At 46.1% G+C, this 113,747-nt stretch carries 119 protein-coding genes (1 of these 119 running past the window's edge); 22 read left to right on the top strand and 97 right to left on the bottom strand.

Annotation, left to right across the window (positions count from 1 at the left end; translation table 11 throughout):
- From LF822_RS11800 to LF822_RS11785, 4 genes are all read right to left on the bottom strand, one after another.
- A partial coding sequence (locus tag LF822_RS11800) for an HYR domain-containing protein (RefSeq protein WP_253924238.1) occupies positions 1-2,098 on the bottom strand: 2,098 nt, incomplete at its 3' end.
- 189 nt (positions 2,099-2,287) lie between these two features.
- On the bottom strand, positions 2,288-2,893 hold the full coding sequence (locus LF822_RS11795) for an FMN-binding negative transcriptional regulator (protein ID WP_253924237.1): 606 nt from the start codon (positions 2,891-2,893) through the stop codon (positions 2,288-2,290).
- Positions 2,894-2,991: 98 nt separating this feature from the next.
- The gene (locus LF822_RS11790; RefSeq protein WP_253924236.1) at positions 2,992-3,258 is read right to left on the bottom strand and encodes a hypothetical protein; all 267 of its coding nucleotides are present in this window, start codon (positions 3,256-3,258) and stop codon (positions 2,992-2,994) included.
- 106 nt (positions 3,259-3,364) lie between these two features.
- A complete protein-coding gene (locus LF822_RS11785) occupies positions 3,365-3,535 on the bottom strand; it encodes a hypothetical protein (RefSeq protein ID WP_253924235.1) in 171 nt (56 codons plus the stop codon).
- Positions 3,536-3,685: 150 nt separating this feature from the next.
- On the opposite strand from LF822_RS11785, the gene LF822_RS11780 reads away from it, so the two are divergent.
- Genes LF822_RS11780 through LF822_RS11765 form a run of 4 tightly spaced genes read left to right on the top strand, consistent with a single transcriptional unit; the run spans position 3,686 to position 7,739 of the window.
- Complete coding sequence (locus LF822_RS11780; RefSeq protein ID WP_253924234.1) at positions 3,686-5,203, top strand: spore germination protein; 1,518 nt, start codon at positions 3,686-3,688, stop codon at positions 5,201-5,203.
- A complete protein-coding gene (locus LF822_RS11775) occupies positions 5,203-6,405 on the top strand; it encodes a Ger(x)C family spore germination protein (RefSeq protein ID WP_253924233.1) in 1,203 nt (400 codons plus the stop codon). Before LF822_RS11780 ends, LF822_RS11775 begins: the two co-directional genes overlap by 1 nt.
- Before the next feature lie 10 nt (positions 6,406-6,415).
- Entirely contained in the window at positions 6,416-6,631 is a 216-nt protein-coding gene (locus LF822_RS11770) for a hypothetical protein (RefSeq protein ID WP_253924232.1), read from the top strand.
- Positions 6,632-6,647: 16 nt separating this feature from the next.
- On the top strand, positions 6,648-7,739 hold the full coding sequence (locus LF822_RS11765; protein ID WP_253924231.1) for a GerAB/ArcD/ProY family transporter: 1,092 nt from the start codon (positions 6,648-6,650) through the stop codon (positions 7,737-7,739).
- Positions 7,740-8,065: 326 nt separating this feature from the next.
- On the opposite strand, the gene ggt is transcribed toward LF822_RS11765, so the two are convergent.
- From ggt to LF822_RS11695, 14 genes are all read right to left on the bottom strand, one after another.
- Complete coding sequence (gene ggt / locus LF822_RS11760; protein WP_253924230.1) at positions 8,066-9,721, bottom strand: gamma-glutamyltransferase; 1,656 nt, start codon at positions 9,719-9,721, stop codon at positions 8,066-8,068.
- Between the two features lie 5 nt (positions 9,722-9,726).
- A complete protein-coding gene (locus tag LF822_RS11755) occupies positions 9,727-9,891 on the bottom strand; it encodes a hypothetical protein (protein WP_253924229.1) in 165 nt (54 codons plus the stop codon).
- A 1-nt stretch (position 9,892) separates the two neighbouring features.
- Positions 9,893-10,369: a poly-gamma-glutamate biosynthesis protein PgsC gene (pgsC, locus tag LF822_RS11750; protein WP_253924228.1), complete on the bottom strand. Its 477-nt coding sequence runs from the start codon at positions 10,367-10,369 to the stop codon at positions 9,893-9,895.
- Between the two features lie 13 nt (positions 10,370-10,382).
- Positions 10,383-11,576: a poly-gamma-glutamate synthase PgsB gene (pgsB, locus tag LF822_RS11745; protein WP_256521889.1), complete on the bottom strand. Its 1,194-nt coding sequence runs from the start codon at positions 11,574-11,576 to the stop codon at positions 10,383-10,385.
- Between the two features lie 520 nt (positions 11,577-12,096).
- On the bottom strand, positions 12,097-12,852 hold the full coding sequence (locus LF822_RS11740) for a glucose 1-dehydrogenase (protein ID WP_253924227.1): 756 nt from the start codon (positions 12,850-12,852) through the stop codon (positions 12,097-12,099).
- Positions 12,853-13,143: 291 nt separating this feature from the next.
- On the bottom strand, positions 13,144-13,320 hold the full coding sequence (locus LF822_RS11735; RefSeq protein WP_253924226.1) for a hypothetical protein: 177 nt from the start codon (positions 13,318-13,320) through the stop codon (positions 13,144-13,146).
- 11 nt (positions 13,321-13,331) lie between these two features.
- Positions 13,332-14,993, bottom strand: a complete 1,662-nt coding sequence (locus LF822_RS11730; RefSeq protein ID WP_253924225.1) for a gamma-glutamyltransferase family protein — start codon at positions 14,991-14,993, stop codon at positions 13,332-13,334.
- Positions 14,983-16,143 (bottom strand): CapA family protein, encoded by a 1,161-nt coding sequence (locus LF822_RS11725; protein WP_253924224.1) that lies wholly within the window; start codon positions 16,141-16,143, stop codon positions 14,983-14,985. Before LF822_RS11725 ends, LF822_RS11730 begins: the two co-directional genes overlap by 11 nt.
- 12 nt (positions 16,144-16,155) lie before the next feature.
- Entirely contained in the window at positions 16,156-16,605 is a 450-nt protein-coding gene (gene pgsC, locus LF822_RS11720) for a poly-gamma-glutamate biosynthesis protein PgsC (protein WP_253924223.1), read from the bottom strand.
- Between the two features lie 10 nt (positions 16,606-16,615).
- The gene (gene pgsB, locus LF822_RS11715) at positions 16,616-17,806 is read right to left on the bottom strand and encodes a poly-gamma-glutamate synthase PgsB (RefSeq protein WP_253924222.1); all 1,191 of its coding nucleotides are present in this window, start codon (positions 17,804-17,806) and stop codon (positions 16,616-16,618) included.
- Positions 17,807-18,235: 429 nt separating this feature from the next.
- Complete coding sequence (locus LF822_RS11710) at positions 18,236-21,313, bottom strand: efflux RND transporter permease subunit (protein WP_253924221.1); 3,078 nt, start codon at positions 21,311-21,313, stop codon at positions 18,236-18,238.
- Positions 21,314-22,645 carry an efflux RND transporter periplasmic adaptor subunit gene (locus LF822_RS11705; RefSeq protein ID WP_253924220.1) on the bottom strand — a complete coding sequence of 444 codons (1,332 nt, stop codon included), beginning with the start codon at positions 22,643-22,645 and terminating at the stop codon, positions 21,314-21,316.
- A 258-nt stretch (positions 22,646-22,903) separates the two neighbouring features.
- Complete coding sequence (locus LF822_RS23090; protein WP_371925889.1) at positions 22,904-23,449, bottom strand: transposase; 546 nt, start codon at positions 23,447-23,449, stop codon at positions 22,904-22,906.
- Positions 23,450-23,685: 236 nt separating this feature from the next.
- A complete protein-coding gene (locus tag LF822_RS11695) occupies positions 23,686-24,309 on the bottom strand; it encodes a hypothetical protein (protein ID WP_253924218.1) in 624 nt (207 codons plus the stop codon).
- A 190-nt stretch (positions 24,310-24,499) separates the two neighbouring features.
- Between LF822_RS11695 and LF822_RS11690 the strand changes: the two genes are divergently transcribed.
- Positions 24,500-24,679: a YjfB family protein gene (locus LF822_RS11690; protein WP_253924217.1), complete on the top strand. Its 180-nt coding sequence runs from the start codon at positions 24,500-24,502 to the stop codon at positions 24,677-24,679.
- A gap of 292 nt (positions 24,680-24,971) precedes the next feature.
- Here the strand turns inward: LF822_RS11690 and LF822_RS11685 are convergent, their stop codons facing one another.
- Together LF822_RS11685 and fabZ are read right to left on the bottom strand one after the other, a co-directional pair.
- The gene (locus tag LF822_RS11685) at positions 24,972-25,205 is read right to left on the bottom strand and encodes a hypothetical protein (RefSeq protein ID WP_253924216.1); all 234 of its coding nucleotides are present in this window, start codon (positions 25,203-25,205) and stop codon (positions 24,972-24,974) included.
- Between the two features lie 153 nt (positions 25,206-25,358).
- Positions 25,359-25,781: a 3-hydroxyacyl-ACP dehydratase FabZ gene (gene fabZ / locus LF822_RS11680; RefSeq protein ID WP_253924215.1), complete on the bottom strand. Its 423-nt coding sequence runs from the start codon at positions 25,779-25,781 to the stop codon at positions 25,359-25,361.
- A gap of 130 nt (positions 25,782-25,911) precedes the next feature.
- Here fabZ and LF822_RS11675 point away from each other — a divergent pair, with 130 nt between their 5' ends.
- Entirely contained in the window at positions 25,912-26,058 is a 147-nt protein-coding gene (locus LF822_RS11675; protein WP_253924214.1) for a lmo0937 family membrane protein, read from the top strand.
- Between the two features lie 36 nt (positions 26,059-26,094).
- On the opposite strand, the gene LF822_RS11670 is transcribed toward LF822_RS11675, so the two are convergent.
- From LF822_RS11670 to LF822_RS11560, 23 genes are all read right to left on the bottom strand, one after another.
- The gene (locus tag LF822_RS11670) at positions 26,095-27,180 is read right to left on the bottom strand and encodes a class I SAM-dependent methyltransferase (protein WP_253924213.1); all 1,086 of its coding nucleotides are present in this window, start codon (positions 27,178-27,180) and stop codon (positions 26,095-26,097) included.
- Between the two features lie 2 nt (positions 27,181-27,182).
- Positions 27,183-28,511, bottom strand: a complete 1,329-nt coding sequence (locus LF822_RS11665; protein ID WP_253924212.1) for an FAD-dependent oxidoreductase — start codon at positions 28,509-28,511, stop codon at positions 27,183-27,185.
- Between the two features lie 171 nt (positions 28,512-28,682).
- Entirely contained in the window at positions 28,683-28,955 is a 273-nt protein-coding gene (locus LF822_RS11660) for a DNA-directed RNA polymerase subunit beta (protein WP_253924211.1), read from the bottom strand.
- 22 nt (positions 28,956-28,977) lie between these two features.
- Positions 28,978-29,796 carry a flagellar hook-basal body protein gene (locus LF822_RS11655; RefSeq protein ID WP_253924210.1) on the bottom strand — a complete coding sequence of 273 codons (819 nt, stop codon included), beginning with the start codon at positions 29,794-29,796 and terminating at the stop codon, positions 28,978-28,980.
- Between the two features lie 16 nt (positions 29,797-29,812).
- Positions 29,813-30,640: a flagellar hook-basal body protein gene (locus tag LF822_RS11650; RefSeq protein WP_253924209.1), complete on the bottom strand. Its 828-nt coding sequence runs from the start codon at positions 30,638-30,640 to the stop codon at positions 29,813-29,815.
- Between the two features lie 15 nt (positions 30,641-30,655).
- Positions 30,656-31,657, bottom strand: a complete 1,002-nt coding sequence (gene mreB / locus LF822_RS11645) for a rod shape-determining protein (RefSeq protein ID WP_253924208.1) — start codon at positions 31,655-31,657, stop codon at positions 30,656-30,658.
- Positions 31,658-31,825: 168 nt separating this feature from the next.
- On the bottom strand, positions 31,826-32,104 hold the full coding sequence (gene spoIIID, locus LF822_RS11640; RefSeq protein ID WP_253924205.1) for a sporulation transcriptional regulator SpoIIID: 279 nt from the start codon (positions 32,102-32,104) through the stop codon (positions 31,826-31,828).
- A 362-nt stretch (positions 32,105-32,466) separates the two neighbouring features.
- The gene (gene spoIIQ, locus LF822_RS11635) at positions 32,467-33,414 is read right to left on the bottom strand and encodes a stage II sporulation protein SpoIIQ (protein WP_483867087.1); all 948 of its coding nucleotides are present in this window, start codon (positions 33,412-33,414) and stop codon (positions 32,467-32,469) included.
- A 195-nt stretch (positions 33,415-33,609) separates the two neighbouring features.
- On the bottom strand, positions 33,610-34,623 hold the full coding sequence (gene spoIID, locus LF822_RS11630; protein WP_253924202.1) for a stage II sporulation protein D: 1,014 nt from the start codon (positions 34,621-34,623) through the stop codon (positions 33,610-33,612).
- A 123-nt stretch (positions 34,624-34,746) separates the two neighbouring features.
- On the bottom strand, positions 34,747-36,057 hold the full coding sequence (gene murA / locus LF822_RS11625; protein WP_253924200.1) for a UDP-N-acetylglucosamine 1-carboxyvinyltransferase: 1,311 nt from the start codon (positions 36,055-36,057) through the stop codon (positions 34,747-34,749).
- A gap of 34 nt (positions 36,058-36,091) precedes the next feature.
- A complete protein-coding gene (locus tag LF822_RS11620) occupies positions 36,092-36,811 on the bottom strand; it encodes a YwmB family TATA-box binding protein (protein WP_253924198.1) in 720 nt (239 codons plus the stop codon).
- Positions 36,812-36,933: 122 nt separating this feature from the next.
- The gene (locus tag LF822_RS11615) at positions 36,934-37,167 is read right to left on the bottom strand and encodes a DUF1146 family protein (protein WP_371925888.1); all 234 of its coding nucleotides are present in this window, start codon (positions 37,165-37,167) and stop codon (positions 36,934-36,936) included.
- A 458-nt stretch (positions 37,168-37,625) separates the two neighbouring features.
- Complete coding sequence (locus tag LF822_RS11610; RefSeq protein WP_253924197.1) at positions 37,626-38,030, bottom strand: F0F1 ATP synthase subunit epsilon; 405 nt, start codon at positions 38,028-38,030, stop codon at positions 37,626-37,628.
- 86 nt (positions 38,031-38,116) lie between these two features.
- The gene (gene atpD, locus LF822_RS11605) at positions 38,117-39,529 is read right to left on the bottom strand and encodes a F0F1 ATP synthase subunit beta (RefSeq protein ID WP_253924196.1); all 1,413 of its coding nucleotides are present in this window, start codon (positions 39,527-39,529) and stop codon (positions 38,117-38,119) included.
- A 38-nt stretch (positions 39,530-39,567) separates the two neighbouring features.
- Positions 39,568-40,431: an ATP synthase F1 subunit gamma gene (gene atpG, locus LF822_RS11600; RefSeq protein WP_253924194.1), complete on the bottom strand. Its 864-nt coding sequence runs from the start codon at positions 40,429-40,431 to the stop codon at positions 39,568-39,570.
- A gap of 52 nt (positions 40,432-40,483) precedes the next feature.
- Entirely contained in the window at positions 40,484-41,992 is a 1,509-nt protein-coding gene (gene atpA, locus LF822_RS11595) for a F0F1 ATP synthase subunit alpha (protein WP_253924193.1), read from the bottom strand.
- 15 nt (positions 41,993-42,007) lie between these two features.
- The gene (locus LF822_RS11590; RefSeq protein ID WP_253924191.1) at positions 42,008-42,556 is read right to left on the bottom strand and encodes a F0F1 ATP synthase subunit delta; all 549 of its coding nucleotides are present in this window, start codon (positions 42,554-42,556) and stop codon (positions 42,008-42,010) included.
- The gene (gene atpF, locus LF822_RS11585; protein ID WP_253924190.1) at positions 42,553-43,074 is read right to left on the bottom strand and encodes a F0F1 ATP synthase subunit B; all 522 of its coding nucleotides are present in this window, start codon (positions 43,072-43,074) and stop codon (positions 42,553-42,555) included. The genes LF822_RS11590 and atpF overlap by 4 nt, the downstream gene beginning before the upstream one ends.
- Positions 43,075-43,257: 183 nt before the next feature.
- Positions 43,258-43,470: a F0F1 ATP synthase subunit C gene (gene atpE / locus LF822_RS11580; protein WP_253924188.1), complete on the bottom strand. Its 213-nt coding sequence runs from the start codon at positions 43,468-43,470 to the stop codon at positions 43,258-43,260.
- Positions 43,471-43,515: 45 nt separating this feature from the next.
- Positions 43,516-44,238, bottom strand: a complete 723-nt coding sequence (atpB, locus tag LF822_RS11575) for a F0F1 ATP synthase subunit A (RefSeq protein WP_253924187.1) — start codon at positions 44,236-44,238, stop codon at positions 43,516-43,518.
- A gap of 24 nt (positions 44,239-44,262) precedes the next feature.
- Positions 44,263-44,631 (bottom strand): ATP synthase subunit I, encoded by a 369-nt coding sequence (locus tag LF822_RS11570; protein WP_253924186.1) that lies wholly within the window; start codon positions 44,629-44,631, stop codon positions 44,263-44,265.
- Between the two features lies 1 nt (position 44,632).
- Positions 44,633-44,851: an AtpZ/AtpI family protein gene (locus LF822_RS11565; protein ID WP_253924184.1), complete on the bottom strand. Its 219-nt coding sequence runs from the start codon at positions 44,849-44,851 to the stop codon at positions 44,633-44,635.
- 207 nt (positions 44,852-45,058) lie between these two features.
- A complete protein-coding gene (locus tag LF822_RS11560; protein ID WP_253924182.1) occupies positions 45,059-47,212 on the bottom strand; it encodes a S8 family serine peptidase in 2,154 nt (717 codons plus the stop codon).
- A 71-nt stretch (positions 47,213-47,283) separates the two neighbouring features.
- Between LF822_RS11560 and LF822_RS11555 the strand changes: the two genes are divergently transcribed.
- Positions 47,284-47,436, top strand: a complete 153-nt coding sequence (locus tag LF822_RS11555) for a hypothetical protein (RefSeq protein ID WP_253924181.1) — start codon at positions 47,284-47,286, stop codon at positions 47,434-47,436.
- A 4-nt stretch (positions 47,437-47,440) separates the two neighbouring features.
- Here LF822_RS11555 and wecB read toward each other — a convergent pair whose 3' ends face one another.
- From wecB to rpoE, 26 genes are all read right to left on the bottom strand, one after another.
- Positions 47,441-48,580, bottom strand: coding sequence for a non-hydrolyzing UDP-N-acetylglucosamine 2-epimerase (wecB, locus tag LF822_RS11550; RefSeq protein ID WP_253924180.1), 1,140 nt, complete (start codon positions 48,578-48,580; stop codon positions 47,441-47,443).
- An 8-nt stretch (positions 48,581-48,588) separates the two neighbouring features.
- Entirely contained in the window at positions 48,589-49,221 is a 633-nt protein-coding gene (upp, locus tag LF822_RS11545; RefSeq protein WP_253924179.1) for a uracil phosphoribosyltransferase, read from the bottom strand.
- Between the two features lie 253 nt (positions 49,222-49,474).
- On the bottom strand, positions 49,475-50,731 hold the full coding sequence (locus LF822_RS11540; protein WP_253924178.1) for a serine hydroxymethyltransferase: 1,257 nt from the start codon (positions 50,729-50,731) through the stop codon (positions 49,475-49,477).
- A gap of 33 nt (positions 50,732-50,764) precedes the next feature.
- Positions 50,765-51,301, bottom strand: coding sequence for a TIGR01440 family protein (locus LF822_RS11535; RefSeq protein WP_371925900.1), 537 nt, complete (start codon positions 51,299-51,301; stop codon positions 50,765-50,767).
- Positions 51,302-51,382: 81 nt separating this feature from the next.
- The gene (gene rpiB, locus LF822_RS11530; protein ID WP_253924176.1) at positions 51,383-51,823 is read right to left on the bottom strand and encodes a ribose 5-phosphate isomerase B; all 441 of its coding nucleotides are present in this window, start codon (positions 51,821-51,823) and stop codon (positions 51,383-51,385) included.
- Positions 51,824-52,019: 196 nt separating this feature from the next.
- Complete coding sequence (locus LF822_RS11525) at positions 52,020-52,631, bottom strand: low molecular weight protein arginine phosphatase (protein WP_253924174.1); 612 nt, start codon at positions 52,629-52,631, stop codon at positions 52,020-52,022.
- Positions 52,632-52,684: 53 nt separating this feature from the next.
- Entirely contained in the window at positions 52,685-53,227 is a 543-nt protein-coding gene (locus LF822_RS11520; RefSeq protein ID WP_253924173.1) for a manganese efflux pump MntP, read from the bottom strand.
- Between the two features lie 60 nt (positions 53,228-53,287).
- Positions 53,288-54,325, bottom strand: a complete 1,038-nt coding sequence (locus LF822_RS11515) for an L-threonylcarbamoyladenylate synthase (RefSeq protein ID WP_371925899.1) — start codon at positions 54,323-54,325, stop codon at positions 53,288-53,290.
- A gap of 224 nt (positions 54,326-54,549) precedes the next feature.
- Positions 54,550-54,867 (bottom strand): hypothetical protein, encoded by a 318-nt coding sequence (locus LF822_RS11510; RefSeq protein WP_253924170.1) that lies wholly within the window; start codon positions 54,865-54,867, stop codon positions 54,550-54,552.
- Positions 54,868-54,921: 54 nt separating this feature from the next.
- A complete protein-coding gene (gene spoIIR, locus LF822_RS11505; RefSeq protein ID WP_253924169.1) occupies positions 54,922-55,524 on the bottom strand; it encodes a stage II sporulation protein R in 603 nt (200 codons plus the stop codon).
- A 55-nt stretch (positions 55,525-55,579) separates the two neighbouring features.
- Positions 55,580-56,410, bottom strand: coding sequence for a peptide chain release factor N(5)-glutamine methyltransferase (gene prmC / locus LF822_RS11500; RefSeq protein WP_253924167.1), 831 nt, complete (start codon positions 56,408-56,410; stop codon positions 55,580-55,582).
- 11 nt (positions 56,411-56,421) lie between these two features.
- Complete coding sequence (gene prfA, locus LF822_RS11495) at positions 56,422-57,492, bottom strand: peptide chain release factor 1 (protein WP_253924166.1); 1,071 nt, start codon at positions 57,490-57,492, stop codon at positions 56,422-56,424.
- A gap of 77 nt (positions 57,493-57,569) precedes the next feature.
- Positions 57,570-57,965 (bottom strand): cation diffusion facilitator family transporter, encoded by a 396-nt coding sequence (locus LF822_RS11490; RefSeq protein WP_253924165.1) that lies wholly within the window; start codon positions 57,963-57,965, stop codon positions 57,570-57,572.
- Between the two features lie 64 nt (positions 57,966-58,029).
- Positions 58,030-58,890, bottom strand: a complete 861-nt coding sequence (locus LF822_RS11485) for a dimethylarginine dimethylaminohydrolase family protein (protein WP_253924164.1) — start codon at positions 58,888-58,890, stop codon at positions 58,030-58,032.
- On the bottom strand, positions 58,841-59,146 hold the full coding sequence (locus LF822_RS11480; protein ID WP_253924163.1) for a hypothetical protein: 306 nt from the start codon (positions 59,144-59,146) through the stop codon (positions 58,841-58,843). The genes LF822_RS11485 and LF822_RS11480 overlap by 50 nt, the downstream gene beginning before the upstream one ends.
- A 244-nt stretch (positions 59,147-59,390) precedes the next feature.
- The gene (locus LF822_RS11475; RefSeq protein ID WP_253924270.1) at positions 59,391-60,011 is read right to left on the bottom strand and encodes a thymidine kinase; all 621 of its coding nucleotides are present in this window, start codon (positions 60,009-60,011) and stop codon (positions 59,391-59,393) included.
- Between the two features lie 208 nt (positions 60,012-60,219).
- Entirely contained in the window at positions 60,220-60,441 is a 222-nt protein-coding gene (locus LF822_RS11470) for a hypothetical protein (RefSeq protein ID WP_253924162.1), read from the bottom strand.
- A gap of 29 nt (positions 60,442-60,470) precedes the next feature.
- The gene (locus LF822_RS11465; protein ID WP_253924161.1) at positions 60,471-60,716 is read right to left on the bottom strand and encodes a type B 50S ribosomal protein L31; all 246 of its coding nucleotides are present in this window, start codon (positions 60,714-60,716) and stop codon (positions 60,471-60,473) included.
- 140 nt (positions 60,717-60,856) lie between these two features.
- Positions 60,857-62,158 carry a transcription termination factor Rho gene (rho, locus tag LF822_RS11460; protein WP_253924160.1) on the bottom strand — a complete coding sequence of 434 codons (1,302 nt, stop codon included), beginning with the start codon at positions 62,156-62,158 and terminating at the stop codon, positions 60,857-60,859.
- Positions 62,159-62,469: 311 nt separating this feature from the next.
- Entirely contained in the window at positions 62,470-63,435 is a 966-nt protein-coding gene (gene glpX, locus LF822_RS11455) for a class II fructose-bisphosphatase (RefSeq protein WP_253924159.1), read from the bottom strand.
- A gap of 465 nt (positions 63,436-63,900) precedes the next feature.
- Entirely contained in the window at positions 63,901-65,187 is a 1,287-nt protein-coding gene (locus LF822_RS11450) for a UDP-N-acetylglucosamine 1-carboxyvinyltransferase (RefSeq protein WP_253924158.1), read from the bottom strand.
- A gap of 66 nt (positions 65,188-65,253) precedes the next feature.
- Positions 65,254-65,898, bottom strand: coding sequence for a fructose-6-phosphate aldolase (gene fsa / locus LF822_RS11445; RefSeq protein WP_253924157.1), 645 nt, complete (start codon positions 65,896-65,898; stop codon positions 65,254-65,256).
- A gap of 99 nt (positions 65,899-65,997) precedes the next feature.
- The gene (gene fba / locus LF822_RS11440; RefSeq protein WP_253924156.1) at positions 65,998-66,861 is read right to left on the bottom strand and encodes a class II fructose-1,6-bisphosphate aldolase; all 864 of its coding nucleotides are present in this window, start codon (positions 66,859-66,861) and stop codon (positions 65,998-66,000) included.
- A 164-nt stretch (positions 66,862-67,025) separates the two neighbouring features.
- Positions 67,026-67,427 (bottom strand): response regulator, encoded by a 402-nt coding sequence (locus LF822_RS11435; RefSeq protein ID WP_253924155.1) that lies wholly within the window; start codon positions 67,425-67,427, stop codon positions 67,026-67,028.
- Between the two features lie 223 nt (positions 67,428-67,650).
- A complete protein-coding gene (locus LF822_RS11430; RefSeq protein ID WP_253924154.1) occupies positions 67,651-69,252 on the bottom strand; it encodes a CTP synthase in 1,602 nt (533 codons plus the stop codon).
- Between the two features lie 178 nt (positions 69,253-69,430).
- Positions 69,431-69,967 carry a DNA-directed RNA polymerase subunit delta gene (rpoE, locus tag LF822_RS11425; protein ID WP_253924153.1) on the bottom strand — a complete coding sequence of 179 codons (537 nt, stop codon included), beginning with the start codon at positions 69,965-69,967 and terminating at the stop codon, positions 69,431-69,433.
- A gap of 190 nt (positions 69,968-70,157) precedes the next feature.
- Here rpoE and LF822_RS11420 point away from each other — a divergent pair, with 190 nt between their 5' ends.
- Positions 70,158-70,478: a hypothetical protein gene (locus LF822_RS11420; RefSeq protein ID WP_253924152.1), complete on the top strand. Its 321-nt coding sequence runs from the start codon at positions 70,158-70,160 to the stop codon at positions 70,476-70,478.
- Between the two features lie 239 nt (positions 70,479-70,717).
- Here the strand turns inward: LF822_RS11420 and icmF are convergent, their stop codons facing one another.
- From icmF to LF822_RS11380, 8 genes are all read right to left on the bottom strand, one after another.
- On the bottom strand, positions 70,718-73,966 hold the full coding sequence (gene icmF / locus LF822_RS11415) for a fused isobutyryl-CoA mutase/GTPase IcmF (protein ID WP_253924151.1): 3,249 nt from the start codon (positions 73,964-73,966) through the stop codon (positions 70,718-70,720).
- A 15-nt stretch (positions 73,967-73,981) separates the two neighbouring features.
- The gene (locus tag LF822_RS11410) at positions 73,982-74,611 is read right to left on the bottom strand and encodes a TetR/AcrR family transcriptional regulator (protein ID WP_253924150.1); all 630 of its coding nucleotides are present in this window, start codon (positions 74,609-74,611) and stop codon (positions 73,982-73,984) included.
- Complete coding sequence (gene meaB, locus LF822_RS11405; protein ID WP_253924149.1) at positions 74,611-75,546, bottom strand: methylmalonyl Co-A mutase-associated GTPase MeaB; 936 nt, start codon at positions 75,544-75,546, stop codon at positions 74,611-74,613. The genes LF822_RS11410 and meaB overlap by 1 nt, the downstream gene beginning before the upstream one ends.
- 18 nt (positions 75,547-75,564) lie before the next feature.
- Positions 75,565-76,704 (bottom strand): acyl-CoA dehydrogenase, encoded by a 1,140-nt coding sequence (locus LF822_RS11400; RefSeq protein WP_253924148.1) that lies wholly within the window; start codon positions 76,702-76,704, stop codon positions 75,565-75,567.
- 12 nt (positions 76,705-76,716) lie between these two features.
- A complete protein-coding gene (locus LF822_RS11395) occupies positions 76,717-77,862 on the bottom strand; it encodes an acyl-CoA dehydrogenase (RefSeq protein ID WP_253924147.1) in 1,146 nt (381 codons plus the stop codon).
- Positions 77,863-77,882: 20 nt separating this feature from the next.
- Positions 77,883-78,734: a 3-hydroxybutyryl-CoA dehydrogenase gene (locus tag LF822_RS11390; protein ID WP_253924146.1), complete on the bottom strand. Its 852-nt coding sequence runs from the start codon at positions 78,732-78,734 to the stop codon at positions 77,883-77,885.
- Positions 78,734-79,927 carry an acetyl-CoA C-acetyltransferase gene (locus tag LF822_RS11385; RefSeq protein ID WP_253924145.1) on the bottom strand — a complete coding sequence of 398 codons (1,194 nt, stop codon included), beginning with the start codon at positions 79,925-79,927 and terminating at the stop codon, positions 78,734-78,736. The genes LF822_RS11390 and LF822_RS11385 overlap by 1 nt, the downstream gene beginning before the upstream one ends.
- 171 nt (positions 79,928-80,098) lie before the next feature.
- Positions 80,099-82,228, bottom strand: coding sequence for a heterodisulfide reductase-related iron-sulfur binding cluster (locus LF822_RS11380; RefSeq protein WP_253924144.1), 2,130 nt, complete (start codon positions 82,226-82,228; stop codon positions 80,099-80,101).
- 170 nt (positions 82,229-82,398) lie between these two features.
- On the opposite strand from LF822_RS11380, the gene cls reads away from it, so the two are divergent.
- Positions 82,399-83,586 (top strand): cardiolipin synthase, encoded by a 1,188-nt coding sequence (gene cls / locus LF822_RS11375; protein WP_253924143.1) that lies wholly within the window; start codon positions 82,399-82,401, stop codon positions 83,584-83,586.
- A gap of 57 nt (positions 83,587-83,643) precedes the next feature.
- Here the strand turns inward: cls and LF822_RS11370 are convergent, their stop codons facing one another.
- The 6 genes from LF822_RS11370 to speE form a co-directional block, all read right to left on the bottom strand.
- Entirely contained in the window at positions 83,644-83,823 is a 180-nt protein-coding gene (locus LF822_RS11370) for a XapX domain-containing protein (RefSeq protein ID WP_253924142.1), read from the bottom strand.
- Between the two features lie 550 nt (positions 83,824-84,373).
- Positions 84,374-86,041 (bottom strand): arginine--tRNA ligase, encoded by a 1,668-nt coding sequence (gene argS / locus LF822_RS11365; protein ID WP_253924141.1) that lies wholly within the window; start codon positions 86,039-86,041, stop codon positions 84,374-84,376.
- A complete protein-coding gene (locus tag LF822_RS11360; protein WP_253924140.1) occupies positions 86,038-86,469 on the bottom strand; it encodes a YwiB family protein in 432 nt (143 codons plus the stop codon). The genes argS and LF822_RS11360 overlap by 4 nt, the downstream gene beginning before the upstream one ends.
- Before the next feature lie 78 nt (positions 86,470-86,547).
- Positions 86,548-86,994 (bottom strand): hypothetical protein, encoded by a 447-nt coding sequence (locus LF822_RS11355; protein WP_253924139.1) that lies wholly within the window; start codon positions 86,992-86,994, stop codon positions 86,548-86,550.
- 85 nt (positions 86,995-87,079) lie between these two features.
- Complete coding sequence (gene speB, locus LF822_RS11350; protein ID WP_253924138.1) at positions 87,080-87,958, bottom strand: agmatinase; 879 nt, start codon at positions 87,956-87,958, stop codon at positions 87,080-87,082.
- 264 nt (positions 87,959-88,222) lie between these two features.
- Complete coding sequence (speE, locus tag LF822_RS11345) at positions 88,223-89,050, bottom strand: spermidine synthase (protein ID WP_253924137.1); 828 nt, start codon at positions 89,048-89,050, stop codon at positions 88,223-88,225.
- A gap of 130 nt (positions 89,051-89,180) precedes the next feature.
- Between speE and LF822_RS11340 the strand changes: the two genes are divergently transcribed.
- Entirely contained in the window at positions 89,181-91,232 is a 2,052-nt protein-coding gene (locus tag LF822_RS11340) for a transglycosylase domain-containing protein (protein ID WP_253924136.1), read from the top strand.
- A 276-nt stretch (positions 91,233-91,508) separates the two neighbouring features.
- Here the strand turns inward: LF822_RS11340 and LF822_RS11335 are convergent, their stop codons facing one another.
- Positions 91,509-91,844, bottom strand: coding sequence for a YolD-like family protein (locus tag LF822_RS11335; RefSeq protein ID WP_253924135.1), 336 nt, complete (start codon positions 91,842-91,844; stop codon positions 91,509-91,511).
- Positions 91,845-92,142: 298 nt separating this feature from the next.
- Positions 92,143-92,688: a YwhD family protein gene (locus LF822_RS11330; protein ID WP_253924134.1), complete on the bottom strand. Its 546-nt coding sequence runs from the start codon at positions 92,686-92,688 to the stop codon at positions 92,143-92,145.
- A 186-nt stretch (positions 92,689-92,874) separates the two neighbouring features.
- Between LF822_RS11330 and LF822_RS11325 the strand changes: the two genes are divergently transcribed.
- Positions 92,875-93,057, top strand: a complete 183-nt coding sequence (locus LF822_RS11325) for a 2-hydroxymuconate tautomerase (protein ID WP_253924133.1) — start codon at positions 92,875-92,877, stop codon at positions 93,055-93,057.
- Between the two features lie 45 nt (positions 93,058-93,102).
- Here the strand turns inward: LF822_RS11325 and LF822_RS11320 are convergent, their stop codons facing one another.
- The 4 genes from LF822_RS11320 to LF822_RS11305 all read right to left on the bottom strand — a co-directional run bounded on the left by LF822_RS11320 (position 93,103) and on the right by LF822_RS11305 (position 97,276).
- Positions 93,103-93,288 (bottom strand): VOC family protein, encoded by a 186-nt coding sequence (locus tag LF822_RS11320; RefSeq protein WP_253924132.1) that lies wholly within the window; start codon positions 93,286-93,288, stop codon positions 93,103-93,105.
- 112 nt (positions 93,289-93,400) lie between these two features.
- Entirely contained in the window at positions 93,401-95,380 is a 1,980-nt protein-coding gene (locus LF822_RS11315) for an ABC transporter permease subunit (protein WP_253924131.1), read from the bottom strand.
- An 85-nt stretch (positions 95,381-95,465) separates the two neighbouring features.
- On the bottom strand, positions 95,466-95,966 hold the full coding sequence (locus tag LF822_RS11310) for a YwgA family protein (protein WP_253924130.1): 501 nt from the start codon (positions 95,964-95,966) through the stop codon (positions 95,466-95,468).
- 14 nt (positions 95,967-95,980) lie between these two features.
- Positions 95,981-97,276 carry an HD domain-containing protein gene (locus LF822_RS11305; RefSeq protein ID WP_253924129.1) on the bottom strand — a complete coding sequence of 432 codons (1,296 nt, stop codon included), beginning with the start codon at positions 97,274-97,276 and terminating at the stop codon, positions 95,981-95,983.
- A gap of 385 nt (positions 97,277-97,661) precedes the next feature.
- Here LF822_RS11305 and lipL point away from each other — a divergent pair, with 385 nt between their 5' ends.
- Positions 97,662-98,501 (top strand): octanoyl-[GcvH]:protein N-octanoyltransferase, encoded by an 840-nt coding sequence (gene lipL / locus LF822_RS11300; protein WP_483867088.1) that lies wholly within the window; start codon positions 97,662-97,664, stop codon positions 98,499-98,501.
- A 23-nt stretch (positions 98,502-98,524) separates the two neighbouring features.
- Here the strand turns inward: lipL and LF822_RS11295 are convergent, their stop codons facing one another.
- The 3 genes from LF822_RS11295 to pta all read right to left on the bottom strand — a co-directional run bounded on the left by LF822_RS11295 (position 98,525) and on the right by pta (position 100,573).
- Positions 98,525-98,926, bottom strand: a complete 402-nt coding sequence (locus LF822_RS11295) for a DUF3021 domain-containing protein (protein WP_253924127.1) — start codon at positions 98,924-98,926, stop codon at positions 98,525-98,527.
- On the bottom strand, positions 98,927-99,376 hold the full coding sequence (locus LF822_RS11290; protein WP_253924126.1) for a LytTR family DNA-binding domain-containing protein: 450 nt from the start codon (positions 99,374-99,376) through the stop codon (positions 98,927-98,929). It abuts the gene before it with no gap.
- A 225-nt stretch (positions 99,377-99,601) separates the two neighbouring features.
- Complete coding sequence (pta, locus tag LF822_RS11285) at positions 99,602-100,573, bottom strand: phosphate acetyltransferase (RefSeq protein ID WP_253924125.1); 972 nt, start codon at positions 100,571-100,573, stop codon at positions 99,602-99,604.
- A 229-nt stretch (positions 100,574-100,802) separates the two neighbouring features.
- Here pta and hemQ point away from each other — a divergent pair, with 229 nt between their 5' ends.
- The 4 genes from hemQ to LF822_RS11265 all read left to right on the top strand — a co-directional run bounded on the left by hemQ (position 100,803) and on the right by LF822_RS11265 (position 102,766).
- Positions 100,803-101,540, top strand: coding sequence for a hydrogen peroxide-dependent heme synthase (gene hemQ, locus LF822_RS11280; protein ID WP_253924124.1), 738 nt, complete (start codon positions 100,803-100,805; stop codon positions 101,538-101,540).
- Between the two features lie 150 nt (positions 101,541-101,690).
- On the top strand, positions 101,691-101,879 hold the full coding sequence (locus LF822_RS22825) for a hypothetical protein (protein ID WP_256521851.1): 189 nt from the start codon (positions 101,691-101,693) through the stop codon (positions 101,877-101,879).
- A gap of 41 nt (positions 101,880-101,920) precedes the next feature.
- Positions 101,921-102,484: a spore coat protein GerQ gene (gerQ, locus tag LF822_RS11270; RefSeq protein ID WP_253924269.1), complete on the top strand. Its 564-nt coding sequence runs from the start codon at positions 101,921-101,923 to the stop codon at positions 102,482-102,484.
- Between the two features lie 33 nt (positions 102,485-102,517).
- Positions 102,518-102,766, top strand: coding sequence for a hypothetical protein (locus tag LF822_RS11265; RefSeq protein ID WP_253924123.1), 249 nt, complete (start codon positions 102,518-102,520; stop codon positions 102,764-102,766).
- Here LF822_RS11265 and LF822_RS11260 read toward each other — a convergent pair.
- The 3 genes from LF822_RS11260 to LF822_RS11250 form a co-directional block, all read right to left on the bottom strand.
- The gene (locus LF822_RS11260) at positions 102,763-103,131 is read right to left on the bottom strand and encodes a DUF423 domain-containing protein (RefSeq protein WP_253924268.1); all 369 of its coding nucleotides are present in this window, start codon (positions 103,129-103,131) and stop codon (positions 102,763-102,765) included. The two genes, LF822_RS11265 and LF822_RS11260, sit on opposite strands and share 4 nt — an antisense overlap.
- A gap of 13 nt (positions 103,132-103,144) precedes the next feature.
- A complete protein-coding gene (locus tag LF822_RS11255; protein ID WP_253924122.1) occupies positions 103,145-103,453 on the bottom strand; it encodes a YwdI family protein in 309 nt (102 codons plus the stop codon).
- 227 nt (positions 103,454-103,680) lie between these two features.
- The gene (locus LF822_RS11250; RefSeq protein ID WP_253924121.1) at positions 103,681-105,018 is read right to left on the bottom strand and encodes a sodium-dependent transporter; all 1,338 of its coding nucleotides are present in this window, start codon (positions 105,016-105,018) and stop codon (positions 103,681-103,683) included.
- Between the two features lie 377 nt (positions 105,019-105,395).
- Here LF822_RS11250 and LF822_RS11245 point away from each other — a divergent pair, with 377 nt between their 5' ends.
- Both LF822_RS11245 and LF822_RS11240 read left to right on the top strand, forming a co-directional pair.
- Positions 105,396-106,151, top strand: coding sequence for a YwaF family protein (locus LF822_RS11245; protein WP_253924120.1), 756 nt, complete (start codon positions 105,396-105,398; stop codon positions 106,149-106,151).
- Positions 106,123-107,358 (top strand): GNAT family N-acetyltransferase, encoded by a 1,236-nt coding sequence (locus tag LF822_RS11240; RefSeq protein WP_253924119.1) that lies wholly within the window; start codon positions 106,123-106,125, stop codon positions 107,356-107,358. The genes LF822_RS11245 and LF822_RS11240 overlap by 29 nt, the downstream gene beginning before the upstream one ends.
- An 89-nt stretch (positions 107,359-107,447) precedes the next feature.
- Here LF822_RS11240 and LF822_RS11235 read toward each other — a convergent pair whose 3' ends face one another.
- Positions 107,448-107,747, bottom strand: coding sequence for a phasin family protein (locus LF822_RS11235; protein ID WP_253924118.1), 300 nt, complete (start codon positions 107,745-107,747; stop codon positions 107,448-107,450).
- A gap of 16 nt (positions 107,748-107,763) precedes the next feature.
- A complete protein-coding gene (locus LF822_RS11230; RefSeq protein ID WP_253924117.1) occupies positions 107,764-109,410 on the bottom strand; it encodes an ABC1 kinase family protein in 1,647 nt (548 codons plus the stop codon).
- A gap of 186 nt (positions 109,411-109,596) precedes the next feature.
- Between LF822_RS11230 and LF822_RS11225 the strand changes: the two genes are divergently transcribed.
- The 4 genes from LF822_RS11225 to LF822_RS11210 all read left to right on the top strand — a co-directional run.
- Positions 109,597-109,863 carry a hypothetical protein gene (locus LF822_RS11225; RefSeq protein WP_253924116.1) on the top strand — a complete coding sequence of 89 codons (267 nt, stop codon included), beginning with the start codon at positions 109,597-109,599 and terminating at the stop codon, positions 109,861-109,863.
- 362 nt (positions 109,864-110,225) lie between these two features.
- Positions 110,226-112,418, top strand: coding sequence for a M6 family metallopeptidase (locus LF822_RS11220; RefSeq protein WP_253924115.1), 2,193 nt, complete (start codon positions 110,226-110,228; stop codon positions 112,416-112,418).
- 97 nt (positions 112,419-112,515) lie between these two features.
- Positions 112,516-113,409, top strand: coding sequence for a GNAT family N-acetyltransferase (locus LF822_RS11215; RefSeq protein WP_253924114.1), 894 nt, complete (start codon positions 112,516-112,518; stop codon positions 113,407-113,409).
- A 115-nt stretch (positions 113,410-113,524) separates the two neighbouring features.
- A protein-coding gene (locus tag LF822_RS11210; protein WP_253924113.1) for a fructosamine kinase family protein crosses the window boundary here: on the top strand, positions 113,525-113,747 show its start. 656 nt of this gene lie beyond the right edge of the window; 223 of the gene's 879 nt are visible here — the first part of the coding sequence; it begins with the start codon at positions 113,525-113,527; the stop codon falls past the right edge of the window.

Below are 113,747 nucleotides of genomic sequence, written 5' to 3'. Positions count from 1 at the left end.
CAAATGAACATGGGTCACTTTCACTTCCTGAGGCATCGGTCGCTATACACGTGACAAGTGTCGTCCCCACTGGAAAGAAACTCCCTGATGCTGGAGTGCAGGTGGAGGTAGCGTCTGGACAATTGTCGATGACGGCAGGGGCTGGATAGGTGACAACAGCTCCGCACTCTCCTGGATCATTGGCTTGAACAATATCTTCAGGGCATATGATTTCCGGTGGTTCTTCATCAATGACCGTGACCTCAAACGTACATGGTTCACTTTCATTTCCTGAGGCATCGGTCGCTATACACGTGACAAGTGTCGTCCCCACTGGAAAGAAACTCCCTGATGCTGGAGTGCAGGTGGAGGTAGCGTCTGGACAATTGTCGATGACGGCAGGCGCTGGATAGGTGACAACAGCTCCGCACTCTCCTGGATCATTGGCTTGAACAATATCTTCAGGGCATATGATTTCCGGTGGTTCTCCATCAATGACCGTGACTTCAAACGTACATGGTTCACTTTCATTTCCTGAAGCATCGGTCGCTATACACGTGACAAGTGTCGTCCCCACTGGAAAGAAACTCCCTGATGCTGGAGTGCAGGTGGAGGTAGCGTCTGGACAATTGTCCATAACGGCAGGGGCTGGGTAAGTCACTATCGCCCCGCACTCTCCCGGATCATTGGCTTCCACAACATCTTCAGGGCATATGATTTCAGGTGGCTCTTCATCTATGACTGTAACTTCAAAAGAACAATCAGCAAAGTCCCCACTGGCGTTGGTTGCTTCACAAATAACTTGGGTAACACCCACAGGAAATAAACGTGTTTCAGTTACCTCCACTGTATTTTCAGGAGGCGAATAAGTGTGTACATTTCCATTACAAGAAACTTCTACAATCCCGCAGTCATTACTGTTTGCTATCACGGTATAAGTTACCTCTGATGTACATTCCCCAGGATCACTCGTTGTATTTATATCTTCCGGACATACAATATTAGGGTTACACACCGGAGCAGCTTCCTCTAAGAAAGGAGTATAATCCACGTTCCCTACAACTGTATCTCCTCCAGGCGTGTTAGGTCCATCAGGACTTCCCCACCAATTATTTTCTGCATCTAAAGGTTCTCCCATATTTGAGTTATAAAACAGGCCGCCGTCCACGTTATTAAAAATATTATTAAAGTTTACGTTGACATTTGTAGGGAGTTCATTCCCTATTCCAACCCGTACTCCATAGGTAGTTTTCATATCTCCTTCTGTGCCATTATCATGGATACAGTTATTCGTAATGGAAATGTTGTCAATTGTATAATCTAAAAACAAAGCTCCATTTGTGCTGAAAGAACGGTAAATCTCATTCCCTTCAATTGTTGTATCACTCATTTTCAAAGTAATTCCATCTTCGATTACGTCATGGACGATATTATCTATTATAAAGCCTCCTGAGCGGCCCTCATCCGCTCCTGCTGCATCCCCCAGCTTTATACCATCGTTAACCGTCACGTTATACACTAAATTTCGTTCAATGGTTGTGTTGGTAGCTTCATAAACGTAGATAGCTGCATCTGGGGAACGAATATCATGGACTTCATTATAACTTATAGTAGAATTCAGGGCACCACAGCAAACATTAATTCCATCGCCAAAGGTATCGTATACGTGGTTATAACTTATTACTCCATCCAAGATATTTCTTAACTGTAACCCCTCATCACCAGTTGCCTGATGCACAATGTTATAAATCACATTTGGTCTTTCTTTAACGGGCGCACCAGCTAATGATGCAATTAGATCTCCGGTACCGTTACGTACTTCCAACCCATTAATTGAAACGTCACTCGCTTCAATCCTAATAATGGTAGACAACATTCCACCGCCATCTACTATGGCTTCCGTAGCCGGATTTCCGGGCGTTCTACTTGTTGAACAAGTCGGCCGTGGATCCACATCAGCTTGTGGGCCAAGGAGTGTCACTGGTTTGTTCACTATAATTGTGGCCCCCGGAGTGTACAGTCCGGGTTCTACATGAACAGTGCCGCCGTTATCTACACCATTTATTCCGTCTTGTATTGTTGGATAGTCCATACTCGGTACAACTACTTCTTCCGGCATTTTCCTCCTCCTTATCCATAAATAAACCTAACTTATTATTATGAGAAAGAAGAGTAGAATGAGTGGGTAAAGTCATTAGCTTGATATCAAATATTTTATATATATTGCTGTTAAGATAAACTCCAGAACTTTGGTACCAGGTACGGCATTTCTCCTTTTGTGTACCTGGTACCCTTTTTTGGGTTTCACCTATTTAATGTTCTTCTTCATAAGCGATGCAATAATTCGATCATCCTGCTGCGAAGAGTTCTCTAATTGCTTAATAACTCGTTCCTGCCGTTCCACCGAATGATTTTGGCTTAATTTAGCTTTTGCTTCAATTTTAGTGATATTTAGTCGAAATGGTACAATTCCTTTACTCATGCCTTCGATAAAACCATGCTCCAAATGATTTAAATCATACGTACTGTCAGGGCTTTCATATTTAGTCACCAGGTCGTGCAGGGTATCGTAGGTCGTTTGGCTGTCTTCAATCATTTCCAATGTTCCATAGACATGGACCGATACATAATTCCAGGTAGGGACGGCTTTATTTGTTTCATACCAGGACGGGGAAATATAGCAGTGCGGTCCCTGGAAAACGGCAAGAGTCTGCTGGTTTTCTGCATCCTTCCACTGTTCGTTCGCCCGTGAAAAATGGCCGTACAGCGCATGTTCTGATTCTTCGTACGTGAGCGGAAGATGTGTCGCGCACGGTTCTCCGTTATGCTGTGAATAAAGAGTTGCAAATCCATAGGTTTCCATAAAATCATAAACTTCTTCTTCATTCATTTTGAAATGCTTAGGAATATACATCAGCATCCACCTTTCTACCTGAGTATTTTCACCATGTCAAAGCGATTCCCTATCCAATTACACTTTCCATTATCTTCACTCACAATCATTCGACCTTTCTACCAAAGCAAACTTACTATTCCAAACATCATCAACCCAAACAGAAAAGCAGCTGCTCGGTATATTTTGCTGTGTATCCAATGGGGAAATAGCTTTTTCGTCATCCACAAAAACACTTCCCCCACTATTTGAAGCAAATTCGGACAGGCAGACATGATATCTAAGAAATTATCGTCAGAGTTGTACCGTTTAAAGGCATGGTAAAAACCAATCACTCCAAAAAACCCGAAAACCAGTGTAGCTAATAAGGAGACAGCCAAAGCCATAACTATTCCCCCTTTTAAATAAATTCTGTGGGAGATGGTTCTAATATCCCCACTGCTATGTAATCTGTATGATTATTTCTCCCGCAGACTTGCCATTTCATTTTTCTCATCCTGGAAAATAAATATTTACTATGACCAGGACAGCTGCAAAGAATCCGTATAATGACCAGGCGATTTTCTTATTTCCTTTGGGCGCTTCTTTGTTTTTTATAACCTGAATCAGTTTATACGTTAAAAATATAACAGCAAGAATGGAGACTAGGAATACTCTATTCATTTTTATCCCCCCACAAATGAAATAATTTAAGTGTATATACACTTCCTTAAAGTTGAGGTTCTGAATTTCTTACAAAATATCATGTATGCCTTCATAATTTCTCAGTTTATGAACAAAATAAGCAAAAACTCGGGATTAAAGGCGGGATCAATGTTGAAGCAAAAATCTAACAACCAAACATCAGCCGCTTCAAAGCCGCTTATTCCTGATTTGGAAGAAAGCTTAGCTCATATACGTTCTACTATGGGCGACAGCTCTGATCTTGTCATTCGTCCTATGGTGATTCACAAAACTTCCGCAGCGGTTTTATTTATGGACGGGCTTGTAGATATGAACGCTGTACAGGACTTTATCCTTGATGCTTTGATGCATGAGATGTCGTCAAAGCGGGTGTCGAGTCACCAGCTTTATTTGACCATCAAGGAAAGTTCATTGCCCATTGGTGAAATGGAAGAAATCGAGACGTACAAGGAACTTTTCGATAAGCTGCTTTCAGGTGAAACGATCGTACTGATCGAAAAACAAAAGAAAGCATTGTCTGCAAGCACAAAGGGCTGGCGTGACAGAGGGGTGCAGGAAACTACTTCAGAAAGTGTGATCCGCGGCCCTAAGGAAGCTTTTACAGAAACGTTAAGGACCAACACGGCATTACTCCGAAGAAAAATTAAAGATCCCGCCCTACGTGTTGAGCCTAAGAAAATAGGAAGAAAAACCCATACGGATGTAGCGGTTGTCTATTTAGAAGGAACAGCGGAAACGGAAGTCATTGAAGACGTGATGCGGCGCCTGGATCAAATCGATATTGATGGGGTACTAGAAGGCGGGTATATTGAAGAATTTATGCAGGATGCCCAGTATTCTCCCTTCCCTACCGTCTATAATTCTGAAAAACCTGACGCCATCGCGGGGGGCATTCTTGAAGGCCGAATCGCTATTATTACGGATGGCACGCCCAATGTTCTGCTGGTTCCCGCCTTATTCGTTAACTTCATGCAATCCAGTGAAGATTACTACCAGCGGTCGGATATTAGTACATTTATAAGGATATTGCGCTTGTTCTGTTTTTTTGTCGCTTTGTTTATGCCTTCTCTTTATATTGCGTTCACCACGTTTCATCAGGAGATGCTCCCGGCTCCTCTATTAATCAGCTTGGCTGCCCAGAGGGAAGGGGTGCCGTTTCCTGCTTTAGTCGAAGCTTTGATGATGGAATTGACGTTCGAAGTACTGCGGGAAGCGGGGATAAGGCTCCCTAAACCTGTAGGTTCCGCTGTATCGATTGTTGGTGCGCTTGTGCTGGGACAATCCGCTGTCCAGGCCGGCCTTGTCTCTCCTGCTATGGTTATCGTCGTTGCTCTCACGGCCATCAGCAGCTTTGTTTTTCCGGCTTATAATATGGCGATTTCAGTTAGAATCCTGCGTTTTCCTATGATGATGTTAGCGGCTTCGTTCGGCTTATATGGCATCATCCTGGGTATGATTGCGATGGTTCTCCATTTATGCAGTCTAAAATCCTTTAATAAGCCGTATATGTCTCCTTTTGCTCCTTTTATCCCTAAAGATCAGAAGGATGTACTGGTTCGTTTTCCGCACTGGGGCCTGTTATCCCGTCCTAGTTCCTTAACAAAAAAAGACCAAAAACGTGTAGATTCTACATCAAAGGAGCGCTGATGATCGTGATGAAGAGGGGCATCTTTTTCAAAGTTTCAGCTGCAGCTTTATGCTTACTTCTCCTTACCGGGTGCTGGAACAGTAAGGACTTGGATAAGCTTGGCATTGTGGTGGCGATGGGGATTGATAAAACGGACGACGACCAATACCTGTTAGTGACTCAGGTCATTAACCCATCTGAAATCGCCACAGAGGCACCGACTACACGCCCGCCGGTGTCGACTTATTCGACTACCGGCGAAACCATATTTGAGGCATTCAGAAAATTGGCCAGTGAATCCTCGCGTGATATGTACTTAGCCCAATTAAGGCTCCTTGTGATCGGCGAAGATTTAGCTGAAGAAGGAATGATGTCTTCCCTTGATTTATTTTACAGGGATCATCAGTTCCGGACGGCTTTTTACGTAGCAGTTGCTAGAGATACGGACGTAAACACGTTATTAAGTATTCTTACCCCCTATGAGAAGATCCCGGCTAATAAACTTATGTCGGCTATTGAAGCTGTAGAACAAAGTCACGGTTCCTCAAAAGGGGTCAGAATTGACGAATTAATCTCTCAAATCCGCAATAAAGGGCAGAACCCTGTCATTACCGGTCTCCTCAAAGAAGGCCCGTCAGATACAGGTAATAACATTACTAATATAGAAAATATTGATGCACCATCCAACCTGACGATTGATCACTTAGGCGTATTAAAAGATGACCGGCTTGTAGGCTGGCTTGATGACGAGGCAAGCAGAGGGTATAACTACATTCTGGGAAATGTCAAAAGTTCAGTCGTCACCCACCCATGCACAGACGGAACGGCAAGCATTGAAATATTAAGGACTCAAAGTAATATGGATGCGGTATTTAAAGGTGGTGAACCCTCCATTGCCATTGAACTGGATGTAGAGGGAAACGTGGGGGAATTGGATTGTCCTATTGATTTAGGTGAAGCAGATTCTCTTAAAGATTTGAATAAGGAAACAGAGAAAGAAATTAAAAGACTAATGGAAACCTCTATTCAAATATCTCAAGACGATTATGGAATTGATATTTTTGGTTTCGGCAGCGTAATTCATCGTAAAAACCCAAAATATTGGAAGACTGTTGAAGACGATTGGGATACACATTTCAAAGAATTAGATGTGGACATACAGGTCAAAGCGGAGCTTCGCAGAAAAGGGAATTCTACACAACCGATCAAAAAAGAAGGCTAGGTGAATAAATATGTGGTCGATGCTGGCGATTCTCATTATCGCAGCGGTTATCTTTTTTATGGAGTTTCCGTTGTTGAAAAAGAAGAAGAAAAAGAAAGACCTCTGGTTTTTCAGCATTCTTTTAGTGTTCTTCACCGCTGTTAGTGTGCTGGAGGCCTCGGAGTTCCCTTTACCGAACCCGCTGGACTATATTCAGGGCTTTTATCAATTTTTCTCAGGGTCATAAAAAGTGAGGTGTGAAAATGGATAATCAGACGATCACTCCCCGTCAGTTCATGTTCTTAGTTATTTTGTTTACTGTAGGAAGCTCCATTCTTATTGTTCCCGGTCCCCTGGCAGCGCAGGCGAAGCAGGACGCCTGGTTATCGATCATCCTCTCTATTTTAATCGGGCTGCTTCTTATCCTTTTCTATGATCACATGACGAAATTGATGGAAGGTAAGACATTTGTTCAGGCGACGATTATGGTATTTGGAAACTGGTTCGGCAGGTTTCTTCTATTCTTTTACCTTTCTTTTCTGTTTATATTAGCCGCCCTCGTTTTAAGAAATATCGGGGATTTCATGACGACAGAAATCATTCCGGAAACCCCGTTGCAGTTTACCCATATTCTTTTTTTGATCGTTGTTATATGGGGGGCTTATTTAGGCTTGGAAGTCATGGGGAGGTCTGCTGAGATCTTCATGCCCTGGGTATTTCTTTTATTAATATTTTTTACGATTACTTTAGTGCCCCAGATTAAAATAGAAAACCTTCAGCCCTTTTTAGGTGAAGGGGTGATGCCTGTGCTCAGTACTTCTACTCTGGCACTCGGCACCCCTCTCTTAGAGATGGTAGTCTTTCTAATGATCCTCCCCTATGTGAAAGACGCGCAGCCGAAACGAAAAGCGTGGGTGTTAGGTGTGTTGATCGGCGGGTTTATTTTGACTGTGATTACGCTCCTCTGTTTGCTGGTGCTTGGAAGCGATCTCGCTGCGCTGAATACCTTTCCAAGCTATAGACTGGCACAAAAAATCAATATTGCAGGATTTTTAGAAGGGCTGGAGGTCGTTATTGGTATCATCTGGATGCTGACGATTTTCTTTAAAATGGTGGTTCTCTATTATTGCGTGACTGTCGGGATTGCCCAGTTCCTCACTATGGACGACCACCGTCCGCTGCTTCTGCCCCTGGGAATGGGCATCATTGTTCTCTCCATCATCGCCTACCCCGATGTCGCATACTTTGAAACATTTGTAGCCACTACATGGTTTCCCTACGCGCTCACCCATGGATTCCTCCTGCCCGCCCTCGTCTGGATCGGCCTCCTAATTAAGAAAAAGAGGAGCGGGTAGCCGTTGTGTGCCGCCGTTGTTGTTGTGTACCGTTGTTGTGTACCGGGTACAGAGGATGGCCATTTGTGTACCCGGTACACAGAGAAAAAAGAAAAAAATGTTTTGGGATGGCTGCCGCATGGTGGTAAATGATTTATGGGCGGAATTGAGGCGGTTGTGGGTTTTTATTAGTAAAAGGTTCATTTTTTCAAAGTAAAAATGTTCCAAAATGGAATTATTGAAGGGTTTTGTGTACCGGGTACACAAAGCCACCTTCCGCGTACCCGGTACACAGAGAAAAAAGAAAAAAAGAGGGGAGCCGCCAGGGCTCCCCTCTTTTTTGGGGGTTATTCGGATTCCCAGCTTCCTTGTCTTCGGGGGTCGCTGGCTCCGTGGATGTTGTTGTTTTCGTAGTCGATGACTAGTCCTTGCACGCTTCCGAAGTAGGAGGTGCGGTCGGAGTATTGAACGTCGATGCCGAGTTTCTCTGGGTCATCGAGAAAGACGTAGTCGTTCTCGACTTGCAGGGTATCTTCATTCAGCTCCAGGAAGGTGCGCGGCTCTTCGACTGATGCCTGGATCGGTTCATTGAACTTGATCATGCGTACGAGCTGCTGGGCGACGATGGGTGTAATGCGCCGTCCGCCTGAAGCGCCGATGCCAATGACGGGATTGCCGTTTTTCGACAGGATGACCGGCGTCGTGTAGCTGAACGGGCGTTTGCCGGGTTCTGGACGGTTCGGCGAGTCGTCGTTGTTGCTGAAGTTTTTCAGCTGGTTGTTCAGGAAGAAGCCTTCGACGTAATCTCCAGAACCAAAGAAGTTGCTGAGCGTATTGGTGACCGAAACCATCATGCCGTCTTTGTCGACGACGACGAAATGGGTCGTATTCTCATGATCTTCAAGATCCGCGTCCGAATCGAGGTCCGATTGGTATTCTTCCGTGAGTTCGGAGCCTTCGATACCGGAGCTGAGCTTCTCAATGTGCTCGTCTGACATCATCTCTTTGACCGGAACGTCGGTGAATTCGGGATCACCGACATGCTTGAGCCTGTCCTTGTAGCTGACGCGGTTGATCATGCCCATCGTCATGGCGTAGTCGACAGGTTTATCATTTGTTTCCTCGATATTAAGTTCTTCGGCCATAGCGAGGGTTTGCAGCAGCATAATCCCCCCTGATGGCGGCGGGGGTGCCAGGACGTCATAGTCGCCGAATTCGCCTTCCATCGGTTCGGACGTTTCCACCTCATAGGATTCCAAATCTTCCTGATCGAGCTTGCTCTCTTCATCGTTCATGTCATCTGACAGATCGCCGGAGTAAAAAGCATCCGGACCGCCTTCTTGAATGCCGCGCAGTGTATCGGCGAGCTGCTGCTGTTCGAGCACTTCACCCGCTTCGATCGGATCGCCGTCCGGGTACATGTGATCCAGCTCCGGCATGCGGTATTGAGCGTCCGACAGCCGGTTGTGCAGCGTTTCGGAGACGGTGATGCCGTTGCTGGCAAAATTAATCGACGGCTCGATCAGCTGCTCCATCTCTACAGAGCCGAAATCCTTGTGCACTTCATCCATGCCTTTGACAAATCCAGGTACACCGACGCCGCTGTCCGGCACGGTTTCTGAATCCGGGGCGGTTTCACGGTAATCGTAAATGACGGGCGATTCGCCGCTCCCTTTTTCCGGATGGATCAGCATCGTCCCGCCGCCGCCGATGCCTGATCCATAGGGCTCGGCCACACCTAAGACGTAGCTTACGGCAATCGCGGCATCCACAGCGTTTCCACCCTGATCGATCACCTTCATGCCGACTTCTGTTGCGATTTCACTATCAGATGTCACGCCGTATGAGCCGATTTCCTCTTTCTCGGGAGCGGTATCGTTTAACGTATAGTCGTCGCTCGAGTCACGTTCCTCCCTCATCCCGCCCTGCTTCACCGACAATAAAATGAGGATTAAAATAAACAGGCTGATGATGATGAGATTGAACGTTTTACTTTTTCCCATCGTTCTTATACCAGACTGATTAAGAAGAGGATGGCCGAAATGATTAATCCGATCGTGGCATCTGTGGTCGTGCGTTTCTTATGGCGTTTGATCGTTTGCAGCACCCACTGGCTGAACGATAATTTGTATTCTTTGCGTGTTTTCTTTTTATATTGTAAAGTTGCTTCCATTTTAGATTCCTCCTCCAATCATGCTTGTGCCGGCCACAATGCCGAACGTCACTCCACTGAGCAGCAGGGTACTGGCTGTCGTCGGGAGCACGCCCTGCTTTTGAATAGTATTGGCGATCAATCCCGGGATTATTACTCCGATCGCCATCATGCCGTCGACGATGTCCGGCGTCGAGTAGCCCGGCACCGCCATATCAAAGACAATTTTCAAAATAATTCCGACGGTCAGCATCGCGGTGAACTTCCGTCGTCCGTATAAAATGGTGAATTTCGCGATGACTTTCATGACGACTAAATAGGTCACAAAGCTGATCATAAAAATGACGGCGACACTGACGGGGAACGTGAACAGCATGGCCATATAGCCAGGCACGACAAGTCCCGCAGGCAGTACGCCAGTTTTTTCTGTATAAAATAAACTAAGAACAATTCCTGCAACTAATGCTAAATATACGTCTCCAGTATCAAATATAAACATGATGAATTCCTTTCTATGCCGTTCCTTTTATAATTTTCTTCTGTTCCAGACGGGTGGTCAGTTCTTCTGCTCCGCCGTGAATGTTGCCGATGCCGTAAATCGTTTTGCCTGCCATGTAAGGCTGCAGGACGCGGACAATCTCTTCGGTTTCATAGCCTTCGAGATCGAGCATATTCTTCACGGGGAGGGCACCTTTCTTATACGCATCAACTATTGGTCCTGTCGTCTGTCCCATGAGGATGAGCGTTTCGCACGGCAGATACGGCAGCACCTGCTTCGCAAACTGATCGGTTCGGTCAACGCGGTCCTCCCGGCAGTTCATAATCACAACGGGCTCTTCCGTCGGATAGCTGAGCTGCTTGACCCGTTCCCAAATGTTCAGCGTAGATGTCGGGTCATTCGCTGAAAACCCGTTAACGAGAAAGGTCGGATTGTAGTTGTCTCCAATCGGCAGAACCTGCATGGCGCCAGGATCCGGCCACGCTTCAAGCATGCCCTGTCTCGCCATTTCATGATCTATACCTAAGATATCCGCGACCACTAAAGCAAGCGCCGCATTCTCCGGGAATACCATGTATTCAAATTTTTTCAAAAAGTCTTCCGAAATGAGTGATGTGTCACAAACATGCACTCTCGTATTGCGCTCCGCCGCTAGCTCCCTAAAGCGCGGCACGTAAGGACTGTCGTTGACAATCAAGTCGCCGTCGTACGGAATCGCCTCTCCGAACGAGTCGGCAACCTCCTCAAGCGTCGGCCCGAGCACGTCCATATGATCCTCAAGCACATTCACAATTAATCCAATGTTCGCCTGCAGCAGCTGGTCCTGGAAAATCACCTGATAATCCGGTTTCACCGCCATGCACTCACTGACGAGCGCATCCGCATCAAGATCCACCGTCTTGTTGAGAACCTTACGCTGCTCACCTATGTTCGGCCCTTCCAGCCTGCGCTGGATCGGCTCCTCCTGGCCGTCAAACCAGTACAACATTCGCGCGTCAGTCCCCGTCGTCTTGCCAACCGTCTTATAACCGGCCTTCTGAAGAACACCGGTAATCAGTCGAGTCACCGTCGATTTTCCACGGATACCGTTCACATTGATCCGTACCGGTATGCTCTCTATGTTTTTATTATTTTTCATCTTCTCCTTTGCTCCAAGGAAAAAAGCAATTGCAGCCAATATGAGAATAATAATAAGTTCTACTACCATGTTTTACCTCCACAGCCAGTGTTGATTGTTTTTGGACTTAGGAATAGTCCGCAACCCAATATACTAGAGAAAAGTTACCTCATCGTTACATCACAATTAAAATTAATAACAACTACATGACATACTAGATCTATCATCTGGTGAGTCGTTGGATGGGATTTTTCCATATTTGGCGGCAGTGGTTCCATTATTATCCTGTTAAATTAGGAGTTAGGTTTGACAAAAACGGTGCAGGATCAAGGAGTCCTATGAGGAGAGGCTTAGAAACGGTGAATTCAAAACTATGACAAGGGTGCTATGCACGGTGTTGCATCGTTGAAATAATTAAGGAAGGACTAAACTTTAATGTAAATTTATGGTTTATTTCTAAATTTTAAATTAGCGTTTCCTTGTGCTTCCCGGCAATATTTTTTACATTTTAGGTAAAAGTCCTCATTTGTGAGATATAACGGTGTGTAACTGCTCAGAAGCTTCCCATGAAAAAAACCCCAATCATTGAGAAAGATTGAGGTTTCATTGATTATCTCCCTAAGTATCCTCCATCAACAGCGAGGGTAAAGCCGTGAATATAATCAGAGGCCCGGGAAGCTAAAAAGATCGCTGCTCCACGTACATCCTGTGGTTCCCCCCACCTTTTAGCGGGAATCCGTCCGAGAATTTCCTGGTTTCTTTGTTCGTCATTGATGAGGGCGGTGTTCATATCGGTCGCCATATAGCCTGGCGCAATGCAATTCACATTGACTCCGTGCGCTGCCCACTCATTGGCCAGTGACTTCGTAAACTGCATCACCGCGCCCTTACTTGCTGCATAAGCTGGAACAGTGTATCCCCCGTGAAAAGAAAGCATTGACGCCATATTAATAATTTTGCCGCTGCCCTGTTCAATCATTTTTCTGCCAAACTTCTGGCATAAGAGAAAGACAGCGTTTGCATTAATGTCCATAACGAAATCCCAATCTTCTTTTGGAAATTCAACAGAAGGATGACGTTTCTGCACGCCGGCGTTATTGACTAGAATATCTACTCTCCCGAATTCATTCGTGATTCGATCAATTAACTCATCATACTGCTCGCTGTTCTGCAGATCGAAGTTAATGCCTGCCGCTTGTACACCTTCGTTACGCAGTTCGTCTACTACTTCTTCTTTCACGTTTCGCGCAATAACAACGACATCAGCACCTGCGCCTGCCAGGCCTAATGCGATGTCTTTCCCAAGTCCTCGGTTCCCGCCGGTTACGACAGCCACCTGATTCGATAAGTCAAATAGTTGATTCATAAAAAAACTCCTAACATCTTTTTGTTGCTGTATCCGCGCTGAAGGCTTTGCTTCAGCCGGCATTACAATGTTCGTACCCATCTTCTCGAAATCCGGAGGTTTTAGCAACCCTTATCTGATTCTTATGTGGTGTGGGTAGTGAAGGGCTGAGGGTTTAGCTAAAACGGGATGGTCAGATAGCGACCTAACGCCGTAAGATAACACCCCAACGCGACAGGATAGCTCCCTAACTCGGATAGATAACGCCCTAACGTAAAACCGAGCCCCCGGGAGGAGCTCGGCGATTTTTGTTTAGTTGCTGATGATGCTCTCGTCTTCTTCATTGTTGTTTTGCTCGGCGTTGAAGTTCTCGATAAAGGTTCTGTCTTCGTCGTTGATCGTGTCGACTTGTTTGAATGTGGCCATGGCGATTATGACCAGTCCGAGCAGAATAAATGAGCGTGATTCTTTAAGAAATTTTTTGATCATATGGGTCTCTCCTAATTTTCTTTGATTTGCCAGTCACCGGCGCGGCGGCTGTCGGCGGCGCCGTACATAAGGCCCTGCTCCCGGTCGATGACGAGGCTGTGGATCGCTCCGTAAAATTGGTCAGAGTCGTACGTGTCGAGTCGGTATCCTTTGTCCTGCAGCTGCTGTGTGACGTCTTCGTCTAAGCTGTCGGCGAAGGCTTCTTCCATAATCACCTCCTCTTCTTCGACGTAAAAGCGCGGCTCCTCGACGACTTCTTCAAGCGGCTGATCCAGCAGCAGATGGCGTGTGAGCACGTCGGTGATCATCATCGGGATCCGCTTCCCGCCTGGTGTGCCGATGCCGATGACGGGCTGGCCGTCTTTGGCCAGGATCGTTGGTGCGGTGTAGCTTCTCGGGCTCTTCCCTGGCTCGGGGGCGTTTACGGATCCCGGTGTTTCGCTGAAGTTTGAAAGCTGGTTGTTTAAGAAATAGCCGTCGACGAATTTGCCGGATCCGAAAAAGTTACTGAGCGTGTTCGTTGTTGACGCCATGTTGCCTTCTTTATCGACGATGACAAAATGGGTCGTGTTGGCGTGATCGGCTTCATCGGCCGGGCTGTCGTTAATCTCGATATCCTCGGACAGCTGATCCGTGGATATATCCTCAGCAAGATTCTCGGCGTAGGCGTCGCTTGTCATCGTAGCGACATCTATTTGATTAAATTCAGGGTCGCTAATGTGAGAGAGACGATCGCTGTAGCTCTGCTTAATGATCTCTCCTAAGAGGTGGATGTACTCTTCGTGATTCGCTGCGGATTTTTCCAGTTCCATGTCTTCAACCATGTGAAGCGACTGTATCAATGCGGTGCCGCCAAAAGGCGGGGGCGCTGTGATGACATCATAACCTGCAAAGCTGCCGGTTGCGGGCTCGGCGGTTTTCACTTCATACTCGGTTAAATCCTGCTCGCTGTGCCCGGATGTATTCGCAAGAAAATTCTGCCCGAGTTCGTCGTTGTAAAAGCTGTCCGCTCCCCCGTCGCGTATCGCTTTAAGCGTCTGGGCGAGCTCTTCCTGCTTGATCGTAACGCCCGGATTCACTGGGGTTCCATCAGGATAAAGGTGAGGCAGATCGGATATCGGCATGCGATACTGAGCAGCCTTTAAGCGGCTGTGCAGACTATTGTCTACTTCAAAACCCCCTTCTGCCACGTCAATAGCAGGCTGGAGCAGCTCGTTCATTTCCAGGTTGCCGAGGTCGGCGTTCAGCTGCTCCATTCCTTTGACAAATCCCGGGAGACCTACGTTATCCTCCGGCATTTCTCCGTTGAGCGGAGCGTTTTCGTTATACACGTAAGTGACCGGGTCGCCGTCTGCGGGATGGTAAAGCGTTTCGCCGCCTCCTCCGATGCCTGAACCATAAGGCTCGACGACGCTTAAGACGTAAGAAACCGCGACGGCTGCATCAGCGGCAGAACCGCCTTTTTCTAAAATCTTCATTCCTGCTTCTACAGCAGCTGGGTTAGAGGCGCTGACGCCATACCCCTGATCCGTTTCGACAGGGTCTTTATGTTCTTTATTTGAAGATTGGCTGAAGATCGAGTTCCCGGGTGTTACGCCTTCGACTTGATAGTAGAACCACATGCCCGCCACGACAATGACGGACAGCACGGTAATGAGTATTTTATTCTGCAAGGCTGCTCTCCTCCTCGGCTGTAATGTGTGAGTGATCGACTGGGATTACGGCGCGGCTGCCTTGTTTACTCCAATCCGCTTCATCCAGCTCCTTCGTCATTTTTCTTAATATGGTGGTAGTGCGGTAACGTTCGTTCTCCGTCAGCAGAGATGGCTTCGTTTCTTCAATATAAGAAGGCAGCACCTCAAACCGGGCGGAACCGTCTTCCTCTAAATGGTACTGAACGACTGCAGATTCCTTCGTGCGCGACCAGCCCTGGTCAAAAATGAAGTTGCCGAGACTGTAGAAAATGACCGTGTCCTCGTACTTCTCAATCGGTGCTATAACATGAGCGTGCGATCCAAAAATGGCGTCTGCTCCGGCATCGGCCATCGCATGGGCGTAATCACGCTGTTTGGGCTGAATATCATTTTCATATTCTTTGCCCCAGTGAACGTGGACGAAGACAAGATCAGCATTCTCCTTCGCTTCCTGAATCAGCGGAAGAAACGTCTCGGGATCAGCGCCGAGGACGCCGGCTGCCGTGTCGGTGGCGCGTGTACTGTATTCAAGAATGTCGTTAAATCCAAGGCTTGCGACCGTCACGCCGTTATATTCCTTGTAGTGAATCTCTCCCGCTTCGGTTAAGTTCTGGCCGGCCCCGATTACGTCAGTTTCTGAATCATTAAACGTATTGACGGTATCGGTTAAACCGGTAATTCCGTAGTCGAGAATATTATTATTGGCAAGATTAGCAACGGTAAAATTGGCGTTCTCCAGCGCTTCAACGGCTTCCGGCTGCGTTTTAAAATTGTACGCTTTCTCAATCGGAACCGCGTCTTCATTAAGTACAACCGGATGCTCGAAGTTGCCGGCGACATAATCAGAGTTATTAAACAGCTCACGGACGTTGTCAAAATGAGCATCATAGGAGTCTTTTTCTGCGACATGTTCTGTGAAGCGTCCGAACATGATGTCCCCTACGACAGAAGCGGTGAACCTCGAATCGTCTTCTTCCACCGCTGTTGCCGACGGCTTCATATAATGGTTCAGCGGATAGACGAGAGCGAGCACAACGAGCATGGCGATTAACGTATGGAGCGACGTGCGTTTTTTATGCCATTTGCTCTGCTTTAACATCTTTTCTTTGAAGTTCAATTTTTTTGCCATATGGTATTCACCCTAAAATAAGAAGTAAGCAAACATGATTAAAAAAGTCAGACCACTGAGGAGCAGCGTGCTGATCACCGTTGGGAACAATCCCTGCTTTTGAATCGTGTTTGCGATTAAGCCTGGAACAATGACCCCGATCCCCCGGAGTTCATAAATTTCAAACGGCACGACGGGATAAACAGCATCGAGCAGCAGTTTAATAACGATGCCTGTAGTAAGCATGGCGGCAAATTTTCTCCGCCCGTAAAGAATCGAAAAGCGCGCGATGCCGTACTGGACAATAAAATAGGTTAAGAAGCTGATTAGAAAAACAGTCAGCATATACACAGGCTGATCGAAGCTCAACGCTAAGTAGCCCGGCACAATGAGACCGGCGGGAAGGATGCCGGTTTTCTCAGAATAAATCAGGCTTAAAATCACACCTACAACTAACGATATATACAAATCGGATCCAAACATGGGAGGCCTCCTAGCTGACAACTAATTCTTTTTTTGGCTGATGCTTTGTCTTGAATTTTTCAATTAACGGTTCAGCGGCGCCGTGAATGTTGCCGACGCCGTAAATTACCTTTTTGTTGAGATAAGGCTTTAGGGACTGAAAAATCTCTTCGGTCGTATGCTTCTCAAGATTCATGAGATACCTGGCGGGAATCCCGCCCGCTTCATAGGCATCGACGATTGGATGGGTCACTTCACCGATAAGGACGAGACGGTCAGCATGAATGTACGGCAGGACGTCGCGCGCAAACAGCTCGGTACGGTCGACGCGGTCCTCCCGGCAGTTCATAATCAAAATCGGGTCGCTGTGCGGGTAGCTTGTCTGCTCAATCCGCCGCCAGATGTTCAACGTCGAAGCAGCATCATTTGCCGCAAACCCATTGACGAAAAAGCACGGCTCTTCCTCGTCCATAACCGGAAGAATCCGCATTGCCCCAGGGTCCGGCTGCGCCTTCAGCATGCCGCGGAGCGCCGTTTCTTCATCAATCTCAAGCGCTTCTGCCACCGCCAGGGCGAGCGAAGCATTCTCCGGAAACACCATATATTCAAACCTGCGTAAGTATTCTTCTGAAATACGAGAGTTATCTGCCATGATGACGCGTGTTTTGCGCTTTCTGGCAACTTTTCTAAAATATATCGTGTACGGCGAATCGGTTAGAATCAAGTATCCGCGGTAAGGTATCGTAGCCGTGAACGCTTCCGCCACCTCATCAACCGTCGGCCCCATCACATCGAGATGATCCTCAAGTACATTGACGATCACACCAATATTCGCCTGCAGCATCTGATTTTGAAAAGTAATCTGATAATCCGGATTCACCGCCATACATTCACTAACAAGCGCTTCAGCTTTCAGCTGGTGGGCCTCCTTAATCACATGCTTCTGCTCACTTATATTCGGCCCCTCCAGACGGCGCTGAATCGGTTTCTCTTCCTTCGTATGCCAGTAAATCATACGCGCGGACGTCCCGGTCGTCTTCCCGACCGTCTTCCTGCCCGCTTCCTTCAAAACACCCGTAATCAACCGCGTTACCGTTGACTTCCCTCGAACCCCATTCACATTCACCCGGATCGGAATGGAGCGGATGCGGCGCTGATGCCGCTTCATTTCATAGATGCCCAGACTGAGCGCGATGATGATCATAAGCGGTATTAATAACATCGAATCCCCTTCCCTCTCTTTTACAAAAAATGCTGTTTCTTTCTATACTCGTAAACTATCACACGAATTTGTTAGTTTTTTTATAGTTATGTAAGGGTTCTGTAAAAGTTTTCAAATTAATGTAAATTAGCTTTAGATTATTAGTGTAAGGTCGACGGGGATGGTGGGGGTTCGACAAGGATTTTGGGGCGCTGGGAGTGAGCGCGGCACGGGTTATGGGCGCATTGAGGTCGGTTGTGGGCGGGATTTTCTTTTTATGGGCGTTCCGGGGCAGTTATGGGCGGAAGCAGACCGCTTATGGGCGGATCGCGCTTTTTATGGGCGAAAACGATTTGGTCTCCGCAGAAAATAATGAATTATTTCCCCGGAAATAATCGAATATTGACCGAAAATAAAATACCCTGCCGAGACCGCGGCAGGGTATTATGGTTAAGCTTCGTCGCGTCTTTTGCGGAAGAAGCCGGTTATTTTTTTGGATAGGTCGTCGAAATACGTGTAGACGACGGGGATTAATATGAGCGTAAAGAATGTCGACACCGTTAAGCCGAAAATGATCGTGACGGCGAGCGGCTGCTGGGCTTCGGCGCCCTGCCCGATACCAATTGCGAGCGGTACCATGCCGAGCACCGTCGTCAGTGTGGTCATGAGAATCGGACGCATCCGGCTTGGACCGGCGTCTAAGATCGCTTCGGTACGGTCGTATCCTTTTCTACGTAATATATTAATGTAGTCAACGAGTACGATGGCGTTGTTGACGACGATCCCGGCGAGCATGATGATCCCGACGAAGGCCGGCAGACTAAACGGCAGTCCGGTTAGGAACAGACCGGAAGTAATGCCGACGACAGTAGCTGGCAGCGAGAACATAATGATGAAAGGAAACAGGAAGTTCTCGAACTGGATCGCCATCACCGCGTAGACGAGGAAGATAGAGAAGATGAGCGCGAGACCTAAATCTCCAAATGCTTCCTCCATATCCTGTGCCTGACCGCCTATTTCATACGAGTAGCCTTCAGGAAAGTTGAGGCTCTCGAGTTCAGCGCGCACATCTTCGGTCGTACTGCCGAGGTCGCGGTCAACGACTTCTGATTCTACGTTCACCTGTGGCTGCTGATCTTCACGTAAAAGATTTACGGGTCCCTGCACCTGCTCGAGTTCGGCAACTGTAGACAGCGGAATAATCCCGCCGTTAGCTGTCTGCACGGACATGCCTTCTAAATCATTGATCGTCTGTCGTTCTTCTTCAGGTAAAATCATCTGCACGTCAATTTCTTCACTGGCTTCGCGGTACCTTGTAGCCACCTGGCCTGTGAAGGACGTCTGGACCTGCGCGATAATTTCCTGCTCGGTCAATCCATACTGAGACGCTTTGTCGCGGTCGACTTCAATATTCATCTCCGGGCGTCCTTCCTCTGTAGAAGAGGTCGGCTCGCTGACTCCTTCGACGTCTTCCATAACGTACGTCACCTGCTGGGACAATTCATCAAGTACTTCGTATTCAGGTCCGTTGAGCTGAATCTGGAGCGGTGATCCGGTTCCTAGACCCGCGTCAAGTTCAGTCACGGAAATTTCAGCACCCGGGATATCGCGCAGCTCTTCGTCGATTTGCTTAATGACGTTTTGAGTAGAATGTTCCCTCTGATCAGGGTCGACCAGCTGCAGGGTGAACGTGGCACTGTCGGAGCTGCCGTTTCCGATATCCCCTCCCATGCCTCCGCCGCCAATAGACAGGTAGCTGACATCGATATCTTCGCTGAAGTTTTTCAGGCGCTGGTCGATGGAATCGGTCGTCTCCTGGGTGCCTTCTAGTGACGTCGCGGCTGGCATTTCAACGTTGATTTCGATTTGTCCCTGGTCGGACGGCGGAATAAACTCAGTGCCGATGCTCGGGATGAGTGCGACGCTGCCGACGATGGCTGCGAGTGTGAGAGCAACCGTTGTTTTGCGCCATTTAAGCACTTTATTCAGCAACGTTCGGTATTTGTCGTTCACTTTTTCTAAAAATCGGTCGAACCAGTAGCGGCGTCCACTCGTCTGCAGAGGCTTCGTCAATAGTTTGGACGACAGCATCGGGATAAGCGTAACCGATACGGCGAGCGCAGTGATCAGGGCAAAGGAAATCGTGATCGCGAGCGGTGTGAACAGTTCGGATGCAATGCCTTCTACGAAAATGATCGGCAGAAAAACGACCAAAGTCGTTGTGGCTGATGCGATTACGGCGGGGGCGAGTTCAGATGCCCCTTTCTTAGCTGCTTCGACCATTGGATAGCCGCGCTGCCGGTAGCTGACGATGCTTTCTAATATGACGATCGAGCTGTCGACCATCATGCCGATGCCGAGCGCGAGTCCTCCCATCGTGAGGACGTTCAGCGTTTCGCCGGTGAAATACATGAGCGTAAACGTTGAGATGATGGCAATTGGAATAGAAATGCCGATGACGAGTGTCGCCCGGAAACTTTTTAGAAAAAGCATCAGGACGAGGATCGAGATGATGCCGCCAATGATGATATTGAGCACGACGCTGTTAATCGATGTTTTAATAAATTCACTTGTATCGAGCACGACTTCTGTGTCGGCGCTATCAGGCAGATCGCCTTCAACTTCATCGAGAGCGTCGCGTATGTTGTTGGCGGTCTCTACCGTGTTGCCGTCGGTCTTCTTCATAATCGAAAGCGCTACGGATGATTCTCCGCTTACTTCTGAGACGCTGTCGGATTCATATTTTTCTTCAACTTCGGCGATTTGATCAAGGGTTACCTGGGCACCGGATGGAGATTGGATATTCGTTTGTTCTATGTCTTCGATGGAGTCAAATTCGCCGTCGATCCTGATTTGGATATCCTGGTCGCCTTTTTCTACAGAACCGGCTGATGCAGCCTGGTTAGAAGCGTTTAGTGTCTGTGTAATGGTTTCCGTATCGAGCTCGTAGCTGGCCATTTTCGCACGGTCGATGAGAATGTCAACCTGGCGGGTGCTGCCGCCTTCGATATCGACAGACGCTACGCCTTCCTGTCGTTCAAGCTGTGGAATTAACTGGTCTTCGGCGACACGCTGAAGCTGCTCGGGTGAATCGCCCGATAAGCCGACCGTCATGATTGGAAGCGCCTGTGGGTCAAAACGGAGCACGCTAGGCTCTCCTGCTCCTTCAGGAAGCGCTTCGGTGACCTGGTCAACGTTTTCCCTTACTTCAAGGAGCGTACTGTCGAGATCGGTTCCCATGCTGAACTGCATGAAGACGAGCGATGCTCCTGATTGTGACTGGGACTGCAGCACTTCTAAGCCTTCAATTGCACTGACGGACGATTCGACCGGCTGACTGACGAGCCGTTCCACTTCCTGCGGGGCAGCTTCCTCATAGGAAGTCGATACGACCGCTACGGGCAGATCGATTTCAGGATAAAGGTCGATCGTAAGTGAGCGCAGTGAAACAAAGCCGAGGGCAAGAATCGCCGCTACGACCATAATCACGCCGACGGGGCGCTTTACGGATAGGTTGACGAGCTTCACTTAGTCGTCCTCCTTCATAACTTCGACTTGCGCTCCGTCATCAAGCGTCAGCTGTCCGTTCGTGACGACCGTATCGCCTGCCGATATGTCCCCTGTGATCGCTGTGCGGTCGGACTGGGACTCTTCGATTTCAATATCAACGCGTTCTACTTCATCGCCGTCAGCATTTAATAAGTAGATATACGATTCTCCGCTCTGTTCTACGACGGCATCCGCCGGGACAATTAATGCATCTTCTACAACGTTTTCAGGCAGGAGAAAAGAAGCCATCATACCCGGCTTAATGTTTTCTTCTGCATTGTCCACCGCAGCTTCTACGGGGTAAAGATTCGTATCGTCTGGAACAGATGGAACATAATCGATGGTGGCAGTTACTGTTTCATCTATGGTCGGGATTTCTATGTCGATTTCCTCGTCTTCATTAAAAAGGGACAGCTGTTCATCGGTGATCGATGCAGTGATCGTTATCGGATTTAAGCTGATAATTGTGGCGAAGGGCTGCTGGTTTGAAACTTGATCGCCTTCGCTTGCTTCGACTGAAGCGACTTCCCCTGTTTCGTCGGCAATCACAGCTTCGTTTTCGGATTGTTCTCGAGCGTCATCCAGCTGAATCTGTGCCTGCTCTAAACCTAGCTCCGCCTGTTCCACAGCAGATTCGGCCTGACTTACTGCCTGCTCCGCCTGTTCGACCTGCGCTTCGGCTTCCGCTGCAGCTGACGAAGTCATGCCGCCTTGGTCGGACGCTTGATTAAGCTGAGATTCAGCTTGATCGGCGCGTTCCTGGGATTGTTCATAAATTGATTCTGGTACAGTTCCTTCGTCAGCCAGCTTCTTCGTTTCGTCAGCTATTTGCTGGGCTGACTCATACTGCTGGCGGGCTTGTTCTGTCGTCTGCTCAGCTTCTGCCCCTGAAGCCTCACGAGCGAGATCTACTTGTTCCTCGGCGGTATCAACTCCTTCGACGGCCTGGTCATATTGAGTGCGTGCGTCATCGAGCTGGGACTGGGCCTGCTCGACGGCGACCTCCTGCAGCTCGACCTGGCTTCCCTGGTCGGCCGGTGACACGACGCCGACGGTCTCCCCTTCCTCGATACGGTCTCCCTTGGCTACGTTTAACGTCACCAATTCCCCGGCGATGCTCGGTGTGACGGGTGTGCCTTCATCTGTAGCCGCTCTGCCGGCTATTTTTCGTTCAATGGTGAAGTCTTCCTGAGTCACTTCGGCGACTTCAACAGGTGTGGTGCGTTCTTCCTGGGTGTCGTCGCTGTTGCTGCTACAAGCGGTGAGGGTCGTGGCCGTGATGAGCAGGAGGCTGAGAATCGTTCGTTTCATATGTAGGTCTTCCTCTCTCTTATGTGTGACTGGGTGGTCATAATTATGGATAATGTTACTAGAATTTGGGGGCTTATGCAAGGTTTTGTCGATTGTTGATGTGACAGTTGTGTGAGAGGATGGCGGGCGGTAATTGTTTTAATTTTTTGAATTGTTTTGTACCGGGTACAGATGTGGTGGATAGGTGTACCCGGTACAGGGTGCTGCTTTTTGTGTACCCGGTAAAAAAAATAATAATAAAATTCAATTTTACTGTTATTATTGTTGGGTTTTGAGTTTTTTGCTGGCAAACCATTGTTTGTAGGGGGTTTGTCCAAGATAGGAGTGGAATAAATCTTTTGTAATCATTTTGTCTGTTTCGTCGTGTGTGTAGTAGTAGTGGGATGACCATAGGGGGTTGATTTCTTCTTGATCATTAAGATTGGCGCGGAATGGGTTAAGGTGGATGTAGCTGAACGCGTCCATAAAGTAATAACGGTCTATAATGAGCTTAGCGTGATATCTTCCTTGAAAGAGATGGCCGTTGTGATCGTACTTTTTATTGAAGTATTTGGCGTAGTTGAGGTGAAGCAGATGAAGGATTTTACCTGGGGGGAATTGATTGGTTTCAAGGAGCAGATGGATGTGATTGCTCATCAGACAGTACGCGTGGAGCTTAAATGGATATTTTTTGTTCACGTATTTAAGGGTGTTAAGGTATCTTATGCGGTCGTAGTCGTGGAGAAAAATATTTTCTTTGCGGTTGCCTCGTGATGTAATGTGATACGTGGCTCCCGGATACCAAATGCGTTTAATTCTGGACATAGAGCACCTCCGTTATTTTTTTAATAGTATACCACATTGAGGATGGTACCGGGTACAGAGATCGACGGCCGGTGTACCCGGTACCAATGTGCTGCTATGGTGTACCGGGTACACAGAGAAAAAAGAGAAAAATTGAAATTAGGAGAGAGATCAGACAGAGTGGTGTTAGGGAAAGCAAAGTGGGAGTATAAAAAATAACCGCGGGCCTTGTGGGGCCTGCGGTTATGTAGGAATGCTTACTGCATGCTGTGGCCTAGCTGGCCGACGATAAGTTCTAGTTTTTTCACTTCGGGCAGTTCACGATGGTCAGGGAATTTCTCATTGAAATGCACAATCAGCGGCTGAACGGCTTCGTCTTCCAGCAGTTCTTTGTACGTACTGAAGGCGTGCTGGTATTGTCCCATATAACGTTTCATTTTCTTATCGAACCCGGATAAGTGATAGGTAGATGAGAAGTCGAATGCTTTTGCTATGTCGCTGTCATAGGACGGGAACACAGGATTGATGGCATGCAGCATGGCGGCGGCAAGCGGGAATTGCATCGTTGGGTTCCCTTTGTGGTTCTTGATGTTGTAAAGGTTTTTCGTAATCTGAACGATGTTTGGGCGTTCTTCGCTGCGCTGCTCTTCCATCAGTTTGAAGTATTCTTCTTCGAATTCGTTGGTGAGGCTGGGATTGTCCAGCTTAAAGAAGTGGCGAAAGACGAACTGGTAGATCGTGTCGTCCGGCACGTATGTGCTGTCAAAGTTGTAGTTGAGATAGGCATACACGTCTACTTTCTCCCTAGGGATCTGGTTGACGACTCTCTCTTCTTCGTCGAACAGTAACGGTTTTAAGTCTTCGGCTGTTCTGTATTTCATCGGAAATCACCTCTTTTTCCCCTATTCCACACATAGCGAACCGGAAAACTCCTATTTTTTATTATGTGCAAAATATTTGGGGGCTTTCTTCTATTCTACCGAATTGTAGATTCTATTGACAATCATCCGGACTTAGTTGTTCATTTTTTCTAAAATTCGTCGATGGTAAAAGGGAAGGGAGTGTGATCCAATGGATGTAGCGAAGACGTCGATGGCGATGAGTCAGGCGAATGTGAAGCAGCAGTCCACACTGGCGGTGATGAATCAGGCCAAGAGTCATGCTGAACAGCAGGGCAGTCAGATGGTTGAGATGCTGTCTGATTCGGCTCCTCACCCGACAAAGGGGAGTCAAATTGATGTAAAAGGGTAAATAAGAACTAGGCGGCGGTATTTGCTTTGGGCCGTCTAGTCTTTTTTAAAAAAAGTCGGGGGACGCATGACGCGGATGTCAAAGGGGCTGGCGCTGTTCGGTGTGGTTCTTTTCTACGCAGGATTGGTTTGTTTATCGTTGAGTGGTTTAATCGGCTAGTGTAGGTCGTACCGTTCTTCATTATGGGCGGGCTGTCTGCGGTGGCGGTTGCTGTAATTGTGCAGGAACCCAGGTTGAGGGAACATAAAAAGAGCCGCTTCCCTGAGTAGGAGCGGCGGTACATAAGAGAATATTACTCTTCTTCGTCTTCTTCCATTGTATCTTCGTTAGTTTCTTCGTCCTCTTCCATTTTTTCCTCGTCTTCTTTCATATCCTCTTCATCTTCTTCCATCTGCTCTTCTTCTTCCATGTTACCTTCTTCTTCCGTGCTTTCCTCCTCGGCCGGCTCCTCTTCCTGAGCGCAGGCTCCAAGTACAGACACAGCTAACATTGCGATGAGTAGTTTAAGTAAAGCATTTTTCATCATGTATTCCTCCTTGATAGTTATGTTTACGATTGCTAGTGTGTCCAATTTTATTTATGGGTATACATGGGCAGAATGGGACTTATGATCCTTTTTTGACTTGAGAAATAGGAAGAGCCGCCCTGGTTTTTGAGGGCGGCTTTATGAATGAATCCATTATTTAAGGGCGAACATGATTTCCGCTTCGCAGGCGACTTCTCCGTCAACGGTTGCGGTAGCTTTTCCTTTGCCCATCGGTCCTTTCAGACGTACGATTTCAACTTCAAGCTTAAGGCGGTCTCCCGGCTTAACCTGGCGCTTGAAGCGGCATTTGTCGATTCCCGTAAAAAAGGCAAGCTTGCCCTGGTTTTCTTCCTTTTTCAGCATGGCTACAGCGCCGGTTTGGGCAAGGGCTTCTGTAATCAGCACTCCCGGCATAACTGGGTAGTTGGGGAAGTGTCCCTGAAAGAATGGTTCGTTTACGGTGACGTTCTTGTAAGCGACCGCACGCCTGCCCTCTTCGATTTCTTCGACTTGATCGATGAGAAGGAATGGGTAGCGGTGCGGGATGATTTCTTTAATTTCTTGTATGTCCAGCATAGTTTGGCTCCTTTCCGTACAAACTACTCCTATTATAAAGGTATCGACTCATTTGGACAAAATTTTTTCGTAAAAAGGTTTTACGTAAGCTTTGCAAGGAAATCTAACATTAAAAGGAGGTTGACTGATTATGCTTTGGACTATTGTTGTCGTTATACTTATCATCTGGCTGCTTGGTCTGGTTCTCGACATTGCCGGCGGTCTCATTAACTTGTTACTGATAGTTGCAGCGATTATTATTATCATGAAAGTCATTAAAGGACGAAGAAAGCCATAACGAAATCCGTCACCTGCTTGGGGTGACGGTTTTTTTCTATGAAGTCTGCGTCAGCTGGGGCTGGTTCTGCCCTGTAATCGTCTGGTCGTGGTCATCGGTGCCGGTTCTCTGGTGGAGGTTTTTAATATGAACGCTCGGGCTGAGCCAGAAGGTAAACCACGATCCTTCCTTAATAATCGGATCGAGATCGAACATTTCGAACTGGCAGGATTGAGAGATGTCCTGCAGCTGAAGCTTATTCGGGAGAGCAAATAAGTTTGAATGGGCGACGAAAAAGCTGTTGAAAGCTGAAGAAAAAGCCTCGCCGTGCTCGGTTTCGCTTAACGGGGTAATGACAGAAATGAGTCCGTCCCTTGCCACGTAGCTGTTCAAATGATCGAGGAGCCCCATGCGCAAATTGGGATGAATGTAATGAAAAATGTTATGCAGCAGGATGACGTCACTTCTTCCTTCCTCCGGAGTCCACGCGTTAATGTCGCCGACTTCGAAACTGATATTCGGGTAAGCCGCCGATTCTTCACGGGCACGGACGATCACATTTTTATTAATGTCGACACCGGTCATTTGCACGTCCGGATGATCGTCCGCCAGTTTGCGCAGGTAGCCGCCGTGGCCGCAGCCCAGATCGACGATGCTTTTTACGTTGCGGTCGCGGATCATTTTTTTAATTTTCTTAATGGCGAAGTGCTCGAGGAGAGCGGACGTTTCGGCGACGACTTCCCCGTGAAGTTCATGGTCGAACCTTGCCCTGCTCTGTGATCTCATGTATTCAGGGTAGTTCAGCAGGGTTGGCATGTGGAGCTCCATAATTTCTTTTAAAAGTGCTTTAACCCCGGGGGATGCGTTGTTGCCGACAATTGATGCGCAGCGTTTTTTTGAAGTACGAAAAGTCTGGTTCGGACGGCGCTTCATGTGTTTAACGGCCACTCCTACGCGGACCCATGAAGTCAGCAGATCAACAGGATACCCAGTTTCTTCACTTACTGATTCCACGGTGCGTGCTTGTTTAAATTGATCGAACAATTGCAGTTCTGACCCGACATAAGCGTGCCAGACCGGTAAAAAGGATTCGTTCTTCTTCATCCATTTACGTGCCTGCATCGCATTAACCCATTCATTCATACTTACACCTTCCCTTTTTGTTCATATCTCCACGGATAATCTTCCGCTTCGCTAAACAGCTTCTGCTGCTGTCTGTGATCACTAATCTGCTTCGAACGGACAGGAAGGACACTCCCCTGAATCGCACGGTCAACTAGTGAAAAATTCCATCGGCCAAGGCCTGAAATATTGAGCATCTGCTTGACGTGAAGCTGGTCATCATCGTAAATCCGCTGGACGGCCCGCATCCTCAGCTTCCGCCACCATGGGTTCGGAAATGAATAGACGAGAGCTGACATGTGGCTTAAGGTAAGTAAAAATGAAACACGCGGTTTACGGACGTCTTCATAATAATGGAGGTTCTCATGAAACGGTCTGCCTTCTTCCCTGCACCAGGCAAGCAGCTCACCGAGCACATCGGCGTCCTGGATGGCGAGATTCATGCCTTCGCCGGCCATCGGGTGTACAGTGTGCGCGGCATCGCCGATTAAAGCGAGATTCCCGGAATAGTAGCGGTCGACGTGATACGTATACGGGATCATCAGCTGGATCTGCCGCCAGTCATCGAGCGATTTCACCGTTTCCGCAAGCTCCGGTTCAAGCTCGTCGTAAGCTTTATAGAGAGGCTCGAGTCCCTTCTCTTTCATTCTTTTAAACTCGCCGGCTTTAATGAGGTACACTGTGCGCACTTCATTATCCGGCAGTGGAAACAAGCCGAGAAAGCAGCTGGCCGTCGTAATAATCTTTCCTTTCGTGAAAGTCTCAGGCCGTGGAATGGTCACGGTTAAGAAGTGGTGGTTATAATCCTTTCGTTGGACACTGACGTTCATGGCGTCCCTTGTCGGCGAAGTACGCCCCTCTGCCCCGATGTATACCTGTGCTTCAATGTTGAAAATTTTCTTCTGATGACGCACCTTGGCCATCCCTTTTTCAAATCCGAGAAAACGAGCGCCGGGCAGGTAATGGAAAAATTCTTCATACTCCTGACCTTTTTCCCGAAGTATATCCTTCGTCGTCTCGTGCGGCACCATGAGCGCATGATCATATCGGCTGGCGACGCGGCTGTAGTTCAGTTCGGTCAGCTGCAGCGGCTCGGGTGTATCGTTTGAACAGCGGTTAATTTCGAGAAACCGGAGCTGGTCGATGATGTGTCCGCTTGCTTCAATAGGATCAAGAACGCCGAGGCGGTCAAGGATCGCGAGTGTCTTCGGCTGCAGCAGCTCGCCCTTGTACGCATGGGATTTGGATTTCAGCTGCTCCGCAATCGTCACGTGTACACCACGGCTCGCGAGCTTTGTCGCAAGTGCGAGACCGCCTACGCCTCCACCAGCTATAAATACTTCTGTTTTCAACGTAGACGTCCCTCCCCTGTTGCTCCTTTTTTCTATTACTGAATAGTTCCACAAAAGGGAGACGGGGAAACCTCTGGATTGGCTTTAACTAAAAAAACACGAGCTCTTATTAAAGAGCTCGTGCGTTCATAAAACAGGTTGTCCTTTCATATATAGTAGAAAGTACAGCCTTTAATCACCTGTGACAATATCGATAATCTGCTGCCAGGTTGACCAGCTGAGTGCGTCAAGCGGATCGCCGTCTCCAAGGACGCCGTAGCCGATCATAAGGCCAATGGCCAGCGCCAGCACACTGAGTACGAGAACAATGAGAATTCGAAGCCAGATCGGAAGCACACGACGGCGGGCATTGGCCGCGCGCTTTTCTTTTGGCTTTTTATCTTTTTTCTTTTGTTGTGGTTTACGATGCTGTTCTTTCTTTACGTTCTTTTCCTCTGTTGCCATGGAATGCTTCTCCTTACCCTTATTAAGATCTTAGTTGATTCACAAGCCCCATCATTTCGTCCCCTGTAGAAATAGAGCGTGAATTGAATTCATAAGCACGCTGTGCGTTCTGCATATCGGTCATCTGCTTTGCTAAGTCCACATTGGATGATTCAAGCCGGCCGGATTGAACTTGAGCTTCAGCGCCGATTAGAATTTCATCTGCTGCGGCTTCTGCTCCTTCTGGAAGACGGAACCGATTTTCACCAGCCGCTTCAAGCATACGCGGTCGTACTGCTTCGACAATACCGAGCTGACCTTCCGCTTCCTCAACACCTCCGCGGGTCACCATGATGGCGCCGTCTTCGCGGACATTAATGTCTTCCATATTATCAGCAAACGTCAGCTGCTCTTCATTTTCATCAAGAACAGGCCGTCCATTTGAATCGGTCAGCATAACTTCATCATTTTCCGTCGGGCTTAAGTAAAAATTCCCAGCGCGGGTGTACTGCGTTTGGGGGCCATCTTCTGTATCTACTTGCAATTGAAACAAATGATTGTCCTCAAGTAAAGCAATATCTAACCCGCGGTCCGTTTCCTGCATCGTGCCCTGCGTTAAATCCATATTCGTATGAGCCAGCTTTGCACCGGATCCCACACGAATACCGTCCGGCGTTAAGCGGTTCACTTCCGCTTCTTCGTCCGACTGGTTATTGACCTGCTGGGACAGCAGAGAAGCGAAGTTCGCTTCACGGCCTTTATAACCAGGGGTATTCATATTCGACATGTTGTTACCGATTAAATCAAGCTTGTGATGAAGCTGTCCCATCGTATTTGAAGCTTGCAGCATAGATAGATTCATAGTCTAATCCCCCCTGCTATCCTAGTTTACCAACGTCGTTGACGGTTTTCTGCATGCTCTGGTCATAAGCCTTTAACGCCCGCTGGTTCATTTCAAACGTTCGGTATGTATTCATCATTTCCGTCATTGTTCTGGATGGGTCCACATTCGATCCTTCCAGGTTGTTCTGTCTAATTTCAAAATTCACACCGTCGATGTCCCGTGCATTTTCAACAGGGTCTGCATCCTCACCGGGTGTGTACAGGTCATCGCCTTCTTTTACCATATCAGACGCGTTTGCGGAATAAGACAGGCCGAGCTCCACCTCTTCACCGCCGATTTCAAGCGTACCGTCTTCCTGAGCAGTAAACTCCATGCCATCGGTCTGGATCGGCTCACCGTCGTTATCAAGCACGTAATGGCCCTGGTTCGTCGTTAGGAATCCATCACCATCGACGGTGAAATTCCCGTTACGCGTCTGCCTGACTTCGCCGTCCGCATTTTGTACATTAAAAAAGAGAAAGCCTTCTTCGTCAGGTAAATCACCATTTAAGAGAGCCAGGTCCGTCCCGCTGCCTGTCTCCCTTAAATCGCCCTGAGAAAATTCAGGTACGGCCTCCTGCATATAAACACCTGTGTTCAGGGATCCAAGCTCCTTCTGTGTCGGGAGGGTTAAGCATCCATTGCTCGTCGGAATCGTTTCCCCGCCCATTTGCTGCAGCAATAACTCTGGAAATGCTCTCATTGTTCCTTGATCTGCCTTATATCCCGGCGTGTCTGAGTTTGCTATGTTGTTCGATAGGGTTTCCTGCATGCGCTGGTTGGCTATCATTCCTGATGCAGCCGTATTGAATCCTCTCAGCAAGACGATCGCTCCTTCTTAGCCAATTTTATTACGAGTGACCTTGTCGATATTCTCAAGCATGATGCCTGTCCCCTTGGCTACACAATCCATTGGATCCTCAGCTACAAAGACAGGAACCTTTAATTCTTCTGCCAGCAGCTGGTCAATTCCATGCAAAAGCGCGCCTCCACCTGTCATAATGACTCCGCGGTCAATAATGTCCGCAGAAAGCTCAGGCGGTGTGCGCTCAAGAACCTGCTTGGCTGCTTGTGTAATGGTTTGAACCGGCTCACGGAGTGCGACTTCGATCTCTTCGGAATTTACCGTAATCGTACGCGGCAGTCCAGACACCATGTCACGGCCGCGGATCTCGATCTCTTCGCTGCGGGAGCCTTTAAATACGGTAGCGACCTCTACCTTTATGTTCTCTGCAGTCCGCTCACCAATGAGGAGCTTGTAAGTCTTCTTAATGTATTGCAGAATTTCGGCGTCGAACTTATCTCCGGCCATTTTGATAGATGAAGCGGTTACGATATCCCCCATCGAAAGCACGGCAACATCTGTCGTTCCTCCGCCGATATCTACGACCATATTCCCACTCGGCTGGAAAATATCCATGCCCGCTCCAATTGCTGCTACTTTAGGCTCTTCTTCAAGATAGATTTTTTTTCCGCCGGATTTCTCCGCTGCTTCACGAATCGCTTTCTGCTCCACTTTCGTAATGTTCGTCGGGCAGCAAATCAGCATACGCGGCTTCGAGAGAAAACCCTTTACATTTGTTTTTTGAATAAAATGACGAAGCATCGCTTCCGTCACGTCAAAATCTGCGATTACTCCGTCTTTAAGCGGACGCAAAGCTTCAATGTTCCCGGGTGTACGTCCCACCATGCGACGGGCAGCTTCTCCCACCTCGAGAACCTTGCCGCTATTGCGGTCCATCGCTACAACTGACGGCTCGTTCAATACAATGCCTTTACCTTTAACGTGTATAAGTACGTTCGCTGTACCTAAATCAATTCCAATATCTCGCGCAAACATCTTTTAGTAGATCCTCCCTATTTATCAGAAAAACTATTCGGATGGTTTCAATGTTAAGAAATGCACATCTAATTCTATATTCTATCATAAAGTTACATCATTCGCTTTATTTCTTATGAAAAAAGTTCCATTTCAAAGGGTGTAAAATGTCCCGGGAGGAAATAAGGCTTAATGAGTAGGCTCAACAGGTGTATCTTTTCCGATCGTACGGTATTTCATACGTGTGGCTTCGCCGCCTCTGAGGTGCCTGATCTCCTTGTGGTGATCGAGGATCTTTTTCACTTCCTTTGCCAGCGGCGCGTTTATTTCAGGCAGCCGTTCCGTTAAATCTTTATGAACCGTACTCTTCGAAACACCAAATTCTTTCGCAATCACGCGTACCGTCTTTTTTGTCTCAACAATGTACTCACCAGTCTTGATCGTTCGCTCTTTGATGTAGTCATGCACATCTCTCGCCTCCTGATATTGACTATCCAAGGGGGTGGGGTGAGACGGGATAGGGTTTTAGCGTCTATGTTGGTAGTGAAGCTCTCGTTGTATCACCCTGGATGGTACCGATTCTTCGGTTATGACCATTCTATTATTGCAACCGCGGAGTTATGCGCCATGTTTTAAGCGAATATGAGCAAAGAAGGAGCAGGGCGAATATTGAATTGTGTGGTACCCGGTACAGGAGATGACAAATTGTGTACCGGGTACAGATGAGCCGCTTTTGTGTACCCGGTACACAGAGAAAAAAGAAAAAAAGAAAAATGGAGGCCGTATCAGCCTCCATTTTTAGCACGTGGGTAATGCTTTGCTTTTGCTATTTACGATTGTGTTGATGAAGAGCTTTCATCTTCTAAAGATGGCTCTTCTGTGTCTTCGCCTTCGCCTGCGTCATCTGATTCTGTTCCTTCGCCGTCTTCTTCAGGAGCATCGTCCTGTTCAGGGGCTGGCTCAATATCTGATTCCGTCGGCTCATCTTCAGGAGTAGGTTCATCTTCAAGGATAGACTCGTCTTCAGCGGCTTCTTCAGATTCCTCAGAACCTTCAGATCCCTCTTCAGAAGTAGCTTCAGCTGCTTCGATTGTGCTGACTGCCTGACCAAAGAATGTTTCTGGGTTAACAGGTTCGCCATCTTTTCTTACTTCAAAGTGAACGTGAACGCCACTTTCTTGTCCAAAAGAATTTTGTCCTGATTGACCAAGAACGTCACCCTGCTTCACTTCGTCACCTGACTGAATCGCTACCTCACCTAAGCTGGAGTAAACCGTCGTTACATCATTGTCGTGAGTTAACTCAACAACATTTCCATATAGTGGATCTTCTTTAACTTCTGTTACGGTTCCAGATAGGGCGGCAGTTACGTCAAACGCTTCGCCTTCACTTGTCGCGACATCGATTCCTTTGCTCTGGTAATACTTATTGTTGTAAAGGACTAGTGCACTTTCCTGTTCATCGTCTGCAGCTTCATAGTCAAAATACTTTGTGACAATCGCTGCTTCTAAATCGCTTGTAACCGGCATTTCCAGATTCTCATCCTGACCTGTAACAGGTACAGCTTCCTCGCCATCCTCGTTTACAAACACATCATCTTCTGCCTGGTTGCCTTCATTCAGCTGGTCTGCTACATCATTCGAACTTTGCTGATACCAAAACACTCCAACCAACACCAACGCGGCTACCGCTAAATATAAAGCGGGATACAGCCATTTCTTGCGCATTAAGCGTTTAAACTTTAATTTAGTCACGCTTTTCTTTCCATCCTCTCTCATGTTCATCACCTCAAAAACCATTCTGAACGCTTTTATGGAAATATATACATGGAGTACAAAAAATTTTATTGGGGACTGAGAGAGTGTACCTGGTACCGAGACGTGATTAACGGGTACCAGGTACACAAAAAACCGCCAATAACGGCGGTTTCATTGGGGATGTGATTGAATTGTGTGGTACCCGGTACACCTCAGTTAAGAGAGGGAGGCGGTTTGTTTGCTGACGGGTGTGATTTCTGTGTTCTGGTAGTAGTGCTTGATGATTTCTTTATAGGTTTTGCCGGCTTCGGCCATGCCGTTGGCTCCGTATTGGCTCATGCCTACTCCGTGGCCGTATCCTCTCGTCGTAAAGATGATGTGATTCTCTTTCTGTTCAATTGTAAAATCACTGGATTGGAGGTTCAGTTTCTCGCGGATCTCACGTCCGGTAAACTTCTGTTCCCCGACTGAGAGTTCAGCTACGCGGCCTCCCGGTGTTTTTGCTAGATTTATATTCTCTAATCCATTAGCAATCTTGACGTTTAATGCGGACTCTAATTCAGCAATCGGCACAACCTTTTGATCAAAAAACTTAGGAGAATCTTCATCCCACGGACTTTCTACGCTTTTTAAATAAGGGATTTCATTTTCCCAGTAGTCTTCGGAGTTTTCCGTGTACCCGTTACTCGTTGAAAAGAAGGCGGCCGTGATTGGCTCCTCCTCATACGTAATAATTTCACCGGCTGTTTCTTTGACAGCCTGATTGATGCGGCTCATGTTTTTCGAGTATTGTTCTTTCCACTGCTCCCGGAGCTCATCCTCATTTTTGTACACCTGGTGCTGGGTGGTGTCCGTGACGTCGGCTTGTTCGGAATAAGGTTCGCCATCGGTCAGCTGCTGTGTAATGTAGGTGCGGGCGGCGAGGGCCTGAGCCTTTAACGCTTCCAGTTCAAAGTTAGCCGGCATTTCAGACGCGACGACACGGGCGACGTAGTCTTCGAGTGGCACTTCTTCCACTTTCTCGCTTGTTGCTCTCATGACATTGATGCTGAACGGAGAAAGACTCGCCGGGATGTCTACCGTCGAAGAGTCACTGGCAGCCGTAGTTTCCTCCACGCTGGCTGTGTCGTTTTTTCCGATAAAGGGTGCGACGATAAGGGCAGGAATAATAAGGATGCCCATAAACATACTTATAATGGTGATGATCCCTATGCGATGCTTTCGATTCATATCTCGTCCTCCTGAAACATTAGTAGACCTTTCTACTAAAATATATCCATCAGAAGGCTTTGATAGAACTAAAAAAAGCAATCCCCATCTAATAAAAATGAGGATTGCTTCGGTTATAAATAATTATAAGGTCGATACAGATTCGCTAGGTTCCACTTCTTCTACATACGTTTCGTCTTCATTGATGCGTTCAATATCTGCACCAAGATCCTGCAGTTTCTCTGCAAACTCCACATACCCTCTGTCCAAGTGTTTGAGTTCAGTAACGCGTGTATATCCTTCGGCTACGAGCCCAGCTAAAATGAGGGCTGCTCCTGCACGCAGATCGGTTGCCTGAACTTCAGCACCTTGTAGATCAGATGGTCCTTCAATAATTACGCTGCGTCCTTCGATTTTCATTTTCGCGTTCATGCGGCGGAATTCTTCCACATGCATAAAACGATTTTCGAAAACAGTTTCCGTAATGACGCTTGTTCCTGTGGCATGTAACATAAGTGCCATCATCTGAGACTGCATATCAGTTGGGAAGCCTGGATGCGGCATAGTCTTAATATCGGTTGCTTTTAAATTCGATGGTCCGATAACACGCAAGCCTTCATCCTCTTCTTCAATGATGACGCCCATTTCTTCCATTTTTGCTACAACAGATCGTAAGTGCTCGTGCATCGCACCCTTAACGAGAACATTTCCACCAGTGATTGCCGCTGCTACCATAAAGGTACCCGCTTCAATTCTGTCAGGAATAATATGATGAGTGGCGCCGTAAAGCTTGTCGACACCTTCAATTTTGATCGTTTCCGTACCTGCACCAACAATGCGGGCACCCATTTTGTTTAAGTAGTTAGCGAGATCTACAATCTCTGGTTCTTTTGCACAATTTTCAAGAACAGTTTTGCCTTCTGCCAGTGCAGCGGCCATAATAATGTTTTCCGTTGCCCCCACACTTGGTACGTCAAAATAAATCTTCGCACCCTTCAGGCGTCCTTCAACATTAGCTTCAATAGTGCCATTGCCTACTGTAATTTCTGCACCCATCGCTTCAAACCCTTTTAGGTGTTGATCCAGCGGACGGGACCCAATCGCACAGCCGCCTGGCAAGGCAACCTTTGCGTGTCCATAGCGGGCTAGAAGTGGTCCCAATACAAGCACAGAAGCTCTCATTTTGCGTACATATTCTATAGGTGCTTCTGTTTTTAAATCAGTAGAAGCATCAACGGTAACGGTTCTTCCATTCATTTGAACATCTGCATTCAAATGGCGAATGACTTCATTAATCGTGTACACATCAGCTAATGCTGGTACATCGTGTAAAACACTTTTTCCTTCGCTTGCGATTATACTTGCTGCGATGACAGGCAGTACGGCATTCTTTGCACCTTCAGCTCTTACAGTGCCTTCAAGCTGCCTTCCACCACGGACGATGATTTTTTCCAAGGTTCATTCTCCTCCGCGTCCATATTCATTATTATTAATATTCAGCAGTTAGTATGGGTGTGCCAAATGTAACGGTTGTCCGATTGCCCAAATTCCGTGTAGCGAATTGGACATTCATCGATCCTTCAGGTAATTCAATGGCTTGACCCCATCTTGATGTGTAGCCGGATCTGCTACTCCAGCTTTCTTCGGTAGATTCTTCAATCGTTGCTATATTGAATGTTTTTTTGAATTTTTGATAGAATAAAACTTCATTCATAATACCACTATATTCACTCTTAATAAATGAGTAATAAGTGACATCTTTCGTGAATATTTGATGTTTCACTCTATCGACGAATTGTTCCATTATTTGTGGTGCTAGTGGTGTAGTACCCGCCGACGTTACCGTATAAACTACTTCAAATGAATTGATTTCACTTTTTGGCACAAGCACGGTAAAGGTTTCGACGATGTCATTGTCTTTGTGTCCGTCATGAAAAATGTATTTAGTCGCCTCACTAGTCGTTTCCTGTTTCATCTCTGGTTCATCGAAGTAGTTTGTAATTGATTCTCTAGTCTGATCTAATTGTAATTGGTTGAATTCTTCTTTTAATGTGATGTTAAGTTCTTGCATATCCAGATGTTCATCCTCAGCAAAGGCTGTCAGTTCAACTAAAGGTGACGCACTGCTCCAACCCTCAGCCGTTCCCTGAGGATAAACACCTGAACCGATAGCTGTAATGGCCACTAAACATATAATAAGTAGTTTCATATGTAACCTCTCCCGTTCCCTTAGTTACTTCAAGTGTGAACGGAAAAAATGAGATTCATACAAAACATTTGCTGACACATTTAGACATTTGGCAGAGTAAGCTTTTTAAATCCTGGGAAGCACTAAAACAGATAGGTTATACTGCTGGACCAGTTGATTAAATCCAAGAAAAAATTACTTACTGACGTAGCAATAGCTATGGTTATAAGAATCATTAATACTCGAATCTCAAATACTTTTCCTTTTCTAAAAAAAGCATCCAGATTCACCGCCTGTAAAACCTTCCACGTGATAATGATGAAAATAATGTGGGAAGTCATACTCATTATGGCTTCTTCAACAAAATATTGATCCACTGCTTACACCTCGCTTACGCTCCTGCCTATTATACGCACATAGTTTAGAATCACATGATATGGATGTATTGTCAACCAGATGACTGGGAATGATTGCGCTTTAAAAATGACAATTTTGTGAACTTTCATCTATCGGCAGGAAATGTCATGAAAATAATTTCCCGCGCAATATTATTTATTTCCCGGGGAATAATGACAACTCAGTCGAAAGAGGGTGGATCGATGGAGCACTGATGTCGATAAGCAGTATTACTGCGGTCTTTAAGCACACTACCTTTCACTTTTAAAAAAGTTGGAGGGCAGATGCTTATAATTTCTTCTGGCTTTTAAGGTCGTTGCGGAACCTGGCATCGTTTTGTTTTCTGGATAAGAAGCTGGCTGATGCACTGCGGCTCTCCTCTTGACTTCCCTCACCGCCACAAAACCACAAAAAAACTGCTTTCTTAGAAAGCAGTTTTTTAGAAGTTATTGTTTTTTACGTCTAAACGGTTAATGGCTCGTTTCAGCGCGAGTTCTGCTCTTCGGAAGTCGATATCTGATTGTTTGTTGGCCATTCGCTGCTCGGCGCGCTCTTTAGCACGTCGGGCTCGATCGATATCAATTTCGGAAGGTTTCTCGGCTGACTGCGCCAGGATAGTTACTTTATCTGGGCGGACTTCGAGGAACCCGCCGCTTACAGCGATGCGTTCGGAGCCGCCCTCATGTTTGAGGCGTACCGCGCTAATGGTTAATGGAGCTACCATGGGGATGTGTCCAGGCAGGATACCAAGCTCCCCGCTTTCCGCCTTACAGCTAACCATTTCATAGGCGTCTTCTAATACCGGGCCATCAGGAGTGACAACACTCACCGTTAGTGTTTTCATAGCTATTCCTCCTAAGGCAGATCATAAGCGCCGGTGTCAGATGCTCCTGTAAAAAGAACATCTGAATGACACTTGCAATGATATGCTTATTGCATTTCTTTTGCTTTTTCGACGACTTCTTCGATGCGGCCGACTAGGCGGAAGGCATCTTCCGGGATGTCATCGTACTTACCTTCAAGAATCTCTTTAAATCCTTTGACTGTTTCAGATACCGGCACATAAGAACCTTTTTGTCCGGTGAACTGCTCAGCCACGTGGAAGTTTTGAGATAGGAAGAATTGAACACGACGGGCACGGGCCACAGTCAGCTTATCTTCGTCTGACAGTTCATCCATACCTAATATGGCGATGATATCCTGCAGTTCTTTATAGCGCTGCAGCGTTTGCTGGACTTCACGAGCAACTTCGTAATGTTCATCTCCTACGATGTCTGCATCAAGTGCACGTGAGGTTGAAGCAAGCGGGTCCACAGCAGGGTAAATCCCTTGCTCAGACAGCTTACGTTCAAGGTTTGTTGTTGCATCTAAGTGGGCAAACGTAGTCGCCGGGGCAGGGTCAGTATAGTCATCGGCTGGTACATAGATCGCCTGGATGGAGGTTACTGAACCTTTATCCGTAGATGTAATACGTTCCTGAAGCTGACCCATTTCTGTGGCAAGTGTCGGCTGGTAACCTACGGCTGATGGCATACGGCCAAGCAGGGCAGATACCTCAAGACCACCTTGCGTGAAACGGAAGATGTTATCGATAAAGAATAAAACGTCCTGTCCTTGCTCATCACGGAAGTATTCCGCCATCGTAAGACCAGTCAGGGCTACACGCATACGTGCTCCAGGTGGTTCGTTCATCTGTCCGAAAACCATAGCAGTTTTCGAGATTACGCCTGAGTCTTTCATTTCGTAGTAAAGGTCATTACCTTCACGTGTACGCTCTCCAACGCCGGCGAATACGGAAATACCGCCGTGCTCTTGAGCGATGTTGTTAATAAGCTCCTGGATTAGTACGGTTTTACCTACTCCGGCACCACCGAACAAACCGATTTTACCACCTTTTACATAAGGTGCCAGCAAGTCTACTACTTTAATTCCTGTTTCAAGAATCTCTGTTTCGGTTGCCAGGTTTTCGAATACGGGAGCTAAACGGTGAATCGGGTCACGACGAACATCACCAGGGAGTGGATCGTCAAGATCAATTTTGTCACCAAGTACGCTGAATACTCGTCCCAGGGTTACGTCACCTACGGGTACGGAAATTGGTCCGCCTGTATCGATTACATCTGTACCACGCTTAACACCTTCTGTGGATGACATGGCAACGGTACGTACAGCATTGTCTCCGAGGTGCAGCGCAACTTCTAGTGTAAGGTCAACGTTTTTTTCGTTTTCTGATTGTGCTTCGAAGCTTACGTGCAATGCATTATTAATGTCAGGGAGCTGACCGTCGTCGAAGGCTACGTCAACAACGGGACCCATAATTTGGGTTACGCGTCCTTTACTCATCGATTTCCCTCCTTACTTACTGTTCAAAGTCCAAGCACCTATTCGAGGGCAGCTGCACCGCCAACGATTTCGGTGATTTCTTGGGTAATGGCTGCTTGGCGGGCACGGTTGTAAGAGAGTGAAAGGTCGCCAATAAGATCATCGGCATTATCTGTCGCACTCTTCATGGCCGTCATACGTGCAGCGTGTTCACTTGCTTTTCCGTCCAGTAATGCGCCGTAAATCAAGCTTTCTGCATACTGCGGAAGAAGAACTTCAAGAATTTCTTCTTCACTCGGTTCATACTCATAAGAGCTTGTACCTGCTTTACCTTCTGGATTTAAGTTTGTTAATGGAAGTGCTTTTTTCTCAGTAACTTCTTGCGTAATCGCACTCACATAGTGGTTGTAATAAATGAAGAGCTGATCGATTTCACCCTCTGTGAATAGCTGAACCGTTTCAGAAGCGATATCTTTAATATCGGCAAAATCCGGCTGGTCAGCGATTCCGGTAATATCTTTATCGACCGGCATATTACGTTTCCGGAAAAAGTCACGCCCGATCCGGCCCATCGTAATTAGACTGTATTCTTCAGCTGATGTATGGTGCTGACGAATCTGCTGATACACTTTACGAAGAACACTGCTGTTATAAGCTCCTGCCAGTCCACGGTCCGACGTGATGACTAAGTATCCGGTCCGTTTCACTTCGCGCGCTTCGAGCATAGGATGGCTGGCATTACCGCCTCCTGAAGCTATACTCGCTACAACTTCCTGTATTTTCTCACTATAAGGAACAAAGGATCTGGCGTTCTGCTCAGCTTTGTTCAGCTTTGAAGCCGATACCATTTCCATTGCTTTTGTAATCTGCTTCGTTTTTTTCGTCGAATTTATCCGGCCTTTAATATCTCTAAGGGATGCCACGCTGTTTCACCACCCTTTCCAGCTATTTTACGCATCAGCTAAGTGCCGTTACTTATTCAGATACTAAAAAAGTTTTGCTGAATGCTTCAACAGCTTCATTCATGTCTTCTTCTGCTGCTAACTTACCAGTGGAGCGGATCTCAGACAGAAGGTCTTTGCGGTTGTTATCTAACCAGGTATGGAATTCGCTCTCAAAACGAGTCACGTCTTCTACTGGAATATCATCAATATATCCTTTAGTTAATGCATAAATAATCATAACTTGTTTTTCGACTGCCAATGGCTGGTGAAGTCCCTGCTTCAGTACTTCTACTGTACGTGCCCCGCGGTTCAGCTTCGCCTGTGTAGATTTATCCAAATCTGAACCGAACTGAGCAAATGCTTCCAGTTCACGGTAGGATGCTAAGTCGAGACGCAGTGTACCAGCTACCTTCTTCATCGCTTTAATCTGTGCTGATCCACCTACACGGGATACAGATAGTCCGGCGTTAATCGCTGGACGAACACCTGAGAAGAAGAGGTCAGATTGCAAGAAAATCTGTCCGTCGGTGATGGAGATTACGTTGGTTGGAATGTATGCTGAGATGTCGCCGGCCTGTGTTTCAACGAATGGAAGTGCTGTTAATGAGCCTCCACCTTTCGCATCACTCAGCTTAGCGGCACGCTCAAGCAGACGGGAGTGCAGGTAGAATACATCCCCTGGGAAGGCTTCACGGCCCGGCGGACGACGTAACAGCAAGGAAAGCTCACGATAAGCGGCTGCCTGCTTCGATAAGTCATCATATACGACGAGTACATGTTTTCCGTTGTACATGAAATCTTCACCAAGTGTAACACCTGCATATGGTGCCAGGTAAAGAAGCGGTGCAGGTTGAGAGGCACTCGCTGTAACAACGATTGTATAATCAAGCGCACCATGGCGGCGAAGTGTTTCAACTGTACCACGTACCGTGGATTCCTTCTGGCCGATGGCTACATAAATACACACCATGTCCTGGTCGTGCTGGTTTAAAATGGTATCTACCGCTACTGAGGTTTTACCGGTCTGACGGTCACCAATGATCAACTCACGCTGTCCACGGCCGATTGGCACAAGGGCGTCAATCGCTTTAATACCTGTTTGTAGAGGCTCATCTACGGATTTACGATCCATAACTCCTGGTGCAGGAGATTCAATTGGACGGGTTCTTGTCGTTTCGATCGGTCCCTGACCGTCAACCGGCTGTCCAAGCGGGTTCACGACGCGGCCAAGCATCTTCTCACCTGTAGGAATCTGCATGATGCGTCCGGTACGACGAACTTCGTCCCCTTCTTTAATATCTGTATATGGTCCAAGAATAACAAGACCTACGTTACTTTCTTCCAAGTTTTGTGCCAGTCCCATGACACCGTTAGAAAATTCAACAAGCTCCCCGGCCATGACATTATCAAGACCATGAGCACGTGCGATACCGTCACCAACCTCGATAACTGTACCTACATCGTTGACTTCAATATCTGATTCGTAGTTTTCAATTTGCTGCTTAATCAGCGCACTGATTTCTTCAGCTTTGATGCTCATGCCATTTCACCCCTATCATCTATTATTCGGAGAAACTAACTGACGTTCGATCCGGTTAAGCTTCCCGCTGACAGAACCATCAAATATGCGATTACCGACTCGAAGACGAATGCCCCCAAGAATCTTTTTGTCGACAACATTTGTCAGGTTTAGAGATTGTTTGCCTACTTTAGGTGCAAACGTTTCTGAAATACGTTGTTTTTCGGCTTCAGAAAGTGGATTTACAGAGTACACAGTCGCATCTGCAATTCCTTTGATATCGTTCATTTTCAGAATAAAGTGATCCGTCATATCCAGAATAATCTCTTCACGATGACGATCGATTAACAGCATCAGGGTGTGGAGCGTCTCTTTTGAAAAACCTTGCAGAGAATCGTTCAATAGCTGCTTTTTCTGATCGGCCGATAAACGAGGATGTTTGAGGAACTTCATAAGTCCCCTGTTCTTCTGGAAAATCTCACGTAATGCACGTAGTTCTGTTTCAATCTGTTCTAGCTTAGATCGTTCCTGTCCGAGTTGAAAAAGAGCGTTAGCATAGCGCTTGGCAACGATTAAATCACTCATCGCTCTTCTCCTGCCTCGTTAATGTATTGGTTAATGAGTTCCTGCTGATCTTTCTCGGAAAGTTCTTTTTCAATGACTTTCGATGCGATCATCACAGACATGGAGGCCACCTGGTCTTTAAGGACCTGTACAGCTTTATCGCGCTCCTGCTCAATCTCCTGACGGGCAGACACTTTAATGCGTTCTGCTTCATTACGGGCAGATTCAACAATGTCTCTCTCCTGCTGAGATGCTATTTTGCGGGCATCTTCAATAATGCTCTGTGCGTCTGCACGTGTCTTCTTCAATTCTTCCGCGGCTTCACGCTGCTGCATCGCAGCTTCCTCGCGGCTTTTTTCTGCGGTTTCAATCTCGTTCGCTATATAATCTTCACGATCTTTCATCATGGTCATCAATGGTCCCCAGGCGAACTTCTTTAAAAGTACGAGAAGAATGATGAAAAACGCGAGCTGGACCATCATATCGCCTAAAGCAAATCCTGATGCACCCAGGGATAAGTTGGAAGTAATTCCTTGCACAGTTGTCACTCCTTTTCACAAAAAACCCTTATAGAAAAACGGAGGCGTCCTTTAGACGCCAGTAAAAGCCAGGTCATAGAAAAAACGGCCTGCGCCGAGTTCTCTCTTGAAATAAACTCGATATTAGATGCTATAACGGAAAGGCAAAGATTCACAGAATATGAACTTCGCCACCCATTCTGCTTACTGTCCTAATACGATAAATGCTATTACCACACCGATAATCGGCAGGGCCTCTACTAGTGCTACCCCGATGAACATTGTAGTCTGAAGAACACTTCGTAATTCCGGCTGACGGGCAATCCCTTCTACTGTTCTCCCTACGATCAAACCGTTACCAATACCTGCACCTACTGCTGCAAGTCCTACTGCTATTGCCGCTGCAATTAGACCCATTTAAAAATCCTCCTCTTATTTTGTAAAAGTATTTATGTTTTTTTATTAATGGTCTTCGCTCACTTTGTGAGACATGTAAACCATTGTTAACATAACAAAGATAAACGCCTGGATGAAACCGATAAAAGTACTAAAGCCCATCCATGCTACCATTGGAATAGTAGCTCCAAGGAATCCAAGTACACTGCTTGAAGCAATACCAACGAGCAGCGTTATTAGAATTTCCCCGGCATAAATGTTTCCGTAAAGACGCAAGCCAAGAGTCAGAGTATTTGAAAACTCCTCCAGAATCTTAAACGGTAATAAGAATGGCAATGGTCTCACAAAACCTTTTCTATATTCTTTACCACCTCTCAGCTTCACTCCGTAATAGTGAGTTAACACCACTACCATTACAGCCAGCGTTAAGGTAATTCCTGGATCCGCTGTCGGTGATTTCCACCACAGGTCGTGACCAACTACACCGTTAGTAACGACACCGAGCATATTGGATACAAATATATAGGCGAAGAGCGTCAATCCTAGCGGCAGAAAGAGCCGGCCAGTACGCCAATCCATATTCGAACCGATAATGCCTTTAATAAAATCAATCAGCCATTCCATAAAGTTTTGAAAACCTTTTGGGGCACGCTGCATATTCCTGGTTGCTGCAACCCCTAGAATGAATACTATTAATGAAGCAACAAACATCATTAATAAGTTGGACAAGTTGAAATCCAGCCATGGAATCCCAAATGCATCCTCCCACATCGGTGCTTCGTGATTCAATCTGTTCACCTCTCTTCCATCATGCTAATCTGTTGCTTTGTTGAACAGGTAATCTATAAGAATGACAAAATAGGCTGTCATTAGGCCCAATACTACTGAAATTAAATGGAAATGTTCTTCAAATTGTAGGGTGACTACAACAGCTAGTGCTGCTGTGGCCATTCTTGTAATCGTTCCTAAACCTCTTTGTGGTTTATCTTTAGTTGATGGCTCGCCAAATTTTTTAATTTTTTTCTGCATCAACCAGAGATTGTAGAAACTAATAATGCTTCCTAAAAGAAGCCCGAGGAAAACCGGCTGCCAGGGAGTTACGCCCCAGCCTAAAACGAGAATTGCCAGAAGGTAGAACATCCATTTTCGCTGACGGGCTGTCATTTGTTGATATTCTTCCAAGTTAATCGTCTCCCGTATAAGCTTGTACTAAATGAATCGTTCCGTATGTACCTGCTCCCAACCCGAGAAGTAATCCCAGGATCAGAAAGAGTGGACTTGTGGAAAATTGGCTGTCCACCCACTTTCCCAAAAACACTCCAACAAGCGATCCTCCAGCTAGTTGAGATACAATCGCACTTGTAAGCGCCATTGCTCGAAATGGAAATTGTAAGTGTCTCATTTCAACACCTCTTTTTACAAAAAAAAAAGCGCTACCACGTATGAAAACCTTATCATTCCACACTATGTAAGAATACAATAGGGGTCATATCATGTCAATGTGTTTGTGAGCAAAAGTACAAAAGTCCGACAAACACTTATCATAAATTTGTCACATTTTTCACAAACCAAAAAGGAACAGCTTATAAAGCGGCTGTTCCTCTACTTTTTACATCTGAATTGGGAAAGGATAGCTATGGGTTGTCCCGTCTATTTCGACTGTAATAACAGCCAGATAGGGGCCGGTATAATCATCGCTCATTCTAAGGTCAATATCACCTTCATTCAACCCTTCCTGAGCGTCTTCGATTGTGAGCAGACGCCCCTCGTGAAGCAGCGTCCCTGCCCGGTATAGGTCAATCGTTAACTTATCAGCAGCTTCCGTTAAATTGAATCGGTACGTTAAGTCCGCTTCGGTTTCCCAGTCCTTATACAATTCCAGTCCTGAAACCTTCTCATAATTGGACGTATCAACCATAAAAAGGTACGGAATGTGGTAGGTGTTCTCCTTGTTTTCCACTGTAATGAACCCTTCGTGAACACCTTCTTTCATAAACGATTTATTCATGTTCACTTCGATCGATAGTTCTTTAGACTCTCCCGGGCTCAGCTGGAAGGTCGTCGGCATACTCCAGCCTATTCCGGGCTGCTTCTCCGGCTGCTTCAGATGGTAAGTCTGGCTGGTGTCCCGCTTATTTTCCACTTTGAGCTTTACTTTTTCACGGAAAAGGTCTCCTTCTATTCGTCCAAAATTAAGGGCTCCGGGCTCCATCCATAATTCGGGTTCGAGAGCGGAGGCGGTATCAACATACCCCGCTCCCTGCTCTGTCGGTGGCAGCGGCTCTTCGTTTTGCTGCAAAAGGTCAGCGGTACTCATGAGTGACTGCTTAATCTCTTCAGGTGTCCAATCAGGATGCGCTTCTTTTAATAGAGCGGCCACTCCAGCGATATGCGGCGCGGCCATGCTCGTTCCCTGCAGGGCCTGGTAACCTCCGGGCACAGTGCTGACGACGTCGACGCCTGGTGCTAAAATGTCAGGCTTGACGCTCCAGGATGAGGTGACAGGCCCCCTCGAGCTAAAAGGTGCGATCCCATGTTCCACCTCTTCTGTTGTGGTATCAATCCATTGATTGCTGACAATCCCTTTGTCAAGCAGCCACTCGCCCTCTTCCTTTGTAACAGCGGCCACCGGAATTGGTAAGTTCAGGCTTTGGATCGAACCCCGCAGCGGTTCATTTGTGTTATTCATAATTATGAGCGCTTCCGCTCCCTTTTGATACGCGTGCTGCGCTTTTTCTGCAAAGCTCGTACCGCCGCGTCTCATCAGTACAATTTTCCCCATCGCTCCTGTGACCTGCTGCCCTTCCATTTCCAGAAGCGGATATTTCTTCGAAAGCTCCCACGGCTTTGACCCCTGCAGCAGTCTGACAGGTATCTGTTTATCCTCGCCCTGTATCGTTAGCAGCGGCTGGTCAGCTGACAGTGCGGAAGCTCCGACGGTAATGGCATGCTCCGAAGTAGCGGGTGAACCGATCGTCCACGTCTCCGGCCCCGCGTTTCCCGCCGCTACTATTACCGTTGTCCCGAGTTCAATTGCTCTCTCGACCGCTTTCGTCGTCGGCCAGTCGGGACCATTAACATCGTTACCCAGCGATAAGTTGATGACATCCATTCCGTCTTCAACAGCTTCCTCAATCGCTGCAATCACCTGCACCGATGTACCCATCCCTCCCGGCCCTAAAGCACGGTAGGCATAAAGATCAACATCAGGTGCCACCCCTTTCATATCACCATCCGCACCAATGATCCCCGCCACATGCGTGCCGTGCAGCGTCTTTCCCTCTTCCGTCGTTTCCATCGGATCATCGTCAAAATCAATCACATCAAACCCACCCTGATAATTCTCTTCCAAATCCGGATGCGTGTAATCCATTCCTGTATCCACCACCCCGACTTTCACTCCTTTTCCCGTATAGGAAGTATCCGGACGAACGACATCCGTCGTAAGACTCCCGGACGGTTCGGTCAGTAATTCCTCCTGAGTTGTATACGTTTCAACAGGAAATTGATTGGCGACTTCTTTTAAGCGTGAGATTTTTTCAAGCTCTGACGGAGTTCCCTTTACCGCAATGCCGTTAAAAATCGTCTCGTACTCAGCAACGACTTCAAGCCTCGGCAGCCGAGTTTCGACATGACTTTTAAATGAGGCAGCTGACGTATCCTTCAACTCGAGAATAATTGTAATTTCTTCATCAGGGTCGGGCTGGGCGAAACCGGTCAGCAGGAAGAAAGTAATGAGGGCAGCGGCGATATTGTAAGGCATGATGAGTTGAACTCCTTTTTACCGATAGTTTGCGTTGTTCCCAGGTGAGTTATGCGGAGTGCAGGAGGTTTGTGGGCGGAGTTGTGGTGTTTATGGGTGGAATTTTTATTTTATGGGCATTTAGAAAGATTTATGGTTTATTATTAGAGTTTGTGGGCGATTCAGTAAGATTTATGGCATTTCCCGTTAAAAAAAGCCAGCCTCTCTTTATTAAAAGAGGCTGACTTTTCATTCTGTTTTAAATGGATCCGGCTTATCTGCACGCTCCCCAAAGAAATAACGGATGGCTTCGGCAATACGTGGAGAGGCTTTTCCGTCGCCATAAGGGTTGGAGGCTTTCGCCATTGCTGCATGCTTCTCATCATCAGACAGCAGCTCGTCCGCGAGATGAAAGATGTGGTCTTCGTCTGTCCCGGCAAGCTTCAGCGTGCCGGCTTCAATGCCTTCAGGCCGCTCTGTCGTATCCCGAAGGACGAGTACAGGAACGCCAAGTGAAGGCGCCTCTTCCTGCACACCGCCGGAATCGGTTAAAATGAGATGAGCGCGGGCGGCAAAGTTATGAAAATCAATTACATCAAGGGGGTCGATCAGCTTAATCCGGTGATCATTCCCGAGGATTTCGTCCGCTGCTTCACGCACGGCAGGGTTTAAATGCACAGGATAAACAACTTCTACATTCTCATGCTCCTCAACGAGCCGTTTGATCGCACGGAACATCTGCTGCATATTGCGTCCAAGATTTTCACGGCGGTGGGCGGTCATAAGGACGAGACGCTTCTCGCCGATGGAATTCAATACGTCTGATTTGTAGTTCTCATCAACGGTTGTCTTTAGTGCATCAATCGCTGTATTCCCCGTCACAAAAATATGCTCCGCTCGTTTATTTTCAGCCAAAAGATTATCGCGCGACTTGTTGGTGGGCGCAAAGTGCAGGTCAGCCATAACCCCTGTGAGCTGTCGGTTCATTTCTTCCGGGTAGGGTGAATACTTGTTCCACGTCCTCAGCCCCGCTTCGACGTGGCCTACCGGAATTTGATTGTAGTAGGCGGCGAGCGAAGCGGCAAAGGTCGTCGTCGTATCGCCGTGAACGAGTACGATATCCGGTTTGGTTTCTTTCATTACGCCGTCCAGCCCCTCGAGCGCTCGTGTGGTGACCTGGGACAGCGTTTGGCGATCCTTCATAATGTTTAAATCGTAATCGGGTTCAATGCTGAAAATGTTCAACACTTGATCAAGCATCTGTCTATGCTGAGCGGTCACTGTGACGATGGGCTCAAATTGCTCTGACCTTTTTTTCAATTCCAATACAAGAGGCGCCATCTTGATCGCTTCCGGTCTAGTACCGAAAATGGTCATTACTTTAATCATGGGCTGCCTTACTTCGTGCCGAACAGGCGGTCGCCGGCATCGCCGAGGCCTGGCTCGATGTAGCCTTTTTCATTGAGGCGGTCATCCATGGCAGCCAGATAAATGTCCACATCCGGGTGGGCCTTCTGTACTGCTTCTACGCCCTCGGGTGCAGCTACAAGACACATGAGGCGGATTTGGCGGGCTCCGCGTTTTTTAATAGAATCGATGGCTTCATTGGCCGATCCGCCGGTGGCCAGCATAGGATCGATGACAATCAGTTCGCGTTCTTCGATATCGCTCGGAAGCTTGACGTAATATTCAACGGGCTGCAGTGTTTCAGGGTCGCGGTAAAGTCCGACGTGACCGACTTTCGCAGCTGGAATAAGCTTAATAATTCCATCTACCATGCCTAGTCCTGCGCGGAGAATAGGAATCAGACCAATTTTCTTACCTGTAAGCACCTGGGCTTTGGCGTTTGAGACTACAGGTGTATCAATTTCAACTTCTTCAAGCGGCAGGTCGCGTGTGATTTCAAAAGCCATCAGGGCAGCTACTTCATCGACGAGCTGGCGGAAATCCTTCGTGCCTGTCTCATTCTTCCGTATGTACGTTAACTTGTGTTGAATTAATGGATGGTCCAAAACATATACTTTTCCCATGTCAGTCACTCCTTTTAATAGTTTGCATCCCGATAATTGTACAGAAAAAAATTGCCGAGAGCAAGAGATGATGTGTTGAATAAGCAGAGGGGATTTTTGGTACCGGGTACACTTTTTTCTCTTCCGTGTACCGGGTACCACACAATTTATCTCCTGTACCCGGTACACCTTCCTCTCTTCTCTGTACCCGGTACACAGAGAAAAAAGAAAAAAAGTCTATCTGCTTCTTCGGCAGATAGACTTTTTTGGTTTATTATGGCGTGCTTGGCATGAGTGATTGGTAGAGTGGGAAGCGGGATGTCAGGTCGCTTACGCGTTCGGCTGCTTCCTTGAGCTTCTCGTCGTTGTCGTGATTCTTAAGGGTGAAGGCGATTAGTTCGCCGATTTCTTTCATTTCGTCTTCTTTGAAGCCACGGCTCGTTACGGCAGCTGTACCGATCCGGATTCCGCTTGTTGTAAATGGTCCTTCTGGATCAAACGGAATTGTGTTTTTATTCGTCGTAATTCCGACGGCATCCAGCGCTTTTTCAGCGACTTTACCTGTTAAGCCGACTTCACGGAGATCAAGCAGAAGCAGGTGGTTGTCGGTTCCGCCTGAGACGATACGGACGCCATTTTCTACTAATGTTTCACCGAGCTGCTTCGCATTTTTAATGATTTGACGGGAGTACTGCTTAAAGCTCGGCTGAAGCGCTTCTTTAAAGGAAACGGCTTTAGCTGCGATAATATGCATAAGCGGTCCGCCCTGCATGCCGGGGAATACGGTCTTGTCAATTTTCTTCGCGAACTTCTCTTCGCAGAAAATCATTCCGCCGCGTGGGCCGCGCAATGTTTTGTGAGTTGTCGTTGTCACAAAATGCGAATGAGGCACCGGGTTCGGGTGAAGTCCAGAGGCTATCAAGCCGGCGATATGGGCCATATCAACCATTAGATAGGCATCTACTTCATCAGCAATTTCCCTGAATTTCGCGAAGTCGATTTCACGCGGATACGCACTTGCACCGGCGACAATCATCTTCGGCTTCACTTCTTTTGCTTTTTCCATTACAGCATCATAATCGATACGCTCGTCCTTTTCATCTACACCGTACTCTACAAAATTGTAAAGCGTTCCACTGAAATTCACCGGGCTTCCGTGAGTCAGGTGTCCGCCGTGGCTAAGATTCATTCCGAGCACCGTGTCGCCCGGCTCCAGCACAGTAAAGTACACAGCCATGTTGGCCTGGGCACCTGAGTGCGGCTGTACGTTAGCATGTTCGGCGCCAAAGAGTTCTTTCGCGCGGTCTCTCGCTAAGTTTTCTGCAACGTCGACGTGTTCACAACCACCATAATAACGGCGGCCTGGATAGCCTTCTGCGTATTTATTCGTTAATACAGAACCCATCGCTTCCATTACTGCTTCTGATACGAAGTTCTCTGAGGCTATCAGTTCGATATTGTCCTGCTGACGATTCTTTTCATCCATTACCGCATTATACAATTCTTCATCTGAATGTTTTACATGTTCCATTTGTAAAAATTCCCCTCTCTCCGATTCCTATTGTTATCGTTCATAAACAGCTCGTGGGCCTCCAACGAGCGGCGGGCGTGTTCGAGCAGCCGAGACGTGAGCGTAGCCGATTGACTTTTGATCAATGCGAAGCGGTACGGCGACGCGTTTTAAATGCATCCCGATCAGTGTATCTCCAATGTCGACTCCACCCTGCGCCTGAACTGATTCTACGAGCACAGGGTCGTCCATGTGTTTAAAGGCATATGAGGCCATCGAACCTCCGGCGTGGGACACAGGAACAGCTGCCACCTCGGTACAGCCGTATTTCTTCTGCACTTCCCTTTCTACCACGAGCGATCGGTTTAAATGCTCACAGCATTGAAAGGCAAGATCAGCGCCTGACTGTCTGGAGAATTTGCGCCATTCTTCAAACAACACTTCGGCGATCGCTTCACTTCCTGATGTTCCTATGCTTTCACCTGCTACTTCACTGGTGGAGCAGCCAACGACAAACAACCCGTCTCTCATATGACCGGTCTCAAGCAGCTGGCGTGCCACATTTGCTGCATCCTGCTGAATCGCCTTGATATCTGCCATGTGGGCCATCTCCTTTTTTTATACAGCTAAACGAGTAGACTTGTGGACTTCTTCACTTATCTAACCATTCTATTACTTATTCTCGTATTCGGCAATCTTATTTATACGGTTTTTGTGTCTTCCTGCTTCAAACTCAGATTGTATCCACGTTTTCACTATTTCCCGGGCGAGTCCGGGTCCGATCACACGCTCTCCCATGCAGAGCATATTAGAGTCGTTGTGTTCGCGTGTCACCTTTGCCGTAAAAAGGTCATGAACGAGTGCTGCACGAATGCCTTTTACTTTATTTGCCGAGACCGACATACCAATGCCTGTCCCGCAAATTAAAATGCCTTTATCAAATTCCCCGCCGGCTACACGTTCGGCTGCAGGGAGGGCATAATCAGGGTAATCGACAGATCCTTCACAATCGCATCCCAGATCCACATATTCAATCCCTAATTCCTCTAAAACATCAGCTGCTTCACGACGCAGATTAACTCCGCCATGATCAGAAGCAATAATGACTTTCATGCTGTCAGCCACTCTCCTCTATCCAATATTCAATTCGTCAATTTTATAGTGACAGGAATACCGTTCTCTGTCAATCCAAATAAGGGAGTGTAAACGTTTTAATGAGAGGCTTTTCTTCCTATTAAATGGGTAGGGGTGCTGAGGTAGATGAGGAGGTCCTATCCAAGTGCTATGAACAGGACTTTACGCTGGAGAGCTACTCCTTTTCATATTTAAGTTTATCTACTAATCCTTCAATGGTTTTCTCTAGTTCATCTCTTGTTTCTCGATACACCTGGACACTCTGCCCGTAAGGATCGATGATATTTAAATTTGGAAGCTCCTGCTCAGCCTGCTGAATGGCTTTAATCTCTTCATCTAACTCTTTTAATAAAAACTGCTCCAGCTCCACTTCATTTAAATTCTCATCCGCCTGGCTGAGCACCCACGCCCTCTTTTCTTCAAATTGAGCGTACAGGTCGGTTAAATGTCTCCATTGATCTTCATCAATCAGGACGTATTCTTTTAAAGTAAAAAATTTATGCTGGAGATCTGGGTACTGCAGGGCTAACGTCTGTTTATGACTCTCCGTCATGCAGAGAACGATGTCTGACCACTCAAGGAGCTCCTGCGTTACCGGGGTTGATGTATTATCAAAGCTTAAACCGATCTCAGCCAGAACTTCATGGGTGTTTGCCCCCACAGGCTGGTTCAAACCGGCGAAGATTCCTGCAGATTTAACACTTGCTTCTTCGTCTTTTGATTTCATTATAGCTTCTGCCATTGGGCTGCGGCAGGTATTGCCTGTACAAATAAATAGTACGTTCATGGTGACCCTCCCCCTTCACATCATCTTTTCCCATTTTAACACACGTCACTCTATTAGAATATGGTATAGAGTCCGAGGGCGCACAAAATACTGCCTCCGAAGATTTCACTGTAAGCGCCTATATAGCTTGTGGCTCTGCGGCCGACGAGGAATCCGATCCACGTTAAACCTGTACTCATTACTCCAAAACTGATAATGGAGACGATGGTGTTCATATTATTTAAGCCGAGACTGAAGCCTACGGGGAAGCTGTCGATACTGACGCTGAAGGCAAAGACCCACAATCCAAATCCAGCCATCGAGTGCGCAGGGGAATGTGTTTCTGCGAAGGATGCAAAAACCGTATAAGCCCCAAGCGTTAATAGTAATAATCCTCCGGCAAGCGATGCCCACTCGCTGACGTTGACGAACAGCCATTTTCCAAGCAGCATGCCGAGACCGGGCATGACCATATGTAGAAGTCCAACGAGCAGACCCGCAATTCCAACGTATTTCAAGCGTACGGACTGCATACCCATTCCTAATGAGATCGAGAAAGCATCCATACCTAACGCGATCGATAATAAAATGATAGATGTCATATTTTCTAATTCCACGAAAAAGCCCCCTCCTCGGACATGCTACTGTAAAGTATGCGAGCGAGCGGGGGCATATGATTAGTACTGTTTGATTTTCTGAGTGGCAGCTTTACGCAGGCGGTTCATTATTGCGGCACCTACACCGTATTCCGGGAAGGATTCACATAAGATGACCTCAGCCTCCGATTTTTTGTAATGTCTCAGCGCTCGGTATAATCCACCAGCCACTTCGGTTAACTGGGCACGTGATCCACATACCGTCACCGGCTCATGGTTCAGCTGACCGGCCAGCTCCTGGCTGGCGATGACAGCAACCCGCTGCCCTTCTTCCTTCATGGACTCGAGCTGCTCACGAAAAAACACATCGTCTCCTTCAATGAGCCAAAGCGGTGCTTCCGGCGCATAGTGAGTATACTTCATGCCGGGTGATTTAGGCTGTTCGCCGGGTTGATCAGCTAAGGCCGGGTCAATAATAACATCAGGTACAAGCGGCTCTATATCCTCTTTCGTAACACCACCCGGACGGAGGATGATCGGAATCTCCGCCGCGCAGTCAACAACGGTCGATTCTACCCCGATCCCTGTCGGTCCGCCATCCACAATTCCGGCGATCCGCCCCTGCAAGTCCTGATAGACGTGATCTGCCTCCGTAGGGCTCGGACGGCCTGACCGATTGGCACTGGGCGCGGCCAGCGGCAGTCCCGATTCTTTTAAAAGAGCCAGAGCAATCGGATCATCAGGCATTCGAATCGCCACGGTGTTCAAACCAGCAGTGACATTGCGGGCGGCCTGATGATTACTTGGAAGTACAAGCGTCAACGGCCCCGGCCAAAACTTGTCCATCAGCTGCTTCGCCACCTCTGGAATGTGGGTCACGAGCTCCTCCACCTGGGAACGCTCTCCTACATGTACAATGAGCGGATTATCGGCAGGTCTGCCTTTTGCTTCGAATATTCGCTGAACAGCTTCTTCACTCGTCGCGTCCGCCCCTAGTCCATATACCGTTTCCGTAGGAAAAGCAACGACCTGTTGATCTCTCAACAGCGCCGCTGCTTCTTTAATAACTTGATTCTGTTCCCTGCCTGCCGTCGCTTGCGGCCATATTTTCGTTTCCATTGTCATGCCTGAATACTCCTTTAATCCACACTTTTGTACTCTCTATTATGAAGAATGAGGGGCGGATTCGCAAATTCAGACACTACTCACAGGATATCCTCAACTTACCCACAGCTTTATACACATATCCATAAGCTGGACTCACTTTCTTCGTTCGCTGACATTTTATATATCCACAAGTTATCCACTAAATTAACACTAATTGTGAATAACTTTGCTAGTTATCAACAGTTAACGTAATACGTCCACAGCTGCTCTTTTTTATCTTTCAGCTGAAAACGTTGATGATGCAGCAGCGTGTCGAGTTCTTTCGAATGACTCTTCACTTGTATTTCCGGGATATTTTCCTGTTCCACGTATTGCTGGATCAGTTCAAATACGTAGAGAATGGCGGCTTTGGAAACATTTCCGTCCACTTGAAGGTTTCTTAACCTTTTTACACCATTACCCTGCTCGCTTAAAATAAACCGGCCAATTTCAGTACGTTCTCTTTTAATAGCATACTGGCTTTCCTCACCAGCTCGAATGCGTTCAATATACATACATAGGCACCCACCTTTCTTCTACCACTCTATGAAAGGTGAGTGCCTGTTATGCTAGGATATGAACTTGTTCCAAATTTTCACAAGGAAGAATTCCACTTCCTGTTCCTCTTCTTCCTCAGCTGCTTGTTTCTTTTCCTGTTCATCTTCATCTACGCTTGTCCCGTTGGAAAAGTCAAGAAAGCATAGAGGCGGAAACAATACGCACCACCAGTTGTCTCCATCCCCTTCGCCCAGAGTGATTAAGATAGCTTCATACTCTCCAGCAGGATATACGTAGGAACCGTACAGCTTTGTTGGGAACGTAACCTGAGTGTCGTAATCAACGGTATAGGACTGCTCTGCCCCTGCTGACTGAACCGTTTCAGCTACGATCTTATCGATTTCATCTATCCGTTCTTGAATCAGGCTCCGTGCCGCTTCAATAGTTGTTAAAGACTCCACCCATTTCGTAATTTCTGCATTCACTTCATCGCGTACCTGACGCTTTAGCTGCTGCGCTTCTGGATCGTTGTTATCTGCAAGGATTCGCAGCCGAATGGCTTCATCCGGAATTACTTGATATTCGGCTCCGTCTGCCTTTTCTTCCGTTACTTTAAATGTAAGGGTGGTGAAACACACTGTGGATAAAATAAGAATTATAATAACATTTTTCATAAAAAATTCCCTCCCTGTTGATAACTATTGTGGGCAGGGGGGAATTGTTTTAAACCTATGAATCTAAAATTGCGTAAATCATACGATCCTTCTGATTGATGTCTTGCTGGATGGTAACTTCATAGTCTGCGAGGTGGGTGTGGATGAGTTCTTTAACGTCCTGTCCTTGTTTGTGACCGATCTCAAAAGCCAGCAGTCTCGGCTTCTGCCTGCGTAAGACGAGCTGGTTGATCATCGTTTCATATGCGGCGAGTCCGTTGTTGTCCGCAAACAACGCCAGTTCCGGGTCAAAATTTTTCACGGTATCAGAAAGGGTTTCGCTTCGGTCGATGTAAGGCGGGTTGGAGACGAGTACGTCTATTGTTTCGTTACGCAGCGGCTCAAGAAAATTGCCTTGCAGTATGTCGACCGCTGCACCGTGCTGCCGGGCATTGGCCATCGCCGTCTCGATAGCCTGTCGGGAAATGTCCGTAGCAATGGTGCGTCGTTTTGTTTCCAGCTGAAGCGTAATTGCGATGATGCCGCTTCCGGTGCCAATATCCGCAATCGTCTGATCATCTGTATGCAGGCGCTGGAGCACGCCTTCAATCAGCTCTTCCGTTTCCGGACGGGGAATGAGCACGTTCTCATTCACGGCAAACCGGCGTCCGTAGAAATGAGCTTCGCCGATGAGATGCTGTACCGGGACCCCCGTTTCTGCATGCTGCCGGACGTGATGCTCAAAAAGCTTGAGCTTCTCTTCTGGAAAAGGGTCCCGTTCATACGCCATGATCATGGCCATATTTAGACCGAGCATGTCCTCCAGCAAAAGATCAGCCACACGCGGCTCGCGGTTATGCTGTTTCAAAAAAAGAGAAGCCCAGCGACGGGCTTCTTCAATCGTCATTTGTTTCATCATTACTCACCAATCGACTCTAGTTTTTTCGTCTGCTCTTCAATGAGCAGAGCGTCGAGAATTTGATCGAGATTGCCTTGTAGAATCTGATCCAGCTTCTGCAGGGTTAAACCAATGCGGTGGTCAGTCACCCGTGTCTGCGGGAAATTGTACGTACGAATGCGTTCTGAACGATCGCCCGTTCCAACAGCAGACTTACGGTTTTCATCGTATTTCGCCTGCTCTTCCTGCTGGAATTTATCATAAACCCGGGCACGAAGCACTTTCATCGCTTTTTCTTTGTTTTTAATCTGCGATTTCTCATCCTGACAAGAAACTACAGTACCTGTCGGTTCATGGGTCAGCCGCACAGCAGACATCGTCGTGTTTACACTTTGCCCACCAGGTCCGCTGGATGCAAATGTATCTACTCGTATGTCTTTGTCGTGTATTTCGACTTCGACTTCTTCCGCTTCAGGTAATACGGCAACCGTAGCGGTCGAAGTATGAATACGTCCTCCTGATTCCGTTTCCGGTACACGCTGGACGCGGTGAGCTCCGTTTTCAAACTTCATTTTAGAATAGGCGCGATTGCCTGAAATCATAAAAATAATCTCTTTGTAGCCGCCAACTTCATTCGGTGTCGATTCAATGACTTCCGTCTTCCATCCCTGCGACTCGGAATAACGGGCGTACATACGGTACAAATCACCTGCGAACAGCGACGCTTCGTCTCCGCCTGCTGCTCCGCGGATCTCCATAATAACGTTCTTATCATCATTCGGATCACTTGGAAGCATTAAGATTTTCAGACGTTCTTCAAGCTCTGTTTTGCTGGCAGAAAGTTCACTGATTTCTTCTTTGACCATTTCTTCCATATCGTCATCCATGCTGTCGCCAAGCATTGCCTTGGCATCATCCAGCTGCCCGGTTACTTCTTTATACTCACGGTAAACCGTAACCGTATCCTCTAGGCCTGCCTGCTCTTTCGAATATTCACGCAGTTTGTTTGTATCCGATATCACTTCTGGATCGCTCAAAAGTTCATTCAGCTTTTCGTAGCGATCTTCTAAAGTTTGTAAACGTTCGATCAATGGTATGCACCTCTTTCTCCATAACAGTACAATTATATTATAGAGAGGTTGCGGTTACAACCACATCCAGTTATTCATTACGCCGGCTTTACTTTCACCGTAACGTTATAATCTGGTACAGCGTTTGTAATACGCTCTTCCACATTGTGCGTCCAGCGCTCGAGTTCATTCCCGCTGAGATCATCTGCGACACTCACCGTGACCCAGGCATTATCCGCTTCAATGATAATCCGCTCGACATCGACACCGGGAATAGTCTGAGCTGCTTCACTAATTTGCTGGCGGACTTCTTTAACTCCCCACGTATCCCCGACGCGTTCAATCGAACGAGGATTCTCAGGTGTCGTGTTAGGATCATCCTCCAGCCCCATGTTCATAATGTCCTGGCGGTTCGTATGCCCCTGGGATTCATCAAGGTTCTGACCACATCCTACGGTAAATAAGATCAAAAGAATAGCTGCTGCTCGAAACATAACTTCACCTCTTCTCTTTTTCTCTAGTTTGACCGAGAAAAGGGTGATTATGCTTATTTAGGCACTACGATTTTCGAGCAATGGGCAGTGTACAGCAGCGGAACGATCCGCCCGACTTAATAATTTCTGATAAATCAACTTCTATAATAATAAAACCTGCATCTTTCAGCCTTTGGTTCACCTTGTGATTCTGAGGAAGGCTGATGACGAGACTATCACCGATCGATAAGACGTTTGTCCCCATTTGGAACTGTTCTTCTTCATCCACTTCCACGCACTCAAACCGCTTCTTCAACAGCTCCACATCATTGTCTTCCAGAGCGGGAGAATGAATCAACGCGGTGTTCTCATCCACGATGTTAAAAACACAGTCTAAATGCAGGATATCCTCACGCAGTTTTAACGGAACGATTTCATAAGCAGGAAGCGCTTTTTGCAGATGTTCTACAGCAGCCATACTCGTCCGCCCGCTGATCCCTACATAAATCGTGCCGTGATTAATAATGACATCTCCCCCTTCGATTGAAGGACCAAACAACCTGGTAAAAGAAAGGTTTTCCTTGTCAAGAAAATCAAGAAGCGGCTTCACCTCTTCCTGACGCACATCACTCGCAAGGGAAGAAACAAATAATTGGTCACCAATACAGAACCCTATGTCCCGCGTGAACACCTGCTCATTTAACTGCGGACTTGTCGGTAAGTATTCTACTTGAATGTTGTGGCTCTGCAGCACCTTCACAAATTGAGTATGCTGCTCAACCGCCAACTCAATATCGATATTCTCATTGGCAAAATGCTTCTGGGTTTCATTGATGATTTCTGTTATTTTCATATGCTCCGGTTTGCTGACGAGCACTTTCTTTAAGGCATCAAATTCATTCCGACACCCTTTGGACTGGTTTGAATTCGCATTCTTCGTTTGCATCATGATTCCTCCATCGACCGGATTGTGTATTTCTTATATTTTCACATAAATAGACATACTCTAAACATAAATCATAAATTTTGGAATTATTTCTTATATGTCGGCTCTCTTCAGCGCGCTGCCTGCACAGTTCAATTGATGAATCCACCGCCCAGCTGCTTTCTGATTTTTCATATACCTCTACAGCATAGACGTAAGCATCAGAGCATTCTTTTAACAGACGTGCTTCTTCGAGTAAAGCGGTCTTTGAATTCATGTCATTCCCCTTTTTATATAATTATACTATAAGAATTCCTTTTTCCGGGCTGATGAAACGGAGGTGAGCACATTAAGGACAGGGGGTGCCCTGGTTTGGAAGGATTGATATTGCGCCCTGACCCAAGCCGATTGCCCCCTGACGCGTATGAATTGCAACCTAATTCCGCGGAATTACTCCCTATCGTTCAAGCAGTCAAACTATAACAAACACCCGCTCCTATTATTAGAAGCGGGTGCTGACGTTATTTATAGCTTTCAGCGTGAGCCTTCACTTGCTCTTGCCTGGGTTTATTAGGAACTTCATGATGATGACGGCAGCGAGGCTCGTACGACTCAGAAGCACCTACTAAAATAATCGGATCGTCATAGGAAGCAGGCTCGCCATTGATCAACCGCTGCGTACGGCTCGCCGGTGATCCGCACACAGGACAGATCGCATTCAGCTTCGTCACGCTTTCACTGAGCGCCATCAATTCAGGAACTTTTCCAAAAGGCTCCCCGCGGAAATCTGTATCCAGACCTGCCACAATGACACGGATGCCGCGGTCAGCCAGGCATTCCACGACTTCTACAATATTCTCATCAAAGAACTGTACCTCATCGATGCCGACAATATCAATGTGATCCCCGACTTCGTGCAAAATCGCTAAGGATTCACTGACAGGGCGCGCGAGGACGGACGTTCCATTATGAGAAACGATGGAATCTTCTTTGTATCGATTGTCAATTACTGGTTTAAACACACGAACAGACAAATTGCCATATGTAGCCCGGCGTACACGACGGATGAGTTCCTCCGATTTTCCACTGAACATACTTCCACAGATGACTTCAACCCAACCACTTTGCTTCATTACATACACGTTCACTGCCGCTCCTTTCTCCTACCTGCACATCTCAGATCTCCTCTGGCTGACTGCCAGAAAGAGCTTATACTTATTAATAACCGAAACGGACAGGAGCTAGACGCGCCTTTCCGCTTTTCTTTACTGGCCAGCTCCGGCTCGCAGGATCTAGCGACATAAGCAACCCGGCTATGTGAAGAAAGAACACTTCACTTCGCCGGTTTGCTTATGCGTACGCTCCTGAACGCTCGCCTTCGCTTTTCTTACTGGCCAGCTGCAAGGGGCAGGCCTTCGCGTCGTAAGCAACCCCATTACGTGGCATAGAACGCCACTGCATGGTTTTGCTTACGCGTGTCAGGCCTAAACCGCCCCTTTCCGCTTTTCTTTTTACTAACAAAAAACAGGCAAACGGTTTGCTATTTGCCTGTTTTTGTTCAAAATTATGCAATGACCTCCTGTGAAGGAAGCCATTCATTATTATGAAAGGTTATATTTTTTCTTAAAGCGATCAACACGGCCGCCAGCTTTGTCAGCTTTCTGCTTGCCTGTGTAGAACGGATGAGACTCTGAACTAATCTCAACACGGATCAATGGGTACGAATTACCGTCTTCCCACTCAATGGTTTCTTCTGAAGATTGAGTAGATCCGCTTAGAAACTTGAAATCAGAACTTGTGTCTAGAAATACCACTTTGCGGTATCCTGGATGAATTCCCTCTTTCATGTTCTTCCACTCCTTTTTGCCCTGAGTCATTTTGAAACAGAGTTATTGTAAGAGCCTTCGAAGGTTAGTCGTTACACCTTTTACTAAAACTCACATAGAAAGATTATATCAGCACTGGAATAGCAATGCAACAGCTTATCTTATTTTCTGGATCCGGCTTTTGCCGTCTTGGCCTGTTTTCCCTGCATCTCTTGATCCATCAGTTCGAAAAATTCTTCGTTGTTTTTCGAAGCACGCAGACGGCGCAGGAAGCGGTCGGAGAAATCGTGAGAATCGGACATCGTTTTGCGGATCGCCCAAATCTTATCCAGCTCGGCTTTTGGCAGAAGCAGTTCTTCTTTTCTCGTTCCCGAGCGGACGATGTCGATTGCCGGGAAAATCCGTCGTTCTGCGAGACTGCGGTCGAGGTGCAGCTCCATGTTGCCGGTTCCTTTAAATTCTTCATAGATTACGTCATCCATGCGCGAGCCGGTATCGACGAGGGCGGTGGCCAGAATCGTTAAGCTGCCGCCTTCTTCGATGTTACGAGCAGCGCCGAAGAACCGCTTCGGACGGTGAAACGCAGCCGGGTCAATCCCGCCTGAAAGCGTACGGCCGCTTGGCGGGATGACTAAGTTGTACGCACGGGCAAGCCGCGTAATGCTGTCCATCAACACAATCACATCGCGTTTATGCTCAACGAGGCGCATGGCGCGTTCAAGAACAAGCTCGGCGACTTTAATATGGTTCTCTGGTACTTCATCGAACGTTGAGCTGACCACATCAACATCAGGAGCGACAGACCGTTCAATATCTGTCACTTCTTCCGGGCGCTCATCCACGAGAAGAATGATAAGCTTAGACTCTGGATGATTCGTTGTAATGCTGTTAGCCATCTGTTTTAAAAGCATCGTCTTCCCTGCTTTAGGAGGAGCGACAATCAAGCCGCGCTGTCCGTAGCCGACCGGGGACATGATATCCATAATTCTAGCGGAAAGCTTCTTGCTCTCTGTTTCAAGCTTCATTTTACGGTCTGGATAGAGAGGCGTTAACGCTGGAAAATGCACACGTTCTTTTGCCGTTTCAGGATTCTCTCCATTCACAGCGTCTACGTGCAGCAAGCCATAGTAGCGTTCGTTTTCTTTAGGCGGGCGGACTTTACCTGAAACTTTGTCACCGTTCCTCAAATCAAATCTACGAATTTGAGATGCGGAAATATAAATATCTTCTGCACTTGGAGAGTAATTAATCGGTCGTAAGAATCCAAAGCCTTCTGAAGGAATAATTTCTAAAATCCCATCCATAAATAAGAATCCGTCTTTTTCTGCCTGCGCTTTTAAAATTGCAAAAATCAACTCCCGCTTTGTAAGCTTTGCATAATAGGAAACTTTGAATTGCTTAGCTAAAGAGTAGAGTTTTTTCAAGGTCATCGTCTCTAAACTTGAAATTGTTACTTCTGACACATGATCACCACTTTAATTTATTTTTTTCCTGTAGATGTTGTATACCCGAGCGTGCCTTCAATACATCGATCCTGTTGACATTCTTAAGATTGGATGAATATACGTGAAGATAATTTGGAAGGTAAATGAAGTCTGCAGAGGTTACGACGGTTTGTTTTTATCTTTTAAGAAACACTATACATTGTACAACTTGTTTGGATAAGGATTCAAGAATTTTATCGGCAGGTAAATTCAGGAGAAAATGTAAAAAGGGAAGAAGACCAGATAGGCTCTGGTCTCTACTGTATACCCTTTTTGCAGAAAAAGTATAACTATTTGATTACTAAATTCGGTTTCTTTTTCAGGCTGTGGTCGCCGTCAATAAACCGCACCGTGCCGGACTTCGCTCTCATGACGAGTGTTTGAGTAGTCGCTTTCTGTCCTTTAAATTGAACGCCCTGCAGCAGTTCACCATCGGTTACTCCTGTGGCCGCGAAGATAGCGTCATCTCCTCCTACAAAGTCATCCATATAAAGCACACGGTTTAAATCATCAATTCCCATCTGTTTGCAGCGTGCCAGCTCCTCGTCATTGGAAGGAATCAGCTTACCTTGAATTTCTCCCCCAAGACATTTTAATGCCACGGCTGCCAATACACCCTCAGGTGCGCCGCCTGACCCAAAAAGAATGTCGACCCCTGTATCGTCAAAAGCCGTATTGATCGCAGCAGCAACGTCTCCATCAGGAATCAGTTTAATTCGGGCGCCAGCCTCGCGAATCTCCTCAATAATTCCCTGGTGGCGTTTCCGATTTAATACTGTAGCTACCACGTCTTCTACGTCTTTATTCTTCGCCTTAGCCACAGCGGTTAAATTATCAGCAATCGATGCATTAATATCTACTTTTCCAACAGATTCAGGTCCCACGGCAATTTTGTCCATATACATGTCAGGTGCATGCAGAAGCTGACCATGATCAGCAATCGCAATGACAGCCAAAGCATTCCAGGTTCCTTCGGCAACGATATTTGTTCCTTCTAATGGATCTACAGCTACATCCACGCGAGGACCATATCCGTTACCTAACTTCTCCCCTATGTAAAGCATCGGGGCTTCATCCATCTCACCTTCACCGATGACGACTGTACCCTTCATTGGAATCGTATCAAACACGTCACGCATGGCAGAGGTGGCAGCATCATCAGCCTCTTCCTTCTTTCCTCTCCCCATCCAGCGGGCGGACTTTAATGCGGCTGCCTCTGTCACTCTTACTAATTCCATCGATAAACTTCTTTCCATGGTTCTTCTCCCCATTCTATAAGAAAAATTTTCCCTCATTTCCCCATAGAAAAACCACTACTGCTTTTTGCGCCTCAGTCCTTTTATGGCTGTTGCGCGGCGGTGCTTTTTGCGCCTCAGCCCTTTTATGGTTGGTGCGCGGCGGTGCTTTTTGCGCCTCAGCCTTTTTTGGCTGTTGCGCGGCGGTGCTTTTGCGCCTCAGCCCTTTTATGGTTGGTGCGCGGCGGTGCTTTTGCGCCTCAGCCTTTTTTGGCTGTTGCGCGGCGATGCTTTTTGCGCCTCAGCCCTTTTATGGTTGGTGCGCGGCGGTGCTTTTGCGCCTCAGTCCTTTTATGGCTGTTGCGCGGCGGTACCAGGTACACAAACGCCTTGTAAGATTCATTGATGCTTTTGTGTATTTGTGTACCTGGTACCGTGTGCTCTTACTTTATCCTGTGCTGATACCGTTGCTCTCTTACTTTATCTTTAAGAGTTTTGAAACTGTTCTACTTCTTCTGGCGACATTTCTTCGTACCAGATGTTGGCGCCTAGTTCTATGAGTTTGTTGGTGATGTTTTCATAGCCTCTTTCGATATGGTCGACGCCTGTGATTTCAGTGATGCCATTTGCCATTAATCCTGCGATGACAAGAGCGGCGCCTGCGCGCAGGTCGCTTGCTTTGACTTTGGCTCCTTCAAGCTTGGATGGACCGGCTACGATAGCGGATCCGCCTTCTACTTTAATCGAAGCATTCATCCTTCGCAGTTCATCAATATGCTTAAAGCGGGCCTGGTAAATCGTGTCTGTGACGACACCTGTGCCCGAGGCTTTCGTCAGCAGTGTAGTAAAGGGCTGCTGGAGGTCGGTAGGAAACCCTGGGTAAACGAGTGTTTTTATATCTACGCTCTTCAGGGCCGGTCCAGGCTTCACGTAAAGCTGCTCGTCGTTTTCTTCAATGGTCACACCCATCTCTCTCAGCTTGGCCAATAACGATTCAAGGTGTTGAGGGATCACGTTGTCGATGATCATTTCCTCGCCTTGTGCGGCAGCCATGATTGTATAGGTCCCGGCTTCAATCCGGTCAGGGATAATTGTATGAAGGCAGCCATTGAGCTCTTCGACACCTTCAATACGAATAACATCAGTTCCTGCTCCCTTAATTTTAGCTCCCATACTTGTCAGCAAGGTGGCCACGTCAATGATTTCCGGCTCTTTTGCGGCGTTTTCAATGACGGTTCTGCCTTTCGCTTTAACAGCTGCAAGCATAATGTTAATCGTTGCTCCTACACTGACGACATCCAAATAAATACGGGCACCGCGAAGCTCTTCAGCCCGCAGGTAGATCGCGCCCTGTTCATTCGTGACTTCAGCACCTAACGCTTCGAAGCCTTTAATGTGCTGATCAATCGGTCTCGGCCCTAAATGACAGCCGCCCGGCAAACCAATAACAGCTTTCTTAAAACGGCCAAGCATCGCTCCCATAAAGTAGTAAGAAGCTCTTAATTTCTTCACGCGGCCGTTTGGAAGGGGCATCGAAATCATTTCGGATGGGTCGATTTCGACCGTCTGGCCATCTTTATGGACAGTCCCTCCGATTTCCTCCAATAACTCTGACAAGGTATGCACATCAGATATATTAGGGAGCCCTTCAATAGTTACTTTTGAATTCGCCAAAATCGCTGCCGGAAGTAAAGCTACAGCACTGTTCTTCGCTCCGCTGACGCGAACTTGTCCGCGCAGGGGTGTACCGCCTTCTACTAAAAGTTTTTTCATGAGTAACTCCTCACTTTAAGGTAAAGATTCTGACCTTAGTGTATGCATGTTTTTCCAATTGACTCGTTACTTTTGATTATTCCAGTCATTTAAGAATTTTTCAATACCCTGATCAGTGAGTGGGTGTTTGACAATCTGCTCGAAAAGTTTAAATGGTACAGTAGCAATGTGGGCGCCGTTAATAGCGGCTTCAGTAAGGTGGACAGGGTGTCTGACAGATGCTGCGATAATCTCCGAATCAATGGCATGACGGTCGAAAATCTCTGCAATTTGAGCAATTAGCTCTACCCCATTATGGCCAATATCATCCAAACGGCCTAAGAAAGGAGAAACGTAGGAAGCACCTGCACGCGCAGCAAGCAGGGCTTGATTGGCTGAGAAAATTAACGTTACATTGGTTTTAATGTTCAATTCACTTAATGCTTTCACAGCTTTTAAGCCTTCGAGTGTCATTGGTACCTTAACAGTAATGTTAGGTGCAATGGCAGCCAGTTCTTTTGCTTCCTTCAGCATGCCTTCTGCATCAAGAGAAATAACCTCGGCACTGACAGAGCCTTCTGTTACTTCACTTGTAATTTCGTGAAGACGATCGTGAAAAGATACTCCTTCTTTTGCTACTAAGCTTGGATTCGTTGTTACCCCATCAAGCAGACCAAGTGCATTGGCTTCTTTAATCTCTGAAATATTTGCGGAATCAATGAAAAATTTCATTACTAATCCTCTCCCAAGTTAAGATTTTGTTGAATGGTGGCGTTTTCATAAATGTTCAAAAGGAAACCGCTACATCGTAACGGCTTCCTCTTTAAATTTTTATGCTCTTTGTGAAGAACCAAACTCGCGCATTTTGCCAATCACTGTTTCTTTGATGGCGTCGCGGCCAGGTCCAAGGTATTTACGAGGGTCGTACTGCTCAGGCTGTTCAGCAAGTACTTGACGTACAGCTTTACCCTGAGAAATTTGGTTTTCTGTGTTTACGTTAATTTTTGCTGTACCGAAAGAAATAGCTTTCTTAATGTCAGCAGTAGGAATTCCAGTACCGCCGTGAAGTACAAGCGGCTTGTCCACAAGACCCATAATTTCTTCCATACGGTCGAATCCAAGGTTAGGCTCACCTTTGTAAGGTCCGTGAACAGAACCTAGCGCTGGAGCAAAAACGTCAACGTCTGTTTCGTCAACAAGCTGCTTACACTCAGATGGAATCGCGTATGCTGCTTCTGCATCATCAACGATTAGATCGTCTTCCTGCCCGCCTACACGTCCAAGTTCAGCTTCTACAGACACACCATGGATGTGTGCAAGCTCTACAACTTTCTTCGTTACTGCAATATTCTCTTCAAGAGGATCATGGGATGCATCGATCATTACAGAAGTGAAACCAGCGTGAATTGCTTCTGCACACTTCTGGAAGCTTGATCCGTGGTCTAAGTGAATCGCTACTGGAACGGTTGTACCGTAGGACTCCATAAGTGATTTAACCATTGCTACAACAACGTTAAATCCTCCCATGTAACGGCCGGCACCTTCAGATACCCCGAGGATAACTGGAGATTGCTCTTCTTCAGCAGCCTGAAGAATCGCTTGAGCGTACTCTAAATTGTTAAGGTTAAACTGTCCTACTCCGTAGCGTTCTTCCTTAGCTTTTTCTAGCATTTCTTTCATTGAAACTAACGGCATGAAAGATCCTCCTTTAATAATGTATCTAATCTATTACTAACATATATTTGTACATTTCCAACAAAAATATGTCACGTAAGCTGATGTACAGTATTAGAATACCAATACCCATAAGAAGGTGCAACAGCAATCAGAATAGATAACGCTTTCATGCCAAAAAAAGATTATGATTCTTTTTCAGAAATGGTTTTTGCTACTAATTCTCGCATCATATGGATATCAAATGGCTTTGAAATGATGTCTTTCACAAACGGATAATTCGTATTTTCTTCGATTGAATTCGGAGCCAGCCCTGTCATGATTAACACGGGTTTACGGAGGTTTTGATTGTCCAAATAATTGAGCACCTCGCCGCCGCTCATCACTGGTAGTTTATAGTCCATTAAGATAAGATCTGGATGATGTTCTATCGCTTCCTCACATGCTTGTTTCCCTGTTTTTGCTGTTATGATTTCATAGCCGTCGCCTTTAAGCAGTTCTTCAAGCAACATGCGTATGCCTGGTTGATCGTCTACTACGAGCACTTTGTTTCCCATCTTTATTTCACTACCTTTCCATCTAAACATACATCCCCTATACCCATTAAGTCTTTTGGTCTATATTTCTACATACTTGCGGTGGAATCCTGCATTTTTTTAAAAAAAGTGAAAAGTTTAAAAGAAATTCTGGTAGAATACGACAAAAATCACGCTTAAATTTCCGTTAATTACGTGTAGGTCCGTAAATTTTCAACAAAAAACTGCCTAAAAGCTCCGCTCATATGCGCGGACCTCTTAAGACAGCGTTGTTTTACTTCGTATTCATAACGGCTCCGATAAATCCGTGGAAGAGCTGCTGCGGGCGCTCTGGACGAGATTTAAATTCCGGGTGGAACTGACTCGCTACAAACCATGGATGATCTTCGACTTCGATAATTTCGACAAGGCGGCCATCCGGGCTTGTGCCGGAGAAAATAAATCCGTTCTCTTCCATTTGCTCGCGGTAATGGTTGTTGAATTCAAAACGGTGCCGGTGACGCTCGTACACCACTTCTTCACCGTAGGCCTCCATCGCTTTCGTACCATGCTTTAAGCGGGATGGATAAATGCCGAGACGCAGCGTTCCACCAAGATCAGAAATTTCCTTCTGCTCCGGAAGAAGGTCAATAATTGGGTGCGGTGTTGATGGATCGATCTCTGCGGAGTGGGCTCCTTTAAGTCCCAGCTCATAACGGGCAAACTCCACGGTCGCAAGCTGCATCCCTAAGCAAATACCGAGGAACGGTACTTTTTGTTCGCGTGCGTAGCGGATTGCCTGAATTTTCCCTTCAATTGCACGGTCGCCGAAGCCGCCAGGTACTAGAATACCGTCCACGCCAGACAGATAACTGTCTGCATTCTCTTCTGTTACCTCTTCAGAATTGATCCACTTAATTTCAATATCAGCATCGTAGCTGTATCCGGCATGCTTCAACGCTTCTACAACGGAAATGTAAGCATCAGGCAGTTCGACATATTTTCCTACGAGGCCGATCACTGCTTTTTCTTTTAAGTTTTTTACACGGTTCACAAGACTGTTCCACTCGGTCATATCAGCGGGGTTTGTCTGCAGGCCAAAATGTTCGCACGTAATATCATCCAGCTTCTGCTCCTGGAGAGTAAGCGGCACATCATACAATGTATCTGCGTCACCTGCTTCAATAACGGCGCGCTTGTTAATATCACAGAACAGGGCAATCTTCTCTTTCATATCTTCGGAAATCGCCATTTCGGTACGAAGGACGATCACATCCGGCTGAATACCGAGGGAACGAAGCTCTTTTACGCTGTGCTGAGTCGGCTTTGTTTTCATTTCTCCGGCTGCTTTTAAATAAGGAACGAGCGTACAGTGCAGGTACATGACATGCTCACGGCCAATATCACTCTTAATTTGACGAATCGCTTCCAGGAATGGGAGAGATTCGATGTCCCCTACTGTTCCGCCGATTTCCGTAATGACAACGTCAGCGTTCGTTTCATGTCCGGCACGGAAGACACGGTCCTTAATTTCGTTTGTAATATGCGGAATCACCTGGACTGTGCCGCCAAGGTAGTCGCCGCGACGTTCTTTTTTAATTACGTTCGAGTATACTTTACCCGTTGTTACGTTACTGAACTTGTTTAAGTTAATATCGATGAATCGTTCATAGTGGCCAAGGTCCAGGTCCGTCTCCGCCCCGTCATCTGTAACAAAAACTTCACCGTGCTGATAGGGACTCATCGTCCCTGGATCCACATTAATGTATGGGTCGAACTTTTGGATAGTTACTTTAAGACCGCGGTTTTTTAATAAACGGCCAAGCGACGCCGCTGTAATCCCTTTACCTAAAGAAGAAACAACGCCTCCAGTTACGAAAATATATTTTGTTGCCATAGAGTATCCCTCTTTCTACTGAATTCATTTGGTTGGCTATTCGATCTATTGAAAAAAGACATACCACTAGTATGTGTTAAAAAAACAAAAAACGCCCCCCATGTAAGGGGAGCGTTCTCACGTTCTAAATTAAAGAGCCCAAATAAAATAATACTCATTCGGCCTTTGAAAGTCAACCTTAGGATTCATCTTCCTCATCTTCATCACCGATGAAACTGGTATCATTGTTAACGATTTCTTCTTCCTCTTCATCGAGATCATCTTCGTCATAATCTCCTTCGAAATCATCATCGTCGTCTAGGTCAAGATCTTCATCTGTGAGCTCAAGATCATCAAGACTTTCCTCTTCTTCATCGTCAAAGCCTTCCACACCGAGCTCATCTTCAAGCAGCTTGGATGGCTTCTTCTTTTTCTTCTTTTTGCGTTTCTGAGGAAGAGCAGCGATCTCCTCTTCAAGCTGCTCGACAGGGTACCAGCTTTTTAATCCCCAGCGGTTCGTACCAATCGTCATAAAGCTGCCATCTAAATTCAAATCTGTATAGAATTGTGCAATATATTGTTCTCTCTGTGAGTCACTGAAGTTTTTCATATCTGCGATTTGCTCAAAAATGTCATTGAAATCCTTCGCTTCTCTTTCTTCTTCTAAAATGACCGTAGCCAGTCTAATCATTGAAATTTCTTCAAGTTGGTCTTTGCTTAATTCTTTAATCGTCACGATCTCAAGCACTCCTTTAATCATTCAAATGCAAGCAATAGGCAGACGAATGACATATAATCATACCCCTCATTATATGGTTAGCTTTGACAAAAATCAATCTTTCTAAAAAGAATAGATAATCTTGTTTGGTCTTGATCGAATTTTAGCGTAAAATAATAGCAGCATGTGCAAAAAGGAGAGTCGAACAATGTTAAAATCACACCCCTTTAATTGGATCGCTGGCTCTGTACTTATCATCGCTGTCTGCATATGGCTTTATATGAGCTTCGGTTATATTTACGAGGAACATGTGACGGAAGCTACACTGGAAGAGAAAAGTCACGATGACGAAGGCTACTATGTCACCATTGATGGTGAAGAGATCGTCGTAGAGGACGAGAGCTTATGGATGGTGCTTGAAGAAGACGAGGACTATGAAGTAACGTACGAATGGTACGGAAAGAAACAACCTTATATGGTAGATATTAACCAGGCCCACGATGATGATTCAGTCGGCGGCAGTCACTAAGCGAGCTTCCCCTAATGGAGCTCGTTTTTCATTTCCTTTATTAAGAAAAAAGTCGTTCTGCTCATTATGGAGAGAAAAGGGTTTCAGGAAACAACTCGCTTTCCGTGATGCCCCGCGGAAAGCGACCCTTTTTCCTTCCCCCTTTCTCCATAAAAATTTTCAAGAAGCTTTTTCTACCCTGTTCTGGAAACAGCCCATAAAAAACCCGCCGTCCGTATAAGGCGGCGGGCTTCATTGGGTTACATATTGCGGCGGTATTGGCCGCCTACTTCGTATAAAGCATTGGTAATCTGGCCGAGACTGGCGACTTTGACTGTCTCCATTAGTTCAGCAAAAACATTCCCTCCGCCGCTTGCGGTCTGCTGCAGCCGCTTCAGGGCAGCGTCGGCTTCAGAATCATGTGCACTGTGAAAGCTGCGCAGTTCTTTAATCTGGTGCTCTTTTTCTTCTTTAGAAGCACGGGCCAGCTCCATCGAGTCGATCTCCTCTTCAGATGGCGGGTTCGGATTCAAGTACGTATTGACACCGATAATCGGCAGTTCTCCTGAATGCTTCTTACCCTCATAATATAAGGATTCTTCTTGAATTTTCCCACGCTGGTATTGACGCTCCATTGCACCTAACACCCCGCCGCGGTCATTAATTCTCTCAAACTCCTGCAGGACGGCTTCTTCGACGAGGTCGGTCAGCTCGCGGATAATGTAGGAGCCCTGCAGGGAATTTTCGTTTTTCGTCAAACCGAACTCTTTGCTGATAATCATCTGAATCGCCATCGCACGCCGAACGGATTCCTGAGTAGGCGTGGTGATCGCTTCGTCATAAGAGTTCGTATGCAGCGAGTTACAGTTATCCTGAATGGCGATTAGCGCCTGCAACGTCGTACGGATGTCGTTAAAGTCGATTTCCTGTGCGTGCAAGGAGCGGCCGGATGTCTGAATGTGATACTTCAGCTTCTGGCTGCGCTCGTTGGCACCGTATTTATTCTTCATAACGATTGCCCAGATGCGGCGCGCCACGCGGCCGAGTACTGTATATTCTGGATCAAGGCCATTCGAGAAAAAGAACGACAGGTTCGGCGCGAATTTGTTAATATCCATACCACGGCTTAAATAATATTCCACGTACGTAAATCCGTTGGCCAGCGTAAATGCAAGCTGGGTGATTGGGTTCGCACCGGCTTCAGCGATGTGGTAGCCCGAAATCGATACCGAGTAGTAATTGCGGACTTCATAATCAATAAAATACTGCTGAATGTCCCCCATCATACGCAGGGCAAATTCTGTAGAGAAAATACACGTGTTCTGACCCTGGTCTTCTTTTAATATGTCTGCCTGCACGGTACCGCGTACAACTTTAATCGTGTCTTCCTTAATTTGAGCTGCCTCATCCAAATTCGGCTCACGGCCGTTTTCTTCTTTAAATTTGTGGAGCTGCTGATCGATTGCTGTATTAAAAAACATTGCCAGAATGATTGGAGCAGGTCCGTTAATCGTCATGGAAACGGAGGTTGTCGGATCGATGAGGTCAAAGCCGGAATACAGCTTTTTCATATCCTCAAGTGTACAAATATTCACACCGCTCTCCCCGACTTTCCCATAAATATCAGGGCGTTCATCGGGATCCTCCCCGTAAAGGGTTACCGAGTCAAATGCGGTGCTTAAGCGCTTCGCTTCGTCGCCCTCTGATAAATAGTGAAAGCGTCGGTTCGTACGCTCCGGCGTTCCCTCTCCGGCAAACTGGCGCTTTGGATCCTCACCTTTCCGCTTAAACGGAAAGACACCTGTTGTAAATGGAAACGCGCCGGGCACGTTCTCCTGCATAAGCCAGAGCAGCCTGTCGCCCCAGTCGTGATAGTCAGGGAGCGCCACTTTAGGAATTTTCAATCCAGACAGACTCTCCGTTGTAATATCCAACTTAATTTCTTTACCGCGGACTTTATACGTGTACGTATCGCCGCTGTATCGCTCGTGCAGATCATCCCATTCGTTTAACAGCGCAGCAGATTCGCGGTCAAGCTTCTCTTCATAATCCTCAATCAGCCGCTCGATGCTTTCTTTTTGTTCCTCGTCTTCAAGAAGGGCGGAGGTCCCTTTTAATTGGTACAGCTTTCTTGCCTCGTCCGCCTGATTATCCGAGTGTTTATGATAGTCACGGACAGCGAGCGAAATATCAAGCAAATATTGTTTGCGGTCGTTAGGAATAATGACGTTCTGCTTCTCCACCTTATCCACGCGCTCAAGCGACGTTACATCCTGCCATCCGTAGTCTTCATTCAGCTTATCAACAATACCGGCAAAAAGGGTATTCGTGCCGGGGTCATTAAACTGACTGGCGATCGTCCCGTACACCGGAAACTGAGAGGTATCCGCATGAAACAGCATATGGCTGCGCTCATATTGTTTGCGCACCTGATTTAAAGCGTCCTCTGACCCTTTTTGCTCAAATTTATTAATAACGATAAAATCGGCATAGTCTATCATGTCGATTTTTTCGAGCTGAGACGGGGCACCAAACTCAGCTGTCATGACGTACATGGAAAGGTCCGTCACATCTGTAACCGCTGCGTCTCCCTGCCCGATTCCACTCGTTTCTACGATAATAAAATCCATCCCTGACGCTTTCATCACTTGAATCGATTCTTCAACGGCGGAAGACAGCTCCGACCGGGCTTCCCGCGTAGCCAGCGAACGCATGTAAACACGCGGATTAAATATGGCATTCATGCGGATCCGGTCGCCAAGCAGTGCGCCGCCTGTTTTCTTTTTCGTCGGATCAACAGATAGAATGCCAATCTTTTTCTCCGGAATTTCGTTTACAAACCGGCGGATCAACTCATCCGTTAAAGAGCTTTTACCGGCGCCGCCCGTTCCTGTAATCCCAAGCACCGGGATTTTACGTTCCACCGATTTCTCTAAAGCGCTTTCAAAAGTAGCGACGGCTTCCCGCTCTTCCTTCGGGTTATTCTCTACATACGTAATAAACCGGGCAATCGACTGGTGGTCTCCTTTTGTCAAACTTGAAACCGCTTCTTCTACATTTTGAAGCGGCGGAAGAAAATCGCACTCTTCCATCATCATGTTGATCATGCCCTGAAGTCCACGCTCGCGTCCGTCCTCCGGTGAGAAAACGCGCGCGACCCCGTATTCATGGAGCTCTTTAATTTCACGGGGGATAATCACCCCTCCGCCGCCTCCATAGACACGGATATGTCCTGCTCCTTTTTCGCGGAGCAGATCAACCATATACTTGAAATACTCAACGTGACCGCCTTGATAAGATGAAATCGCAATCCCCTGTACATCTTCTTGAATCGCTGCATTGACTACTTCCTCCACCGAACGGTTATGTCCGAGATGAATGACCTCTGCTCCTGTAAACTGCAGAATGCGGCGCATTATGTTAATCGAAGCATCGTGACCGTCAAATAAGCTCGATGCCGTCACAAAGCGGATCGGATGCTTTGACTGATAGACATTTGGCTTTTCCATACCATGTCCTCCCCTTTAGGTTAATTCTTTTTCCTCTACCTTTAATCCTTGCAGCAGCAGCTTGATCTGCTGCTCCGTATACGTTTCTAATGTAAATGTACGCTGAAGAATCCAGCGCCTGAAGCCCCACATTTGTCCCTGTACAAAAATATTATTAGCAATCAACGTGACTTGTTCTTCTGATATGGAAAAAGGAAGGCTGTTTCTAATGACCGTTTCAAGCATTGCAACCATATCGCGCTCTTTCTGAAGCACGTAATCCTGCGCGTCCTTCGAGAGCGACTTCACCTCCTGGTACATAACGAGAACTTCGCCCTGCATGTCATGCATAAGAGTAAAATAAGCGCGTATCGCATGAACGAGGTTTGCGATGCTTTTCTCCTCCTGGTTAATGACCCCCTCCATACGATCCTTCACCCGCTCGTAAATCGAATCGCAGACGAGAAACAGCACATCGTCCTTTGTCCGGATATATTCATATAAGGTTCCGATGCTGAACCCTGAAGCCTTTGCGATTTCACGGGTTGTCGTTCTATGAAAGCCTTTCTCTGTAAACAGGGCCACCGCGCCTTTGACCATCTGGCGCCGGCGTTTCTCTACAAGTGCTTCATCTTTAATTGTCGAAGGTACTTGTTTTTTCTCCATTATGAATCACCCTTCCATACTCCATACCACTCCCGGGCTAATTGATAAGGATCGGCTTCTGGATCCCGAAGCTGTTCAACCTTACTTTGATCAGATTGAACGCGTCTTTCGACATCGCGCCAGATCTCTTCCCGGATCAGCTCATAGACTTCAAGCTCAAGCTGCTTTAAGCGGCGTTCTTCCCCCTGCCTGGTTTCAAATAGATAGCTTTTGTGCTGCTCTATACCTTTCCACAGCTCCTCCATGCCTTTGTTTTCGGTAGAGATCGTTTTAACGATGAGCGGAGACCACCCCTTCGGCTGTGCAATCATCATATATTCCTCAAGAGTCGCTTTAAGCCGGACAACTCCAGGTAAATCGGCTTTGTTAATTATGAACAGATCGGCTATTTCCATAATCCCTGCTTTAAAAATCTGGAGCACATCACCGCTGTTCGGCGTAAGGACGAGCCCTGTAGTGTCAACGACCTTCATTACATCAAGCTCGGACTGACCGACTCCGACCGTTTCCACTAAAATTATGTCAAATCCGTAGGCATCACACACGCGGATGGCGTCTTTCGTAGCCCGGGCCAGACCCCCTAAGCTTCCGCGCGTAGCCATGCTTCGAATAAAAATACCTGGATCCAGGAAGTGCTGGTTCATCCGCGTCCGATCCCCGAGCAGCGACCCGCCGCTGAACGGACTCGTCGGATCCACGGCAATCACAGCAACCGTTAAACCCTTTCCACGCAGGTAAGTAAGCAGCCGGTTGATCAGCGAGCTTTTACCGGCGCCGGGGGACCCGGTAATCCCGATATGATGAGCTTTCTTCTGAATCGAAAAAATGTCACTCATAAGATCGAGTTTTTCCGGATCATCGTTTTCGATTAAGGAAATCGCACGAGCGAGGGCCCGCATGTCCTGCTGCTGTATTTTTTCGGCTAATGAATGCACGACCGGGCCTCCTCTCGGTTAACTCGTCACCATTCGTCCAATGACGAGGCGCTGAATTTCATTCGTTCCTTCGTAAATCTGTGTGATTTTCGCATCACGCATGTATCGTTCCACTGGATAATCCTTCGTATAGCCATAGCCGCCGTGAACCTGTACGGCTTCAACCGTAATCCGCATGGCCGCATCTCCAGCATAAAGCTTTGCCATTGCAGAAGCCTTCGCGTACGGCTTGCCTTCTGATTCTAGGCAGGCCGCCTGATAGGTTAACAGACGGGCTGCTTCGATTTCTGTGGCCATATCGGCCAGCTTAAACGACACTCCCTGGTGCTGAGCGATCGGTTTACCAAACTGTTCCCTTTCCTTTGCATAGTTAACCGACTCATCAAGAGCTCCTTGAGCGATTCCTAAGGCTTGAGCAGCAATCCCGTTACGCCCGCCGTCGAGTGTCATCATGGCGATCTTAAAGCCCTGACCTTCATCCCCGAGCAGGTTTTCTTTAGGAATGCGGCAATTATCAAAGATGAGCTCAGTTGTTGGAGAGGAGCGGATCCCAAGCTTCTTTTCTTTTTTGCCAAACGTAAAGCCCGGCGTGCCTTTCTCCACGATAAATGCACTTATACCACGGCTTCCCGCTTCCGGGTTCGTCTTCGCAAATACAACGTAAAGATCACCGACGCCGCCGTTCGTAATCCATACTTTACTGCCGTTTAGTACGTAATGATCCCCGTCGAGCTTCGCCTGTGTACGCATCGAGGAAACGTCACTTCCCGCACCCGGCTCTGATAACGCATAAGCCCCCAGCTTCTCTCCACTCGCTAATTGAGCAAGAAATGTTTTCTTTTGTTGTTCAGTCCCAAATTTATAAATCGGCCAGCTTGCCAGTGATATATGGGCCGACAGTGTTACACCTGTGGAAGCACACACTCGGGACAGCTCTTCAACCGCGATCACGTAGCTGACGAAATCCGATCCAATTCCACCGTATTCTTCCGGCCAGGGAACTCCGGTGAGCCCAAGCGCCGCCATTTTATCAAATATTTCTCGATCAAACCGCTCTTCTTCATCACGTTCCGCTGCAGTCGGCTCCACTTCTTTCTTCGCAAAATCACGAACCATCTTTCGCAGCATTTCCTGCTCTTCTGTTAATGAAAAATTCATCCGTCGTTCCTCCTAATCTTTCGTTAGATGATTACTGATGACAATTCTTTGTATTTCACTTGTGCCTTCGTAGATTTGACATACCTTGGCATCCCGAAACAGCCTTTCAACAGCATAATCTTCAGTGTATCCGTAGCCGCCGTGCACCTGAACCGCCTCAATTGATGCATCCATAGCGGTCTGCGAGGCAAACAATTTCGCCATCGACGCTTCTTTTCCGCACGGCCTGCCGGCACCCTGCAGAGAAGCTGCCTGATAAACTAACAGCTTAGCCGCTTCAACGTTCGTCGCCATATCTGCGAGTTTAAAAGAAATCCCTTGATGCTGGGCGATGGGTCTGCCAAACTGCTCCCGCTCCTTCGCATAGGCCACGGCGTGCTCTAGCGCCGCTTCCCCGATGCCGAGCGACTGGGCTGCAATGCCGATCCGTCCTGTATTTAAGTTGGCCAGGGCGATTTTAAATCCTTCTCCTTCAGCTCCAAGCAGCTGGGAGGCAGGTACTTTACACTGATCAAAGCTCAACGATACGGTGCTCGATCCGTGCATTCCCATTTTTCTTTCTGCTTTTCCGATCGTAAAGCCGGGGGTATTCTTCTCAATAATAAAAGCACTCACACCCCGGCCCCGCTTCTCGTCCCGGTTCGTACGGGCAAACACGATGAACGTATCGGCCGCGCCTCCGTTGGTTATGAATATCTTTTCACCATTTAAAATGTATTCGTCACCCTGCTTATCCGCTCTGGTTTTTAAACTGCCGGCGTCAGACCCTGCACTCGGTTCGGTTAAAGCAAAAGCTCCCAGATACTCCCCTGAAGCGAGCTTCGGAATGTATTTCTGCTTCTGTTCCTCCGTGCCGAAATAAAGAATTGGGTTCGTACCGACTGAAGTATGAACAGATAAGATCACGCCCAGCGTGGCACTCACCTTGGAAATTTCATGGATCGCCATGACATAGGAGGTATAATCCATTTCAGCCCCGCCGTACTGTTCAGGTATAGGAATTCCCATTAAGCCGAGCTCCCCCATCCGCCGCACAAGTTCTATCGGAAACCGATCCTCACGCTCCATCCGCTCAATGGCAGGCGCCACTTCTTTCTCGGTAAAATCACGAACCATTTTTTGCAGCATCAGCTGCTCATCCGTAAACTGTAGGTCCATTTCGTTCTCTCCCTCACCTGTTATTCATAGCTGTAGAATCCGCGGCCGGACTTCTTCCCAAGCCAGCCGGCTTTCACGTACTGCCTAAGCAGCGGGCAGGGACGGTATTTACTGTCCCCGAAACCTTCATGAAGCACTTCCATAATCGATAAACATGTATCCAAACCAATAAAATCAGCTAATGTGAGCGGGCCCATCGGATGGTTCATACCGAGCTTCATGACTTTGTCGACATCCTCTACTGAAGACACTCCTTCATAAACGGTATAAATCGCTTCGTTAATCATCGGCATTAAAATCCGGTTTGATACGAATCCAGGAAAATCATTAACCTCCACAGGAGTCTTGTTGAGCTTCTCCGTCATCTGCTTTATCGCTTCAAACGTTTCGTCGCTAGTCTGCAGTGCGCGAATCACCTCCACCAGCTTCATAACTGGCACAGGATTCATAAAGTGCATACCGATCACCTGCGAAGGACGATTCGTTACTGCGGCAATCTCTGTTATTGGCAGTGAAGATGTGTTGGACGCTAAAATCGCGTGATCCGGCGCAACAGCATCTAAGCTTTGAAAAACCTTTGTTTTAACTTCCATTTTTTCTACGACCGCTTCAATGATTAGATCGCATTCGGAAGCGGCACGGAGATCAGTGGCAGCTTCTAAATTCTCTAGCACCTGCTGTTTCTCGCTCTCAGTCATTTTCTCTTTTTCTACTGCTTTATGGAGACGTTTCTTTATCCCCTCTACTCCTTTATGTAAGGCTTCTTCGTTTAAATCATTTAATTTCACTCGAAGTCCGGACTGTGCAAATACCTGAGCAATACCCGCACCCATCTGACCCGCACCAATGACCATTACCTGCTTGATTGCCATTAGTCCTGACCTCCTGCTACTTCAATAAGTACGGCATCTCCCTGTCCTCCGCCGGAACAAATAGAAGCTATACCCAGTCCTCCGCCCCGGCGTTTCAATTCATGAGCGAGGGTTAAAATAATACGGGCACCGCTTGCTCCGATCGGGTGGCCGAGGGCTACAGCCCCTCCATTAACATTGACTTTCTCCGGCTCAAGACCAGCGATTCTGCCGCTTGCCAGCGATACAGCCGCGAATGCTTCATTGACTTCGAACAGGTCGATATCTTCGAGTGCCATTCCTGTTTTCTTAAGCAGCTTGTTAATAACGAGACCTGGAGTTTGCGGGAAGTCCTGTGCTTCGACAGCAATTTCTTCGTGAGCAATAATCGTAGCAAGCGGGGTTACGCCGATTTCTGATGCTTTTTCATCAGACATGAGCAGCATAGCCGCCGCGCCATCGTTGACGCCCGGAGCGTTACCTGCCGTAATTGTCCCGTTAGGATCAAATACCGGCTTCAGCTTAGCAAGAGATTCCACAGTCGTATTGCTACGTGGAGCTTCATCGTTTTCAATAACGACCGGTTCTCCTTTACGCTGCGGCACTTCTACTGGAACGATTTCTTCCGCTAATTTTCCTTCTGTAATAGCTGCGCCGGCACGCTGATGACTCTGGTACGACCACTCGTCCTGCTCCTCACGAGTCAGCTCAAACTCAGCAGCAGTGCGGCTTCCGTAATTACCCATATGCACATTTTCAAATGCACACGTCAGCCCGTCATGGACCATCATATCTTTAACCGCAGCATCACCCATACGCAGACCCCAGCGGGCTTTAGGCATAAAATACGGTGCATTGCTCATACTTTCCATCCCGCCCGCGACGATGATTTCTTCCTCTCCAAGACGAATAAACTGATCACCCATCGTTACACTCCGCATACCAGAAGCACATACTTTGTTGACCGTCTCTGTCTTTACGTCCCACGGAATGCCCGCTTCTCTTGCAGCCTGGCGTGAAGGGAGCTGACCCTGTCCGCCCTGCAATACGGTTCCCATAATGACTTCATTGACGTCCTCCGCCTGGATTCCTGAACGCTTTAATGTTTCTTTAATGGCAATGCCGCCAAGCTGTGCAGCTGTTAAAGGCGCAAGCCCTCCGCCAAACTTCCCAAAAGGTGTTCTCGCTCCTGCTACAATTACTGTTTTACGCATCTTATCGTTCCTCCTCTATAATTGTTAACGCTTTCATTTAACGGCGATTGAACGCTCGCTCAATTTACTCTCATAAGGAAAGTGTACAAAAAATTCTGTACACTTTCCACCATTATTTGCTAATCCTCATTTAGTTTTCGCTTCCATTTCCAAAAACTCAGCGAAAGCTGATTACGCTGTCTTTTCTACTTTTTCGGGAAAAATTGAGGCGGCCAGAATCTCTGCGATATCCATCGTACTGACCTTCTCTTCGACTTCCTTCGCTTTCGTGCCATCTGAAAGCATCGTTAAACAGAAAGGACATCCGCTTGAAATCATCGTCGGTTCCACTTCTAACGCCTGCTCTGTACGAGCTACATTCATGCGGTTTCCGGACTTTTCTTCCATCCACATCATACCGCCGCCGGCACCACAGCACATACCGTTAGAACGATTCCGCTTCATTTCAACGACTTTGACGCCTGGAATCATTTCAAGAACATCACGAGGCGGCTGGTACACTTCATTGTAGCGCCCGAGGTAGCAGCTGTCGTGATAGGTAATCGTTTCGTTCACCTCTGCTTCCGGCTTTAACCGGCCATCCTTCAGCCACTCCGCCAGCATTTCCGTATGGTGAAAGACCTCAGCTTCAAAGCCTAAATCAGGGTATTCATTTTTAAAAATGTTATAAGCATGCGGATCGATCGTTATGATCTTCTTCACATCGTTTTTCTCAAATTCTTTAATATTTTTTTCCGCAAGCTCCTGGAATAAAAACTCATTACCCATACGGCGCGCGGTATCGCCCGAATTCTGTTCTTTGTTCCCTAGAATCGCAAATTTAATGCCAGCTTTATTCATCAGTTTCGCAAAAGCCATAGCGATCTTCTGGCTGCGGTTATCATACGATCCCATCGAGCTGACCCAGAATAAATATTCAAACTCTTCTTCTGATTTCTTCAATTCTTTCACTGTTGGAATGTGTACGTCCTCCGCATCGCGCCAGTTCTCCCGATCCTTCTTGGAAAGTCCCCACGGGTTCCCCTGGCGTTCAATGTTCATAATCGCGCGCTGGCCGTCCGGATCCATCTTGCCTTCGGTCAGCACGAGATAGCGGCGTAAATCTACAATTTTATCTACATGCTCGTTCATAACGGGACAAGCATCTTCACAGTTACGGCACGTCGTACATGCCCAAAGTTCTTCCTCCGTAATGACATCACCAATCAAACTCTTATTCTGAACCGCATCGATACTGGCTGCTGCTTCCTCAGACCCGTGTGTCTGCGCCATCTGCGCCAGTGTATTACCTTCTGTATTCGAAAATGCATAAGCCGGCACCCACGGCGCCTGAGCTGTCACTGCTGCTCCTTTTTCCGTTAAATGATCACGTAATTTAACGATCAAATCCATTGGAGAGAGCATTTTTCCCGATCCTGAAGCTGGACAGACATTTGTACAGCGTCCGCATTCTACACAGGCATAAAAGTCGATCATCTGCAGCTGGTTAAAATCTTCAATCTTACCGACACCGAACGATACATCTTCTTCATCGGCTTCTTCATCGATTTCAAAATCAATTTTCTTCAGTTTGCCGGGAGGATCCTGCCGACTCAAAAACGTATTAACAGGAGCTGCAATTAAATGAGCGTGCTTGGACTGCGGCACATACACGAGGAAGGTTAGTAAAATCAACGTGTGAATCCACCACATCACGAAAAACACAGTAGCAGCAACAGCAGCCGGCAGCCATCCGAAAGCGCTTGCAATTAAGCTCGCAATAGGTTCTGTCCAGGTTGGTTCATGACCATGCCAAATGATGCCCATCCCATTACCGATGAGAACGGAAGCCATCAGCCCTCCAATAAAGATCAGCACTAACCCCGCTTTAAATCCCCGCTTCAGACGAACAAGCTTTTCAACGTAGCGGCGGTGAAATGCCCAAATTACAGCAACAATAATCGTTAGTGTGACAATCTCCTGGAAAAAAGTAAACCCGGGATAGAACGGGCCGAGCGGCAGGTGCGAATCAGGGGCAAGCCCTTTCCAAATAAAATCAACCGCTCCAAATTGCACGAGAATAAAGCCATAAAAAAACATAACATGAATAATGCCGGATTTCTTATCCTTTAACAATTTCTTCTGACCGAACACATTCACCCATACTCGATTAAGACGGTCCTTTATTTCCCCGTCAAATTCAAATTTGCGTCCGAGCTTGATGTATTCCACTCGAGTCCGCACAACCCGAACAAATAAGTATAAACCGTAGGCTGTAACCCCAAGAAATAGTAACCAATTGGCGATCAACAACGGATTCATATGTTCTCCCCCTCTTCGTTGTTAGACCAGAAACTGCTAATTTTCTGAATCGTATAGCTTTACTATAAATTATGAATGAGCATTCAGTCAATATATTTCCGAAATTTTTCATGTTCAATAGCTGTAATAATAGGGAATACTTACTAAGGAATCGAGGAAGGAGATTAGTCATGATTCTACTAACTGTGTTTATTGTCATTATTTCTATCATTATATTAGCGATTATCGATTTTAAATTAGGAAGAAGAGACCATTTAGCAAAACAGCGTTTCCTTCCATTCGATATTACGACAGGGAATTACCAGCTTTACAAAAACGGCTCCCCCCTATATGAAGATTTATGTCAGGACATCGCTAACGCGAAGCATCACGTCGATGTGTTTTTTTATGTCATCAATATTGATAAAGCCGGACGTATGCTGCTTGAGTCATTGAAGAAAAAAGCGAAAGAAGGAGTGGAAGTGCGGCTGCTGGGCGATCGTCTGGGAAGTTACCAGATTAATAAAAAAGAGCGCCGGGAATTAAGAGAGGCAGGCGTCCAGTTTCAATTCGCTGAAACACCCCGATTTCCGTACTTTTTTTACAAATTCAACCGGAGAAATCATCGGAAAATCGCCGTTATTGACGGTAAAATCGGATACGTCGGCGGCTATAATATAGGCCGGGTCTATATGGGGGAAAGCTCTTATTTCCAGGATTGGCGTGACTATCACCTTCGTTTGACTGGACCTGTTGTATCTGACCTGCAGCGTACTTTTTTAGATGACTGGGGATTGGCGACAAAGGAAGTGGATGAACCCTTCATTCGTAACAAAGATGAAGAGCATACCGTACGTATCGTAGCAACTGATGGTGGGGAGCTTGAGGATGACTTGTTTGAAATGATCCAGAATGCAAGAATGGAGATTTTAATAGGTACTCCTTATTTTATCCCAACTAAAATGCTCCTGGCCGCCCTTAAGGAAGCCATTGACCGGGGAGTAAAGGTTCACGTCATGATCCCGATGAAGCCCGACCACCCTTTAGTTAAAGAAGCCGGGCTCCCGTTTATGTATGAACTGTTTCGCCACGGCGGGAGCATCAGCTTTTTTGACGGAGGATTTTACCACGCTAAAGTAATGATCGTCGACCGTACCTTTGCCTACTTAGGAACAGCCAATTTCGATCGGCGCAGCATGTTCTTAAACAAAGAAGTCAACATGTACATTTATGAAGATGAATTTGTAGAAGACCTTCGGCAAGCGTATTTGGGCGATACGGAAGAAGCATTGTTATTAAATGAAGAATGGATTGCCAACCGATCCTTGTCGATCAAAATCAATGAACAAATTGCTAAGCTGTTCCGCCCTCTTCTTTAATTAAGGGGAGTTACTTCGTTTTCACCTGACTATTAACAGAAACATTGACATAAAACCTTAATTAAAAACGGAAGCAACCATTGGAGCCACCCATGCGATAAATTTAAAGCCTAAATAAATACCAACAATTCCTGCTATTCCTGCGAGCGCAGGAGGGGCAGGAATTGGGAGCCTGAATATAGCAAATACCGCTCCTACAATAAAGCCTGCAGCTAGTGCCAACCCAATTTCTTTCATGCTTTCGCCCCCTTGTCTTTACTATACCCAATTGGTTATTTTAGATGAATGAAAAAACCGTCTCACCTATTTTATGTTGATAAGCTTTTCAGCTTGTTGAGAAACCATGATTTCTCTTATATTTTAATCTTGAAATTGTAACCCTTGCTTAGATGAAGAAAAGGAAAGGGTTTTAGGAAACGTCGTCTCTCCCGTAGGAGTGTCTACGTTTCCTAAAACCCTTTTTTGATAATAGATCACTACGCCAAGCTGCGCTTTTTCTTTAGATTCAAATGGAGGAACCATGAGATACCATGTCTACTATCCATCCGAGCTTATTCATCAGCCTCAGTGCGCCCAGGATAGGGGTCAGTTCGATGTTGCCACAGGACGTGGCGACCTTAGTCGAACTTCCTCTGACCAGGCCTTAACGCCCCTTTTCGCTTTTCTTTTGTCCAGCTCCAAGGGGCAGGCCTTCGCGTCATATGCAATCCCATTTCGTGGCATACACCGCCACTGCATGGTTTTGCATATGCGTGCCAGGCCTTAACGCCCCTTTTCGCTTTTCTTGTTACATTTTTTCTGGTGCGGAAACTCCGATTAGGTGCAGGGCATTCTGCAGGGTGTTTCTTACGGCTTTCATCAGTGCTACGCGGGCGACCGTTCGTTCTTTGTTGTCCGGGTCGAGTACTTTTTCAGCGTTGTAAAAGCTGTGCAGGTTGGATGCAAGATCAAATGCATACTGCGTCACGCGGTGAGGCGTGCGTTTTTCTGCTGCATCGGCCACAATTTGTGGAAACTCCCCTAAGCGTTTGAGCAAGGCTTCTTCTTTTTCAGAAGACAGGTGGCTGCCGTCAAATTGTCCTGCAGATAATCCTTTGTCGATCGCCTGTGTGAGCATTGTGCAAATGCGGGCGTGAGCATACTGAACATAGTACACAGGGTTTTCGTTGGATTCTGAACGGGCTAAGTCCATGTCAAAATCCAGGTGGGAATCACTTGAACGCATGGAGAAGAAATAACGCATGGCATCAATCCCTACCTCTTCCATCAGCTCCCGCAGGGTAACGGCTTTCCCTGTACGCTTACTCATCTTCACTTTCTCTCCGTCCTGGAACAGATTCACCATTTGAATGATCTCGACTTCCAGCGTTTCTTTACTGTAGCCAAGTGCCTGGATCGCCGCGCTCATACGGGGGATATAGCCGTGGTGGTCGGCTCCCCAAATATTAATTAACGTATCAAATCCGCGGTCAAGCTTGTTTTTGTGGTACGCGATATCTGGTGTTAAATACGTATAGGTGCCGTCATTTTTAATTAATACACGGTCTTTATCGTCGCCGAACTTCGTCGTTTCAAACCAGGTCGCGTCATCCTTCTCGTACACAAAATTCTTGTCCTTTAATACTTGGAGGGCGTCTTTAATTTTATCTCCTTCATAAAGAGAGGTCTCCGAGAACCACTCATCAAAAGGAACACGAAACTCTTCTAAGTCGTTCTTTATTTTATCTAATTCAAACTTCAGGCCGTAGGAACGGAAAAATTCAAGACGCTCTTCTTCAGGGGTATCCGCCCACTTATCACCGTCTTCCCCGGCAAGCTTTTCGCCAAGCTCAATAATATCCTTACCGTGGTAGCCGTCTTCAGGCATGCCCCACTCTTTACCAAGTGCCTGCATATAACGCGCCTCCACAGACAGTGCAAGGTTCGCCATCTGATTTCCGGCATCATTAATATAATACTCACGAGACACTTCATATCCAGCTGCATCCAACACGTTGCACAATGAATCACCAACAGCTGCTCCGCGCGCATGGCCTAAATGAAGGGTGCCTGTAGGGTTTGCAGAAACGAACTCCACTTGAACCTTATGGCCATTCCCTGTGTCCGTACGCCCATAAGCCTCTCCTGCTTCAAGAATCGAGGGCACGAGATCCGTTAAGTACTCATTGTTCATATAAAAATTAATAAATCCCGGCCCGGCGATCTCAATTTTTTCAATCGATGCTTCCGAACGGTCAAACTGCTCCACAAGCTCTGCTGCAATTTGGCGCGGGTTCTTTTTCGCCACTCTTGCCAGCTGCATAGCCATATTCGTCGCATAATCGCCGTGAGACTTATCTTTCGGCTGCTCGAGTACGACCTCCGGCATTTCTTCGTCTGCCGCCAGTTCTGCAGCCTTTACAGCCCGTATGATTTCATCCTTCAGCTTCTGTTCCGTCTGCTCTACAATATTCATTCGCTTTCCTCCTCAAAAAGTAACGTCAACCGATGACGCTGCGTCACTTCATGATTCAGCGTCATTTGATAGCTAATAAACAATCGTCCACGATCTCCAGCCGTTATCGAACGGTACTCGATTTGATCGGTAAATGTCTTCATATGAAAATCACCATACGTGTGGTGGTAAATATTTTCCGTTTCCGCCTTTTTCTGAAACACCTGGCGCATATCCACTCCGCCTGTCCGTTTAATGCTGACATGACCGGGTTTGATCGTAACCATTGTATGAATGGGTTCGCCTTCTTCAGGAGTTTCTGTGAACTTCACGACTTCCGTTTCCCCGCGTGAGAAAAACTGACCCGGCTCAGACAATGACATCTCTTCTTTACGGTCGTCATCACGGATCTCAGTCACAAGCTTTACGCGCACCTCTTTAGCTGACATTGTATCGCTCCTTGCTTTTTCGCGTACATCCTTAACCTTTACATTATAAGAATTCACAACCGAAAACTCAAGCCTTGTCTACTTTATAAGTGCATTTACCCGTTCATGCACGGATTGAATTTCTCCAATATACGATGGGACAGTAGCTACAGCGTAGATAGCAATAATACCGATTGTGATCCAAACGAACCAATTATGAGGAAGCTGCTCTTTAAATGGCTGTGTTTCTTTGAAAACAGAAAATAAAATCAGCGGAAAAAACAGTGAAATGACAACTAAGTCTACCTGCCAGTGGCTCTCCACATTTTGAATGGCTGTCTGCAATAGTAGAATTTCTGACATGTTCTCAGCTATATCTAACTCTGCTGCTTCATTTTGACCGAGCCCTTCTTTAATAACAACGGTCGATCCGTCGCTCTCATACGAATACCCGGAAGGATTCCAATTATAATTCAACGTTATAAACAGCAGTGCTGCCATAATAACGGCATAAACCAATGTAAAAGCAATGATTTTTTTATTCATTATAGCCATATCCCCTTTATTTGTATCTCTTCTCAAAAAGAAAAACCCGCTACACAGTTGTAACGGATTACAATTATTTTATCATCTATCTCACAAAACCTAAAAGCATTTCCCTAATGAATTTACTGGCAGCGATCGCTGTCTGTTCGGAAGGGTCATACGCCGGTGCCACTTCCACAAGATCACAGCCGACAACGTTGACACCGGAATCAGCGATAGCATGAATCGAAGCAAGTAATTCTTTGGAAGAAATCCCTCCAGCTTCTGCTGTGCCTGTTCCCGGGGCGTAAGCTGGATCAAGTACGTCAATGTCTATCGTCACGTACACATTCTCACCGGCAAGATCCGGTAAAACGCTCTTAAGCGGCTCAAGCACGTCGTAGCGGTACATATGCATGCCGCTTTCATCCGCGTACTGAAATTCCTCCCGCATGCCGGAACGAATTCCAAAGGAGTACACATTCTCCGGGCCAAGCAGCTCACACGCTTTTCTGATCGGCGTCGAATGGGAAAGAACTTCCCCCTCGTACTCCTCCCTCAGGTCGGCATGGGCATCAATATGAATAATCTTCAGGTTTGACAGCGATTCGTGACACGCCCTGATGACCGGCCAGCTGACGAGATGCTCTCCGCCGAGCCCGATCGGAAACTTTCCTTTTTTAAAAAGCTCTTTCGCATAGTCCTCTATAATGTCCAGACTTTTCTGTGCGTTTCCGAATGGAAACATAAGATCGCCGGCATCGTGATAGGCGACTTTCTCAAGGTGGCGGTCGAGATACGGGCTGTATTCTTCCAGTCCGATCGACGCTTCGCGGATACGGTTCGGGCCGAAGCGTGAGCCTGGGCGGAAGCTGACGGTATAATCCATCGGCATGCCATAAATGACGGCCCGGGCCTCTTCTTCTGTGGCACGGCTCATAATGAAGACCTTGCCTGAGTAAGCTTCGTCGAAATAATGGGGCATTGGTTCGGCCTCCTTTAAGGTGTATCAGTTTATGCAAGCTGGTGTGCTCAAGGTAGTGCTGTTGCTGGGTGCTGTGCTCAGGGTACCAGGTACCGATTAATCTTTTATGGCTACAGAATGCTTTTTAGTCTAATCGGTACCTGGTACCCAATTGCTCTCTTTCTGTATTGCAAAGTATACTCAATGACTCTCTTTCTGTATTTTGAAAGACATCATTTTGCTCACTCACTATGCTGTGAGCAGCACCCATTGCTCTTTTTATTGCTATTCAGTCAGCTCTTTTACAAACTTTGGCAGCACAAATGAAGCGCTGTGCAGCTCGGCAGTATAATACTTAGTATCAATTTCGGTAAAACGGTCTGCCGGGACTTGCACTGGGTCATAAATTTTACTTCCCATGGTGAACGTCCACAGCCCGCTTGGATAAGTTGGAATGTTCGCCGTGTACACTTTCGTAATCGGAAATGTTTCTTTTACATCGGCGCACACCTGGCGGATCAGGTCTGCTTTAAACCATGGGTTGTCAGTCTGTGCGACAAAGATCCCGTCTTCTTTCAGGGCTTTCGCAATTCCTTCGTAAAAGCCTTTTGTAAAAAGGTTGACGGCGGGCCCCACAGGTTCAGTTGAATCAACCATAATGACGTCATATTCACGCTCACTCTCCGCAATGTGCATGAAGCCGTCATCGACTTTAACCTCTACGCGCGGATCTTCGAGCGTGCCTGCAATCGCAGGCAGGTACTGCTTTGAATACTCAATCACTTTGCCGTCAATCTCAACGAGAACTGCTTTTTCGACGCTTTCGTGCTTCAACACTTCACGGATTACACCGCCGTCTCCCCCGCCTACAACAAGAACCTTCTTCGGACTCGGGTGGGTAAATAACGGAACGTGGGCCAGCATTTCGTGGTAGACGAATTCATCTTTTTCCGTCGTCATGACCATGTCATCAAGAACGAGCATATTGCCCCATTCTTCAGTTTCAAGCATCTCAAGCTCCTGAAAATCTGTTTTTTCTTTATGCAAAGACCGCTTCACTCTAGCTGTAATGCCGAAGTGTTCGGTTTGTTTTTCTGTAAACCATGTACTCATGTATGATTCTCCTTTCACTACCTGTAAACAATGAAATTATAGAGGAATCTGTGGAAAAAGCAAGAAAATGTTTAATTTATACTTGGTTTTCCCATAATAATAGCAATTAAACAGGTGGGAGATTGAGAGAATGCTATTATTTATACGTTTATCATGGAAGTGGGTGCGACGCGGCTTTAAAGCTTTTTTCACTTTAGGGTTACTGGGGATTATTGGTGTGCTTGGTCTTATGGCTTATGCGATTGTACTCGGTCCTCCCTCCCTCTCGACTCCGCACAACACGACATACTATTTAGCGGACGGCGAGGTTATGGAAGGGTATGATGTAGGGGCCAGCCGTAAGTGGATCAGTCTTGAGGAGATACCTGAAGAGGTCATTGATGCCACCCTCGCGATTGAGGATCACCGCTTTTACAATCATTATGGCTTTGACTTTAAAAGAATTGCTTCAGCTGCGTTAACCGATTTAAAGACGATGGAAATGGCAGAGGGGGCAAGCACGATTACACAGCAGTTTGCGAGGAACCTTTATTTATCGCATGAAAAAACGTGGACACGGAAACTGAAGGAAGCCTTTTATGCCATTCGTCTTGAAATCTTCTACGACAAGGATGAGATTCTCGAAGGCTACCTCAATACGATTTACTATGGCCACGGAGCTTACGGGGTTGAATCTGCCAGTCAATATTTTTTCAACAAAAAGGCTGGCGATTTATCATTGGCGGAGGCTACGATGCTCGCCGGAGTTCCTAAGGGGCCAACTTATTACTCCCCTCTCGCAGACGAGGAGAATGCTGAGTTAAGACAGGAGCGCATTTTGAATCGGATGAACGACCTTGAGTTTATTACGAGTTCCGAGAAAAATGAAGCAGTCACAGCTTCGCTCGATTATTATGATCACTCAGCTGAGGAAGCGAAAGCCGTCGGTCCTTATTTTCAGGATGAAGTCGTGCGCGAAGCGGCAAGGCTTCTGGACGTTGAAGTAGAAGCCGTTGAATCGGGCGGATTCCATATTTATACGACGTTAAATCCGGTCCATCAAAAAGAGCTTGAAGCTGCGCTTGACGAAGAGTTTGACAGTGCCTCTGAAATCGAGACCGCTGCGGTCGTAATGGACAGTGAATCGGGTGCTGTAACGGCGATGGCCGGTGGACGCGATTACAGTGGAAGTTCGTTTAACCGCGCGACTCAAGCGAAGCGAATGGTCGGCAGTACGATTAAACCGTTCCTATATTATGCAGCATTAAAAGAAGGCTACTCTCCGTTAACGATGCAGGAAAGTAAGCCGACCAGCTTCGAATTAGAGAATGGAGAAGTTTATTCACCGAGCAACTACAACAATTATTATGCCGATGACGAAATAACAATGGCACAGGCACTTGCCCTCTCAGACAATATCTATGCGGTTCAAACCAACCTGGAGATCGGACCGAAGAAGATGGCAGAAACGTTACGTGATTTCGGAATTAAGGAAGACCTGCCGGCTGTTCCTTCGCTGGCACTGGGCACTCCATCCATATCACTTTACGATATGGTGAATGGTTATTCCAAGTTAACCAGTGGTTCGCCTGAAGCAGAGAAGCATACGATTACAAAAATTACGGATCACCGTGAAAACGTTTTGTATGAAGTAGATGAGGAGACCCCAGGTGAAAAGCTTAAGATAGATCAACAAGCTGCTTTTTCTGTCACTCATATGATGACGGGGATTTTCGATTCCTCCTTAAACGGATACACAAGTGTCACAGGCTCTAGCATTGCAGATCAGCTGTCCCGGACCTACGGCGGTAAATCAGGTACGACAGATTCAGACAGCTGGATGATCGGCTTCAGCCCTGATTACGTAATGGGTGTATGGAGCGGCTATGACGATAACCGCAGCATGACTCAGCCAAGAGATCAGCAGTATTCCAAAGAGCTGTGGGCGAATACGATGGAAAAGATTCATGACGATGTACCCGCTTCAGCTTTTAAACCGCCACGCGGATTAAGGGGCGTCTACATTAACCCTGAATCCGGCAAACTCTCCGGCCCCGCTTGTCCTGAAGAGCGGCTCGTCTATGTGAAGAAAAAAGACGTCCCGAGAGAAACATGCGAAGAAGAAGACTCCGACATAGAAAAAATCGAAGAAGAACTCGAAAATGACCCATGGTACAAAAGCATCGTGGACTGGTTCCAATGAAGTTGATGTACCGGGTACACTCTTTCTACCTTTGTGTACCCGGTACACAGAGAAAAAAGAAAATAAGAATTTAAAACTGAGATATAAAAGATAAAAAGAAAAAATGATAAATAAATAAAAAAACAAAGAAAACGACCGGCATTTGACCGGTCGCTTTCTTTGTCCTAGCATACATGTATATCCCATGTATTAATAAATATATTACTCTCTTTGAGCATTAGTCAAGATTCGCGGCATCAAAAGTTTTTGAACGTTTTGTGAACGATTGATAAACGCTTACACAATCGTAATGTCGGTAATCTCTTCAAGCGAAAATAACACCATATCTTTCTCGTCCACATCCCATGCTTTTATTTTGCGTTCCCTCTTATTCACGCTTTCAATTTTCAGCCGCCTCGTTTCATAATCGAAACTATTATGGAACTTAAGGTCCACAGTCAATTGGTCATGCACCGCTCTTTGCAGCACAAAATCAATCTCTGCTGCCTTTTGTTCATCCAATATCCCTTTTTCTACCCGTTCATCCTCCTTCCACACCTTTTTTATCATTTCTACGTGCTCCGGCAGCATCAGCGAGGTCCATTTAATCGTGCCTCGATCACGATGATCCATAAGTAATCCCCCTTACAAACGAACGTTTGTTCTTATAATAGCACATACGTTCCTATTTTACACCTGGTATTTTACGGAATCCATTCCTGTCCTCCTCAAAAAGGTCCCCCTCCTGAGGAAAGGAGAGGGACCTTTTTTATTTATAGAATAAATTGTCTTGAAGAGTCACATCCGGCTCCAGCGCCCAGACAATCGCTTCATAAGCAGTCCACCCGGAAGCGAAGGTCACCTTCCTCCAGACGTTTTACTTATACGTTTCGTGTCTTCCAGGCCGCTTGCGCCTTCTTGCTTAATAATGTTATTGGACACCAAGGCTGTCTTTTAATTCCTGTGCTGTATTTTCCCACAGTTCTGGTTTAAATTCGCGCAAATATTCACCTAGAATGTGCTTCGACTTTTCATCCATATGATCGACAACGAATCGTCCTTTTAACGATTTATCCATATGATTCACATGCTCCGGCAGCAGCTTGTAACCACGTCTGATCTCACGGTCCACCACTACCTCACTTCCGGCCACACCATGATAGCACGGCTTCCCTTCTTGATGATCCACTGTCACCCACGTGATCCAGTAAAGCTTTCCGTTCGGAACTTCTGAACGATCGGTGAGGAAGCGGATCCGTTTCTCTACGGCGCTTCTTGCATGAAGAGCTCCCATATCGACAAAAGCTTCGCCTTCATTAGGATCGACAATCACAGGGGTCATATTTTCAAGGCTGATCGACCCTACACCATAGCCGCCGTGACCATCGGTTGAGTCATCCTTTAGAATCGTAAACTGATTTTTCTTCTTATCGCTGCCTTCTTGCTTATTATTTTTAAATTGGTCAAATTCCTTCATTGTACCGTTGATCCTCCTTTAATGCTGACTGTTGCTCTTATTTTAACATACGCCTCCCCATGATTTCAGAATACAGAACTCCCAAAAAAATAATCTTTTTAAATAAAAAGGAAGGAATTCGAGATATTATAACGAATAGAGTTAAAGAAGAGATTTATTTATAGGATTAAAGGGGAGAACGTTATTATGCCGATCGTAACAGTCCAAATGCTGGAAGGGCGTACTGATGAAGAGAAAAAGGCGTTAGTTGAAAGTGTGACTAATTCCGTTATAGAAACCATAGGCGCCCGTAAAGAAGCAGTGACGGTAGTGATTGAAGAAATGAAAAAACAACACTACGGGGTCGGTGGAAAACGCCTCAGTGATTAAGGTAGGAGCTCTCAAGCGAATAGGCTTGAGAGCTTTTTCATGTATTCAGGCCAGTACGAACCCCAATTCATTGCCGTCTGTATCAACAATCGTAAACTTACGGCTGCCATACTCAGGATCAAACAGCTCTTCCACTACTGTGACCCTGTGCTTCTGTAAACGCACCCACAGCGACTCAACATCCTCTACGTAAAAATTAAAACACCCGGGGGTAGAAGCGGCACCTTCCATTAAACCGAATACTGCCAGTCCGCTGCCCTTTCTAAATTCCCGACGTTAATTCTTACGTGCTCCAGTCTGGTTATCATCCTTCCCCTCCTTAATCAAGCGTTTGTTTAACCCTCTAATTCACTTTTTTCAAAAACGTAAACTGTTTCTCCTCAGGATTCCTTCTTTCATGCTGTGACTGCGCTTCTCTCCTCCGTTTCCACCGAGTCAGCCATGTATTATACTCTATAGGCACGCCTACCCGCCGCTGCTGTACATCCTTCATTCCCTGGATCATCAGCTGCATAGCTAAAATGAGTACCATAAAGCCTATCAGTGCCGGCATAATGTACCACCACCTGCCGGTCATGAGGGCATCCTTAGAAGCTCCTATCATTCCCGACCATTCATACGTCGTCGACATGGGCGGGTCGTTGGTCATCGGATCGTAGGTAACCTTCGTGCCCCCGAAATAAAGATCAAACACACCAAGATGAATAAAGATTAGCAGAGTTTGAATAAACTGCTGGCCGAAAATGATCCCTGTCCTTGCACTTAGATGAGGCATAAGATGGCGCCATAGCAGATGAATCGAACTTCCCCCGAGCACTTTTGTACTTAAGACAAATTCTTCTTTCATAATCAGCTTCATTTCATTTCCAAACAGGCTCATTAACAGTGGCACTGCAAGCAAAGTAAGAATAAAGCCCTGATAAACGATCCGCTCGGTTTCCGTTGTGGCAAACCCACCTTCAGGCATCCATAAAACAGGATACAACAGCAAATATGCGATAATCGTCATCGGCAGAAAGTGCATACTGTCGATTGTTTTATCCAGAAACCGCTGAAGCTTTGGCGGAAAGAAGAAAGCATACGGAACCGCCAGAACAAAACCAAGCAGGACACGAAGCAACGCAATAGCCACCGCAAAGAGAACCGTATATTTAGCACCCGTCATCAACTGATCAAAAATACTGAACCCCAGTTCATCAGTTCCGAGGAAAACAAATTCAGGGGAATGAGGCGCCGCACTTTCCAGTACACCGTCCTCATCGTAAATTTGAAAGTACTGCTCAACTAATGGATCAGTGGTTACTGTGTATATAATGCTCACAGCTGTTACCGTAAATAAAATAAAAAACCCGATTAAAAATTTCACATTTTTAAAATGAGCTTCTGCCTCTCCAAGCACACGTCTCAGCCAGCCGTGCTTAATGGTAAAAGACCGTGAACCAATAAAGCTGTTCATCTTTATATTTGTTTCTTCTGCTACTTTGGTCTCTTTAAAAATAAACAGTTCTGTTCCCTGATAAAACACATAAAACGGTGTGAACAGCATAAATAAAATCATGACCGTCACCATCGGGCTGTAGCCATTAAGCAATGCATTTGTCACTCCATTTATATTGAATATGTATTCGATCATCAATAAGCTTGATAACGCACCCCACAGCACAATCTTTGAATGATAGAAGATGCTCTTCACAATATTTCTCAGCACGTGGACATTTAAAATAAACAGCCGCCACATCCCTTTACTCCTCGCCATATCCACATAAGACTTTGTCATTTCCTCATTCAGCTGAACAAGCACTACTTTATACAAAGTAATCATCGGCAGAACAGCCAGGGTGAGCATCGGAAGCAGGTAGATTCTTTCTCCTCCCACCGCAATGAAATCCATAAGCAGCAGATCCGACTGCTTGTAAAACCAGACAATAAACAGTTGAATACAGAAGGCAAGCAGCAGATCGGGCACTGATTCAAGCAGGTTCAGTAAACGGGAAACAATCCCCCTCAATACCCCCGGAAGGAAAAATGTTCCCATAGCCAGTACAAATGCCATGACTGCGGCGCCCGTCATCGCTCCTATGAAAATAGTCATGGAATACGAATACGGTTCCCACAGAAACTCAAACAATGGCTGTGGAGTTTCATTATGAACGTATACCCAATCTGATGGGGTCGTCAGCGTACTGATTAAGCCCCCAGCTTCTTCTATGTAGCTTCCGACACTGAAATAAGCACCCTCGCTGAACAAGGCGGGCGCTGCACTAATTAATACGATCCCGCACAATCCAAGTATGTAATACAGCAGAAACTTATAGACTTTCATCCAGCTGCTCCCCCATTTTTTTATTTTTCTGAAAATCATTGATAAAAAAAAGATATACCGTCACACAGTATACCTTCTCTACATCTTAATGAATCTGACGGATATTTTCAATAAATTTCCAACCCTCTTCTATATCCTCATCTGTATAGTTCTGCTTACTTTTTACTGAAAATACTTTTTCCGAAATTTCATCTTTAGGTAGATGCTCGAAGAAAAGCATCGTTGAAACAAGTTCCAGGAATCGAGAGCTCTTATCATTCATTGCGTCAATACGCCTGTTGAGCGGCGGCAGCTCAGTATGATAATGCTTCATAAATTCTTTACCTGACTCTGTCACTTCATATCGGTATTGATAATAGTTCTTCATTTCTTCCTTCGTTTCACGAATAAACCCGAGATTACACATTTCTTCAATGCGAAGGGTTAACTCTTCAGAATATGGTCCGTAAAAATGAAATTGATAGCGCTCCTCAAATGGGATCTCACATTTTTTTAAAATATAGATCATTTTCTGCAATCTTTTTCTTCCTATAATTGCGTCAGAGCTTGAGAAGAACTGCATCAGCCTGGCATGGTTCTCCAACATAGCGTCCCCACTCCTTATCCATACAAAATTTCCATAATACGCTTCTTCGTTTTGCTGCGATTCGACATTCCTTCAAGTAGGTCCTGAGGCACATACAGTTTATGATCTGTCCGTTTCTTACCCGAAATCGACTCGACAATCTCCGATAACCGCGACAATTCCTTCAGCTCCTGATTTGGCTGGAGAAGATGAATGGGCAGACGCTCTCCTTCTTCTCCCGGCCGGTAAAAGTCATACGGCAGATCCGAGCTTGAGTCCACAACTAAATAATAGTCCGGATGGATGCCCGCCTTTTGAAAAAGCTTGTACAGCTCCATCCACTCCGCCATCTGAAGGTTCGGATTAAATTCAATATATTTAAACAAACGACGATTAACAAAGCGGTCACATAAATCGGATAAAATCTCATCCTCTTCCTGTATCCACATTTGGAAGTAATACAGCGTAATCGACTCATCCAGCCCTAAATATTCACTCAGAGTGGGCTCTCCTTTGAAGAAGGAAAGGAAATGGGTCGGCTCCAGTTTAAACCGGTATCCCTCATCATAAAGCTCTTTCGCCCGATGCAGTATTTTGGATAATATCACTTCCGCACTGCGTGTCACGGGGTGAAAATACACCTGCCAGTACATCTGGTAACGACTCATTATGTAATCCTCGACGGCATGCATTCCGCTTTCTTTCACCACGACTTGATCCTCCATTGGACGCATGACACGCAGAATACGTTCCATGTCAAAATGCCCGTAGCTGACCCCTGTAAAGTAGGCGTCACGCTGCAGATAATCCATGCGGTCCGCGTCAATCTGACTGGAAATCAAGCTGACGACGAGCTTGTTCTGATACGTTTTATTAATGACATCGGCTACCTGCTTCGGAAAATTTTTATCCACTTTCGTAAGAACTTCATTTACTTTGGTGTCACCAAGTAAAATCGCCTGCGTAAAATCTTCATGATCGAGCTTGAACACTTTTTCAAACGAATGCGAAAAAGGGCCGTGCCCCAAATCGTGCAGCAGCGCGGCTGCCAGACAAAGGAGGCGTTCCTTCTCGTCCCAATTCGGCCGATCCTTAAAATTCGAAGTAATCCGCCGCACAATTTCATAAACTCCCAGCGAGTGGTTAAACCGGCTGTGCTCCGCTCCGTGGAACGTCAAATAACACGTCCCCAGCTGACGGATACGGCGGAGACGCTGAAACTCAGGTGTTCCAATTAAATCCCATATTACCTGATCCCGCACATGAATATAACGATGAACGGGATCTTTAAATACCTTTTCTTCACTTAACTGCTCATCACGATAAGCCATCAGACGATCCTTCCCTCACGACATTTTCCCCTATTATATACCTTTGATACCACGTACACAAAGACAAAATTTCAGCACTTCGTTTTTCGTTTCAGCTTCGCGATATTAATAGCAATAGGTACCAGGTACACAATAACTATATATGGTTCATTGATGGAGATGTGTGCTTTTCTATGTATCAACGCTTCGTTTTGAGTCTCAGCTTTGCAAGGATGACAGCACCTGGGGTACCAGGTACACAATAACTATATATGGTTCATTGATGGAGATGTGTATTTGTGTACCTGGTACCCTTATGCTCTCTCCCCGTTCTATTTTCTGTACCATTACCGCTGTCCACTTTTTCTGTTATAATTATTCTGCTATGAAAAAGGAGAAAAGTTGTATGCTGAATCAATTATTACATCCACCAATATATCGGTTTATTGACCAAAGCAATATGGGGCCGACATTTTCGGCACTTCAATCTTTCGCGATCGATGACGCCCTGGCGACTTCTGTCGGCGACCACAAATCCCCGACCACGGCCCGCCTCTGGGTGCATCACGATACGATCGTTCTCGGCATTCCGGACGCCCGTCTCCCCTATATTTCAGAAGCGATCGATTATTTAAAGGAAGAAGGCTATCAGGTCGTTGTCCGCAACTCAGGTGGCCTTGCCGTTGTGCTCGATGAAGGGGTGCTGAACCTGTCACTCATTTTTCCAGACGCCAAAAATGTGAATATACATGACGGCTATGACGCAATGGTTGAATTCATCCGGCACCTGTTCGCCGATCTCACTAGCAATATTGAAGCTTATGAAATTACCCAATCCTACTGCCCGGGCACTTATGATTTAAGTATCGGGGGGAAAAAGTTTGCAGGAATATCCCAGCGGCGTGTCAAACGCGGGTCAGCGGTTCAGATTTATTTAGACGTTACCGGAAGCGGAGCCGAACGTGCCGCACTGCTCAGGAACTTTTACAAGGTCGGTCTTAACGGTGTACCCACCCGTTTCCAATACCCGGATATCGACCCTTCAGTGATGGCGTCGCTCAACGAACTACTCGGTGCAGACCTTACTGTAGAAGACGTCCGCAGCCGGATTCTTTATCAACTAAATGACTGGTCTGAGCGGATTACAGCGAATTCATTGGAGGGTGAAGAAATTGAGACGTTCACAAAGCGGTTTGAACAGATGATTATCCGCAATAATAAAGCACTGGAGCAGATTCATGACTAAGCTCCAGTGCTTTTTCACACGATTTAATTTACGGTTTTGTTTAGATCAGCTGTCATTCTCTTTAAATAAAGTCTGATAGAAAACCAAAATACAAAGTAGATACTCAGAAAGATTAATGTGCTGACCAGCAGCGCCTGCCCTGTAAACGGCACCCATCCCATAAACCCTGCAATCGTATAAAAAACGGCGAGTGATAAAGTCAGGTGAGTAATTGTTTGTTTTAATAAACTCCATGAATCTATCTCATAAAACAAAGAAGCGAGACTAAAATAAACCCCCAGGATCATACTCCCTAACATGTTTAACCAAATTTCGGATACGTCGGTCTCTACATTGTTAACGACAAGTATGGTTATTGCAATGAATGTAACGACCCCCGCGAAAGCCAACCCAGTGAAGATTCTCGGCATAATTTGAAACTTCATTTATGATCCTCCTCCAGTTAATTTCTCCTTCAAACGACGTACATACCTGCGGGAAACATATTCCTTATTCCCTGAAGTAAAGTAAACGCAGAGGTTTCCGTTAAAAGATAATTCAAAACGCTGAATTTGATTAATGTTTCCGATCACAGATTTAGAAAATCTGCTAAAGCTGTCCTCTCCAACAGCCTCTTCAACTTCATAAAGTTTCATCTTAAGCTCTGTTTTACTGGAGCCGCTCACCGCAAAAACCTTTCCCTTTTCAGAATAGACAAATTCAATATCTTCACAAGGAATAAGCACAGACTGATCCCCCTCTACACCAATCAGCCGTTTCCGGTTGGTGCTGTTGATCATTTTAATGAGTTGATCCAGCTCAGTACTCCACTCTTTTGCATGAATTGTGATCGAGGTTTGATCATACTCTTCATTCAAATCAATTTTGACATTCATCGAATTCACCTCGCTTACTTTACTCTAATTCCATTGTAAACAGGATTTTCCTTGTTTTTTGTTCATTTCTTTCAGAGGTACTTTACTTCCAATAAGCGGTCGTTATTAGTAACTGAAATCATATGGTGTTATGTATTCCTTATATTGCTGTCCAGGCGGCCGCTATACAACCTGGAACTCAAAAAAAGCTCAGAGATCTAACATCTCTGAGCCTGCTTATTCCTATTAAAGAGATTGTGCCGCTGTAATAATCGCGAGCTTGTACACGTCATCTGAGTTACAGCCGCGGGACAGATCATTCACCGGCTGATTCAACCCCTGAAGAATTGGGCCAACAGCATCAAAATTTCCTAAACGCTGCGCAATTTTATATCCAATGTTTCCTGCTTCAAGGCTCGGGAAGATAAACGTATTCGCTTCCCCTTTTAATGGAGAATCCGGGGCTTTTTTCTGAGCAACAGATGGTACGAATGCAGCATCGAACTGGAATTCACCGTCGATCACCAGGTCTGCGTTCTGCTGCTTTGCCAGTTCAACTGCTTCATTTACTTTTTCTGTTTCTGGAGACTTTGCCGATCCTTTTGTGGAGAAGCTGAGCATTGCTATTTTCGGGTCAATATCAAAGAGTGCCGCTGTCTCTGCACTGGCTGCTGCAATTTCGGCAAGGTCCTGACTGTCTGGTGAAATGTTGATCGCGCAATCTGCGAACACATACTTCTCTTCATCACGCACCATTACAAATATACCTGACGTCTTCTTAATGCCGGGTTTCGTTTTAATGATTTGCAGCGCCGGACGGACGGTATCAGCTGTAGAGTGAGCTGCTCCGCTTACAAGTCCGTCTGCTTTGTTCATATATACGAGCATCGTACCAAAGTAGTTACCGACTTGAAGAATTTCACGTGCCTGCTCTTCCGTGGCTTTACCTTTACGGCGTTCTACGAAGCTTGCCACCATTTCGTCGAAAGCTTCATAATCAGCAGGGTCAAGAATCTCTGACGTAGAAATATCGACTCCTAATTCATTCGCTTTCTGTATTACTTCATCTTTATTTCCAACTAGTACAGGCTTGACCAAACCTTCTGCACCGAGCTTACTCACTGCTGTTAATATTCTTTCATCCAAAGCTTCAGGGAAGACGACCTTCTTACTTTCGCCGCTCATTTTAGCTTTAAGTGTATCAAATAGGTTACTCATGTTTTAACCCTCCAATTTCATTTCTGTACTATATGATAAGACCTTTTGTGTTCAATGAAAAGCATTTCGAATAGAAAAATTGATTTTAAGCGATTACATAATCACTTTACCCTATTTTATTGTTCACAATACTTTCAAATTAGCTGAAATGATTAATTAGGAGGAATTGTGTTATATTGATAAAGGATGAAATTACTATAACAATTCACATAAAAGGAGCGACCCTATCATGCCAGAAGCAGTAGTAACAATGGACGGATGGTATTGCCTTCATGATTTTCGTACGATCAATTGGACTGCATGGAAACAGGCGGAAGAGGAAGACCGCGAGCAGGCAGTCCATGAATTTCACTCTTTAATTGAAAAATGGGAAACAACGGAGAAGAGCAAGCAGGGGAGTCACGCTCTTTATACGATCGTTGGCCAGAAAGCAGACTTGTTGATGATGATTCTACGCCCGACAATGGAAGAATTGAATGAAATCGAAACGGCATTCAACAAATCCAAGCTGGCTGAATTTACAACGAAATCCTACTCTTATGTATCGGTTGTAGAGCTTTCCAATTACATGGGGAACGCAGATGAGAACGACCCTGAAATCCAGGGCCGATTGAAGCCGATTCTGCCGAAGTGGAATCATATTTGCTTCTATCCGATGGACAAGCGACGTCAAGGCAGCGATAACTGGTACGTTCTTGAAAAAGATGAGCGTGCCAAGCTCATGTATGCTCACGGAATGACAGGTCGTCAATATGCAGGTAAGATTCGCCAGATAATCACAGGATCTATCGGTTTTGATGACTGGGAATGGGGCGTAACCCTATTTGCCCATGATGTCCTCCAGTTTAAGAAGCTTGTTTACGAAATGCGGTTCGATGAAGTAACATCCCGCTACGGCGATTTCGGTTCATTCTATATAGGAAACCTGCTAAAAACAGAAGAAATCTCTCAATTTTTATACGTTTAACCTCATTCTCCGCCGGCCCTCCCGCCGCGGAGATTTCTTTATAACATGGCTCCTTATTTAAAACACCACCCCCTTATAAATTTTATTCATATCTTAGGCAGGCTCTTTCATATAGTTTTAGAGAGTTCGTTTATGAAGTGAGATGACAGCGTGGATGTCGTTCCATACAACGAGCAAGAAATCAGGCTGCTGTCCCGATTAATGCGAGCTGAAGCAGAAGGGGATGGTAAGCAGGCGATTCTGATGGCTGGAAACACGGGGGCAACCCGTTGGTCAGCCGAACGTCGGACGTTTAAATTTTATGCGCCTGACCAATCTGAGTGTCCTACTGTTTATTAAAATAAGAAGGAGTGGTTCTTTTGGCTAAAAAGTACCAAGGGATGCAGGGAATGCAAGGGATGGGCCCGGGGGTGCCTTACTATCCTGGTAATCCGTACATGTATCAGTATGCGATGGCCGGAGCGGCTGGTAATAACGGATATTACAGCACAAACGGCAGCAATGGTAACAATGGGAATAATAACGGAATGAATGGTATGAACGGGATGCAGGTTCCTTATATGTCAAATGGAAATAATAACAACGGGAACAATGGGAATAACGGAAATAACAATAATAATAATGGGAATGCGAACGGTAATGGGAATATGCAGGGGATGCTTCCTGAAGAAGAGTCCTACATTGAGAACATCCTGCGCTTAAATCGAGGCAAAGAAGCTACGATTTACATGACGTTTGAAAATAATGAAGAGTGGAATGCCAAGGTATTTAAAGGAATTATTGAAGCCGCCGGACGCGACCATATTATTATAAGTGATCCCCAAACCGATAAACGTTATATTCTGCTTATGGTTTACCTGGATTATATTACGTTTGACGAAGAGATCAATTACAGCTATCCGTATAACGGAAGTAACGGCATGTCCAATTATTCCCCTCGTTAACCATCGTTTATTTTCCCTGAAAGGGGTGATCGGATGAGACATCCCTATGAACCGCTGGTACGCTTACAGGTTGCTTCTCTTTGTATTGCTGTTTTGCTTGCGATTATTGCTATATTCCATCTTGATAATCAGTGGCTCATTCTGTTAATGTTTTACGTTTTAGCGATCAGCCTGCTTGTAGAAAGTTTGGTGGAATATAAAAAGCAGCAGCTGGCTTCTTGTATCAGTCAGTTGCTGCGTGCCGTCATTATTCTTCTCTTTTCAACCGTCCTCTTTTTTTAAAAGCCCTTGATAACCGCATACCCCAGCAAAATCCAGCCTACAAGAAAAGATAGACCGCCAAACGGGGTAATCATAGCAAACATTTTGATAGAAGATACAGCATAAATATATAAGCTTCCGGAAAAAAGTAAAATTCCAATAAAGAAAAACCATCCGGCTCCAGACATGATTCCTGTCTGGAGTTTGCTCATTAATAAACCAGTGATGAACAAGGCCATCGTATGAAACATTTGGTAGTTAACCGCCTTTTCCCACTGACCTAAGCTCTTTTCAGAAACCTTCCCTTCAAGCCCGTGAGCTCCAAATGCACCCAGCGCTACAGCAAGAAATCCATTGACCGCCCCTAAAATTAAAAATAGTTTCAACATCCTTCACTCCTTAAAAATCAAAAATGGACTTGCCATTAGCATCATCATGGCCTTCTGTTTGTGATGCTGGTTTTTGGACAGGCTTCTCACTGCCCATCATCTTTCTAATTTCTTCTACTGTGGGCTCCTGGACAGAGCTGGATTCAGATTTGGTATAAGAGGAGACTGAAGATTCGCTTCCTTCATCAAGTACAAGATCAGCGAGCAGCTTCACCGCTCTTACGTGTTCACGTACACGGTGCTCATCCCCATGGTTTAACATGGCTTCCTGTATTTCACCCGACATCTTTTTAAGTATTGTTTGGTTTGAGATTGCCATTTAATATGACTCCTTTTACTGCTTAATTAACATATCGAACCTATCATAACACGGTTAACAAATCACCGGCTATTCTCCAGGTGAAAAGTGATACTGAGTTTCTTTTTCCCGTCATAAAATAGTCACTAATTCCGGCAGATGCCTTTATGTGAAAGCTATATTGAAAAAGGCTGCCGGGAAAGCCCCGACAGCCCATAGACGCCTCAATAGGAGGCTGATCTTCTTCATTAAATGATGCCTAAAGCATTTAAAAATATGAGAATAATTAAGATAGGAGCAACGAATTTAACAATAACGTACCAAATTTGCCCTATAATCGACCCTGTGAAGTCTGTTGCTTCTAAAGCCTGCTCCTTCTTAAAGTACCAGCCCGCAAAGAGAGCCATTGTCAGTCCGCCAAGCGGCAGCAGAATATTAGACGCTACATAATCCATTGAGTCGAGGATATCATTATCTCCAATCGGTGTTACTCCGGACCAAATGCCGAATCCAAGGGAAACGAAGATGCCCAGAGCAAACATGATCGCGCCCATTAGTATACTCGAAAAGCGGCGTGACCAGTTAAACGCCCTCATAAAGTAAGCAGTTGGCACTTCCAGAATCGACACAGAGGACGAAAGAGCTGCCAGCACAAGAGCAAAGAAAAATACAAGACCGACAATCCCCCCAAATGGCAGTTGTTCAAATATAGTTGGAAGCGTAATAAAGACGAGCGGCGGTCCTGAAGACGGGTCGATGCCAAATGCAAATACTGCAGGGAAGACAACAATTCCTGAAATAATGGCAAACAACGAGTCTGTCAATCCTATCCCTAATGTTGCTCCAGGAAGCTTATGCTCTTTCGAAAGGTAGCTTCCATACGTCAGCATAGCCCCCATTCCTAAACTGAGAGAGAAGAAAGCCTGCCCTAACGCAGCAATATAAATCGAAGGATCACTGAAGGCTGACCAGTCAGGAGCAAATAAGAACCTTACCCCTTCCATAGCTCCATCCAATGAAACACTGTAAAACGCAAGAAAAATTAATATAATAGCAAGTACCGGCATAAATATTTTATTAGCCGCTTCGATCCCTTTCTTAACTCCACTGACAACGATAAAAATCGTTAACGCCATAAATAACGCTACCCAGAACAACGGCTGCCATGAATTCGAAATAAAAGCACCAAACGCACCTTCATACCCGGCTGCAGGCTGAGTAGCAAAGTTCCCTGTAATATAGTTGGCAAAGTAATAAATCGACCATCCTGCAACTACACTGTAAAAACCTAAAATTAAAAATGCACTTAATACACCAAAGAAACCAGTTAAAAACCATGGGGTCCCCGGGGCCAGTTCTTTGTAAGAGCCTACGACGTCGCTTTGAGCCTTTCGTCCAATACTGACCTCTGTCAGCAGCAGCGGAACAGCAATTAAAATAACGAATAAGAGGTATAATATTAAAAAAGCGCCTCCCCCGTTGTTCCCTGCTACAAAAGAGAAACGCCATATGTTACCTAAACCGACGGCAGAACCCATTGCAGCGAGCATGAAGCCAAGCTTCGTTCCCCACTTTTCTCTAGCCATACCAGTTCATCTCCCTTCCATCTCATTTCAAATATTTTTCAGCATACCATACTTTTTACGCAGAGAATATATACAATCTGATATTTCATTATATTTACAGATTACGACGTTTTTCATGCATAGAACCGTCATGTTTCAACGATTTGCGCTCATATTGAAGACAATTTGTGCCTGTCGTCCGCAGCACGGTGCCAGAAGGCATTTCTCTCCCCTTAAACCCATAGGCTCTGCAGCCTCTCGGAAAATGGGGGTTCCACTTCGTATAAAAATGGCGGCACGTAAAACAATTGACCTTGACCATACTCCCACCTCTTTCCAGCGAACAATATGGTAGAATCATAGCACAGGTACGATCGTACCACTAGGGGGATTTAACAATGACGGCATGGTTTGCAAGTGAAAGTAATCATCCCTTTGTAATGTTTAGCTTTAGCCACATCACTATGCTGATTCTATTTGGTCTAGGTTTAGTGCTTCTCTTTATTTATAAGAGTGAGCTGATGAAAGGGAGAGCCTCACATACAATAGTAAGATGGACACTGCTTTCTGCCCTGCTCCTTTCTGAATTAAGTTATCAGTTATGGGCTTTATCTCATAATCTTTTTACTACATTTGAACACCTTCCGCTTCACTTATGCGGAATCGCATCGATTACTGGAATCTTTGCACTCCTTACGTACAATAAAAAATTAATACAAATTAACTTCTTCATTGCGATTGTTCCTTCGGTCATTGCGTTAATTACTCCAGAAATTCCTCACGGCTATGAGCATTTCCGTTTTTGGAAATTCTTTATTCATCATATGGCTATTCCATGGACAGGTCTATTCCTTATTCTATCTACACGTACAACCGTCCACTTTAAAGTGATGTGTGAAACTTATTGTTACCTTGTGGTTTACGCTTTAGCTGTCGGTTTGTTTAATCAAGCGTTTCAAACCAATTACTTGTTTCTCTCCCAGCCTCCATCGTCGTTTCCAGCTTTAGCGCTTCTTTCGGCAGGACTCGGCTATCAGATTAATTTAGCGCTTCTTGCTTTTGGTGTTTTTTATCTATTCCTTGTATTCTATAAGGTGATCCATACGAGAAAAAGGAGCGATGGCAATGGAATTCAAGGAAATGAAAGAGTTTAAACCTTTTACAGAGATGCTGAGCCGCTGTTATCCCATGATGGAACTGACTACAGCTGAAGACAAAGAGGAAGCGGCGAAGCACCGTGAACGAACGTCCCAATATGAAACCGTTACGCCGATGGGAGTCTACGAGGAAGGAACGTTAAAGGCAGGGTATATTCACTATATGTTCCCAATGAATGTCTATGGCCAGACAATGCCTTCTACAGGAGTGGGGACGCTGGCTGTGGATCTGCCATACAAAAAACAGGGACTGGCTAAGCAGATGATTTCCTATGCAATTGAAAAATCAAGAAATGAAGGCTTCCCTCTGATACAACTGTACCCTTTCCGCCCGGACTTTTACCGGAAAATGGGGTTCGGATTTGGGCCGCAGTTGAATGTATTCCGGTTTTCTCCTTATCAGGCGCCGTCGTTTACTGATGCCGCGCCTGTCGTCTCTTTAGGAAAAGAGGACGTCGAAGAAATCAAACGCTGCTACCACGATTGGGCTGAAGATACCCACGGTGCCTGTGATAAACAAGATTATGAATTCAGTCATATTGCGATGGACTATACGCATACGATTGGCTGCCGGATTGACGGCAAACTTCAAGGATATGCTGTCTACGAAATGAAGCATCATCACGATTTCACTCACGACTTAAAAGTAATCGACTGGTTCACGAATTCAAATGAAGCGTTTCAAGCTATCATTAATTTTCTTCATCTGCAAAAGGATCAAGTGAGCACGATTATCTTCCCTACTTTTGATGACGATTTCGCATTTATGCTGAACGATCCCCGCCACGACGCGAATCGGTTAATTCATAGAATTTATCATCAAACCCATGAGCGGGGTACAGGCTTAATGTACCGCATCATAGATGTACCGCTGTTCATGGAATATATTCGTGACCATTCTTTCCGGCCTCAGACAAATGCGGCCATTAATTTCGATATCACGGATTCACTCTTAAAGAAAAAAGAAATTTTCTCCTATCAATTTAAAAATGGCCGTCCCGAGTACTCGGACACACCGTTATCACACGGAGTGACATTGGCTTTATCCATTGATGATCTCTCGTCCTTACTTATGGGCGCTGTATCACTTAAAAAATTGCTCTCATACAACAAGGCGTCCGCAAGCGGAAATGAAGAAGAATTGAAAAAAGCTGTTCATTTATTTAATGAGCCTGAGAAGCCTGTCAGCTGGACATTTTTCTAAAGTTCAGAACTAGTGTTATAAGGCTTTGAAGATGAACAGACTCAGATCTAAAGGAGGGCCCTTTTCCAAGTTAGAAAGGACCCTTCTTTTTATTCATCCATTTTGTTTTGATTTTCTAATCGAGTCAGCCTCGCTTCAAGCAATTCATATTCTTCGCGGGTGACGAAGCCAAGCTCTTTCACGTGCTCCTGCATACGTGCCTGCGCCTGCTCATTCCATTCACTGTTCTTCTCTTCCCCTTTAGCCACCCAGGAGTTCATCATTTCCCTGGCTTCCTTTGGTGACACTTCTCCCTTACTCACCATCTCGTTTAATACTTTTTCAAATTTCTCTTTGCCGCTGATGGCCGCTCCTAATCCTAAATAAAACCCTTTTCTCAATAAACTCATTCTAACTCCTCCTTACTTATTGTCTGATATTTTTGATCATACGAAAATGTTTAATTCCTGTAACGAACAGACCGAGAAAACCGAGAGAAACCGCGATCCACGCTAAAACCAAGAACTGTGAGCCACCTGTATTAATAATATACAGGAGCCCGCCAGTCCCCCCAATCAGCAGCAGGAAAGAGATCCATGAATAGAAAAGGTAAAATTGATGAAATAAACGCTGCTGATGATTTTCTGTTTTCCATTCCCTTTCTTTGTCGCCATCCTCTAAATATTCAATTAAAGCGCGCGGGAGAGACATAAGCGGTTTCGCTGTATCCTTTGCAATATCTTTATATAAGGAAAAACTGGAGCTCTCGCCTGTCATCCATTTCTTGATCACCGGCCTTCCCCATTCCACTAAGTCCACCTGGGGGTAAACCGAAGTGAGTACTCCTACAATAATCGAAGTAGCTCTCCCGAGAAAAGCATAATCCGCAGGCAGCTGAATCGGCTGTTCTTTTATAAAATCCTGCAGGTCTTCTAAGATGTCATTCATTAAATGGGCGTCCAGTTTATCAATCTCTCCATCTAAATACATGTCAGTTGTCTGCTTTATCATCTTCTTCACTTTTTCCGTGTCGGCATTGGATAGAAGGAAGTCCATTTCCCAAAGGGCATCAATGACACGGTCATAGTCATCTAAAATGAAGCCCTGTACCATCATCCGAATGGAGTTGGCATCGCGCTGTTTCACTTCACCTACCATGCCAAAATCAATCACCACAACGGTCCCATCCGGTTTCAGCATCAAATTTCCCGGATGAGGATCTGAATGAAACATCCCTGCGAACAGAAACTGCTCTACACAAAGATCAAATAATACCTTGGCTATGTGCTCACGGTTAATCTGGTGACGGTGAATAAACGCCAAATCGGTAATTTTGGCTCCTTCAATCCATTCCATTACAAGGACACGCCTGGTTGATAAATCACTATAGTAATCAGGAATATAAACATCTTTAAAGTCTTTGAATCTTTTTTTAAAATGACTGCCGTTTGAAAGCTCCATTGTGAAATCAAGTTCATTGGTAATCACGGCAACAACCTCACGGTAAAGCGCGGGAAGATCAGCTTTTTTTCCATACTTCGTAAAGGTAGACAGTATAAAAAATACAATCCGCAGCGCTTTAAAGTCCATCTGGAAGATATCTCTTACGCGGTAGCGCTGCACTTTGACAGCCACAGGTGTTCCATCGTGAAGCTCCGCCTTAAACACTTCTCCAATGGAAGCTGAAGCAACCGGATTCTCATCTATATGGCGGAAATGCTCTTCAATCGGTCCTCCCCAGTCCTCTTCAATAGTCTGCCTTGAGAATTTAAAAGGCACAGGCTCTACCCTGTCGACCAGTCCTTCCAGTTCGCGGATAAACGATTGAGGCAGTAAATCTCCGCGGGAGCTGAGAAACTGGCCGAATTTAATTAAGAGACCACCGAGACGGATGGCATTGCGCCTGTACTCTTCCGCCTGTTTCATGAGCATGCGTTCCCATTTCTGCTTCGTTTCCTTATCCCAAATCCGATTCGTATGTTTAAACCAGAAAATCTGAAGCAGGAACTTTATAGACATCCAGACAATAACTGAAATTCGATAAATCGATATGTATTTAAAACGATCATGCATTGCACGTCTCTCCAATCTTTTCAACCCATTAACCATTACCCTGCCGATATTGTTGTTAATCTGGAATTGCTAAAGAAAATTCCTGAGTCGGGAACGGTTACGCTGACACATACTGTCCCCCGCCCACGTATACTACTTTAACTGCGCGATCTGTTTCTTAGAACCAGAGACAAGGAGGCTTTCGTTATGCGAAAAAAACAAAATCGAAACAAGGATGATCTTTTTGCTGATAAAAGCCTTGAATTTATTGCCGCCATTCTCATCTTATGCGGCCAGCTCTCCGTGGACCGCGTCCTCATTTCACGTGATGGAGAAGTTGAATTAAGAATGATCGGGGAGTTCCGCAGTCCCAAAAACCCTCAAGTGGATGAGCTGCAACGCTTTTTAAAGAACAATGGAGACATGAGTATTGATCACGTCATTGAAGCCTTTAAACAAAAGTTAAATGACTGAAGGAGGAAAATCTATGAACGAAAATACTTTTGACGGAGAAGCTATTGCTTTTTTCATCATTCTGTTTGTTCTGCTTGCCCTTGGATTATTCGGCCGGTCGACGTATGACGATTAATGACTGACCCTTTACGGTACTAATGTTTCACCCTGAACCGTCATCATATTGTGATAAAAGATGTAAACCACCACATATAGTCAATTATGTCTATATTATAAGACTAAAGTTCGACAAACTTATTTACCGTTTGACTTAAAAATCCTTCCAATTTACTATTCAAAATATTTTGAATATTTCATGGTTACCCCTTATAATGGAAATTGCGGGTCACGAAATAAATTCCACATAGGAGGTATTCATGCACATGAAAAAGAAATTGACTGCTTTGCTATCAGTCAGTGCACTTACCCTGTCGCTGTTCTCCCCTGCTGCAGCCTCGGACGTCAGTGCAAGTTCAACAGACAAAAACTGGAACACGAAACGTTACGGCGATCGTATTGATATTGACGGTCAACTCCAGAAGGAATCTGAGCAGGAAGGTTTCGAGCAGAGAGCTAACCAAAAGATTAAAGAAAACGGAGAGAGCGCCAACCTGGATGCGGAATCATCTTCCGGAGAAGAAAACAATACAGCAAGTTCTACATACAGTGAAGGGGAAACAAAACAATTTCTCGATCGTGATTTAACATTTAAAGAATTTACGCTTCGCAGTGTCGGTGAGCATGCTGAAGTGTGGGTCGCAAATGACTTATCGTTTGGGGAAGGAGATCCCCGCCCTGCCCATGAGATCACCCAGGAGCAAGTGGAAAAAATGACGGAAGAATTCGACAGTAATATGTACCCTGTGGCTACTGAATTCTTTGGTACGCCTGATGAATTGGATGGAAGTAATGCTACTCTGCCAGAATTGGTTGGTCTGCCTGAAGGCTACTATGAAGGTGACGGCGACAAAGTAATGATTATGGTCGATAATGTCAAAGATGAAAACTACGATGACCCGGAATACCCGTTTTTCGTTGCCGGTTTCTTCTGGCAGACGTTAGAAAACTATACAGACCGAAACATGATTACGATCGATTCAAGAGATTGGGACACTCGACTTGAGAGCACATTCTTCGGAACAACGATCCATGAGCTGCAGCACTTAATCCATGCTGACAATGACGGCGATGAAACGAGCTGGTTAAATGAAGGGATGTCTACCTTCTCTGAATTCTTAGGCGGCTATGGGATGGACAGCGGTTCGATCAACTTCCTGCTTGACCACCCGGAAAACTCCCTTACCAGCTGGGACGAGCATTACGATGCAGAAACTGGGCCTGAAACAATCGCTGACTATGGATTAGTACAGCTGTTCACTCTATATAACTATGAAAGATTTGGACAAGAGTTCATCCGTTATGTAGCTAAGAGTGAGTTGAACAGTATTGAAAGCTATGAGCAGGCTTTTGAAGAGTTCGGAATCGATGCATCTTTTAACGAAGTCTATCAGGACTTTACGTCTGCTTTAGTGTTGGATGATAACAAATACAAAGGCGGATTATACGGCTTCGAAAACATCGATCTCCGCGACCTACCTGTAGGTGATGAAGGTGATACCCGCGGCATGACCGTAGACTTTGAAAAGGCAAAAGACTATCAAAAAGATGGTGTTCCAGCCTGGGGTACAGACTTTAAAGAGTTCAACATTGAACCAGGACAAAAAGTAGAAGACTTCACCTTTAACGGCATTGACTTCATGCCCATTCAATGGGAAACAACGGACGACCCTCTAGGAAGCGGAGAACAAGTACTGTTTGGCGGTGACGGAGATGAAGTCGATAACAAACTAATCGTTGAAGCAGATCTTACCGGCTTAAGCGAAGCAACATTAAATTTCGACCACTACGCTGACATTGAAGAGCAATGGGATTTCGGAGTAGTACAGGTTTCTACCGATAATGGAGAATCATGGACTTCTTTAGAGAACGAGAACACCCGCTCTGACGTTGTCGAGGAAGGCTACCCTAAGATCAAAGAAAATGTACCTGGATTCACAGGAACATTTGATGGGTACGAAAATGAAACATTCGATCTATCTGAATACGCCGGTGAAGAGGTGCTCGTCTCTTTCCGCTACTTAACTGATTGGGGAACAACTAATGAGGGATGGTTTATTGATAATATTACGATCCCTGAAGCTGACATTGCTCTTAATGGCAACAGCAGTATTGAGGAAGATTTTGTCAACGAAAATGAGTTAAAAGAAAACTATGTCAACTATGGTGTCACTTTCATTAAAGAAAACAAAGGCGGCAAGCATCAGGTGATTGAAGTCGATCCATTTAACGTGACGGAAGAAGACGCTTTAAACATTAAGAAAGCCTTCCGCCCTGGAAAAACGTATATGACCACATACTATGCAGCCCCTCAGGATGAACTAAATCCTGTACCGTTTGAATATGAAATTGAATATAAAGAAAAAGGCCCCAAAAAAGATAAGCCCGGGAAAGGTCATGGAAAAGATAAGCCTGGAAAAGGGAAAGGCCACCCAGGGAAAGGGAAAGGACCTAAATAAGACCTAAAACCAACCAGCCCCCGCACTGGTTGGTTTTTTCTTTACTCCCCTTCCCTATTGTGGCATGCTTTTAACAAAAGGGAGAAAGGTGATTCTTATGCACATACAAGAGCTAGAGGTGAAGCAATTACATACAGTAGCCGAGTGGCTGCACGGGATGAATGAGCAGGATAAACATTACGTAGCCTGGCTGGCTTCCGATCCTAATGAAATTTTCGAGCAGATTTGGACGCTGACTCAATTTCACGAACCACTTGCCTTTGTCGCCTGGGAAGATGAAGAAATTGTAGGCTTCATTGGTATTCTGCCTTTTTTTGAGCAAAAGCTGTGCCGGCTGCTCGGCCCTTATTCACTAAAGAAAGGAACGGAAGTGATTGAAGGGCTGTGGGACAAAGCTTCTTTGACCATTCAACTGCATTTTGACGCCGTTAAGGTCGCCTGCTTTAAAGCAAATAACGATCTCGTGGCTTTTGCCGGTCGTCACCAATTTAACCTTTATAATATAGAAAAAACATTAGCTCTGCATCACTCTCGTTTCTCCCCTTCGACCAAGAAAGAAGAGAGCATCGAAGAAATTCAGGAGCACGAACATAAGGAGCTTGATGAGCTCCATCCTTCAGGCGCTTATTATACAACGAATGAAATGATTGACCTGTCAGAGAAACATACAAATAAACTGTGGGGATATAAATCGGACGGAAGCTTAAAAGGATACCTCTACTTTGAATTGGTAGGTACTGATGAAGGAGAAATATGCTTCGTCAACGTCCACCCTTCCGCAAGAGACAGAGGAATCGGCTCTGCTTTACTTGAACATGCTCTGCAGTATGCTTTTTACGTATATAAAGCAGAAATTGTAACGATTTCTGTCCGCACCAATAACGAACAGGCTGAAAAATTGTATAAAAACATAGGGTTTGCTGAAATCAACACGATTTATGCGTACGAAAAGGAATTTGGCGTGGATCCCAGCAACACTTTATTACACTAAAGAATCAGAGGGGATCGTCTTCTGGTTCTTTTTTATGTGAATTTATACGTTCTTAAGATTACGCTTTATTGAATTAGGGAATGAATCAATCACTCATTTAGTCAGGAGGTTTATTATGAAACAGCAAATTGAACGCGTACTAAATCAAATCGGTGATCATTCAGCTATTCGGGAAATAAAGCCCGTCAGCGGAGGTGACATTAATGATGCGTTTTATACAGCCACGGATGAACGCTCTTATTTTATGAAAGGGAATCGAAACGTTCCTTCTCATTTTTTTAAGGCTGAAGCTGCAGGACTTGAAGCCATTCGGCAAACTCAAACAGTTTCTGTTCCGG

Origin of the sequence: Halobacillus sp. A5, from assembly GCF_024189315.1 — a bacterium.
Classification (GTDB): Bacteria; Bacillota; Bacilli; order Bacillales; family Halobacillaceae; genus Halobacillus_A.
Note: the sequence above shows the minus strand (reverse complement) of the source record. Positions and strands in the feature narration are given on the sequence as shown.

Bases quoted from the DNA above. Each gene is read 5' to 3' on its own strand.
- fba (WP_253924156.1), bottom strand. From the start codon at position 66,861: ATGCCGTTAGTTTCAATGAAAGAAATGCTAGAAAAAGCTAAGGAAGAA.
- LF822_RS11765 (WP_253924231.1), top strand. From the start codon at position 6,648: ATGGATAATCAGACGATCACTCCCCGTCAGTTCATGTTCTTAGTTATT.
- spoIIQ (WP_483867087.1), bottom strand. From the start codon at position 33,414: ATGAGAGAGGATGGAAAGAAAAGCGTGACTAAATTAAAGTTTAAACGC.
- spoIIR (WP_253924169.1), bottom strand. From the start codon at position 55,524: ATGAAAAATGTTATTATAATTCTTATTTTATCCACAGTGTGTTTCACC.
- LF822_RS11515 (WP_371925899.1), bottom strand. From the start codon at position 54,325: ATGGAAACGAAAATATGGCCGCAAGCGACGGCAGGCAGGGAACAGAAT.
- LF822_RS11335 (WP_253924135.1), bottom strand. From the start codon at position 91,844: ATGGATCATCGTGATCGAGGCACGATTAAATGGACCTCGCTGATGCTG.
- LF822_RS11380 (WP_253924144.1), bottom strand. From the start codon at position 82,228: ATGAATCCGTTGTTGATCGCCAATTGGTTACTATTTCTTGGGGTTACA.
- cls (WP_253924143.1), top strand. From the start codon at position 82,399: ATGATTCTACTAACTGTGTTTATTGTCATTATTTCTATCATTATATTA.
- LF822_RS11315 (WP_253924131.1), bottom strand. From the start codon at position 95,380: ATGAAAGTCTATAAGTTTCTGCTGTATTACATACTTGGATTGTGCGGG.
- LF822_RS11670 (WP_253924213.1), bottom strand. From the start codon at position 27,180: ATGAATGAATGGGTTAATGCGATGCAGGCACGTAAATGGATGAAGAAG.
- pgsB (WP_256521889.1), bottom strand. From the start codon at position 11,576: ATGGTAGTAGAACTTATTATTATTCTCATATTGGCTGCAATTGCTTTT.
- LF822_RS11540 (WP_253924178.1), bottom strand. From the start codon at position 50,731: ATGGAACATGTAAAACATTCAGATGAAGAATTGTATAATGCGGTAATG.
- LF822_RS11620 (WP_253924198.1), bottom strand. From the start codon at position 36,811: ATGAAACTACTTATTATATGTTTAGTGGCCATTACAGCTATCGGTTCA.
- mreB (WP_253924208.1), bottom strand. From the start codon at position 31,657: ATGTTTGCGCGAGATATTGGAATTGATTTAGGTACAGCGAACGTACTT.
- LF822_RS11320 (WP_253924132.1), bottom strand. From the start codon at position 93,288: ATGGAAGGTGCCGCTTCTACCCCCGGGTGTTTTAATTTTTACGTAGAG.
- hemQ (WP_253924124.1), top strand. From the start codon at position 100,803: ATGCCAGAAGCAGTAGTAACAATGGACGGATGGTATTGCCTTCATGAT.
- LF822_RS11215 (WP_253924114.1), top strand. From the start codon at position 112,516: ATGCACATACAAGAGCTAGAGGTGAAGCAATTACATACAGTAGCCGAG.
- LF822_RS11755 (WP_253924229.1), bottom strand. From the start codon at position 9,891: ATGGAAGCAACTTTACAATATAAAAAGAAAACACGCAAAGAATACAAA.
- atpD (WP_253924196.1), bottom strand. From the start codon at position 39,529: ATGAGTAAAGGACGCGTAACCCAAATTATGGGTCCCGTTGTTGACGTA.
- LF822_RS11450 (WP_253924158.1), bottom strand. From the start codon at position 65,187: ATGAAAAAACTTTTAGTAGAAGGCGGTACACCCCTGCGCGGACAAGTT.
- LF822_RS11305 (WP_253924129.1), bottom strand. From the start codon at position 97,276: ATGGCTTATCGTGATGAGCAGTTAAGTGAAGAAAAGGTATTTAAAGAT.
- spoIID (WP_253924202.1), bottom strand. From the start codon at position 34,623: ATGAATCGAAAGCATCGCATAGGGATCATCACCATTATAAGTATGTTT.
- LF822_RS11420 (WP_253924152.1), top strand. From the start codon at position 70,158: ATGTTAAAATCACACCCCTTTAATTGGATCGCTGGCTCTGTACTTATC.
- LF822_RS23090 (WP_371925889.1), bottom strand. From the start codon at position 23,449: ATGTCCAGAATTAAACGCATTTGGTATCCGGGAGCCACGTATCACATT.
- LF822_RS11355 (WP_253924139.1), bottom strand. From the start codon at position 86,994: ATGAATAAAAAAATCATTGCTTTTACATTGGTTTATGCCGTTATTATG.
- LF822_RS11430 (WP_253924154.1), bottom strand. From the start codon at position 69,252: ATGGCAACAAAATATATTTTCGTAACTGGAGGCGTTGTTTCTTCTTTA.
- pta (WP_253924125.1), bottom strand. From the start codon at position 100,573: ATGAGTAACCTATTTGATACACTTAAAGCTAAAATGAGCGGCGAAAGT.
- LF822_RS11395 (WP_253924147.1), bottom strand. From the start codon at position 77,862: ATGGACCTACAGTTTACGGATGAGCAGCTGATGCTGCAAAAAATGGTT.
- speB (WP_253924138.1), bottom strand. From the start codon at position 87,958: ATGCCCCATTATTTCGACGAAGCTTACTCAGGCAAGGTCTTCATTATG.
- LF822_RS11410 (WP_253924150.1), bottom strand. From the start codon at position 74,611: ATGGAGAAAAAACAAGTACCTTCGACAATTAAAGATGAAGCACTTGTA.
- LF822_RS11775 (WP_253924233.1), top strand. From the start codon at position 5,203: ATGATCGTGATGAAGAGGGGCATCTTTTTCAAAGTTTCAGCTGCAGCT.
- rpiB (WP_253924176.1), bottom strand. From the start codon at position 51,823: ATGAAAGTCATTATTGCTTCTGATCATGGCGGAGTTAATCTGCGTCGT.
- LF822_RS11525 (WP_253924174.1), bottom strand. From the start codon at position 52,631: ATGAACGTACTATTTATTTGTACAGGCAATACCTGCCGCAGCCCAATG.
- LF822_RS11235 (WP_253924118.1), bottom strand. From the start codon at position 107,747: ATGAGTTTATTGAGAAAAGGGTTTTATTTAGGATTAGGAGCGGCCATC.
- LF822_RS11490 (WP_253924165.1), bottom strand. From the start codon at position 57,965: ATGTTTCGAGCAGCAGCTATTCTTTTGATCTTATTTACCGTAGGATGT.
- LF822_RS11655 (WP_253924210.1), bottom strand. From the start codon at position 29,796: ATGAATCTATCTATGCTGCAAGCTTCAAATACGATGGGACAGCTTCAT.
- LF822_RS11265 (WP_253924123.1), top strand. From the start codon at position 102,518: ATGAGACATCCCTATGAACCGCTGGTACGCTTACAGGTTGCTTCTCTT.
- LF822_RS11245 (WP_253924120.1), top strand. From the start codon at position 105,396: ATGACGGCATGGTTTGCAAGTGAAAGTAATCATCCCTTTGTAATGTTT.
- fabZ (WP_253924215.1), bottom strand. From the start codon at position 25,781: ATGCTGGACATACAAGAAATTAAAGAAATCATCCCGCACCGCTACCCA.
- gerQ (WP_253924269.1), top strand. From the start codon at position 101,921: ATGCAGGGAATGCAAGGGATGGGCCCGGGGGTGCCTTACTATCCTGGT.
- LF822_RS11770 (WP_253924232.1), top strand. From the start codon at position 6,416: ATGTGGTCGATGCTGGCGATTCTCATTATCGCAGCGGTTATCTTTTTT.
- LF822_RS11340 (WP_253924136.1), top strand. From the start codon at position 89,181: ATGCTATTATTTATACGTTTATCATGGAAGTGGGTGCGACGCGGCTTT.
- LF822_RS11705 (WP_253924220.1), bottom strand. From the start codon at position 22,645: ATGAAACGAACGATTCTCAGCCTCCTGCTCATCACGGCCACGACCCTC.
- pgsB (WP_253924222.1), bottom strand. From the start codon at position 17,806: ATGTTATTAATACCGCTTATGATCATCATCGCGCTCAGTCTGGGCATC.
- LF822_RS11435 (WP_253924155.1), bottom strand. From the start codon at position 67,427: ATGTTTAGATGGAAAGGTAGTGAAATAAAGATGGGAAACAAAGTGCTC.
- LF822_RS11685 (WP_253924216.1), bottom strand. From the start codon at position 25,205: ATGATGAAAAATGCTTTACTTAAACTACTCATCGCAATGTTAGCTGTG.
- LF822_RS11780 (WP_253924234.1), top strand. From the start codon at position 3,686: ATGTTGAAGCAAAAATCTAACAACCAAACATCAGCCGCTTCAAAGCCG.
- LF822_RS11390 (WP_253924146.1), bottom strand. From the start codon at position 78,734: ATGGCAATCAAGCAGGTAATGGTCATTGGTGCGGGTCAGATGGGTGCG.
- LF822_RS11370 (WP_253924142.1), bottom strand. From the start codon at position 83,823: ATGAAAGAAATTGGGTTGGCACTAGCTGCAGGCTTTATTGTAGGAGCG.
- LF822_RS11485 (WP_253924164.1), bottom strand. From the start codon at position 58,890: ATGCAAACGAAGAATGCGAATTCAAACCAGTCCAAAGGGTGTCGGAAT.
- atpA (WP_253924193.1), bottom strand. From the start codon at position 41,992: ATGAGCATCAAAGCTGAAGAAATCAGTGCGCTGATTAAGCAGCAAATT.
- LF822_RS11675 (WP_253924214.1), top strand. From the start codon at position 25,912: ATGCTTTGGACTATTGTTGTCGTTATACTTATCATCTGGCTGCTTGGT.
- argS (WP_253924141.1), bottom strand. From the start codon at position 86,041: ATGAATATTGTAGAGCAGACGGAACAGAAGCTGAAGGATGAAATCATA.
- LF822_RS11785 (WP_253924235.1), bottom strand. From the start codon at position 3,535: ATGAATAGAGTATTCCTAGTCTCCATTCTTGCTGTTATATTTTTAACG.
- prmC (WP_253924167.1), bottom strand. From the start codon at position 56,410: ATGACGATTGAAGAAGCCCGTCGCTGGGCTTCTCTTTTTTTGAAACAG.
- LF822_RS11795 (WP_253924237.1), bottom strand. From the start codon at position 2,893: ATGTATATTCCTAAGCATTTCAAAATGAATGAAGAAGAAGTTTATGAT.
- LF822_RS11325 (WP_253924133.1), top strand. From the start codon at position 92,875: ATGCCGATCGTAACAGTCCAAATGCTGGAAGGGCGTACTGATGAAGAG.
- upp (WP_253924179.1), bottom strand. From the start codon at position 49,221: ATGGGAAAAGTATATGTTTTGGACCATCCATTAATTCAACACAAGTTA.
- LF822_RS11295 (WP_253924127.1), bottom strand. From the start codon at position 98,926: ATGAAGTTTCAAATTATGCCGAGAATCTTCACTGGGTTGGCTTTCGCG.
- LF822_RS11360 (WP_253924140.1), bottom strand. From the start codon at position 86,469: ATGTCAGCTAAAGAGGTGCGCGTAAAGCTTGTGACTGAGATCCGTGAT.
- LF822_RS11725 (WP_253924224.1), bottom strand. From the start codon at position 16,143: ATGGCAAAAAAATTGAACTTCAAAGAAAAGATGTTAAAGCAGAGCAAA.
- LF822_RS11385 (WP_253924145.1), bottom strand. From the start codon at position 79,927: ATGCGTAAAACAGTAATTGTAGCAGGAGCGAGAACACCTTTTGGGAAG.
- lipL (WP_483867088.1), top strand. From the start codon at position 97,662: ATGCTGAATCAATTATTACATCCACCAATATATCGGTTTATTGACCAA.
- glpX (WP_253924159.1), bottom strand. From the start codon at position 63,435: ATGGAAAGAAGTTTATCGATGGAATTAGTAAGAGTGACAGAGGCAGCC.
- LF822_RS11590 (WP_253924191.1), bottom strand. From the start codon at position 42,556: ATGAGTGATTTAATCGTTGCCAAGCGCTATGCTAACGCTCTTTTTCAA.
- LF822_RS11330 (WP_253924134.1), bottom strand. From the start codon at position 92,688: ATGAAGGAATTTGACCAATTTAAAAATAATAAGCAAGAAGGCAGCGAT.
- pgsC (WP_253924223.1), bottom strand. From the start codon at position 16,605: ATGTTTGGATCCGATTTGTATATATCGTTAGTTGTAGGTGTGATTTTA.
- LF822_RS11230 (WP_253924117.1), bottom strand. From the start codon at position 109,410: ATGCATGATCGTTTTAAATACATATCGATTTATCGAATTTCAGTTATT.
- LF822_RS11690 (WP_253924217.1), top strand. From the start codon at position 24,500: ATGGATGTAGCGAAGACGTCGATGGCGATGAGTCAGGCGAATGTGAAG.
- LF822_RS11660 (WP_253924211.1), bottom strand. From the start codon at position 28,955: ATGGCAACAGAGGAAAAGAACGTAAAGAAAGAACAGCATCGTAAACCA.
- LF822_RS11790 (WP_253924236.1), bottom strand. From the start codon at position 3,258: ATGGCTTTGGCTGTCTCCTTATTAGCTACACTGGTTTTCGGGTTTTTT.
- LF822_RS11565 (WP_253924184.1), bottom strand. From the start codon at position 44,851: ATGAGACACTTACAATTTCCATTTCGAGCAATGGCGCTTACAAGTGCG.
- LF822_RS11290 (WP_253924126.1), bottom strand. From the start codon at position 99,376: ATGAATGTCAAAATTGATTTGAATGAAGAGTATGATCAAACCTCGATC.
- LF822_RS11480 (WP_253924163.1), bottom strand. From the start codon at position 59,146: ATGAATTCAAAGACCGCTTTACTCGAAGAAGCACGTCTGTTAAAAGAA.
- LF822_RS11255 (WP_253924122.1), bottom strand. From the start codon at position 103,453: ATGGCAATCTCAAACCAAACAATACTTAAAAAGATGTCGGGTGAAATA.
- LF822_RS11240 (WP_253924119.1), top strand. From the start codon at position 106,123: ATGGAATTCAAGGAAATGAAAGAGTTTAAACCTTTTACAGAGATGCTG.
- icmF (WP_253924151.1), bottom strand. From the start codon at position 73,966: ATGGAAAAGCCAAATGTCTATCAGTCAAAGCATCCGATCCGCTTTGTG.
- LF822_RS11695 (WP_253924218.1), bottom strand. From the start codon at position 24,309: ATGAAATACAGAACAGCCGAAGACTTAAAACCGTTACTGTTCGACGAA.
- LF822_RS11225 (WP_253924116.1), top strand. From the start codon at position 109,597: ATGCGAAAAAAACAAAATCGAAACAAGGATGATCTTTTTGCTGATAAA.
- LF822_RS11400 (WP_253924148.1), bottom strand. From the start codon at position 76,704: ATGAATTTTTCATTAACAGAAGAGCAGGAAATGCTGCGAAAGATGGTT.
- speE (WP_253924137.1), bottom strand. From the start codon at position 89,050: ATGAGTACATGGTTTACAGAAAAACAAACCGAACACTTCGGCATTACA.
- LF822_RS11510 (WP_253924170.1), bottom strand. From the start codon at position 54,867: ATGTATATTGAACGCATTCGAGCTGGTGAGGAAAGCCAGTATGCTATT.
- LF822_RS11465 (WP_253924161.1), bottom strand. From the start codon at position 60,716: ATGAAAGAGGGAATTCATCCAGGATACCGCAAAGTGGTATTTCTAGAC.
- LF822_RS11735 (WP_253924226.1), bottom strand. From the start codon at position 13,320: ATGATCAAAAAATTTCTTAAAGAATCACGCTCATTTATTCTGCTCGGA.
- fsa (WP_253924157.1), bottom strand. From the start codon at position 65,898: ATGAAATTTTTCATTGATTCCGCAAATATTTCAGAGATTAAAGAAGCC.
- LF822_RS11310 (WP_253924130.1), bottom strand. From the start codon at position 95,966: ATGTTGGAGAACCATGCCAGGCTGATGCAGTTCTTCTCAAGCTCTGAC.
- ggt (WP_253924230.1), bottom strand. From the start codon at position 9,721: ATGGGAAAAAGTAAAACGTTCAATCTCATCATCATCAGCCTGTTTATT.
- LF822_RS11560 (WP_253924182.1), bottom strand. From the start codon at position 47,212: ATGCCTTACAATATCGCCGCTGCCCTCATTACTTTCTTCCTGCTGACC.
- wecB (WP_253924180.1), bottom strand. From the start codon at position 48,580: ATGATTAAAGTAATGACCATTTTCGGTACTAGACCGGAAGCGATCAAG.
- pgsC (WP_253924228.1), bottom strand. From the start codon at position 10,369: ATGTTTATATTTGATACTGGAGACGTATATTTAGCATTAGTTGCAGGA.
- LF822_RS11740 (WP_253924227.1), bottom strand. From the start codon at position 12,852: ATGAATCAACTATTTGACTTATCGAATCAGGTGGCTGTCGTAACCGGC.
- atpE (WP_253924188.1), bottom strand. From the start codon at position 43,470: ATGGGTCTAATTGCAGCGGCAATAGCAGTAGGACTTGCAGCAGTAGGT.
- LF822_RS11250 (WP_253924121.1), bottom strand. From the start codon at position 105,018: ATGGCTAGAGAAAAGTGGGGAACGAAGCTTGGCTTCATGCTCGCTGCA.
- LF822_RS11220 (WP_253924115.1), top strand. From the start codon at position 110,226: ATGAAAAAGAAATTGACTGCTTTGCTATCAGTCAGTGCACTTACCCTG.
- LF822_RS11610 (WP_253924197.1), bottom strand. From the start codon at position 38,030: ATGAAAACACTAACGGTGAGTGTTGTCACTCCTGATGGCCCGGTATTA.